Source organism: Peribacillus sp. GL_122 (assembly GCF_057835005.1).
This window is the reverse complement of the sequence record NZ_CM174415.1, coordinates 3,232,989-3,348,331: the sequence shown is the minus strand read 5'-3', so window position 1 is coordinate 3,348,331 and position 115,343 is coordinate 3,232,989. Positions and strand designations below refer to the sequence as shown.

109 protein-coding genes, 9 pseudogenes and 3 riboswitches (2 of these 121 cut by a window edge) are annotated in these 115,343 nt (G+C 38.9%); of the genes and pseudogenes, 87 read left to right on the top strand and 31 right to left on the bottom strand.

Going from position 1 to position 115,343, the window contains the following annotated elements; translation table 11 throughout:
• On the bottom strand, positions 1-63 hold the 5' portion of the coding sequence (locus AC3ISB_RS16085) for a DNA ligase D (RefSeq protein ID WP_489273712.1). Its footprint begins 1,782 nt before the window's first position; only the first 63 of its 1,845 coding nucleotides appear in the window; the start codon lies at positions 61-63; its stop codon lies off the left edge, out of view.
• A gap of 151 nt (positions 64-214) precedes the next feature.
• Here AC3ISB_RS16085 and ku point away from each other — a divergent pair, with 151 nt between their 5' ends.
• The 11 genes from ku to AC3ISB_RS16030 all read left to right on the top strand — a co-directional run bounded on the left by ku (position 215) and on the right by AC3ISB_RS16030 (position 17,835).
• The gene (gene ku, locus AC3ISB_RS16080; RefSeq protein WP_141994677.1) at positions 215-1,057 is read left to right on the top strand and encodes a non-homologous end joining protein Ku; all 843 of its coding nucleotides are present in this window, start codon (positions 215-217) and stop codon (positions 1,055-1,057) included.
• 507 nt (positions 1,058-1,564) lie between these two features.
• Positions 1,565-2,215, top strand: coding sequence for an MOSC domain-containing protein (locus AC3ISB_RS16075; protein ID WP_489273711.1), 651 nt, complete (start codon positions 1,565-1,567; stop codon positions 2,213-2,215).
• A 110-nt stretch (positions 2,216-2,325) separates the two neighbouring features.
• Positions 2,326-2,424, top strand: a riboswitch (SAM riboswitch).
• Positions 2,425-2,527: 103 nt separating this feature from the next.
• Positions 2,528-4,375 (top strand): bifunctional homocysteine S-methyltransferase/methylenetetrahydrofolate reductase, encoded by a 1,848-nt coding sequence (locus AC3ISB_RS16070; RefSeq protein ID WP_098369377.1) that lies wholly within the window; start codon positions 2,528-2,530, stop codon positions 4,373-4,375.
• Complete coding sequence (gene metH / locus AC3ISB_RS16065) at positions 4,368-7,817, top strand: methionine synthase (RefSeq protein WP_098369378.1); 3,450 nt, start codon at positions 4,368-4,370, stop codon at positions 7,815-7,817. Before AC3ISB_RS16070 ends, metH begins: the two co-directional genes overlap by 8 nt.
• Positions 7,818-7,920: 103 nt before the next feature.
• Positions 7,921-8,688: a polysaccharide deacetylase family protein gene (locus AC3ISB_RS16060; protein WP_098369379.1), complete on the top strand. Its 768-nt coding sequence runs from the start codon at positions 7,921-7,923 to the stop codon at positions 8,686-8,688.
• Positions 8,689-8,763: 75 nt separating this feature from the next.
• Entirely contained in the window at positions 8,764-9,534 is a 771-nt protein-coding gene (locus AC3ISB_RS16055) for a dioxygenase family protein (RefSeq protein ID WP_489273710.1), read from the top strand.
• Between the two features lie 376 nt (positions 9,535-9,910).
• Positions 9,911-12,763 carry a 2-oxoglutarate dehydrogenase E1 component gene (locus tag AC3ISB_RS16050; RefSeq protein ID WP_141993740.1) on the top strand — a complete coding sequence of 951 codons (2,853 nt, stop codon included), beginning with the start codon at positions 9,911-9,913 and terminating at the stop codon, positions 12,761-12,763.
• A gap of 1 nt (position 12,764) precedes the next feature.
• The gene (gene odhB, locus AC3ISB_RS16045; protein WP_141993739.1) at positions 12,765-14,033 is read left to right on the top strand and encodes a 2-oxoglutarate dehydrogenase complex dihydrolipoyllysine-residue succinyltransferase; all 1,269 of its coding nucleotides are present in this window, start codon (positions 12,765-12,767) and stop codon (positions 14,031-14,033) included.
• A gap of 232 nt (positions 14,034-14,265) precedes the next feature.
• Positions 14,266-15,018, top strand: a complete 753-nt coding sequence (locus AC3ISB_RS16040; RefSeq protein ID WP_098369383.1) for a DeoR/GlpR family DNA-binding transcription regulator — start codon at positions 14,266-14,268, stop codon at positions 15,016-15,018.
• Positions 15,018-15,938 (top strand): 1-phosphofructokinase, encoded by a 921-nt coding sequence (gene pfkB, locus AC3ISB_RS16035; RefSeq protein ID WP_480339432.1) that lies wholly within the window; start codon positions 15,018-15,020, stop codon positions 15,936-15,938. Before AC3ISB_RS16040 ends, pfkB begins: the two co-directional genes overlap by 1 nt.
• A 4-nt stretch (positions 15,939-15,942) precedes the next feature.
• Positions 15,943-17,835 carry a PTS fructose transporter subunit IIABC gene (locus AC3ISB_RS16030; RefSeq protein WP_141993738.1) on the top strand — a complete coding sequence of 631 codons (1,893 nt, stop codon included), beginning with the start codon at positions 15,943-15,945 and terminating at the stop codon, positions 17,833-17,835.
• A 308-nt stretch (positions 17,836-18,143) separates the two neighbouring features.
• Here AC3ISB_RS16030 and AC3ISB_RS16025 read toward each other — a convergent pair.
• Positions 18,144-18,406, bottom strand: a pseudogene (locus AC3ISB_RS16025) (IS1595 family transposase); the annotation flags it as partial.
• Between the two features lie 125 nt (positions 18,407-18,531).
• Here AC3ISB_RS16025 and AC3ISB_RS16020 point away from each other — a divergent pair.
• The 4 genes from AC3ISB_RS16020 to AC3ISB_RS16005 all read left to right on the top strand — a co-directional run bounded on the left by AC3ISB_RS16020 (position 18,532) and on the right by AC3ISB_RS16005 (position 21,054).
• Positions 18,532-18,768, top strand: a complete 237-nt coding sequence (locus AC3ISB_RS16020; protein WP_489273709.1) for a hypothetical protein — start codon at positions 18,532-18,534, stop codon at positions 18,766-18,768.
• Between the two features lie 559 nt (positions 18,769-19,327).
• Positions 19,328-19,732: a secondary thiamine-phosphate synthase enzyme YjbQ gene (locus tag AC3ISB_RS16015; RefSeq protein WP_489273708.1), complete on the top strand. Its 405-nt coding sequence runs from the start codon at positions 19,328-19,330 to the stop codon at positions 19,730-19,732.
• Positions 19,733-19,771: 39 nt separating this feature from the next.
• Positions 19,772-20,341: a GNAT family N-acetyltransferase gene (locus AC3ISB_RS16010; protein WP_098369388.1), complete on the top strand. Its 570-nt coding sequence runs from the start codon at positions 19,772-19,774 to the stop codon at positions 20,339-20,341.
• Between the two features lie 113 nt (positions 20,342-20,454).
• The gene (locus tag AC3ISB_RS16005; protein WP_260398125.1) at positions 20,455-21,054 is read left to right on the top strand and encodes a cell wall hydrolase; all 600 of its coding nucleotides are present in this window, start codon (positions 20,455-20,457) and stop codon (positions 21,052-21,054) included.
• A gap of 62 nt (positions 21,055-21,116) precedes the next feature.
• Here the strand turns inward: AC3ISB_RS16005 and AC3ISB_RS16000 are convergent, their stop codons facing one another.
• Positions 21,117-21,704 carry a DUF2087 domain-containing protein gene (locus AC3ISB_RS16000; protein ID WP_098369389.1) on the bottom strand — a complete coding sequence of 196 codons (588 nt, stop codon included), beginning with the start codon at positions 21,702-21,704 and terminating at the stop codon, positions 21,117-21,119.
• Positions 21,705-21,862: 158 nt separating this feature from the next.
• On the opposite strand from AC3ISB_RS16000, the gene trhA reads away from it, so the two are divergent.
• Both trhA and AC3ISB_RS15990 read left to right on the top strand, forming a co-directional pair.
• Complete coding sequence (gene trhA / locus AC3ISB_RS15995; RefSeq protein WP_489273707.1) at positions 21,863-22,507, top strand: PAQR family membrane homeostasis protein TrhA; 645 nt, start codon at positions 21,863-21,865, stop codon at positions 22,505-22,507.
• A 95-nt stretch (positions 22,508-22,602) separates the two neighbouring features.
• Positions 22,603-23,088 carry a YusW family protein gene (locus tag AC3ISB_RS15990; protein WP_489273706.1) on the top strand — a complete coding sequence of 162 codons (486 nt, stop codon included), beginning with the start codon at positions 22,603-22,605 and terminating at the stop codon, positions 23,086-23,088.
• Between the two features lie 284 nt (positions 23,089-23,372).
• Here AC3ISB_RS15990 and AC3ISB_RS15985 read toward each other — a convergent pair whose 3' ends face one another.
• The gene (locus tag AC3ISB_RS15985; RefSeq protein WP_260398126.1) at positions 23,373-23,945 is read right to left on the bottom strand and encodes a biotin transporter BioY; all 573 of its coding nucleotides are present in this window, start codon (positions 23,943-23,945) and stop codon (positions 23,373-23,375) included.
• A gap of 325 nt (positions 23,946-24,270) precedes the next feature.
• Here AC3ISB_RS15985 and AC3ISB_RS15980 point away from each other — a divergent pair, with 325 nt between their 5' ends.
• The 12 genes and pseudogenes from AC3ISB_RS15980 (at position 24,271) to AC3ISB_RS15925 (ending at position 32,098) form a co-directional block, all read left to right on the top strand.
• Positions 24,271-24,789 carry an NfeD family protein gene (locus tag AC3ISB_RS15980; RefSeq protein WP_489273705.1) on the top strand — a complete coding sequence of 173 codons (519 nt, stop codon included), beginning with the start codon at positions 24,271-24,273 and terminating at the stop codon, positions 24,787-24,789.
• Positions 24,790-24,808: 19 nt separating this feature from the next.
• A complete protein-coding gene (floT, locus tag AC3ISB_RS15975; RefSeq protein WP_480339435.1) occupies positions 24,809-26,341 on the top strand; it encodes a flotillin lipid rafts scaffold protein FloT in 1,533 nt (510 codons plus the stop codon).
• Between the two features lie 926 nt (positions 26,342-27,267).
• Positions 27,268-27,588, top strand: coding sequence for a PadR family transcriptional regulator (locus AC3ISB_RS15970; RefSeq protein WP_016131412.1), 321 nt, complete (start codon positions 27,268-27,270; stop codon positions 27,586-27,588).
• A gap of 71 nt (positions 27,589-27,659) precedes the next feature.
• Complete coding sequence (locus AC3ISB_RS15965) at positions 27,660-28,013, top strand: DUF1048 domain-containing protein (RefSeq protein WP_098369394.1); 354 nt, start codon at positions 27,660-27,662, stop codon at positions 28,011-28,013.
• A gap of 200 nt (positions 28,014-28,213) precedes the next feature.
• Positions 28,214-28,975 carry an ABC transporter ATP-binding protein gene (locus tag AC3ISB_RS15960; protein ID WP_141993732.1) on the top strand — a complete coding sequence of 254 codons (762 nt, stop codon included), beginning with the start codon at positions 28,214-28,216 and terminating at the stop codon, positions 28,973-28,975.
• A complete protein-coding gene (locus tag AC3ISB_RS15955) occupies positions 28,976-29,725 on the top strand; it encodes an ABC transporter permease (protein ID WP_141993731.1) in 750 nt (249 codons plus the stop codon).
• A 64-nt stretch (positions 29,726-29,789) separates the two neighbouring features.
• On the top strand, positions 29,790-29,972 hold the full coding sequence (locus AC3ISB_RS15950) for a carboxymuconolactone decarboxylase family protein (protein WP_218925099.1): 183 nt from the start codon (positions 29,790-29,792) through the stop codon (positions 29,970-29,972).
• A gap of 357 nt (positions 29,973-30,329) precedes the next feature.
• Positions 30,330-30,569: pseudogene (locus AC3ISB_RS15945) on the top strand (flotillin family protein); the annotation flags it as partial.
• A gap of 131 nt (positions 30,570-30,700) precedes the next feature.
• Positions 30,701-30,940, top strand: a pseudogene (locus AC3ISB_RS15940) (EamA family transporter); the annotation flags it as partial.
• 12 nt (positions 30,941-30,952) lie between these two features.
• Positions 30,953-31,060 (top strand): annotated as a pseudogene (locus AC3ISB_RS15935) (oxidoreductase); the annotation flags it as partial.
• A 579-nt stretch (positions 31,061-31,639) separates the two neighbouring features.
• Positions 31,640-31,822 (top strand): YolD-like family protein, encoded by a 183-nt coding sequence (locus AC3ISB_RS15930; RefSeq protein ID WP_034307388.1) that lies wholly within the window; start codon positions 31,640-31,642, stop codon positions 31,820-31,822.
• Between the two features lie 87 nt (positions 31,823-31,909).
• Positions 31,910-32,098, top strand: a complete 189-nt coding sequence (locus tag AC3ISB_RS15925) for an IS3 family transposase (protein ID WP_141993742.1) — start codon at positions 31,910-31,912, stop codon at positions 32,096-32,098.
• Between the two features lie 248 nt (positions 32,099-32,346).
• Here the strand turns inward: AC3ISB_RS15925 and AC3ISB_RS15920 are convergent, their stop codons facing one another.
• Positions 32,347-32,934, bottom strand: coding sequence for an SET domain-containing protein (locus tag AC3ISB_RS15920; protein ID WP_141993730.1), 588 nt, complete (start codon positions 32,932-32,934; stop codon positions 32,347-32,349).
• 431 nt (positions 32,935-33,365) lie between these two features.
• Here AC3ISB_RS15920 and AC3ISB_RS15915 point away from each other — a divergent pair, with 431 nt between their 5' ends.
• On the top strand, positions 33,366-34,634 hold the full coding sequence (locus AC3ISB_RS15915; protein ID WP_489273704.1) for a saccharopine dehydrogenase NADP-binding domain-containing protein: 1,269 nt from the start codon (positions 33,366-33,368) through the stop codon (positions 34,632-34,634).
• A gap of 1,061 nt (positions 34,635-35,695) precedes the next feature.
• Here AC3ISB_RS15915 and AC3ISB_RS15910 read toward each other — a convergent pair.
• On the bottom strand, positions 35,696-37,315 hold the full coding sequence (locus AC3ISB_RS15910) for an ABC-F family ATP-binding cassette domain-containing protein (protein ID WP_489273703.1): 1,620 nt from the start codon (positions 37,313-37,315) through the stop codon (positions 35,696-35,698).
• Between the two features lie 446 nt (positions 37,316-37,761).
• A complete protein-coding gene (locus tag AC3ISB_RS15905) occupies positions 37,762-38,031 on the bottom strand; it encodes a hypothetical protein (protein WP_480339436.1) in 270 nt (89 codons plus the stop codon).
• Between the two features lie 343 nt (positions 38,032-38,374).
• On the opposite strand from AC3ISB_RS15905, the gene AC3ISB_RS15900 reads away from it, so the two are divergent.
• Positions 38,375-38,902 (top strand): YhcN/YlaJ family sporulation lipoprotein, encoded by a 528-nt coding sequence (locus AC3ISB_RS15900; RefSeq protein WP_098369402.1) that lies wholly within the window; start codon positions 38,375-38,377, stop codon positions 38,900-38,902.
• Positions 38,903-39,050: 148 nt separating this feature from the next.
• Here AC3ISB_RS15900 and AC3ISB_RS15895 read toward each other — a convergent pair whose 3' ends face one another.
• Both AC3ISB_RS15895 and AC3ISB_RS15890 read right to left on the bottom strand, forming a co-directional pair.
• Complete coding sequence (locus AC3ISB_RS15895) at positions 39,051-39,596, bottom strand: tyrosine-type recombinase/integrase (RefSeq protein ID WP_489273702.1); 546 nt, start codon at positions 39,594-39,596, stop codon at positions 39,051-39,053.
• Complete coding sequence (locus AC3ISB_RS15890; protein WP_480339437.1) at positions 39,575-39,985, bottom strand: phage integrase N-terminal SAM-like domain-containing protein; 411 nt, start codon at positions 39,983-39,985, stop codon at positions 39,575-39,577. Before AC3ISB_RS15890 ends, AC3ISB_RS15895 begins: the two co-directional genes overlap by 22 nt.
• A 498-nt stretch (positions 39,986-40,483) precedes the next feature.
• Between AC3ISB_RS15890 and AC3ISB_RS15885 the strand changes: the two genes are divergently transcribed.
• Entirely contained in the window at positions 40,484-40,885 is a 402-nt protein-coding gene (locus tag AC3ISB_RS15885) for an RDD family protein (protein ID WP_489273701.1), read from the top strand.
• A 413-nt stretch (positions 40,886-41,298) separates the two neighbouring features.
• Here AC3ISB_RS15885 and AC3ISB_RS15880 read toward each other — a convergent pair whose 3' ends face one another.
• Complete coding sequence (locus AC3ISB_RS15880) at positions 41,299-41,538, bottom strand: hypothetical protein (RefSeq protein ID WP_141993726.1); 240 nt, start codon at positions 41,536-41,538, stop codon at positions 41,299-41,301.
• Positions 41,539-42,056: 518 nt separating this feature from the next.
• Positions 42,057-42,308, bottom strand: a complete 252-nt coding sequence (locus AC3ISB_RS15875; RefSeq protein WP_489273700.1) for a hypothetical protein — start codon at positions 42,306-42,308, stop codon at positions 42,057-42,059.
• Positions 42,309-42,558: 250 nt separating this feature from the next.
• Between AC3ISB_RS15875 and AC3ISB_RS15870 the strand changes: the two genes are divergently transcribed.
• A complete protein-coding gene (locus AC3ISB_RS15870) occupies positions 42,559-44,808 on the top strand; it encodes a HelD family protein (RefSeq protein ID WP_489273699.1) in 2,250 nt (749 codons plus the stop codon).
• 40 nt (positions 44,809-44,848) lie between these two features.
• On the opposite strand, the gene AC3ISB_RS15865 is transcribed toward AC3ISB_RS15870, so the two are convergent.
• The gene (locus AC3ISB_RS15865) at positions 44,849-45,370 is read right to left on the bottom strand and encodes a GNAT family N-acetyltransferase (RefSeq protein WP_489273698.1); all 522 of its coding nucleotides are present in this window, start codon (positions 45,368-45,370) and stop codon (positions 44,849-44,851) included.
• Positions 45,371-45,509: 139 nt separating this feature from the next.
• On the opposite strand from AC3ISB_RS15865, the gene AC3ISB_RS15860 reads away from it, so the two are divergent.
• Both AC3ISB_RS15860 and AC3ISB_RS15855 read left to right on the top strand, forming a co-directional pair.
• Positions 45,510-45,701: a hypothetical protein gene (locus AC3ISB_RS15860; protein WP_480339439.1), complete on the top strand. Its 192-nt coding sequence runs from the start codon at positions 45,510-45,512 to the stop codon at positions 45,699-45,701.
• Positions 45,702-45,779: 78 nt separating this feature from the next.
• On the top strand, positions 45,780-46,193 hold the full coding sequence (locus AC3ISB_RS15855; RefSeq protein WP_098369412.1) for a hypothetical protein: 414 nt from the start codon (positions 45,780-45,782) through the stop codon (positions 46,191-46,193).
• A gap of 96 nt (positions 46,194-46,289) precedes the next feature.
• Here AC3ISB_RS15855 and AC3ISB_RS15850 read toward each other — a convergent pair whose 3' ends face one another.
• Entirely contained in the window at positions 46,290-47,480 is a 1,191-nt protein-coding gene (locus tag AC3ISB_RS15850) for an alanyl-tRNA editing protein (protein ID WP_489273697.1), read from the bottom strand.
• A gap of 257 nt (positions 47,481-47,737) precedes the next feature.
• Between AC3ISB_RS15850 and AC3ISB_RS15845 the strand changes: the two genes are divergently transcribed.
• Positions 47,738-47,890: a response regulator gene (locus AC3ISB_RS15845; RefSeq protein WP_179890959.1), complete on the top strand. Its 153-nt coding sequence runs from the start codon at positions 47,738-47,740 to the stop codon at positions 47,888-47,890.
• Between the two features lie 222 nt (positions 47,891-48,112).
• Positions 48,113-48,985 carry a CvfB family protein gene (locus AC3ISB_RS15840; RefSeq protein WP_098369415.1) on the top strand — a complete coding sequence of 291 codons (873 nt, stop codon included), beginning with the start codon at positions 48,113-48,115 and terminating at the stop codon, positions 48,983-48,985.
• Between the two features lie 45 nt (positions 48,986-49,030).
• Here AC3ISB_RS15840 and cotJC read toward each other — a convergent pair whose 3' ends face one another.
• From cotJC to AC3ISB_RS15825, 3 genes are read right to left on the bottom strand one after another with little or no spacing between them, the layout of a single operon-like run.
• Entirely contained in the window at positions 49,031-49,600 is a 570-nt protein-coding gene (gene cotJC / locus AC3ISB_RS15835; RefSeq protein ID WP_034307306.1) for a spore coat protein CotJC, read from the bottom strand.
• 12 nt (positions 49,601-49,612) lie between these two features.
• Entirely contained in the window at positions 49,613-49,879 is a 267-nt protein-coding gene (locus tag AC3ISB_RS15830; RefSeq protein ID WP_098369416.1) for a spore coat protein CotJB, read from the bottom strand.
• Complete coding sequence (locus tag AC3ISB_RS15825; protein ID WP_063234475.1) at positions 49,880-50,113, bottom strand: spore coat associated protein CotJA; 234 nt, start codon at positions 50,111-50,113, stop codon at positions 49,880-49,882.
• A gap of 256 nt (positions 50,114-50,369) precedes the next feature.
• On the opposite strand from AC3ISB_RS15825, the gene AC3ISB_RS15820 reads away from it, so the two are divergent.
• The 4 genes from AC3ISB_RS15820 to AC3ISB_RS15805 all read left to right on the top strand — a co-directional run bounded on the left by AC3ISB_RS15820 (position 50,370) and on the right by AC3ISB_RS15805 (position 54,897).
• Complete coding sequence (locus AC3ISB_RS15820; protein WP_489273696.1) at positions 50,370-51,239, top strand: 3D domain-containing protein; 870 nt, start codon at positions 50,370-50,372, stop codon at positions 51,237-51,239.
• 153 nt (positions 51,240-51,392) lie between these two features.
• Complete coding sequence (gene recQ / locus AC3ISB_RS15815; protein WP_489273695.1) at positions 51,393-53,522, top strand: DNA helicase RecQ; 2,130 nt, start codon at positions 51,393-51,395, stop codon at positions 53,520-53,522.
• Between the two features lie 126 nt (positions 53,523-53,648).
• The gene (locus tag AC3ISB_RS15810) at positions 53,649-53,855 is read left to right on the top strand and encodes a cold-inducible protein YdjO-related protein (RefSeq protein WP_061463486.1); all 207 of its coding nucleotides are present in this window, start codon (positions 53,649-53,651) and stop codon (positions 53,853-53,855) included.
• An 847-nt stretch (positions 53,856-54,702) separates the two neighbouring features.
• Entirely contained in the window at positions 54,703-54,897 is a 195-nt protein-coding gene (locus AC3ISB_RS15805; protein WP_034307294.1) for a cold-shock protein, read from the top strand.
• An 85-nt stretch (positions 54,898-54,982) separates the two neighbouring features.
• Here AC3ISB_RS15805 and AC3ISB_RS15800 read toward each other — a convergent pair whose 3' ends face one another.
• Positions 54,983-55,897 carry a YitT family protein gene (locus AC3ISB_RS15800; RefSeq protein WP_230303410.1) on the bottom strand — a complete coding sequence of 305 codons (915 nt, stop codon included), beginning with the start codon at positions 55,895-55,897 and terminating at the stop codon, positions 54,983-54,985.
• Positions 55,898-56,270: 373 nt separating this feature from the next.
• Here AC3ISB_RS15800 and AC3ISB_RS15795 point away from each other — a divergent pair, with 373 nt between their 5' ends.
• The 8 genes and pseudogenes from AC3ISB_RS15795 (at position 56,271) to AC3ISB_RS15760 (ending at position 64,853) form a co-directional block, all read left to right on the top strand.
• Positions 56,271-58,403 (top strand): PAS domain S-box protein, encoded by a 2,133-nt coding sequence (locus AC3ISB_RS15795; protein ID WP_489273694.1) that lies wholly within the window; start codon positions 56,271-56,273, stop codon positions 58,401-58,403.
• A 69-nt stretch (positions 58,404-58,472) separates the two neighbouring features.
• Positions 58,473-59,669: an MFS transporter gene (locus AC3ISB_RS15790; RefSeq protein WP_260398127.1), complete on the top strand. Its 1,197-nt coding sequence runs from the start codon at positions 58,473-58,475 to the stop codon at positions 59,667-59,669.
• 3 nt (positions 59,670-59,672) lie between these two features.
• A pseudogene (locus AC3ISB_RS15785) lies at positions 59,673-59,989 on the top strand (bile acid:sodium symporter family protein); the annotation flags it as partial.
• A gap of 199 nt (positions 59,990-60,188) precedes the next feature.
• Positions 60,189-60,980, top strand: coding sequence for an SGNH/GDSL hydrolase family protein (locus AC3ISB_RS15780; RefSeq protein WP_489273693.1), 792 nt, complete (start codon positions 60,189-60,191; stop codon positions 60,978-60,980).
• Positions 60,977-61,891, top strand: a complete 915-nt coding sequence (locus tag AC3ISB_RS15775) for an ABC transporter ATP-binding protein (protein WP_489273692.1) — start codon at positions 60,977-60,979, stop codon at positions 61,889-61,891. The genes AC3ISB_RS15780 and AC3ISB_RS15775 overlap by 4 nt, the downstream gene beginning before the upstream one ends.
• Entirely contained in the window at positions 61,884-62,864 is a 981-nt protein-coding gene (locus AC3ISB_RS15770) for an ABC transporter permease (protein ID WP_144527818.1), read from the top strand. Before AC3ISB_RS15775 ends, AC3ISB_RS15770 begins: the two co-directional genes overlap by 8 nt.
• A gap of 777 nt (positions 62,865-63,641) precedes the next feature.
• Entirely contained in the window at positions 63,642-64,214 is a 573-nt protein-coding gene (locus tag AC3ISB_RS15765; protein WP_489273691.1) for an MBL fold metallo-hydrolase, read from the top strand.
• A gap of 207 nt (positions 64,215-64,421) precedes the next feature.
• Complete coding sequence (locus AC3ISB_RS15760; protein ID WP_098369624.1) at positions 64,422-64,853, top strand: CBS domain-containing protein; 432 nt, start codon at positions 64,422-64,424, stop codon at positions 64,851-64,853.
• Between the two features lie 42 nt (positions 64,854-64,895).
• On the opposite strand, the gene AC3ISB_RS15755 is transcribed toward AC3ISB_RS15760, so the two are convergent.
• Together AC3ISB_RS15755 and AC3ISB_RS15750 are read right to left on the bottom strand one after the other, a co-directional pair.
• Positions 64,896-66,869, bottom strand: coding sequence for a S9 family peptidase (locus AC3ISB_RS15755; RefSeq protein ID WP_489273690.1), 1,974 nt, complete (start codon positions 66,867-66,869; stop codon positions 64,896-64,898).
• A gap of 170 nt (positions 66,870-67,039) precedes the next feature.
• Positions 67,040-67,360: a YckD family protein gene (locus AC3ISB_RS15750; RefSeq protein ID WP_141993712.1), complete on the bottom strand. Its 321-nt coding sequence runs from the start codon at positions 67,358-67,360 to the stop codon at positions 67,040-67,042.
• Between the two features lie 251 nt (positions 67,361-67,611).
• On the opposite strand from AC3ISB_RS15750, the gene AC3ISB_RS15745 reads away from it, so the two are divergent.
• The gene (locus AC3ISB_RS15745; RefSeq protein ID WP_141993711.1) at positions 67,612-67,758 is read left to right on the top strand and encodes a lmo0937 family membrane protein; all 147 of its coding nucleotides are present in this window, start codon (positions 67,612-67,614) and stop codon (positions 67,756-67,758) included.
• A gap of 92 nt (positions 67,759-67,850) precedes the next feature.
• Here the strand turns inward: AC3ISB_RS15745 and AC3ISB_RS15740 are convergent, their stop codons facing one another.
• Together AC3ISB_RS15740 and AC3ISB_RS15735 are read right to left on the bottom strand one after the other, a co-directional pair.
• Positions 67,851-68,768: an NAD(P)/FAD-dependent oxidoreductase gene (locus AC3ISB_RS15740; RefSeq protein ID WP_141993710.1), complete on the bottom strand. Its 918-nt coding sequence runs from the start codon at positions 68,766-68,768 to the stop codon at positions 67,851-67,853.
• Positions 68,769-68,905: 137 nt separating this feature from the next.
• Complete coding sequence (locus AC3ISB_RS15735; protein ID WP_098369429.1) at positions 68,906-69,229, bottom strand: winged helix-turn-helix transcriptional regulator; 324 nt, start codon at positions 69,227-69,229, stop codon at positions 68,906-68,908.
• Positions 69,230-69,492: 263 nt separating this feature from the next.
• On the opposite strand from AC3ISB_RS15735, the gene AC3ISB_RS15730 reads away from it, so the two are divergent.
• The 3 genes from AC3ISB_RS15730 (at position 69,493) to AC3ISB_RS15720 (ending at position 72,156) form a co-directional block, all read left to right on the top strand.
• Positions 69,493-70,572: a nitric oxide synthase oxygenase gene (locus AC3ISB_RS15730; protein ID WP_098369626.1), complete on the top strand. Its 1,080-nt coding sequence runs from the start codon at positions 69,493-69,495 to the stop codon at positions 70,570-70,572.
• A gap of 61 nt (positions 70,573-70,633) precedes the next feature.
• Entirely contained in the window at positions 70,634-70,906 is a 273-nt protein-coding gene (locus AC3ISB_RS15725; protein ID WP_489273689.1) for a hypothetical protein, read from the top strand.
• A gap of 311 nt (positions 70,907-71,217) precedes the next feature.
• Positions 71,218-72,156, top strand: a complete 939-nt coding sequence (locus tag AC3ISB_RS15720; RefSeq protein WP_098369430.1) for a magnesium transporter CorA family protein — start codon at positions 71,218-71,220, stop codon at positions 72,154-72,156.
• 224 nt (positions 72,157-72,380) lie between these two features.
• Here the strand turns inward: AC3ISB_RS15720 and AC3ISB_RS15715 are convergent, their stop codons facing one another.
• Entirely contained in the window at positions 72,381-72,572 is a 192-nt protein-coding gene (locus AC3ISB_RS15715; protein ID WP_260286457.1) for a hypothetical protein, read from the bottom strand.
• A 95-nt stretch (positions 72,573-72,667) separates the two neighbouring features.
• Between AC3ISB_RS15715 and AC3ISB_RS15710 the strand changes: the two genes are divergently transcribed.
• On the top strand, positions 72,668-72,832 hold the full coding sequence (locus AC3ISB_RS15710; protein WP_489273688.1) for a hypothetical protein: 165 nt from the start codon (positions 72,668-72,670) through the stop codon (positions 72,830-72,832).
• A 121-nt stretch (positions 72,833-72,953) separates the two neighbouring features.
• Here AC3ISB_RS15710 and AC3ISB_RS15705 read toward each other — a convergent pair whose 3' ends face one another.
• Positions 72,954-73,088, bottom strand: coding sequence for a YuzL family protein (locus AC3ISB_RS15705; protein ID WP_098369432.1), 135 nt, complete (start codon positions 73,086-73,088; stop codon positions 72,954-72,956).
• Between the two features lie 100 nt (positions 73,089-73,188).
• Here AC3ISB_RS15705 and AC3ISB_RS15700 point away from each other — a divergent pair, with 100 nt between their 5' ends.
• Positions 73,189-73,440, top strand: a complete 252-nt coding sequence (locus AC3ISB_RS15700) for a YkuS family protein (RefSeq protein ID WP_098369433.1) — start codon at positions 73,189-73,191, stop codon at positions 73,438-73,440.
• A gap of 45 nt (positions 73,441-73,485) precedes the next feature.
• Here the strand turns inward: AC3ISB_RS15700 and AC3ISB_RS15695 are convergent, their stop codons facing one another.
• Positions 73,486-73,941, bottom strand: coding sequence for an OsmC family protein (locus AC3ISB_RS15695; protein ID WP_141993707.1), 456 nt, complete (start codon positions 73,939-73,941; stop codon positions 73,486-73,488).
• Between the two features lie 248 nt (positions 73,942-74,189).
• On the opposite strand from AC3ISB_RS15695, the gene AC3ISB_RS15690 reads away from it, so the two are divergent.
• The 3 genes from AC3ISB_RS15690 to AC3ISB_RS15680 are packed head-to-tail and all read left to right on the top strand — an operon-like array spanning position 74,190 to position 76,527.
• Positions 74,190-74,969 carry an SDR family oxidoreductase gene (locus AC3ISB_RS15690; RefSeq protein ID WP_053346465.1) on the top strand — a complete coding sequence of 260 codons (780 nt, stop codon included), beginning with the start codon at positions 74,190-74,192 and terminating at the stop codon, positions 74,967-74,969.
• Between the two features lie 24 nt (positions 74,970-74,993).
• Positions 74,994-75,479 carry a hypothetical protein gene (locus tag AC3ISB_RS15685; RefSeq protein WP_141993706.1) on the top strand — a complete coding sequence of 162 codons (486 nt, stop codon included), beginning with the start codon at positions 74,994-74,996 and terminating at the stop codon, positions 75,477-75,479.
• Positions 75,472-76,527 (top strand): alpha/beta fold hydrolase, encoded by a 1,056-nt coding sequence (locus AC3ISB_RS15680; protein ID WP_260399695.1) that lies wholly within the window; start codon positions 75,472-75,474, stop codon positions 76,525-76,527. Before AC3ISB_RS15685 ends, AC3ISB_RS15680 begins: the two co-directional genes overlap by 8 nt.
• A gap of 183 nt (positions 76,528-76,710) precedes the next feature.
• Here the strand turns inward: AC3ISB_RS15680 and AC3ISB_RS15675 are convergent, their stop codons facing one another.
• Positions 76,711-77,310 (bottom strand): nitroreductase family protein, encoded by a 600-nt coding sequence (locus tag AC3ISB_RS15675; protein WP_480339447.1) that lies wholly within the window; start codon positions 77,308-77,310, stop codon positions 76,711-76,713.
• Between the two features lie 242 nt (positions 77,311-77,552).
• Between AC3ISB_RS15675 and AC3ISB_RS15670 the strand changes: the two genes are divergently transcribed.
• The 7 genes from AC3ISB_RS15670 (at position 77,553) to AC3ISB_RS15640 (ending at position 83,971) form a co-directional block, all read left to right on the top strand.
• Entirely contained in the window at positions 77,553-78,530 is a 978-nt protein-coding gene (locus tag AC3ISB_RS15670; RefSeq protein ID WP_141993705.1) for a ring-cleaving dioxygenase, read from the top strand.
• Between the two features lie 24 nt (positions 78,531-78,554).
• Positions 78,555-79,502, top strand: coding sequence for a ring-cleaving dioxygenase (locus tag AC3ISB_RS15665; RefSeq protein WP_489273687.1), 948 nt, complete (start codon positions 78,555-78,557; stop codon positions 79,500-79,502).
• Entirely contained in the window at positions 79,502-80,110 is a 609-nt protein-coding gene (locus tag AC3ISB_RS15660; protein WP_141993703.1) for an alpha/beta hydrolase, read from the top strand. Before AC3ISB_RS15665 ends, AC3ISB_RS15660 begins: the two co-directional genes overlap by 1 nt.
• 18 nt (positions 80,111-80,128) lie before the next feature.
• On the top strand, positions 80,129-80,737 hold the full coding sequence (locus tag AC3ISB_RS15655; RefSeq protein WP_480339451.1) for a flavin reductase family protein: 609 nt from the start codon (positions 80,129-80,131) through the stop codon (positions 80,735-80,737).
• Positions 80,738-80,976: 239 nt separating this feature from the next.
• Positions 80,977-81,079: riboswitch (SAM riboswitch) on the top strand.
• Between the two features lie 81 nt (positions 81,080-81,160).
• The gene (mmuP, locus tag AC3ISB_RS15650) at positions 81,161-82,549 is read left to right on the top strand and encodes an S-methylmethionine permease (RefSeq protein WP_480339452.1); all 1,389 of its coding nucleotides are present in this window, start codon (positions 81,161-81,163) and stop codon (positions 82,547-82,549) included.
• Complete coding sequence (mmuM, locus tag AC3ISB_RS15645) at positions 82,546-83,511, top strand: homocysteine S-methyltransferase (RefSeq protein WP_480339453.1); 966 nt, start codon at positions 82,546-82,548, stop codon at positions 83,509-83,511. The genes mmuP and mmuM overlap by 4 nt, the downstream gene beginning before the upstream one ends.
• Before the next feature lie 292 nt (positions 83,512-83,803).
• On the top strand, positions 83,804-83,971 hold the full coding sequence (locus AC3ISB_RS15640) for a hypothetical protein (RefSeq protein ID WP_181762258.1): 168 nt from the start codon (positions 83,804-83,806) through the stop codon (positions 83,969-83,971).
• 642 nt (positions 83,972-84,613) lie between these two features.
• On the opposite strand, the gene AC3ISB_RS15635 is transcribed toward AC3ISB_RS15640, so the two are convergent.
• Entirely contained in the window at positions 84,614-84,997 is a 384-nt protein-coding gene (locus tag AC3ISB_RS15635) for a helix-turn-helix domain-containing protein (RefSeq protein ID WP_480339454.1), read from the bottom strand.
• A gap of 229 nt (positions 84,998-85,226) precedes the next feature.
• Here AC3ISB_RS15635 and AC3ISB_RS15630 point away from each other — a divergent pair, with 229 nt between their 5' ends.
• A complete protein-coding gene (locus AC3ISB_RS15630) occupies positions 85,227-86,216 on the top strand; it encodes an asparaginase (RefSeq protein ID WP_098369629.1) in 990 nt (329 codons plus the stop codon).
• Positions 86,217-86,239: 23 nt separating this feature from the next.
• Positions 86,240-87,670: an aspartate ammonia-lyase gene (gene aspA, locus AC3ISB_RS15625; RefSeq protein ID WP_098369444.1), complete on the top strand. Its 1,431-nt coding sequence runs from the start codon at positions 86,240-86,242 to the stop codon at positions 87,668-87,670.
• 298 nt (positions 87,671-87,968) lie between these two features.
• Here the strand turns inward: aspA and AC3ISB_RS15620 are convergent.
• A pseudogene (locus tag AC3ISB_RS15620) lies at positions 87,969-88,055 on the bottom strand (hypothetical protein); the annotation flags it as partial.
• A gap of 416 nt (positions 88,056-88,471) precedes the next feature.
• Here AC3ISB_RS15620 and AC3ISB_RS15615 point away from each other — a divergent pair.
• The 6 genes from AC3ISB_RS15615 (at position 88,472) to AC3ISB_RS15590 (ending at position 95,142) form a co-directional block, all read left to right on the top strand.
• Entirely contained in the window at positions 88,472-88,996 is a 525-nt protein-coding gene (locus AC3ISB_RS15615) for a DUF4309 domain-containing protein (protein ID WP_260399701.1), read from the top strand.
• Between the two features lie 183 nt (positions 88,997-89,179).
• Positions 89,180-89,623 (top strand): SRPBCC family protein, encoded by a 444-nt coding sequence (locus AC3ISB_RS15610; RefSeq protein WP_098369446.1) that lies wholly within the window; start codon positions 89,180-89,182, stop codon positions 89,621-89,623.
• 171 nt (positions 89,624-89,794) lie between these two features.
• Complete coding sequence (locus AC3ISB_RS15605) at positions 89,795-90,058, top strand: metal-sensitive transcriptional regulator (protein ID WP_098369447.1); 264 nt, start codon at positions 89,795-89,797, stop codon at positions 90,056-90,058.
• 235 nt (positions 90,059-90,293) lie between these two features.
• Positions 90,294-91,751 (top strand): cardiolipin synthase, encoded by a 1,458-nt coding sequence (cls, locus tag AC3ISB_RS15600; protein ID WP_480339455.1) that lies wholly within the window; start codon positions 90,294-90,296, stop codon positions 91,749-91,751.
• A 1,169-nt stretch (positions 91,752-92,920) separates the two neighbouring features.
• The gene (locus tag AC3ISB_RS15595; protein ID WP_179890961.1) at positions 92,921-93,670 is read left to right on the top strand and encodes a (S)-benzoin forming benzil reductase; all 750 of its coding nucleotides are present in this window, start codon (positions 92,921-92,923) and stop codon (positions 93,668-93,670) included.
• 209 nt (positions 93,671-93,879) lie between these two features.
• Positions 93,880-95,142, top strand: coding sequence for a LysM peptidoglycan-binding domain-containing protein (locus tag AC3ISB_RS15590; protein ID WP_141993697.1), 1,263 nt, complete (start codon positions 93,880-93,882; stop codon positions 95,140-95,142).
• Between the two features lie 201 nt (positions 95,143-95,343).
• Here the strand turns inward: AC3ISB_RS15590 and AC3ISB_RS15585 are convergent, their stop codons facing one another.
• Entirely contained in the window at positions 95,344-96,585 is a 1,242-nt protein-coding gene (locus AC3ISB_RS15585) for an MFS transporter (RefSeq protein ID WP_181762257.1), read from the bottom strand.
• A gap of 219 nt (positions 96,586-96,804) precedes the next feature.
• Between AC3ISB_RS15585 and AC3ISB_RS15580 the strand changes: the two genes are divergently transcribed.
• From AC3ISB_RS15580 to AC3ISB_RS15530, 11 genes and pseudogenes are all read left to right on the top strand, one after another.
• Positions 96,805-98,520, top strand: a complete 1,716-nt coding sequence (locus AC3ISB_RS15580; RefSeq protein ID WP_141993695.1) for an ABC transporter ATP-binding protein — start codon at positions 96,805-96,807, stop codon at positions 98,518-98,520.
• Between the two features lie 209 nt (positions 98,521-98,729).
• Positions 98,730-98,836: pseudogene (locus tag AC3ISB_RS15575) on the top strand (hypothetical protein); the annotation flags it as partial.
• 178 nt (positions 98,837-99,014) lie between these two features.
• Positions 99,015-100,001, top strand: coding sequence for an NAD(P)-dependent alcohol dehydrogenase (locus tag AC3ISB_RS15570; protein ID WP_489273686.1), 987 nt, complete (start codon positions 99,015-99,017; stop codon positions 99,999-100,001).
• A gap of 230 nt (positions 100,002-100,231) precedes the next feature.
• Positions 100,232-100,768 (top strand): GNAT family N-acetyltransferase, encoded by a 537-nt coding sequence (locus tag AC3ISB_RS15565; RefSeq protein ID WP_144552163.1) that lies wholly within the window; start codon positions 100,232-100,234, stop codon positions 100,766-100,768.
• Between the two features lie 180 nt (positions 100,769-100,948).
• Entirely contained in the window at positions 100,949-101,509 is a 561-nt protein-coding gene (locus AC3ISB_RS15560; protein WP_141993690.1) for an HPP family protein, read from the top strand.
• Between the two features lie 215 nt (positions 101,510-101,724).
• Positions 101,725-102,819 (top strand): helix-turn-helix transcriptional regulator, encoded by a 1,095-nt coding sequence (locus AC3ISB_RS15555; RefSeq protein ID WP_489273685.1) that lies wholly within the window; start codon positions 101,725-101,727, stop codon positions 102,817-102,819.
• Between the two features lie 171 nt (positions 102,820-102,990).
• Entirely contained in the window at positions 102,991-104,043 is a 1,053-nt protein-coding gene (locus AC3ISB_RS15550) for a GH39 family glycosyl hydrolase (protein WP_489273684.1), read from the top strand.
• 162 nt (positions 104,044-104,205) lie between these two features.
• On the top strand, positions 104,206-105,438 hold the full coding sequence (locus AC3ISB_RS15545; protein ID WP_489273683.1) for an MFS transporter: 1,233 nt from the start codon (positions 104,206-104,208) through the stop codon (positions 105,436-105,438).
• A gap of 15 nt (positions 105,439-105,453) precedes the next feature.
• Positions 105,454-106,633, top strand: a pseudogene (locus AC3ISB_RS15540) (M20 family metallopeptidase).
• Positions 106,634-106,700: 67 nt separating this feature from the next.
• Entirely contained in the window at positions 106,701-108,263 is a 1,563-nt protein-coding gene (gene sdaAA / locus AC3ISB_RS15535; RefSeq protein ID WP_489273682.1) for an L-serine ammonia-lyase, iron-sulfur-dependent, subunit alpha, read from the top strand.
• Positions 108,264-108,466: 203 nt separating this feature from the next.
• Positions 108,467-108,747 (top strand): annotated as a pseudogene (locus tag AC3ISB_RS15530) (DNA alkylation repair protein); the annotation flags it as partial.
• Positions 108,748-108,926: 179 nt separating this feature from the next.
• Here AC3ISB_RS15530 and AC3ISB_RS15525 read toward each other — a convergent pair.
• Positions 108,927-109,841: a DMT family transporter gene (locus tag AC3ISB_RS15525; protein ID WP_489273681.1), complete on the bottom strand. Its 915-nt coding sequence runs from the start codon at positions 109,839-109,841 to the stop codon at positions 108,927-108,929.
• Between the two features lie 253 nt (positions 109,842-110,094).
• On the opposite strand from AC3ISB_RS15525, the gene AC3ISB_RS15520 reads away from it, so the two are divergent.
• Positions 110,095-110,565 (top strand): Lrp/AsnC family transcriptional regulator, encoded by a 471-nt coding sequence (locus AC3ISB_RS15520; RefSeq protein ID WP_098369458.1) that lies wholly within the window; start codon positions 110,095-110,097, stop codon positions 110,563-110,565.
• A gap of 664 nt (positions 110,566-111,229) precedes the next feature.
• Here AC3ISB_RS15520 and dapA read toward each other — a convergent pair.
• Complete coding sequence (dapA, locus tag AC3ISB_RS15515; RefSeq protein ID WP_098369630.1) at positions 111,230-112,126, bottom strand: 4-hydroxy-tetrahydrodipicolinate synthase; 897 nt, start codon at positions 112,124-112,126, stop codon at positions 111,230-111,232.
• Positions 112,127-112,260: 134 nt separating this feature from the next.
• Positions 112,261-112,439, bottom strand: a riboswitch (Lysine riboswitch).
• A 526-nt stretch (positions 112,440-112,965) separates the two neighbouring features.
• Between dapA and AC3ISB_RS15510 the strand changes: the two genes are divergently transcribed.
• Positions 112,966-113,166: a hypothetical protein gene (locus AC3ISB_RS15510; RefSeq protein ID WP_480339461.1), complete on the top strand. Its 201-nt coding sequence runs from the start codon at positions 112,966-112,968 to the stop codon at positions 113,164-113,166.
• A gap of 146 nt (positions 113,167-113,312) precedes the next feature.
• Here AC3ISB_RS15510 and AC3ISB_RS15505 read toward each other — a convergent pair whose 3' ends face one another.
• Positions 113,313-113,729: a DUF2690 domain-containing protein gene (locus tag AC3ISB_RS15505; RefSeq protein ID WP_179890963.1), complete on the bottom strand. Its 417-nt coding sequence runs from the start codon at positions 113,727-113,729 to the stop codon at positions 113,313-113,315.
• Between the two features lie 484 nt (positions 113,730-114,213).
• Here AC3ISB_RS15505 and AC3ISB_RS15500 point away from each other — a divergent pair, with 484 nt between their 5' ends.
• A protein-coding gene (locus tag AC3ISB_RS15500) for a metallophosphoesterase (protein ID WP_489276946.1) crosses the window boundary here: on the top strand, positions 114,214-115,343 show its 5' portion. The gene runs 1,126 nt beyond the window's last position; the window shows 1,130 of its 2,256 coding nt (coding positions 1-1,130); its start codon is at positions 114,214-114,216; its stop codon lies off the right edge, out of view.

Here is a 115,343-nt window from a genome sequence, read left to right as displayed (position 1 = left end):
TTCATAACGCCAATCCTTGGAGTTGGGGGCTTCGGGGTAATAGGTTGGCAGCATCGGTTTCATTTTTGTATTTACCTCCGCAAATAATTGATTAACATTATTTTGCCAAAAAAACGAAGTGTTAGAGTTGGCAATTGTTTTTTCGGTTTTTTTTGAACAAAGGGGAATAATAAAATTGTTCTTCTCTTTAAAAATAAGTTATGAGGTGACGAATATGCATACGATGTGGAAGGGGAGCATATCATTCGGTTTGGTGAACATTCCGATCAAACTTCATGCCGCAACGGAGGATAAGGATATTTCTTTGAGGACGTTGCATAAGGAATGTCATTCGCCGATTAAATACGAAAAGGTTTGTCCGGTATGCCAGAAAGAAGTGGGGAAGGATGATATAGTCCGCGCTTTTGAGTATACAAAGGGAAAGTTTGTTGTGTTGGAAGACAATGAACTAGAACAACTGAAAAAACAAAACGAAGAAAAAGCCGTGGAAATCGTAGATTTCGTTAAAATTGAAGAAATAGATCCCATTTATTTTAACCGGAGTTATTATATGTCCCCTAATGACGGAGGGATAAAAGCTTATTCCCTTTTGAGGCAGGCCCTCAAGGAATCGAATAAGGTAGGGTTAGCGAAAATCATCATTCGCTCTAAAGAACAAATGGCGGTAATCCGAGTCGTTGATAATACCTTGGTGATGGAAACGATTCATTATCCGGATGAAGTCCGCTCTACAGCGGATGTTCCGAATATCCCTGCCAATGATACCATTGTAAAAAAAGAAATCGATACTGCCGTATTATTGATAGATCAATTAACGACTACTTTCGACCCTACAAAATACACCGATGACTATCGAACCGCGTTACTTGAATTGATTGAATCAAAGAAAGCTGGACAGACGACGATTACAGCCAAAACAAAAGAACCAGTTTCCAACAATGTAACCGATTTAATGGAGGCGTTACAGGCATCCATTGACCGAACGAAACATGATGAACCGGAAATGAAAAAGACGACCCGAAAGAAAGTGGCACCGAAAAAAAAGAAACAAGCTTAAACAGGAAGCTGAGCGGAAGACACATGATGTCGCTCGGCTTTCTGCTTGTTTTAGCAAGGGGATTTGCCTTCTAATAAGGTAATGAAAGTGAATTAACAGGGGGAGATTTACATAGGTAAAGATAGTGCAAATATGTAAGTGGATCACGATGTAAGGAGCAGAATGGAATTAAAAGAAAATGATAGGTGGAAATGAAGGCAAAAAAATTCGCTCCCTAAAGAGCGACAATGAGGAATTCAATCGTGAAAATCAACATATAGGCGAACGGTTGTAGTTTTCGACTATATATTGTGTTCATATTCTACCATATTTAATTCTGAAATAGCAACAAAATTACTGAAACTAACCTATGAATTTTTCTGGAAATCAATGATATTTCGCCCATTTAACGGCTCATGTGGCTTTTGCATTGTCATATTCTTATAAAAAACTACAGAATAAAATGGATTTTTAGTATAATTTATACATACAGGATGATATACATTAAATATGAATGGAAGATGCAAAATGCAAAATGGAAAAATTAGAGCACTTCATGCCGGGAAGCCGAAGCATGAAATTTTTTCGAATATCGATATCTTTTCAGCAATGGATAAACAAGCAAAGGATAATGTGACAGTGACTAAATCAGGTATAATTGGTGATGGGGTAGGTAATGTAAAGTTCCATGGAGGTCCTGATCGCGCTTTGTGCTTTTACCCCTTTGAGCATTATTCATTATGGAATGAAAAATTCTCTAAAAAGCTGGAAATCCCTGCATTCGGTGAAAATTTAACCATAGCGGGGATGAGGGAAGAATCAACGTATATCGGCGATATTTATCAAATAGGAGAAGTGATTGTTCAAATTAACCAAGGGAGGATACCTTGTTCGACCATTTCCCACTTCAATCAAGAACCTAAGTTTTTGGAACTCGTGCTGAAAACGAGTTTCACTGGTTATTTTGCAAGAGTACTTCAAGAAGGAACGATAACTAAACAAAACGAGATTGTGCTGATAGATCGTTTGCAAGAAAAAATTTCAGTTCATTATGCAGCAGAGGTAATTCTTCATAAACGAGATGGGCTGGAAGGCGCAAAGGCTTTACTTACACTAGACTCGTTAGCGGAAGACTGGAAACAAAGGATCTTGATGAGGGTTCAAGCTGTAAAAGATTGAATGATTTTTGCAAAAGTGAAAAAAATGTCGATCAGGTATTGAAATTGACAGATTATTAATGTAAATTAAATATAATCAAATTTTGAAATCTTGTGAAAATTATATAATGGATCTTATCGAGAGAGGTGGAGGGACTGGCCCGAAGAAACCTCAGCAACCAGCTTAGGCAAAGGTGCTAAATCCAGCAAGCAGAGCTTGATAGATGAGGAGAATGTTTCAAAAAACCTTCTTCTTTGAGAAGGTTTTTTTCCTTTTCTCTCATACTCATAGAATACGACAAAAACAGGATTGTTTTTGAGAGAGGGTGTAATGATGAATTTTCGTAAAGACGTGAAAGAAAGAATACTGGTTGGGGAAGGGGCAATGGGGACCTTATTGTATTCAAATGGCATCGATCAATGTTATGAGGAATTAAACTGCACGAACCCAGATCAAATAGAGTCCATCCACCGTGCCTATCTGGAAGCTGGTGCAGATATCCTTCAATCGAATACATATGGAGCCAATTTCAACAAATTGAAACGGTATGGACTTGAAGATGAAGTAAGCAGAATCAATCGCCAGGGAGTCATTCTTGCTAAAAAAGCGGCAAAAGGAAAGGCATACGTCTTCGGTACCATAGGGGCACAGCGGAGCATCAGGAAATCGGATTTAAGTATTGAAGAGATAAAACGGGGTTTTCGTGAACAGCTATACAGTCTTTTGATGGAAAACCCTGATGGGATTCTCTTGGAAACATTTTATGACCTGGAAGAACTGGAAACTGTCCTGCAAATCGTTAAAAATGAAACTGGACTGCCGATCATCGCAAATGTTTCGATGCATGAACTGGGAAATCTTCAAAATGGAATCCATTTAAATGAAGCCTTTCAAAAACTCGAGCAATTGGGTGCCGATGTTGTTGGCGTGAATTGCCGTCTCGGTCCACATCATATGATTCGGGCCTTGGAAGAAGTGAGTTTGCCAAAGCAAGCATCAATTGCCATATACCCAAATGCCAGCCTCCCGGATTATGTGGATGGAAGGCTCGTCTATAAAGCTGTGCCGGAATATTTCGGTTCAAGTGCCCTAGAACTTCGTGAGCAGGGTGCTGCGATCATAGGAGGGTGCTGTGGAACGACTCCGCTGCATATTCAAGCTGTAAAGAATGCGATTGGAAGTTTGGCTCCTGTGAAAGAGAAATTTACGAAATCCCGTGAAATAGAAATAATTGAAGTGAATGATAGAGAATTGGAACGTCCCCTGTTCGAAAAGGCCAAAACAGAAAGGACGATTCTAGTTGAACTTGATCCACCGAAAAAGTTAGGTATAGAGAGCTTCATGACTGGTGCCGAGGTTTTGAAAAAAGCAGGGGTCGATTCCATTACATTAGCGGATAATTCGCTTGCCTCACCAAGGATATCGAATGATGCACTGGCTAATTTACTGAAGAACCAATTGAATATAGAGCCGATGGTGCATATAACATGCCGTGATCGAAATTTGATTGGCCTGCAGTCACATTTAATGGGTCTGCAGACGGTGGGGCTGAACGAAATATTGATCATCACCGGAGACCCTTCAAAAATTGGGGATTTCCCGGGGGCCACTTCGGTTTATGATTTATCTTCCTTTGACCTAATAAGTATGGTCAAACAATTTAATGAAGGTCTTTCCTATTCCGGTCAAAGTTTGGGCCAAAGGGCAAATTTCAAAATTGCGGCAGCGTTTAATCCCAATGTGAAATATCTGGATAAAGCCGTACTGAGAATGGAAAAGAAGATTGCCTGCGGTGCCCAATCCTTCTTGACACAGCCAATCTATTCCGTGGAGCAAATCGAAGAAGTATATGAAGCCACAAAACATTTAGAAACCCCGATTTTCATCGGTATCATGCCCTTGACAAGCACCCGGAACGCCGAATTCATCCATAATGAGATCCCAGGCATCAAATTGCCTGATAATGTTAGAAGGGCCATGGCGTTAGCAGGGGATGACCCTGTAAAGTCAAGGATTGAAGGAGTGAATATTGCGCGAGAGCTAGTGGACGCGGCAAGGGAAAAATTCAAGGGCATATATTTAATCACTCCGTTCCTTCGCTATGAAATGACGGCGGAACTTACGAAATATATTAGAAAAGTCGATAGTAAACATACATCAGAGGTGGCAGTACATGAATAAAAAAGCGATTCAAGATCAGTTAAATTCTAAGATTCTCCTTCTTGACGGGGCGATGGGAACAATGCTTCAAGCGGAGAATTTGACAGTCGAGGATTTTGGCGGGGAACAATTCGAGGGCTGCAATGAATATTTATCACTGACGCAACCGGAAATCATTCAATCCATCCATGAAAAATATTTGGCAGCAGGTGCAGATATCATTGAAACAAATACCTTCGGAGCGACCAGTATCGTTCTTGAGGAATACGAAATAAGCACTATCGCTTACAAGCTAAATAAGATATCAGCTGAGCTTGCCGTTAAAGCTTGTGAAAAGTATTCCAATGATGAATGGCCAAGGTATGTAGCTGGCTCGATGGGACCCACTACAAAAACGCTTTCCGTAACAGGTGGAACGACTTTTGATATTTTAACCGATTCTTATGAAGAGCAGGCACTGGGTCTCTTGGATGGCGGGGTAGACTTGCTATTGGTGGAAACGTGTCAGGATATGCTTAATGTCAAGGCTGCCTTTTCCGGAATCAAAGCAGCATTCGCTAAAACAGGAAAGGATGTACCTGTCATTATATCAGGGACAATCGAACCGATGGGTACGACACTTGCCGGCCAGTCCATAGAAGCTTTTTATTTATCGGTTGAACATATGAAGCCCGTTGCGGTCGGCCTGAATTGTGCAACAGGACCGGAATTCATGATAGACCATATCAGGACACTTGCAGATATATCAAATAGTGCCATCAGCTGTTATCCGAATGCCGGGCTTCCTGATGAAGAAGGTCACTATCATGAGTCACCTACTTCCCTTGCAGAGAAAATGAAGCAATTTGCCGAAAAGGGATGGGTCAATATCATTGGCGGATGTTGTGGTACAACACCAGAACATATTAAAGAACTTTCCAGGGTCCTCAAAGGCATGAAGCCCCGTACAATTACGGAAGCAGCCCATGGTCATGCCGTATCGGGCATAGAGCCGCTAATTTATGATGATTCAATGCGTCCTTTATTCGTAGGTGAAAGAACGAATGTTATCGGTTCCCGAAAATTCAAGGAGCTGATACGTGGAAAGCATTACGAGCCAGCTGCCGAAATTGCACGTAACCAGGTAAAAAAAGGCGCCCATGTCATTGATATCTGTCTTGCTGATCCTGATGGGGATGAGCTAGGCGATATGAAGGAATTTGTGGAAGAGGTCGTCAAAAAAGTGAAAGTCCCATTGGTCATCGATACTACGGATGAAGTCGTACTTGAACAAGCATTAAAACATTCACAAGGAAAATCGATCATTAATTCCATAAACCTTGAAGATGGTGAAGAGCGCTTTGAAAAAATAGTACCCTTAGTCCATCAATATGGTGCTGCCGTTGTCGTAGGAACGATTGATGAAACTGGGATGGCCGTCGATGCTGAACGGAAATTGGAAGTGGCTACACGGTCTGTGAATTTGCTCGTTAATAAGTACGGTCTAAACAAAAGTGACATCATTTTTGATCCGCTTGTATTTCCTGTAGGCACAGGGGATGAACAATATATTGGATCTGCATTGGAAACGGTGAATGGAATAAAGGCGATTAAAGAAAAGTTTCCGGAATGCCTAACGATACTTGGCATTTCTAACGTTTCTTTCGGTCTGCCAGCGAGGGGAAGGGAAATATTAAATGCAGTTTTCCTTTACCATTGTACAAAAGCCGGTCTCGATTATGCTATCGTGAATACAGAAAAACTTGAACGTTTCGCTCTGATACCGGAAGAGGAAGTGAAATTGGCTGAGGCACTCCTGTTTGAGACTTCAACTGAAACGTTAGCGATTTTTACCGAGTTTTATCGTGGGAAAAAAGCGGAGAAAAAGGATAATGGTGTGATCCTGCCATTGGATGAACGTTTAGGTAACTATATTATCGAAGGAACGAAAGAAGGATTGGTTGATGATTTAAATGAAGCGATTGAGCGCGGTGACACCCCATTGGAAATCATCAATGGACCATTGATGGATGGCATGAGTGAGGTGGGGAGGTTATTTAATGACAACCAACTAATTGTCGCAGAGGTGCTTCAGAGTGCTGAAGCGATGAAGGCGGCAGTATCTCACCTTGAACCACTAATGGAAAACTCTGAAGATAGTGCTAAGAAAGGGAAAATCCTTTTGGCGACTGTCAAGGGAGATGTGCATGATATCGGGAAAAACCTAGTGGATATCATCCTATCCAATAATGGCTATGAAGTCATTGATTTGGGAATAAAGGTCGCACCGCAACAAATCATAGAAGAGGTTCGAAAACATGAGCCAACCATCATTGGCCTATCTGGGTTACTTGTCAAATCTGCACAGCAAATGGTTTTAACAGCACAGGATTTAAGGCAAGCGGGAATAGATACCCCAATTTTAGTGGGAGGGGCAGCATTATCCCGTAAATTCACCGATTTTAAAATATCACCTGAATATGAAGGACCGGTTTTATATTCCAAAGATGCGATGGATGGTTTGGCTGTAACGAATATTTTACATGACTCTGACAAAAAAGTGGTGTACTTGGAAGAGTTAGTCGAGAAACGAGAAAGAGCGAAAGCGAATGCCGCCATTGCTGCCACGATGGAAAAACCTGTTCGGAAGCAGTCCACAGCTGCGCCTTTAAGCGATGCTCCTGTTCAAAAACCGCGTGACATCAAGCGTCACGTCCTGAAAAACTATCCATTGGATGTCATCCAGCCGTATATTAATAGGCAAATGCTGATTGGACATCATTTGGGGTTAAAAGGTAAAGTTTCCGAATTGCTTAAGCAAGGGAATGAAAAAGCAGTGCAGCTCAATGATCTCGTTGATGAATTGATTGAATTCCTAAAGACGGAACCGGATTATGGCTTGAATGCAGTTTATCAATTTTTCCCTGCTCAAAGCGAAGGAGATAAGCTATTGGTTTACAACCCGGACAATCATAACGAGGTTTTGGAAACTTTCGACTTCCCCCGGCAAGATACGAATCCGCATCTTTGTTTAGCGGACTTCGCGAAACCGATTTCCTCCGGGCAAATGGATTATGTTGGTTTCTTCCTGGTCACTGCCGGAAAAGGGATCAGAAAATGGGCAGAAAAACTAAAGCTTGAAGGTGATTTCTTGAAAAATCACGCCCTTCAATCACTTGCTCTCGAAACAGCTGAAGGTTTCGCGGAAAGAATTCATCAATTAATGCGGGATGATTTAGGTATCAGCGATCCAATTGAAATGTCCATGAAAGAGCGGTTTGCCGCTAAGTACACCGGGCAAAGGTTTTCATTTGGTTATCCTGCTTGTCCTAATCTGGAAGACCAGGAGAAGCTATTCCGGCTGTTACAACCTCAGGATATTGGCGTGGAATTGACTGAAGGATTCATGATGGAACCAGAGGCTTCCGTGTCAGCCATTGTTTTTGCACATCCTGAGGCCCGCTACTTTAATGTTGATCGATAACTCATTTAATAAAGGCAGCGGTATTTTTTACCGCTGCCTTATTACGCATGAAACCCCTTAATTGGTACATCTTAATGGTCAAAAGGAAGGGGATGCAACACCTATGAAGAATATCCTGAAATTATTTCTTTCCATGGCGGGTTCTTTCATTATTATTTTGTTGGTTGTGGATGTCCAGAACATTCAAGTACATGCAATGGTTCCTGAAGAGATGACACCGATTCTAAAAAGTAAGGAAAATCAGAAAATCGCTTATTTGACTTTCGATGACGGACCATCTTTGAATACCATGAAGATATTGGATATTTTGGACCGCTATAATGTTAAGGCCACATTTTTCGTTAAAGGGAATGAAGAACCATACGCAAAGGAAAGTTATCAGGAAATGGTTTCCCGCGGTCATGCGATTGCCCTTCATTCTTATACACATGATTATTCCATCGTTTATCGATCGACTGAGAGTTTCTTTCAAGATTTGAATAGGCTTGAAACCATGCTGCAAAAGGAGTATGGGATAAAAAGCCGTATTGTGCGCCTTCCTGGCGGCTCGAATAATCGTCTGAGGCATCAGGCTGCAACGAAACCCATCATCAATGGAATCCTTCAACAACTAAAGGAAAAAGGGTATATTTACTTTGATTGGTCCATTGACTCGACAGATGGCTTCAGTCCGTCAATAAGTGAACAACAAATCATTACTGCCGTACAAAAAGGGACGAAAAATCAAAAGCATGTTAATATCTTATTGCATGATATCAATAGTATGAAGAATACAGTGAAAGCATTGCCTGATATAATTGAATTTCTTAAAAAAGAAGGGTATACCTTTGATACTATTGATGAGACAACCCCGAAATTGCAATTTAATTGATGAACACAATGTTTATCTATAGTAAATTAAGGTATAGGGTATTGAGATTACAATGCGAAAGGATTTATCGTTTCTATGATGCCATCATTGTTTTTATCACATGGAACACCGCTATTAGCTTTGGAAAAGAATAACTACACTTCTTTTTTGAAGGATTATATGCAAACTATGAAGAAACCTGCTGCCATCGTTATTTTGTCAGCACATTGGGAAAGTGAAGATCAAATGATTTCAGCAGTAGGGAAGCATGAAGTCATTTATGATTTTGTAGGGTATCCTGAAGAAATATTTCAGATAACTTATCCAGCTAGGGGATGCCTGGAGCTGTCAGATCGAATTTTAACCTTATTGTCCAGGATAGGTGTATTGGGGGAACTTGATGAAAGGCGCCCTCTAGATCATGGATCATGGGGGCTTTTGCATATCATGTATCCCGAAGCTGATATCCCGACCGTATCTATATCCATTAGTCCTGCGCTGCCATTGGACAAGCAGTATGAAATCGGGAAAACATTGAGGGAATTAAAGGAAAGTAATGTCCTGATCATCGGGAGCGGTGGAATTGTCCATAATTTCACCCAAATACAGGAGGATATGCATGTTGCAGAAGGATGGGCAATCGAGTTTGAGAACTGGGTCGAAGAGAAAATCATGAAATGGGATTTGCAATCCTTGTTTGAATATGAAAAAACCGCCCCTTATAGTACAGAGGCTGTGCCTTCCAAAGAGCATTTCATTCCATTGGTCATCGCAATGGGGTCAGGGGATGACAAAAAAAAGGCAGCTCTCCTGCACAGGAGCTTTCAATATGGCAATCTAAGTTTAACAGCTTGGAAGTTTGATTGAAGTGAAAGGGTTTTCAAACTAGTTAAATTTACCTGAAAAATAATCATTATACAAAAATACAAAAATCTTTTTTTAGCGAAAAAAAGACTTAAATGAGCAAAAAAGTCAATTAAAAGCGTATTTTGACGAATTAAACAGAAATATAGTTTCAAAAAGGTTGCATAAAGTTGTTTAACCTTTGGATATTTCGACAAAAACATGTTAATATAACATCTGAAAACGTTTTATCCTTTAAAATTTTATTATTCAATGACCAAAGTTATTTATTATATATCTTATATATATCATATATTTGGGGAAAATTTAGAAGAAAGAAATTTGGGGATGGATAAAACGTAATGAAAAAAATTATGAGAAAAATTTGGGGGTTTACAAAATGACCATCAATGATTCTAAGGTATTAGACCACTGGAAAGCTTTTTCAGGTCCAAACCTTGGGTATGTCATGGAGCAATACGATCTATTTCTAGCCAACCCGGAAGAAGTGGATCCGGAACTGAAAAACTTTTTTGAAGTAGCAGGTCCTCCTTCATTCGATGTATCGGTAGAAACAACGATTGGAAGTGCACCAACTGTACAAACTGGAGAAGTTCTTCCAATGAAGAAAATTATGTCTGCAGTAAAGTTAGCTGAAAATATCCGTGCATACGGACATCTTGCTGCAAATATTTATCCTTTAAAAGAAGAAGCTCTTGACACTGAACAAATTCACTTTGAAAAATATGGCTTGACTGCAGATGATTTAAGGAAAATACCGGCTGACTTTATTTGCCCGGAATCACCTGAAGACGTGAAAGACGGATACGAAGCCGTACAATACCTAAAACAACTCTATACAAAAACGATAGCCTTTGAATTTCACCATGTTAATGACTTGGATGAAAAGCAATGGCTTACTGATATGGTCGAATCCGGAAACATGTTCCCGGAAGTGACTAAAGAGAAAAGAGAACTATTACTTAAACGATTGAATGAAGTCGAAGGATTCGAGAAATTCCTTCACCGCACATATGTAGGGCAAAAACGTTTCTCTATTGAAGGACTGGATGCTTTGGTTCCGATTTTAGATGAAATGATTTCACAAACCGTTCAAAACGGAACGGGGAATGTGAATATTGCCATGGCTCACCGAGGACGTTTGAATGTGCTTGCACATGTATTAGGAAAGCCATATGAGGTCATTTTCTCTGAATTCCAACATTCACCGAATAAAGATTTGGTTCCTTCCGAAGGTTCAACAGGCATTAACAATGGATGGACTGGTGATGTTAAATACCATTTAGGTCTGGATAAACAGATAACTAAAGCAAATATACAAAAAGCAAGGATAACACTTGCCAATAACCCAAGTCACTTGGAAGTAGTCGGTCCAATCGTGGAAGGGTATTCTCGTGCGGCACAAGAAGACCGTTCTGAAAAAGGATTCCCGGTTCAAGACATTTCCAAATCTCTTGCAATCCTGATTCATGGTGATGCAGCATTCCCAGGTGAAGGAATTGTACCTGAAACGTTTAACTTAAGCCGTTTACGCGGTTATCAAGTTGGTGGCGCCATCCATATCATCGCGAATAACATGATCGGTTTTACAACGGAAAGTGAAGATTCACGTTCTACCTTATATGCTAGTGATTTGGCCAAAGGCTTTGAAGTGCCGATCGTGCATGTGAATGCTGATGATCCGGAAGCATGTATGGCTGCTGTGAACCTTGCTAACCTATATCGTGAAAAATACAACAAGGATTTCTTGATCGACCTGATCGGTTACAGACGTTTCGGCCATAACGAAATGGATGAGCCATTGGTGACTCAACCTGAAATGTATGCATTAATTCATAAGCACTCAACCGTTAAAGAGCTTTATGGAAAAAAACTGATTCAATCTGGCGAGTTCACTGAAGCTGAAGTTAAAGCGATTGCTGAGCAAGTAGATACAAGGCTTGCAGATGCATATGCGAAAATTTCCGGAAATAAACCGGAAGCTTCTAAAGAATGTAATCCTCCTGGGATTATTGAAAAAGGACTTCCAGCCATTGATACGGCAGTTCCGAAACAAGAACTTGTTACAATTAACGAAGAACTTGTTAAGTGGCCAGAAGGATTCACTCCTAATAAAAAATTAGGAAAGATCTTATCACGTCGCTTGGATTCCTTTGGTGCTGACGGAAAAGTTGATTGGGCTCATGCTGAGACATTGGCATTTGCATCCATATTGAGTGACGGCACTCCAATCCGTTTGACAGGACAAGATTCAGAGCGTGGAACATTCGCTCAACGTAATATCATGTTACATGATAGTGTTAACGGAAAAACATATTCACCACTTCACACACTAGAAACTGCCAAAGCATCATTCGCTGTTCATAACAGCCCGCTTACTGAAACGGCAGTTCTGGCTTATGAATATGGTTATAATGTATTTGCACCTGAGACACTTGTATTATGGGAAGGACAATTCGGTGACTTCGCTAATACAGCACAAGTGATCTTTGACCAATTCATCGCGGCAGGCCGTGCAAAATGGGGTCAAAAATCAGGTCTTGTCATGCTCCTTCCACACGGTTATGAAGGACAAGGACCAGAGCACTCAAGTGCACGCCTGGAGCGTTTCCTTCAATTAGCGGCTGAAAACAACTGGACAGTTGCCAACTTAAGCTCGGCAGCTCAATACTTCCATATCCTTAGAAGACAAGCTAAGATTTTGGATCAAGAGCAAGTACGCCCGCTTGTCATCATGACACCGAAGAGTATGCTTCGTAATCAAGTGATGGCTTCTACAGCAGGAGAATTCAGTGAAGGCTCTTTTGAATCATTCGTAGAAACCAAAGCTTTGGGCAAAAAACCTAAATCGGTTGAACGCATTGTTTTTGCATCAGGTAAATTGGCGGTTGAACTTCGTGAAAAAGCGGCAACTGAAAAAAATACAGATTGGTTGCAAATCATCAGTATCGAAGAAATTTATCCATTCCCATTCACTGGAGTTCAAGAAGCCCTGAAAAAATATACAAATCTTAAAGAAATCTTCTGGGCTCAAGAAGAACCTAAAAACATGGGTGCTTGGACATTTGTTGAACCACGCCTAAATGCAGCGGCTCCTGGCAATCTTTCAGTAACATATATAGGAAGGAAGCGCAGATCAAGCCCGGCTGAGGGAGATCCACTTGTCCATAAAAATGAACAACAACGGATTATGACTCAAGCAATTACACGCAATAATGAGGGGGAGAAATAAAATGGCTGAAGTAAAAGTACCTGAATTAGCAGAATCAATTTCTGAAGGATCTATTGCGCAATGGTTAAAACAACCCGGTGATCACGTTGAAAAAGGAGAATATGTCCTTGAACTTGAAACGGATAAAGTGAACGTAGAAATCATTTCAGATTATACTGGTACACTTTCGGAACATTTAGCAGAAGAAGGCGATACTGTCCAAGTTGGACAGGCTATCGCCATCGTTGATGAAAATGGATCAGCTGCTGCAGCTCCAAAAGCGGAAGCTCCTAAGGTTGAAGAAGCTAAAGCAGAGCCAGCTAAGGCTGAACAAGCGGCTCCTGCTAAAGAGGCTCCAAAAGCGGAAGCGAAAGAAGCATCATCCACTCAACAAGTTATTGCATCACCAGCTGCAAGGAAATTGGCTCGCGAAAAAGGAATTGACTTGACTCAAGTGCCTGTAGCCGATCCACTAGGTCGCGTACGTGTACAAGACGTAGAAGCAGCAAGTAATGCACCTGCAGCACCTGCTGCAGCCCCTAAACAAGCTCCTGCAGCTAAAAAAGCAGCAGCACCTGTTGAAGTGAATGATGACCGCATTGAAGTGGTTAAGATGACACGCCGTCGTCAAACCATTGCCAAACGTCTAGTTCAAGTACAATCCGAAGCAGCCATGCTTACTACTTTTAACGAAGTCGATCTTTCTGCAGTCATGGAATTGCGTAGCCGCCATAAGGATTCTTTCGTGAAAACAAATGATGTTAAACTTGGTTTCATGTCATTCTTCACTAAAGCGGTCATTGGCGCATTGAAAAAATATCCGTTATTGAATGCTGAAATCCAAGGCGACCATATCCTGAAAAAGAACTTTTATGATATCGGTGTAGCTGTATCCACTGATGAAGGTCTTGTTGTTCCGGTAGTAAGGGATGCTGACCGCAAAAGCTTTGCTGAAATCGAGAAGAACATTTCGGATTTAGCTGTTAAAGCGCGTAACAACAAACTGGGACTTTCAGATTTATCAGGTGGTACTTTTACTATCACAAACGGCGGGACTTTCGGTTCCCTATTATCTACACCAATTTTGAATGCCCCTCAAGTTGGAATCTTGGGCATGCATACAATCAAGACTCGTCCGATCGCTGTTGGAGATCAAATCGAAAACAGGCCAATGATGTACCTTGCATTATCTTATGATCACCGTATCGTTGACGGAAAAGAAGCTGTTGGTTTCTTAGTGGCTATCAAAGATATGCTGGAAGATCCAGAACAACTTTTACTTCAAGGCTAATAAAATAATACGAACCCCCATGTCATCATGACATGGGGTTTTTTTGTGTGTGAAGAACTGAAAGGATATTTTCATAGAAAAAAGATAATGGGATTCAAGAAGGTCATATCTATCTATCTAAATGAATGTTTTTGAAGGTATTTTTGAATGAATTTGAGTATTTTTAAACGTTTATGATTGATTATTGCTTCGTTTTCATATATGATGATGATATTAAAGTGAGGTGGGCGAATTGTTGACAACTGAAAGGCACCAGTTCATCTTATCGATCCTTAAAGAACAAGGAACGGTAAAGCTGCAAGAGCTTGTAGATCAGTTACAAGCCTCGGAGTCGACCATTCGGAGAGATTTAGTGCAACTCGAAGAAATGAAGCTCTTGAAACGCGTGCATGGTGGGGCCTCTTTACTTCAAAGAAAAGGCCTTGAACCAACAACTATGGAAAAGCAATACAAAGCAAGAGCTGAAAAACAACTTATAGCAAAGCTGGCGGCTTCATTCATAGAGAAAAATGATTGTATATATCTTGATGCAGGCACGACAACTGCGGAAATGATTCCTTATTTAAAGGATAAAAATATAACGGTGCTGACGAATGGTCTTATGCATATTCCAAAACTCATCGAATTGGAAATCAAAACAGTGTTAGTGGGCGGAACGATAAAATTTTCGACAAATGCTGTTATTGGAAGTAATGCTGTACAGTTTCTGAATGAATACCGTTTTGATAAATGTTTCTTGGGAATGAACGGCATCCATCAAGATCTGGGTTTCACAACACCCGACCCGGAGGAAGCTCTACTGAAGAAGATGGCATTACGCCTCTCTAACGAGACATACGTGCTTGCTGACAGTTCAAAACTGAATGAAGCTACTTTCGCTAAGGTGGCAGATGTAAGCGATGCCATAATCCTCACTGACAGCAATGATGAAGAGGCTATTGCTCAACTCCATAAAAATCCAAAGATAAAGGTCGTGACCATTTAATGATTTATACAGTGACACTAAACCCATCCATCGATTACCTGGTCGAGGTGGAGAGTTTTCAAATGGGCAAGGTGAATCGAACCAGTTATGATGCAAAATTCCCAGGAGGGAAAGGAATCAACGTTTCCCGAGTGCTTAAAAGGCTGGGAAATAGTACGACAGCGTTAGGATTCATCGGTGGACAAACTGGTGAATTTGTAAAAAGGTTTTTAAGACAAGAAGAGATTTACACGGACTTTACAGAGATAGCTGGAGATACAAGAATAAACGTTAAATTGAAAACAGGGCTGGAGACAGAAATAAATAGCCAAGGGCCAATCATTTCAAAAGGGAATTATCAACAATTATTTAGTCAAATCGAACAGATGAATAATAATGATATCCTCATTTTGTCAGGAAGCATCCCTCCAAGCGTTCCTTCGGATGTATACGAAGCCATGGCAAGGTCTTGTTCCCATAACGGCATTAAAGTGGTGGTGGATACGAGTGGCAAGGAATTACTGAATGTCCTTGCACACCGGCCATTTTTAATAAAGCCCAATCATCATGAACTGGGTGAGCTTTTTTCAACCGAAATAAGAACGGTTGATGATGCTAGGGAATATGGCGCTAAATTGGTTGAAGCAGGAGCACAAAACGTTATTGTTTCAATGGCGGGACAGGGGGCCGTGCTTTGCTCCGGTGGAGAGGCATATTCCGCAAATGTTCCAAAAGGGAACGTCATCAATTCAGTGGGTGCCGGTGATTCCATGGTCGCAGGTTTCATCGGGACATATGAAAGTACAGGGGATATTCTATCTGCTTTCCGCTTCAGTCTTGCAGCAGGAAGTGCTACAGCCTTTTCATCCGATCTCGGTACATTGGATAAAATTGAAGAGTTATTACCGCAAATTGCCATCAATCATCTAACAGGAGGCTGACTCTATGAAAATTACAGACTTGTTAAAATTGGATACAATCATCATCAATCTGCAAAGCGTTACAAAGCAAGCAGTCATTGATGAACTATCAGGAAAGCTAGCCGATGCAGACAGGTTAAACGATGTGGAGGGTTTCAAAGCTGCCATCTTAAAACGTGAAGAGCAAAGCACCACAGGGATTGGTGAAGGGATAGCCATACCACACGCAAAAACAAGTGCTGTAAGGGTACCTGCCATCTGTTTCGGCAAATCTGTCAGTGGTGTGGATTATGAATCGCTTGATGGGCAGCCGGCTCATTTGTTCTTTATGATTGCAGCAAGTGAAGGAGCGAATGCAGATCACTTGGAAACCCTTTCCCGGCTTTCTTCATTACTGATGGATGATAAATTCAGAGCCCAATTGATTTCTGCTACTTCTGGTGAGGAAGTGTTGGAGATAATCAATCAAAAAGAAATGGAAGCCGATGAAGAAGAAATAGAAGAGCAGCAATCAAGTAATGCTGCCAGTGGTAACAATAAAGGAGTTAAAATCCTAGCCGTTACAGCTTGTCCAACAGGAATTGCCCATACTTATATGGCTGCCGATGCGTTAAAGGCTAAAGCTAAGGAAATGGGAATCGATTTCAAAGTCGAAACAAATGGTTCCACAGGAATCAAAAATGGATTAACCTCCGCAGAAATTGATGAGGCGGATGCGATTATCGTTGCAGCTGATAAGCAGGTGGAAATGGATCGATTTAATGGAAAACATGTCATTGTGGTCCCAGTAGCCCATGGAATCCGGAAGACCGAGGAGCTGTTAACCAGAGCCTTGAATCAGGATGCCCCTGTTTACAAAGGAACAGGAAACGATAAAAGTGATGAAGGTGATTCAGCAAAAGGAGGATTGGGGATTTACAAGCACTTAATGAATGGCGTAAGTAATATGCTTCCATTTGTCGTCGGGGGCGGAATCTTGATTGCGCTTTCTTTCTTTTTTGGAATCGAGGCAGCCGATCCGGCAAATCCGGATTATAATCCCATTGCCAAAGCATTAAGTGATATTGGCGGGGGAAATGGTGCCTTCTTCTTACTTGTCCCTGTCCTGGCTGGATTCATTGCTTCAAGTATTGCCGACCGTCCGGGTTTTGCTCCTGGTATGGTAGGGGGATTATTGGCAGCACAGGCTAATGCCGGTTTTCTTGGCGGACTGATCGCTGGTTTCCTTGCAGGTTATGTCGTCTTACTTTTAAGAAAATTGTTTTCCAGATTACCGCAAACACTCGATGGCATTAAACCGGTTTTACTCTATCCTGTATTCGGTATGTTAATTACAGGGTTTATCATGTTATTTCTCATAAATGAACCAGTAACCGCAATTAACATGGGGTTGACCAATTGGCTGCAAGGTTTATCTGGTACGAACGCAATATTCCTTGGCTTGATTCTTGGAGGGATGATGGCTGTAGATATGGGTGGCCCCCTAAACAAGGCTGCCTTCACATTTGGGCTAGCGGCCATTGAAGCTCAAAGTTTCGGACCGCACGCTGCTGTAATGGCTGGTGGAATGGTTCCTCCTCTAGGGATTGCCTTTGCCACTACACTTTTTAAAAGCAAATTCACTGAAATGGAAAGAAAATCAGGATTCACTAATTACTTCATGGGTGCTTCGTTCATTACAGAAGGAGCGATTCCTTTTGCGGCAGCGGATCCATTGCGTGTTATCGTCAGTAGTGTTGTCGGTGCAGCGACAGCGGGAGCACTGTCAATGGCTTTTAACGTGACTCTCCCTGCACCACATGGTGGAATATTTGTCATCCCACTTGTCAATCACCCATTTTTCTATTTGTTGGCCATTTTAATAGGATCCCTCATCACCGCCTTACTATTAGGGTTCTGGAAAAAGAAACGGATATAAATAAAACTGAAAGAAAGCGGGTCCAAGTGCATTGGATCCGCATTCAGTTTGTAGACAAAAAGGTTTCGGAATGGCATCATTCCGGAACCTTTTTGAATTTTATTGGATGGAAGCAGTTATAAATAGAGGATCTAAGATGACTATCATGCGTATTTACTGCTGCCGCATGAAACGAATAGGCAAACTGTTTTATTCTCTTGCACATAGTAGCTACTCTCAGGATCAGTTGCCTTTCTTTAATCTCCTTGTTTTCTTTCTTGATGGCACCTGTTTCCTTTTGATAGATGTTTCACTATATCTAAAAATTAAAACCAACTCAAATAATTGTCGAGTTTTTTTGCTACACCATTGAATCATTGCACCCAGCCTTTTAAACCACTGTGATAATTATTCACATTCTGGGTGTGGTAGAGTCCTTTAACACCTTCTGTACCATCTGATTTAAAGCGACAAGGTTCCAATCCTTTGCTTATTCCATACGAAGAAAAAGTCATTTAAGCATCTTGGCAGAGCGGATTGTCCGATATCAATTTAGTGCCGATCGAGCTTTGGCTAATTGGGGTTTCACAATATTGAAGTGATAATATATCTATAAGAAAAATCATTGTAGATAGCTGTTTATTACCGTTAACGAAACTTATCAGTCATTAAGAACGTACAATAGAAATGTGACCTAAAAACAGGGAGGAAGTAAGTATGGACTTGACCCCAAAACAACGAAACTTTTTGCTATCATTAACCACTGATTGGCAGACATCGATTCAAATTGCTGGCCGTCTTCCGAAAGAATGGGGAAACCTATCCTGTGTAAATCAGACTCTTAGAGATTTAGTGCGTGAAGGATTGGTGCAAGCTAATCCAGTGATGTTCGGTCTATTCCGATTAACCACGGATGGCATGACCATAAAGGAGTTAGAGTTGGGTGAGAACTAATGATATATGGTCAACTTACACAAGAGGATAAAATTCATTTTATTCGATTAGCTGTTATTTCAATCGTAATTCAACAATGAAAATTAACATTGCCTAAAATAAAAAAACTAAAGACAAACTCGATTTTCATCGAGTTTGTCTTTAGTATGAAAGCGCATCTAATTACAGCGCATGCGCTTTTCTAGTATCCAATCCAAAACTTCAGTCCGGTTGCCGAAAGGGTGATACAAAAATGCGGTTCGCTTCAGGAAACCTCGCATCACTTTAAAAGATATATGATTAATTATTAAATGTGGCTAGAAGCCTATAGCCTATCTGATTTTCAACTATCAGAGCTGGATGGGATTTTTCGCGCAGTCCTCAATCGGTCCACTTTATATGCAGGAGTGGCTAATTGGAAATGTTGACAATACCCCCCCTCATTCCATATAGATCCAATATTAAAACAAAATAATTATAATAAGGTTTGCTAATCTTAATATCGACTGGTTTATTAAAGCATGAATTTTTATGTTTATGGGTAATGGAATATAAAATCGAACAAAAGGAGTGAACGTACATGCTGAAGAAAAATACCTTAAAAACTACGAAAAGGGATGATATGATTGATGTTACGACAGAATTACAGGCATTCATCAAGGAAAAGGGGATTCAAGAGGGGATAGCTCTTATATATTGTCCACATACGACAGCAGGGATCACGATTAATGAAAATGCCGATCCCGATGTTAAAAAGGATATGCTAAGAAGACTGGATGAGCAATACCCATGGAATCATACATTGGATTTACATATGGAAGGAAACACGGCAGCCCATTTGAAATCAAGTACGGTTGGTTCTTCACAGCAGGTGATCATCCATAAAGGGAGCTTGATCCTTGGCACTTGGCAAGGTGTATATTTTTGTGAATTCGATGGTCCCAGAGATAGGCAATATTTTATTAAATTATGTGTCGACAGGTAAATTGGAAAGTACGGCAAGGTTGAAGTGGGAGGAAGCGGATTGGACGATGTTTGGATTGAAGGAAGTAAAGTAATATTGAGGAATGTTAAACAAGCCGATTTAAAACGTTTATGGAGCCTGAAATATGGAGAAGCCGATCCAGAATGGAAAAAGTGGGATGCACCTTATCATCCACTTGAACTCATTGATTTCCAAACGTATATCGATAAAGAAGCGAAGCATAGAACCTATGATGAAAAAATGGGGGCTTACTCTGAGCTATTACTGGAAAAAAATGATCAAATAATAGGGTCTGTTGTATATTACTGGGAACATGAACCTTCCCGTTGGCTTGAAATCGGAATTACGATATTTGAGCCCAAGTATTGGAATGGCGGTTATGGAACAGAATCGTTAATGTTATTCATAGGCTATTTATTCGAAAAAATGGAGATTGAGCGGGTGGGTCTGACGACATGGTCAGGTAATGAACGCATGATCGCAGTTGGAGAAAAGGTAGGTATGCAAGTAGAGGGAAGAATGAGAAAATGCCGTTATCATGATGGTTATTATTATGATTCAATCAGAATGGGAATGCTACGGGAAGAATGGGAATCATTAAAATTCTGAAGTTAATAGACCCCCTTGAAAATTTTTCCTTCATTTCCTTGGAAAAAATTTAGCACTGTTTTCTCCCATATGGTCTGTTATCCTTGGAAGATGCTTAACGAGGAGGTTACAGGATGAAATTATCAGTATTATTAACCGTGATAATGACTCTAAGTGTCATCATACTTGGGATAGCTTTTCCTAAGGGAACGACCAGTAAAGCTTCGGATGGAGCAACCAAACATGTCATTAAACAAGGTGAATCGATATGGGATATTGCGAAGCAGTACGGTGTTCCAATCGGAAAGTTGAAAGAAGTCAATAATAATGTAAATAATGTTGCCGAGCCCGGTAAAACATTAATTATTCCACATGTAATGAATGAAAAAGATAAAGAATTATTAGCAAGGCTTGTGCATGCAGAAGCTAAAGGGGAGCCATACAGAGGTAAGGTTGAGGTGGCAGGAGTTGTTTTGAATCGTCTTGATAGCGATGAATTTCCTGATACGGTACGGGAAGTGATTTATCAAAAAAACCAATTCTCGCCTGTTGGTGATGGCAGTATAAATAAACCAGCAGGAGATGATGCCAAGAAAGCTGTCAATGAAGCATTGGCGATTCATGGGTATACAAATGATGCCTTGTATTTTTGGAATCCTAGTATTTCGGACAGTGAATGGATGAAACAATTAGATGTAATAAAAATTATCGGCGGCCACCATTTTGCCATATAAACTATATCACAAGAACCGGCTTTCCAAAGGGGAGGCCGGTTTTTTATTTTTGAAACCTTCCGTTAAACGATATCAGCCCACATCTCGCGGGGATTCAATTCATAAATGCTGTTTTCACGGTACATGATACTCCCGATAATGAGTTCACGTCTTATTGTTGCATAATCATCATGAAAAGACTGGATGAATTCATTCAATTCTTTTTCTGGATATTTCCGTCCCTTTTCCAAAAGGCTGGCTATATGATGAAGAACGATCATTTTCTTTTTTCTCTGTGCAGGTATGGTTTTTAGTCGACCATCTGGCATCAAAAAGTTTTCAAGGATCTTTTTGTGTTCTAAATTCAGCTTTTGATTATCCATTTTATTGGAATCCCCCTTAGTTGAAACCATTTTAGGTAATGCTGATGAATAATGCTTCAGGACATCTTCATTCAAAAAATAATATACCGTATTTTTTTCCCTTCGATCCTTCACTAAATTAATGTCCTTCAATTTAGTTAAATGGTGTGAGATTGTCGGGGCCGTCAATTTTAATATTCCGGCAAGTGCCTGTCCGTGTTTTGGACCATTTGCCAGGATGGATATAATTCTAATCCTTGTTACATCACCAATCGTTTTATGGAAAGCGACCAATTTTTCTAGTTGCACTTTAATCCCTCCTTTAATTAGATTATCATCTAATTAGATGATAATCTAATTAAGGGGTGATAATCAAGTTAATATTCACTTTTCTATATTGCTTGGAAGATCTAATGTATACTTTAGTTGAATACTAAAAAATTAATGCGGAATTAAGGAGCTGTAACATGGCTAATACACATGTTTATACAAAAAAAGAAGAAGTGGTCAATGCGATAACCCACGGTGTCGGCGTTTTGTTAAGTATTGCAGCACTTGTGTTTTTAATCATATTCTCAGCCCAAACAGGATCGCCTTGGCATATAGTCATTTCAGTCATTTATGGTGTTTCCATGCTACTTTTATACGTCTCTTCCACTTTAGTGCATAGTTTTCCAGAGGGCAAAACAAAGGATATATTTGAAATCTTTGATCATTCAGCCATATATATATTCATTGCAGGAACATACACGCCAATCATGCTTCTTGTGATCCAAGGGTCACTAGGCTGGACACTGCTGGGTATAATTTGGGGAGTTGCCATAGTTGGGATCGTCTTCAAAGCTTTCTATGTGAAAAAATTCCTCTTCCTTTCGACGATTCTCTATATTGCAATGGGGTGGATGATCGTTATCGTTTGGGGACCACTTACAGCAACGATGCCAACAGCTGGTATCCAGTTACTGATTGCAGGTGGATTGCTTTATACGTTTGGAGCCATATTTTATGTTTGGCGCGGTTTTCCTTTTCATCACGCGGTTTGGCATGTATTCGTGCTTGGGGGATCTGTCACACACTTTTTTGCGGTATTGTTTTATATCCTTCCACTATGATCACTTGGTCGATTTGATGTATGAGGAAATCTTGAGTTTTATTTGACCTCTATTAGGAAATAGATAAGGTATACAGACTATAGGAGGGAAAACTCATGAGAAGATCAATCAAAATATTATCAGTTCCGTTTGCCGCTATGCTTGTTTTGGCTGGATGCGGCGAAGAAAACGATGAAGTGAAAAACCCGCCGGTTCAGGAAAATGAAAATCAAGCTGAAAATAATCCTGAAACAGGAACGGATAATAATGAAAAAATGCCTTTTACTTATAAGGATTTTCAATTGGAAGCGGATTATACAGGCAATGATAACGAATACGAAGCTGAATATGATACCATGGGAGCTCAAACAGAAGCTTCGATCGAGGACAAACTTAACAAACATGAAGTTCACGGTGATGAAGCAATGAAAGAATTGACCCCGATTCTAGAAAAATTGACATTCACCAAAGATTCATCAGATGAGGAAGTCATTCAAGAAGTGACAAAAGCTTTTAATTTGAAGGATGACTATCAAGATTTTGATTTAGAGGTTGTTTTCGAAGATGGTACGAAAAAAGAATATAAAGTGAATAATAAGTAACTAAAGTCGTTACTATATTCATCCTTAAGTAATTAAATGGAAGCATGTTCATGTGTGTCCTCTATAGTTGTCAAATTACTGTTACTATAGTAAAATGAGTACGGTTAGCAAAGGGGATAATATACATTTGCTATTTATATTCGGACTTATGGGGATAGGACCGCAATAATTACTTGTAAAAAAGATTCTTTTTTAAGAGTCTTTTTTTTGTGCAAGTTTTCGGGAAGTTGAATATAAATGAAAGAGAGGGTACCACAAGCGGTACCCTCTCTTTCATTTACCCATCATTGGGAAAGTGGTGCATTTTTTTTTGGCAGCATATTAGCCGAGGCTAACCTTGAACGGATTGTAATGCCAAGCCATGATGCAAGGAATGCCTTTAAAACACCTACGATTATAAATGGAGCAAAACCGCTGGCAAATGCCACTGGCCAAGATAATGAACTCATATATTTTAACCAAACCGTACCGATGACTAAAGTAATTATCATCCCGATTGTATTGGCAAGGAAAGCCATTGCAACTGAGAAACGGGTTTTTTCCAATATCAGCCCCGTTATATATACTGTCGGAATATAGGATAATAAATAACCGCCTGTCGGACCGAATATCTTAGCTAATCCTCCAGACATTTCAGCGAATACCGGCACTCCCGCTGCTCCTATGAACAAGTATAATAAAACGGAAGAAGTTCCATAACGTGAACCGAGTATCGTTGCTGCCAGTCCGACGGCTAGAGTCTGTCCTGTAATCGGTACTAAGGGCAGTGGAATTGTAATTTGGGCAAGTATTCCTATAAGTGCTGCAAATAAAGCTGTAACCATCATCATTCTTAACTTCTCATGACGCTCCTTCATTGTGCTTCCCCCTAATGTAAACCTATTTATATGACGAGTTAACATATAAAGAATTTTAATATGTTAACTAAACACTGTCAATGATATTATGGATTTTAATTCATTAATGATTTATTAGACTACATTGTTTGTAAGTGAACACACAAGGATGAAATTCAAAACTTGGAAAATAAATGAAACTTTTTAATGCATCATTCGTATGAATGGTAAGCGAAGAAAATGGAGGGGATTATAACAATAGACTATCAATGTTGGTAAAACGCTTATCCCAGGTCCTTAAAATAGTATGCGGCTTGGAAAAAATCGAATTTAAAGGATGAAAGAGATGGCTTTATTTGGGGTTCCATTAGAAACAGTCTATTTATATGGATTAATTATATTCGGGGGGCTAACTTTCTTATTTATCTTGATTAATGATATATTTTCCGGCCTTGAATTACCGGATATATTTAATCCTACACTCATTTTTAGCTTTTTGACCGTGTTTTTTGCGAGTGGGTTTTTACTTGAATCTCTTTCAGGACTTCATGCTGGATTGAGTGCCGGCATTTCCCTGATCATTTCATTTACCATCGTCACTTTACTGAATGTATTTGTTTTGCTTCCCATCTCATCAGCGGAAGAAAGTTTGACATTTCATGATAATGATCTGAGAGGGAGGGTCGGCAGGGTTCTGACATCAATCCCGGTTGACGGGTTTGGGGAAGTCCTTATTGAAAGCATCAGTGGAAGCATCGCGAAAACTGCGGCCAGTTATAAGAATGAAGGAATTGTTTCGGATTCAAAGGTCTTGATCATCGAAGTTAAAAACGGGGTTGTCTATGTTATGCCCCACCAGGATTAAAAAAGGTAGGAGGTAGTTTATGTTTAATTTGATTTGGATTGTCGTCGCCATTGTAGCATTTTTACTTATCGCACTTATTGCTGTCTTTATTACGAAATACCGCACGGCTGGTCCTGATGAAGCATTGATCGTGACTGGAAGCTACTTAGGAAGCAAAAATGTTCACATCGACGAATCAGGAAATAAAATAAAAATCGTCCGCGGAGGTGGCGCTTTCGTTCTCCCGGTGTTCCAGCAAGCGGAACCACTAAGCTTGTTGTCAAGCAAACTTGAGGTCTCAACTCCTGAAGTATATACAGAACAGGGAGTTCCAGTCATGGCTGATGGTGTATCGATAATCAAGATTGGCGGTTCAATCACCGATATTGCCACAGCAGCGGAGCAATTCCTTGGTAAATCCAAAGATGACCGTGAACAGGAAGCACGGGAAGTCTTAGAGGGACATCTTCGTTCCATCCTTGGGTCGATGACAGTCGAGGAAATTTATAAAAACCGCGAAAAGTTTTCCCAGGAAGTACAGAGGGTAGCCTCGCAGGATTTAGCTAAAATGGGACTCATCATCGTATCGTTCACCATTAAAGATGTTCGGGACAAAAATGGATATCTTGAATCCCTTGGTAAGCCAAGAATCGCACAAGTAAAGAGGGATGCCGATATAGCTACCGCAGAAGCAGAGAAAGAAACGCGAATCAAGCGCGCAGAAGCATCGAAGGAAGCACAGCGAGCTGAACTTGAAAGGGCAACAGAAATTGCGGAAGCCGAAAAAATCAATAAGCTAAAGGTTGCGGAATTCCGTCGCGAGCAGGATATTGCCAAAGCACGAGCTGACCAAGCTTACGATCTTGAAACGGCTAGATCTAAACAGGATGTAACAGAACAGGAAATGCAAATCAGGATCATTGAACGTCAGAAGCAAATTGAGCTGGAGGAAAAAGAAATCCTTCGCCGTGAAAAGCAATATGATTCAGAAGTGAAGAAAAAGGCGGATGCCGACCGTTATGCGGTAGAGCAGGCAGCCTCCGCTAACAAGATGAAACAGATTACAGAAGCGGATGCCGATAAGTATAAAATTGAAGCCATGGCGAAAGCGGAAGCGGAACGTGTTCGTATGGACGGTCTTGCTAAAGCGGACGCACAAAGGGCACAAGGTACGACAGAAGCGGAAATCATCCGGTTAAAAGGGGTAGCCGAGGCCGAAGCCAAGCAGAAGATTGCTGAAGCCTTTGAACAGTTTGGGCAAGCGGCTGTAATGGACATGATTTTGAAAATGCTGCCGGAGTATGCAAAACAAGTGGCAAGCCCGCTTAGTAATATCGATAAGATCACTGTAGTGGACACGGGTGGAAGCGGTTCGAATGGCGGGGCTAATAAAGTGACCGGGTATGCAACGGATTTAATGGCAACATTGCAGGAGTCATTAAAGGCATCTTCGGGAATTGATGTCAAAGATTTGCTTGAGAATTTCTCAGGAAAGAGAAATTTACCATTTTCCACCATTAGCCAGGAGAATATCGAAGCGAACATGAATATGGCAGCAGGCAAGGAAGAGTAACAGAGAAAAATAAAATGAAGAAAGGTAAGAGCACTTATATGCTCTTACCTTTTTTTTGAATAGTGCTCGTTTAAAAAAGGCTGGATCAGTTTAGCTGGCCTTTAATACTTAACAAATATGTTCGTCATACTCGGTTTTCAAGTAATTTATCATCTTTTGTTTTTGGTGGGAATAATGAAAGCAATTAAAATAAAAGGAAAAGTCGTCAAAAAAAGTGGATTTCTATCATCGAAGCCATAAGAATTTAAAATTATGATAGGGCTTCTTATGAAGCTCCTATAGTTAGTGGAAAAGTGAAGAACGCGAAGGAGTTACATTAATAATCCTCAGTTATTTTACTAAAGCTCCCGTGAACCCAAAAAGAAAAACGTCCCCACATCTTGCAGAAACCATAATAAACATTTACTTTTCTGCCAAGATTATTAAGAGCATGGGTCTATGAAGTTCTTCTTTCATTTCGGGAATACTCTTTAACATTTCTTCGGAAGGAATTGGTCTCTGGAAGTAGGAGAAAACCTCATCGTTTTCACACCAGAGAAACCGGGAACCTACATGTGCAGCTGCTGGATGGGAATGATCCGCGGTGTGATCATTGTGAAAGAAGCATAGGAGGAAGTAAAGGCTCCATAAAAGAAATCATCTGTATCCAATGGGGATAGCTGGTTTTTAAAAAAATAAAAAATCAAGTTGACAGTCACCATACTACGTGTTACAGCATACCCTGTAGTAAGTAACACTGGATACCAACAGCACTGAATAGTGAAGTTGCAAAAATATTTTTAAGAAAAAGTTGACACTTCTGCTACTCGGTGTTACAGTTTAGAAGTAATAAGTAATACTAAATAGCGTGATTTCCCAATAGCTATTCAGTAAAAATTTCCCTCAATACTAAGTATATAAGTCACAAAATAGAGGAGGCTCTGAACATGGAAAATTTAACTGAAATGCTGAAGGGTTCACTGGAAGGCTGCGTGCTGGAAATCATCAGCCGCCATGAAACATATGGCTACGAGATTACCCGACGCCTGAACGAGCTTGGGTTTACTGAAGTCGTAGAAGGGACGGTCTACACCATCCTCGTGCGATTAGAAAAGAAAAAACTGGTGAACATAGAGAAGAAACCGTCAGATATGGGTCCGCCCCGCAAGTTTTACTCACTTAATGAGGCTGGCCGCCAGGAACTTGAATTATTTTGGAAAAAATGGGATTTTGTATCGTCGAAAATCAACGTCTTAAAGTCAATCTAGCTTCATAAGATATTCCGTACGATATTTTTGGAGTGACTTGTTCAGCTTTATAAAAAAGGAGGAAAAATAACATGATGGAATTGTTCAAAAAAATGATTGGTGATAAAAAAGAGTATAAAATGATGATGGCACGGGTTGAAGCCCTGCCAGAGGACTACCAGTTTGTATTTAAGAAAATTCAAAACTACATGTGGAATTTCTCAGCAGGCAACGGGATGGATATGCTGCATATGCAGTATGAATTAATCGAGTTGTTCGAAGCCGGTGCGGCGGAAGGCAGACAAGTGCTGGAAATCACTGGGGACGACGTGGCGTCCTTTGCCGACGAACTAGTGGCAAACGCTAAAACCTATGTCGCCAAGTATCGTGAAGATTTGAATCAAAGTATCATGAAGCGATTGGGAAAAAATAAATTCAATAGATAATACTGACTGAATAGCTGGTTACAAATGTGAATTGCCACCTTCGCTATTCAGTTATATTTTCACCTCGGTAATAAGTAATACTGATTATCAGTCAGACTAAATAGAAGAGTATAGGCAATCTAGCTCCGCAAGGCGCTCGACCGGATAATTATGGATCTCGCAAGCGGCCTTGCTGCGCTATTTATAAGGAGGAAAAAAGTATGAGCAATGCAGCGATTTCTGTAAAAGGGTTAAAAAAATCCTTTAAAGACAAGGAGGTCTTAAAGGGGGTGGATTTTGAGGTGCGGCGTGGCGAAATTTTCGCACTGCTGGGCTCAAATGGAGCGGGCAAGACGACGACGGTCAACATCCTCTCGACACTGATGAAGGCCGATGGCGGCGAAGTAGGTATTTGCGGCTTTGACGTCCAGCGTCAACCGGATCATGTTCGCCAGAGCATCAGCCTGACAGGGCAGTTCGCAGCTTTAGACGGCATGCTCACCGGGCGGGAAAACCTGATGATGATCGCCAAGTTGCGGGGAGTTTCCAATCCCGCTCAAGTCGCTGACAATCTGCTTGCAAGATTCAGCCTGACCGATGCGGCCAACCGCCGGGCGGACAAATATTCCGGCGGGATGAAGCGCCGGCTTGACATCGCCATGAGCCTGATCGGGACGCCAGCAGTCATTTTTCTCGACGAACCGACGACAGGGCTTGACCCCGAAGCGCGGATTGAAGTCTGGAATACCGTCAAGGAGCTTGCCGGCGGCGGCACAACCATCTTGCTTACGACCCAGTACCTGGAGGAAGCCGAACAACTGGCGGACCGTATCGCCATCCTGAATGGCGGAAAAATCATATCGACCGGTACCCTTACCGAACTTAAGGAGATGTTCCCGCCAGCGAAAGTGGAGTACATCGAGAAGCAGCCGACATTGGAGGAAATTTTCCTCGCAATCATCGGCAAAAAGGAGGAGATGTAAATGAAAAGCAAAACAGGGGTACTACTAGGGCGTTTAATGCGCAACATCATGCGCAGCCCGGATACAATTATCACGGTGGCGATTACGCCGATTATGATGCTGCTGCTGTTTGTCTACGTATTTGGCGGCGCCATAGAGACAGGCACGGACAACTACGTCAATTATTTATTGCCGGGAATCTTGCTGATGGCTATCGCATCCGGTGTCGCTTACACTTCCGTGCGGCTGTTTACGGATGTAAAGAGCGGGCTGATGGCGCGTTTCATTACCATGCCCATCAAGCGCTCGTCGGTATTGTGGGCTCACGTGTTGACCTCGCTTGTTTCCAATGCGCTTACTGTCGTGGTGGTTATCCTCGTCGCGCTCTTGATGGGCTTCCGTTCCAACGCTGATATCCTGGATTGGCTCGCGGTAGCTGGGATACTCGGGCTGTTTACGCTGGCGCTGACATGGCTGGCTGTCATTCCCGGATTGACAGCGGGGTCTATGGAAGGGGCGACAGCCTACTCATACCCGCTGATTTTCCTGCCGTTTATCAGTTCGGCCTTTGTCCCCACCGAAACCATGCCTAAAATTGTCCGTGCGTTCGCTGAGAACCAGCCCGTGACTTCAATCGTGAATGCGATTCGTGCCCTCTTGTATGAAGGGTCTGTTGGCAAAGATATCTGGATCGCGCTTGCCTGGTGCGTCGGCATCATGGTCATCGCTTACTTCTTCGCCAGTAAACAATTTAAACGCCAGTTAGGGTAAGTACACCATTATGTGATTAGCCATATCAATAGTCAGCCGCTGAGATGAATGCATTTGCAATCACATGGAAGGCTGTTTAAATGCCGGGGCAACCATCGATGAAATCATTGAAACCCTAAAAATTGGTGTGATTGGTGGCGGTTCGATCACTTATCCCAACGCGAGGTTTGCCATGCATGCTTTAGAAGAATTTACAGCGGGTAGTGCTCTTTCGCAGGAGGAGAAATTAAAAGAAGAAAGTGCATAGATATAATTGACTGTAAAAGTGTAGATTCCGAGGCAAAATCGCTTTGGTAAATAATGTGATTAACTTAAGGAACTATGGATTACATTTCAGTTGGAATGTAATTCATAGTATTTTTTCGATTGAAGGAAAAAATTTTAAGGTAGCACGAAAAGAGAGAATTTTTCTCCCTTAAATCGGATTTCGAATCCTTCCAAGGCCTCTGAATGAGGGCTTTTTGCCTCACAGTTTGTGTCAACTCTGCGATAAGTCTAATAGCAAATCATGTTTGAGGTAAAACTATAATCGAAATACCTAAATGGTTTATGCAATTACCACTGTTACCAGTTTTAAAAAGTTGGACGGGGGTTAATTTGCGTACAAGTGGCAAGCCCGCTTAGTAATATCGACTAGATCACTGTAGTGGATACAGGTGGAAGCGGTGTGAATGGCGGAGCTAATAAAGTGACTGGGTATGCAACGGATTTAATGGCATCGTCGGGAATTGATGTCAAAGACTTGCTTGAGAATTTCTCAGGAAAGCGAAATTTACCATTTACCACCATCAGCCAGGAGAATATCGAAGCGAACATGAATATGGCAGCAGGCAAGGAAGAGTAACAGGGGAAATTTTAAGGAGGTAAGAGCTACTTGTATGCTCTTACCTTTTTTTGAATCGTTTTCGTTTAAAAAAGTCTGCCCTAATATAATTAATAAATATGTTCGTCATATTTCTGTGAACTCTATGGAATATTCATATTCGAAGGTTACCAAATTTAACAGTAACCTTTTCAGTTTTAGGTTTAGCTTTTTTTTCCACTGGTATTGCTTATCTTCTTTATTTTTATCTTAAAAAAAATGTGGGTCCAACCAGGATAGTAAGCGTTACTTTATTAGTTCCTATATTTGGAATGATTTTGGGGGGCTTATTTTTAAATGAACACACTAAAATAAGTACTTATCTAGGATTAGCAATAATTATGACAAGTATATTTTTTGTGTTAGGTGTTACGACACTTATGTGTGCACCAATGGGACCAATTCGTGAAAGCGATGGCGGCAGAGACTTTATTAGAAATTTGCTTAAAGAAGCAACAAATATTATGAGAGCGTGTAATCTATTACGAAGTTAGTGGGGGAAGCTCACTCATATAAACAACTCCTTCAGAAAGTAATTACATAGATTTTATTTAGGCCCAACAACCGTTCTGATCATATTCTAAACAAAAGAGGTTCAAGGACAATCGATCCGGTCCTGAGGTATGGGTTCTATACCAGGTAGCGGACGATAAAAGTACAAATCTTAATCAGGTAAATCAGTGGCTAACGAAAGTACCGTATAGTCCAAATGATGATTTGGATAAAATGGGAAATTTAATTCTTTCTGGACTAGAAAATCTATAAGGGAGTCTGCCGACAAAACGGGGATATAATACGTTAAGTAATTTTCAGTCTAAAAGTCGATTCACTTAATATTCATTTTTTCATCATGGATTTTACCATTTCCGAGCCTATTCTGATTTTCCTAAAATATTCTAATGTTCAAACTTTCACAAATTGTTCACAACAACAATGAAAACGCTTACGATTTTCGTTATATAATATACATATCTTAACTGATTTCATAGTATTGCACCAATTATCATACAATTTTTAATAAATATTTGAATAGACAGAAAGGAGATAATCAGATGATCTTGAAATCGTTGAAAAAAAAGGGCATAACGACCATCATTTATTATAAAGAAGGAGTATTAAAAACATGTAAGGGTCAATTGCATAAACTTAACCTCAATGAACAAACCCTTTCCTTAAAGGATGAAAATCAAAAGATTTTCTCTATTCGTTTATCTCGTATTATGGAAATATACTAACTTAATTACTTTCATTTAACTAATTAAAGTTACAATATATTTATTAATCCCGAATCTTTAGTATATTACTAGAGGTTCTTTTTTCATATATGGAAAGCTAAAGGGTCGTTTAGCATTCCTGTAGTTAGTAATAAAGGAAACTGCCTCGATAATGCCTGTGTAGAATCGTTCTTTTCACATTTTAAAACAGAAATGTTGTATCAAATTGATTGTAAAACAGAGGAAGAGTTAATACAAGCTATAGAAACATATATGTATCATTACTATTATAAGTGATACCAAAAACGACTAAACCACCGTGCTCCAGTAGAATACCGAATCACGGTGGCTGCATAGTCTTTTTTAGCACTGTCTACTTGACAGAGGTAAGTTCTCTACCTTGGCCAGAGGTGCGGTCTTTTCTGGGTATTAAACCCTCACGCTGATGATTCATGTTCCATCTTGCTAGATCGCCAAAAAAAGCTGGTTAAATGAACATAGACAAACCAACAGAACCGTCTGTCCTGGTGGTTGTTTAGTTGCCTTTACTCCTCTTCATAGAGCGTAAGAAAGGAATCCGGCTCGGCACTTCCCTCTGCGATCGCGTTTACCCTGTCGACGAACTCCGGTCGAATCAGATGACGCAACGGCTGGTCTACTTGATTCAATTGTTTGAATGCCTCCCTAGCCAACTCATCCCATTCCTTGTAGCGATACAGATAATCATCCGGCATCACTACGGTGCTAGAAGTCCCTTCCTCCGGTTCACACTCAAAAGGTTCGTCTAACCCGAGCGTAGCATAGTCGCATGTGATTTGCTCTCCGGGAAGAATATCCCTCGACGCCAATTCAATCTCATAGACCGTCGATACCACATTTGGACTGAAGCTATGATTCATGTATCTGGCATGATCCCAGCACAGCACGTAGTTATCGTCATCGTTGAGGTAGGCATATTTATAGACGATTTCCCTTCGCACGAGATCAAGCGATTCAATTTCATCTTCCTCGAGAATGATGTCCAAATCATCCAATGCCCAGATGATCGTTCCTTTGGGGATCATTTTTGTGGCAAAAACACCCACACCAATCTTTTCATTGACAAACCGAATCTCGGTATCTGGATGTATCATCGATTCTGTTCACCCTTTCTCAAAACTTACTATTACTATATACAGCAGTTTCGTTTAAGTGACCGGTCGTTCGCGTATTTTATCCAAGTTCAATCAGCGGAATGTCCCCCTGGAAAACGAGAAAGCTCTTTTATTTTTGTTCCACAATCGGGAGCTTTTTTACATTCAAAAATCATCCTGCCATAAACGATATCTTTTGAATGCCGAATACACCTTCAAAATATGTTTCTTCAATGGTATAACCCCTTTCTATTTAACTACTGCCACCTTAGTTGAAAAAGCACTTTTTCTAAATCTCATATTATTAATTCTAACATCTCTCTTATTCATAGACAGAAGCACATACGTAGCGATCATTAGAATCATATATTGTTTAAGAAATCCTTGCACATGTTTCACGTGCAGCATTAATTGGCGAAAGGAGTGATGAAATGTTAAATGGGACAAGTTCATTGTCCATTTCTATATTAGGCAGCAGTGGAGGTGTTGCAAAAGCGGTATTGGCCATTCTAAATCAATCCGCCCAAGATAAAAATGACCCTATGTACTCCATCATTAGCACTTCCCAGCTTCACCTAATTGATGTTAAACAAAAGGATAAAGAGTATTACGACCAATTATTCCCTAATCTTGCCGATAAAATAAAAATTTACCAGCTTGACCTCGCAGTTTTAAGTCACTTTCAGAAACATTTAAAAAAGACAAAAACGAAAGTAGTCATTGATGTTTCATGGGCCGATACAATTGAGATGATGAAATGCTGTAACGAATTAGATGTTTTTTACGTCAATTCTGCCCTCGAGAATACCGAGGTTGATGAGGACGAAAGTCTATATGGTTTCCCATTGACAGAGCGATATATTAGATTTGAAGATAGCAAAAAAAATCTTACCAATATAAAGGCGATTGTTGGCTCGGGGATGAATCCTGGCGTAGTGCAATGGATGGCCATAAAACTCATAAACGAAAATCCGGATCAAAAACCATTAGCCTGCTACATTGTGGAGCATGACGATTCCTTTTTTAAAGACAAAACGTTAATCAAACCTAACACACTCTATACTTCTTGGTCGGTCGAATGCTTCCTGGATGAAGCGATATTAAGCTACCCTATGTTTGTCCATCATCATTTGCCACAATATTTTTATGAAGAAGTTTATGCAATGGAGTATAAAGTAAGGTTAGGGCAAAAAGAGTTTTATGGTTGTCTAATGCCACATGAAGAAGTGATTACATTAGGTAAATTATTTGATATGCAATTGGGGTTTATTTATCGTGTTAATGAATATACAACGGAATCAATCCGAAATAATTTGGCTAATGTAGACGTTCTCTGGGATTGGAATCAACAATTGCTTGATCCAGATGTAGGTGAAATTGAAGGTGAAGACCTAGTTGGTGTCCTATTAGTTTACGAGGATAGCGAAAAGTATATATATAATGTGATGAAAAGTAGTGAAATATATCCGAAATTCAAAACAAACGCCACGTACTTCCAAGTTGCTTGTGGCATTTATGCTGCTATGGCCAGCATAATCCTGGATGACCTTTCTTTAGGTATCCATTATGTTGATGAGCTTTTGCTCAACACCAAAAGCAAGTACGGAGGGTATTTAACCTACCATATGACTGACTTTGTCACAGGAGAAAATAAAGGCTCCGATGGATTATTGCATCAAAGACTTAAATGGATTGAATAGGCTGATTGATAAGCAGAGACATTGCATTCATTTGTTTTCTAAAGCATCCTAATAAGTTGATGCACTGCTAGTTAATTTGTTATTGACTTCCCTCTTTCATTTACAAAATCTATTTAGTTAGGAGATTAGAATGGGAAAAGCACTTATTATTGTTTGTGGTGGGGTAGCTTCAGTAGCCATTCATAAATGTTGCCCATGATTGAAATCGTTCACATGAAGGGTAATTAACTAACAGGTGCAATATTCGTCAGAAAAGAGGAATACACGGAGCAGCATTCTTTAATGAGTTATTCCGTAATAGGGCGCATTTGTTGAATAACGAAATTCTCATTTTATTGTAGTTAAATCTTAATGTTGTTGTTGTAGTAAATAAGGTCATATGTAGTACAAAATAGGATAGATAAAGCTGATAAAGTTCTGACTTTATCTATCCTTTTATTTTACCTTATATAATGTGTGACATTATATATTACTTCCTTTTTATCAAGTCATTTCATCATAACCTTGACTTATAATAAAATTTATATGCTCTTATCTTTTTTTTGAATAGTGCTCGTTTAAAGGCAGGATCAGTTTATCTGGCCTTTATACTTAACATATATGTTCGTCATACTCGGTTTTCAAGTAATTTATCATCTTTTGTTTTTGCTGGGAATAATGAAAGCAATTAAAATAAAAGGAAAAGTCGTCAAAAAAGAGAGGATTTTTATCATCGAATCCATAAGAATTTAAAAAATCCGAGATTATTTTTTCTTGATCGACTAAGTCGAACAAGCCGGATACATAAAAATGATAACTGAATTTATCATATAAAAAAAGGTATCCTGTATCATCAAAAATATTTTTCACTGTAAGACCATCCAATTCTAACTCACTCCTTCCTTACCAATATACCTTTTTATCGATAAAATTATTCAGTGCTCATCTTTCGGGGAATATTATTATATTTAATGCAGCGTGTTTTTTATACCTTCAATGTATTAAAGGTATGAAATAAAGGCAGGCAGAAGAATCGGGAACGAAAAAAGCACATCCAATAAGGATGTGCTTTCATAAAAGTATTATTTGTACATTTCAGCCACTTGTTTTTGCAATTGGCTATTTTCAAGGTACTCATCATAACTCATTTGCTTATCGACTGTACCTTTTGGTGTAAGTTCAATGATTCGGTTCGCTACAGTTTGGATGAACTGATGATCATGAGAAGAGAAGATCATCGATCCTTTAAAGCTGATCAAACCGTTGTTTAATGCCGTAATCGACTCTAAGTCCAGATGGTTAGTAGGTTCATCAAGCATTAGGACGTTAGAACCACTTAACATCATTTTAGAAAGCATACAGCGGACTTTTTCGCCCCCTGAAAGTACACTTGCCTTTTTCGTTACTTCATCGCCAGAGAATAACATTCTGCCCAAGAAACCGCGCAGGAAGCTTTCGCTCTGGTCATTAGGAGAATATTGACGGAGCCAATCGACAAGATTTAAATCGACACCTTCAAAGAATTCAGCATTATCCTTAGGGAAGTATGCCTGAGAGGTCGTAACGCCCCATTTGAATGAACCGCTATCCGGTTCAATTTCACCTGCCAAGATTTTGAACATTGTTGTTTTAGCAATCTCATCTTTACCGACAAATGCAATCTTGTCGCCTTTATTCATCGTGAAGCTGACGTTATCCAATATTTTTATGCCATCGATCGTTTTCGAGATTCCATCGACACGAAGCAGATCGTTCCCGATTTCACGCTCAGGTGTAAAGCCGACATATGGATAGCGGCGCGAAGAAGGCTGTATGTCATCCAAGCTGATTTTGTCCAATAATTTCTTACGGGATGTTGCTTGGCTAGATTTGGATGCATTAGCACTGAATCGAGCGATGAAATTTTGAAGCTCTTTGATTTTTTCTTCTTTTTTCTTATTGGCATCTTGAGTAAGTTTAAGGGCAAGCTGGCTTGATTCATACCAGAAGTCATAGTTCCCGATATAAACTTTGATTTTACCGAAATCAAGATCCGCAATATGTGTACAAACTTTGTTAAGGAAGTAACGGTCATGGGAAACTACGATAACAGTGTTTTCAAAGTTGATCAAGAATTCTTCCAGCCATTTGATCGCTTTTAAGTCCAAGTGGTTGGTAGGCTCATCCAGTAAAAGAACATCCGGTTTACCGAATAGTGCCTGGGCAAGTAATACTTTAACTTTGTCGCCACCGTTCAATTCAGCCATTTTCTTTGTATGCAGGTCTTCTGCAATGCCTAGGCCTTTTAAGAGGATTGAAGCTTCAGGTTCAGCTTCCCAGCCGTTTAATTCGGCAAATTCACCTTCAAGTTCGGCAGCTTTCATTCCGTCTTCGTCCGTGAAGTTTTCCTTCATATAGATGGCATCTTTTTCTTGCATGACTTCATATAATCTTTCATGTCCCATAATGACAACTTTAAGGACTTCTTCCTCTTCATAAGCGAAGTGATCTTGTTTTAGAACGGCAAGGCGTTCGCCAGGTCCCATATGAACATCACCGGATTGCGCTTCAATTTCACCTGAAAGGATTTTTAAGAAAGTGGATTTACCCGCACCATTCGCCCCAATCAGGCCATAGCAGTTACCAGGCGTGAATTTTATATTAACATCTTCAAACAGTTTACGATCGCCATAGCGTAAACCAACATTATTTACTGTAATCATTTATTTACATTCCTCCAAAATACTTTTGTTTCAACGTGTCCAACACTTTGTTTCATTAGTTATACGCTGATTCACACAAACAGCAGTTTACGATCTTGTATGTTTTAAACTGTGCATCATTTAAATTGTATCTTATTTATGCAAAAAGTTAAAGGTTCATTAGCAAAAACCAACATTTATAATCAAAAAAGAGGCTAATAAAAGTCTCTTTTTTTATATCATATCTAATAATTTTCGCTGTTTAGGTTTTCCGAATGCAGTCTTCTCTCGATCCACTCTGTTTAACTCTTCATAGAGTGTATTTATAACTTTAGTTAGTCCTTCAGTTCATCGTTCAAAATACAAGAAGGATTTGAACCGTATGATGAAATTTTAAATGTTTATTTTAAAGTTCTTGATAAGAGTAAATATATTTAACGCGAGGAACTCATCAATCATAAAAGCACTCAGCCTAAATGGTCGAGTGCTTTTTGTGTCTTATTTAATACTTCTTTATTTTTATTAATGAAAACTTTATTTCTTAATATCATTTCTTTATTATTAAGCCCATCATTTAGTTCGGTAGTATTGTTCAGTTTCTCTAGAAGTGAGACTATTGATGGCATTGCTAATAATTCATGGAAAGCTATGTTTGTTTTAGTAGATAAGATTTTTAGCTCAGTAAGTTGACGAGGAGATAAAAAAGACTCAAATGGTTGCCTTTCATTTATTTCCATGATTGTACCCTCCATATGATGTGAATTATTAAATTGTAATTTAATTATAAAATAGATAAGTTCAATAAATGTATTAATCATGTAAAGATTTGATGAATTGCAGAATAAAGGAGGGAATTGAGTAATCGGGTGCTTTAAATGGAAAATGTATAAATTCTTACTCATAGAAACCCTCCGTCCATAACCATTACATCTATTGAACATTAAAAAACCAGGATAAGGGACACTTTTTTATGTGTGTTCGTTATCCGGGGTATAGTTTAACTTAAAGTGTTTTTTTATGAATATTCTCGAAAATACAGCAGATAGTACTAAGGTATCTAATTTTAAAGGAGTGACTAACATGAAATACACATTTTTAACAAGCGCCTTGATTGCTCTATTCCTTACCGGCTGTGGGACAAGTGATGATAATGATAATGGAAAAAATGTAGGAATGAATACTCGAAGCGATAAAAATAATGCCAATACCTTGAATGTAAATGACAGAAACGGCGACAACGATTACAATGCAAGGCAATTAAGCAATGATGACAATGATAATAAAATGCGCGTGGCTGATGAAGTAGCAGATCAGCTAGAGGATTTGAAGGATGTAGAGGGCGCCTCTGTCATAATTACAGATAATAACGCATACGTTGCAGTGAATCTGACAAATGACAAGAACCTGACAAATGACTTAGAAAAGAAAATTGTTGATCAAGTAAAAAAACAGGATGAAGGTACAGACAATGTTTATGTCTCTGCAAATCCAGACTTTGTTAAAAGTATGAAAGGATATGTCAACGATATTCAAAATGGAAAGCCGATTAGCGGAATATTTGATGAGTTTGGTGATATGGCACAAAGAATGTTCCCGGATGCCAAATAGAAGAAGTTTAAATTAGAGAGTTTAAGCGTGATGTTTAGGCTCTCTAAACCAACATTCTGAGGTTATCACTGAACTGGGATCTAGTATGGTTGAGTAGTGTTTTCTCCAAAGAAAAAAGGCAGTCAAGATGACTACCTAATATTCAATATTATTTTTTCCATAATGCTTTTAACGGACTATGTTCAGCATGTAAATCTGCAACGTCATCATGATTGAGGGTCACATAGCGTTTTGTTTGTTCGATGTTCATGTGACCTAATATCGCCTGTAAACTGAATAAATCGCCGCCATTTTTTAAATAGAGTTTTGCACATGTATGTCTAAAAGTATGGGGGCTACAACGAATTCCTTCAACCTTAGCTCGTTTCCCATATTTTTCAATTAGTTGATATAAACCACGATTAGTGAGTTGGTTACCAGCAATATTAATAAATAGTTGCGAGTATTTGCTTTCACCACGGACAGTAAGCCATCTTCGTATAGCATTTTTAGTCCGATGAGTAATCGGTACTTTTCTCATATGGTATGTTTTTGTATGGCGAACCATAATATAATTTTGCTCAAACACCATATCAAAGACGTTTAAATTTAATATTTTATTTTGACGCAGACCACATTCAAGTAACACAAGGCAAATAGCCGTATCTCGAACGCCTATCCAAGTATTATTTTCTATCTCATTCTCATTGAACAATTACGGCGCTTTACGCCATCACCAGCATTAATTGGTACTTTTTTATTGTCATAAAGCCATTTGAGTACTGTTTTAAATGCTCTTAAACGAATGGTAATACTAGAAGGAGACAACTCTTTTTTGTTTTTCATGTAGAGAATTAAATCGGTGATGTGTTCACTAGTTAATTGATCTGGTGAGATATCTAGTTCTTGTTCTTCCCAGTAACGAAATATCATGCGAGTTTCTTTAACGTAATAGAAAGAAGTTGATTCTCGTAAACCTCTTATCTCGCAATCCTTTAAGAACATTTCCATAGCACTTGTCCAATCGGTAACGTAATGTACCTTTTTATCTACTGAATTAAGCTTTTGTTGTTCATCCTTAGTTAAAAAGCGAGTCCTTTTCATAATATTTACGCTCCCTATATAGTTTACGATACACCGTAAACAAGAGCGTAAACTGCACAGCGTAGAATCAGCGTTTTACTCCAATATTAACATCTTCAAACAGTTTACGATCGCCATAGCGTAAACCAACATTATTTACTGTAATCATTTATTTACATTCCTCCAAAATACTTTTGTTTCAACGTGTCCAACACTTTGTTTCATTAGTTATACGCTGATTCACACAAACAGCAGTTTATGTTCAATAATTTTTTAAATGCCGTTCGTTAAATTGTATCTTATTTCTTATGTTTCTTATGAAAATTAAAGGCAGATTAGCAAAAACAAACGTTTATAAGCAAAAATTACACAAGGATTTAATTTTGTTTTTAAAATGTCGCGTATAAAGTATGTTTTATTTTTTCACAGAAGAAATTTATAGGCATAAAGACTCATTACTTTTCAACCTTTTAATTGGTAATATAGGTAACTGTAACTAACAAGACAGGAGGATCATAAATGAGTGATTCAGTAGGTTTTTGGAAACGTTTTTTTGCAGGATTATTGGATGGCATAATAGTATCTTTACCATTAGCGATAATTTTCGGGTTGATTACTGGAGATTGGGAAAATGAAAACTTTTCAACGTTCTTCGACTTTCTTTACATGCTGCTTGTCCCGATATTATGGTATGGCTATACAGTAGGTAAACGGATTATGGGAATACGCATAGTAAGGATGGACGGCAAAAAATTAGGAATAGGCACAATGCTATTGAGGTATTTAGTTGCTGCTTTGGTTTATGCCATTACATTGGGGATAGGGTTTATTGTTAGTGCATTCATGGTCGGCCTAAGGAAAGACCATAGAGCGATACATGATTTCATAGCTGGTACATACGTGACATCAAATAAACCATGATTCATTGATTAGAGTTTAATAGCTGTTTCAGACTGTAGGCAAACTTGGAGAATCAAGTTTGTCTATAGTTTTTTGAGGGTTTGTAAAAATCTATTGTTGATTGGAACGGAGGGCACTCGCTTGGACGCGCTAATCTAAGCAAGAGTCTCGCACACCCGTTCCAATCAACTTTGTTTAACATTTAGATAGCACTCCTTTTGAAAAGCAGTTAATAGCTGCTTTTTTTATGCGTAATTACACATTCTAACCGATATGATTTTTTCATGAACCGTACATGGTATCTTCATCATAGGGAATTTTGCAGAATACTTTATTGGGGCTATTTTAAGAAATATTACATTGGAAACCACGATAGAATATTTTATCCATTAAAACAGTAGCAGTTAGGAAGCAAAAAGCACTTCACCTTATGGTCAAGTGCTTTGGTTATTCAAAACCTCTTTATTTTGATTGATAATGATTTTATTTCTTAAAATCATTTCCTTATTATTAAGTCCAACATTCAGTTCTTTGGTATTATTCACCTTTTCCAGCAGTGACACTACAGATATTTCCAATATTTCAGAGATAGGCATATTTGTTTTGGATGATAAAATTTCAAGTTCATGGATTAATTTAGGGGATAGCATTGGTTGTCTTTCATTTATTTCCATGACAGTACCCACTTTCTTAAAAAAATTATTTAATTGTAATTTAAGTATATAATGTGAGTTTCCAATAAAACATTAAATTAGCGTTATTTATGTTAAGAGATGATGACAATTGTAGAAGAAAGGTATAATCGAGCACTTTACCCTAATGGAGGTGCTGATCATTACCAGTGAATCATGATGAGCGACCGAATAAAGGTATCCCAATCCATCATACCTTTCATGATGATGCCTAACGCCCGGACTCAGCTATAGTAATTCCCCGCCCATATTTTATATTTCTATGATGTCCGCCCCTTTTACCGGGGCCATCTTTATTTGATCGTATTCCTTTTTAGGGCGGATGGCTTTCATGGATAAGAAAAAGCCAAATAAAGCCCGCATCACAGACATAATTACACTTATGATCAATCCCAATAGCACTAAAATACCTGAAATGCAGCCTTTCCCAATATATAAATAAGATAACAAGTAAGACGGAAGGTATGGTAGCCCCTAAGTAATGCAATATCAGGCTTCGTCTACTTACTAACAACGGAAACTTCTGTGCAGTCGTATAGGAGGTTTGAAGGAAGAGCAGGGTAGGGTTCATTCGTTCCATGGTGCTTGATGGGTTTGACATCTTTTTGATATACAATCAATTCATTGCATATCATGATGTATAAAGAGGATAGTATGATTGTCATTAACATAATTGCATCGGATAATGTGATATCCATATGATGAAATAGAAATAAACTTCCTATTCCCAGAATGGTAAAAAAAGTATTCAATGATTTTCCTCCTGAAGGCATTTTGGAAGCTCCTTCATAAGTCAACATATTATAGCAAAATCCAATCTGGAATATTTAGTGTATTCTTCAAATTATATGAAATATCATGAAAGGTAAATTTTAACTATATAATTCTATGTCTCCAGATTTGTCAACCATTGGCTTTTCTGATAGTATAAATGTCCATTTCGTCTTAGCATCGGCATTGTAATGAGTTTGATAACTAAATAAGGAAGGGGAAGTGGTTTCATTGGGTAATCACCCTGATTTTGAACAGGAACGGCAGCGGCTGGATTTTACGAAACGTTATATCGATGTAGTCATCAAAACATCAGAAACAAGCAAGGATCAATTTCAGCGGAATATGCAAGAAGCTTTTGGCGATGCCGATTGGTCTGAATCAGGCTTATATTCACAGTTGCTGACGACGGCCAACTTTTTTGAGATGTCCAAAACCGAACTTGAAAGTTTACGCAAAGCAAGTAAAAAGCCCTACTTTGCAAGAGTGGACTTTGAAAGGAATGACGGTGATAGAGGCGAAGTCCTTTATTTCGGGAAAACATCGCTTTATCAGAGGGAAAGCCAGGAACAGATCATCGTCGATTGGCGATCCCCGATTGCAAACCTCTATTATGAGGGACGGATTGGTGAAATAGAATATGAAGCGGAAGGAGAGACATTCAGCGGGAACATCACTTTAAAAAGACAGCTAATGATCGAAGAAGGTGTCTTGGAGGAGATAAGGGACGTTGATTTGACAACAACGGATGAATTATTGCAGGAATCCCTTTCCAAAAGTTCCAGCAATCGATTGACAGATATCATTACCACGATCCAGGAAGAACAAAATAAAATCATTCGTGCAGATTTGAATAAACCTATCATTGTCCAAGGCGCAGCGGGCAGTGGTAAAACTACAATTGCTTTACATAGGATCTCTTATTTCATTTATCACTATAAAGACTTGTTCGATCCGCGACAATTAATGATTCTTGCTCCGAGCCGGGTTTTCATTGACTACATATCTGAAGCTTTACCTGAATTGGGTGTCGAAAAGGTTAAACAATTCACATTTTCCGAATATGTTCAGGCAGCGATTGGAAAGCAAGTGAAGCTTGTAGCGGATGATAAATTAACTCGATTGCTGGAAAAGGATGATGAAGATATTAAATCGGCCGTCTGGATATCAGGTCTGAAGGGCTCCCCTGTCTTTAAATATATATTGGACGAATATGTAAAGGATATTTTCAGGGGTTTTCATCCGAATGCTGATTTTTATTGTGATAAATATCGCCTCTATTCCAAAAAGAAGTTCATTAGATTATTGGAAGAGGATTATTGGTATTTACCGTTATACAGCAGGCTGGACAAACTGAAGGCCATTTTACAAAATGAAGTGAAATTGAAAAAGAAAATAATGCTTGAACGTGTTGTTGACCTTTATGATGCCAAAATTGAAAAAGCTCTCTATAAAAATATTGATCCAGTCATTCGTAAGGATTTTGTTACAAAATGCCTCGATAAAAAGGAGGAAAGGATAGGTCAGATCCAAAAGGCAATCCGTACTTCCGTAAAAGGGTATTTTAAGCAATTCAAAAGTAAAGGTCTCCTGGATTACTATCAGGAGTTATACGAAGATTCAGAGCGTCTTGCCTCTTACAGCAACGGTAAACTTACTGTTGAAGATGCCAGTGTATTATGTGAGTATAATCATAAATTATTTTCTGTTAAAAGTTACGAGATGGAGGACTTAGGAGCATTATTATATCTTCAGGAGCGGCTTTTTGGTATCGATAAAGAAAACAAAGCAAAAAATGTCGTCATTGATGAGGCACAGGATTACAGCTTCATGCAGTTACAGGCACTAAAGACGGCAGTGGATACCGATATGTTCACACTTGTAGGCGATCTTGCACAAGGCATTCATTCATACCGCGGACTTCAAACATGGGAAGAGGTTCACAGTCGTATTTTCCCTCGGGCGACGTATACCGAATTACAAAAAAGCTACAGAACAACTGTTGAAATAATGAAACAAGCTAATGAAATACTTCAGTTGTTAACATATGATTTCCCGGAAGTTGAACCTGTAGTCCGTCATGGCAAAGAGCCGGAATTCATTTCCATTGAAAAGGAAGGTTGGGAAGAAGAACTTATCGAACTTATTGCAAGCCTTAAAGAAGAAGGATTTAAAACGTTTGCCGTTATTGCTAAAACGATGAAAGATTGCAAACTGGCAAACGAGAAACTAAGGGGATTCCATCAAGGCTTTCATTTAATAGATGAAGAGGGAAACATCCCTAAGGATAAAACGTTGATTGTTCCTTCTTATCAAGCGAAAGGTCTCGAATTCGATGTCGTATTTGCAATATCCCTGGAAGAAGCGTATTTCCATGGAAATGAACTTGATATCAAATTGCTGTACGTAACAATGACAAGGCCATTGCACAGGCTTTATTTTTTAGGTAATGAGAAAAATGCTTTTCTTATCGAGACATGAAAGGGTAGGGTGGAGTGTAACCACCCTCCTCTAAATACGCTTACAAATGCAAAAGGATATCCTGAATATCTTCCCACCAGAAACCGACTTCGATGAGCTCGATGCCTGCCATTTTAACGGTTTTTTCAGCTATAACTTGACCGCCAAGGGTGTTGTAAAAATCGCATGAAGGATTATCCTTTAATGCCCAGATTATTAAATTCTTATGTCCCATTTCAATAAGCTCATGTATGACAGCTTTTATCATTTTTCGGCCGAGTCCCTGTCGTTGATATTCTTTTAAAAAATAAATGGCATATACTTCACCTTGAATACGCGGATCATTCGTTTGTTCAGGCCCGCCGGCAGCGAAACCGATGATTTCCCCATTGGCGCTTTCCGCTACAAAGGTGGCATTATGCAGCATCTTTAAATTTCTTAGCCAGTTTTTCTTTTTGGCTTCCAGATTCATGGAGGACAAATATTGTTCCGGGAGGATTCCTTTATAAGTCGTTTTCCAGCTGTTAATATGTACATTTGCTATTCCATTTACATCTTCTTCTATAGCTTTCCTTATCTTCATGAAAACACCTTCTGATTTCCGTTTTTCCCTAGAATATCATGGAAAAAGTGAATAAGCATATTATTTATGTTTAAAACTGCATGAGAAAGGATAAGAAATAAAAGAGTGATTCAACCAGATGAGGGGAAGGATGAGAAAGATGAAATTGAAAGTTAGTTTTTATTTTCCGGGCGGCAAAGAACTAGAGCATGAGGTTGAGGGCGATGACTCAACTCAAATGATTTCAAATATTCAAAAGCACCGTTTTTATAATTTAGTTAAAGGCGATTGCCATTATGTCGTAGATACGGAAAAAGCAGCTTATTTTTCTGTAACGGAAATATTGGATTGAGAATAAACCGCATTGGACATTTGTTCCATTGCGGTTTATTCTTTTTGTTGTAAGGAAACCGGAAAAGGAGTATCGACAATGAAAATCAATTTTACCAAGAAACAGTATGAAACATTATTCAAAATGGTTCAGTACGGATATTGGGTTGCTTCCGATACTGAAGATAATAAAGAATACAGTGAGATGGAACAGTATCTCAATTCCTTTGCCAAAGATTTCGGCATGGAAGGAGTACAGTTTGTGAAGGAATATGAAATTTTTGATTTAAGCAGGGAATTGGAGGAGCAACTTCATGAAGTCATAAATGAGTATGAAGAAGGAGTTTTCAGGGATAAGCTTGCTTACCATTTGGCTAGAAAAGAGTTTGCCGAGGAGTCGGAAAAACATGAATACAATCAGGAGGAAGCGTTTAAACGTATCATGGAGCTCGAAGAAAAATATCATCTTCATATTGAAGAACATGGATTAGTGAAATTGAAAATAGATGAATAAATAGAGAGAGGACTTAATTTGTCCTCTCTTTTCTCATTCTGAGAAGTCATGATTTCCGTGTTCATCACGAATGTCTTCAACCACTTCGCAAAGGTTTTATACACCAGGGTTATGGCCTAATTTTTCAACTGTGTATTGGTAAAATGCAATTAAGTCATTTTGTGACGCAAAACCTGCTTGTGCAGTCTGTTCGTTCCCTCCGCCTTTCCCATTATACGAAGCGAGTTCAGCCCTGAAATATTGTCCGCAATGAAAGGGGAAGGCCCCACTGTGCGAAAGGATGACCTTTTGCTCCTTACGTGATGCTAATAATACGGTAACCTTTTCCTTTTTTACAATCGTATTTGCAAGGTAAAGCAGTTCTTTCATTGAGCTATCTTCGAAAATATGAGAGATGAATCCCCCTGCATTTTCTGCAAGCAGAGAGTCAGCAAGAAAGTTTGCATTTTCAAGTTTTAAGTTTTCATTTGCCGATAGTAGCTGCTTATAGTCATTCTCCAGTTTCTCCACCCTATTCAGAATCTCTGTACGTCCGGTATTGAACTTATTCGATAATGCTGAAAGAATTCCTAGACTTTCGGAATAATCGTTCAATGCCCTGAAGCCGCACTTAAAATAGAGACGGGTATGTTCTTTCTGCTTTTCCGTTTTGAAAATTTTTATTAAGCCAATCTCACCGGTACGCCCTACATGAGTTCCACCGCAAGGGTTATATTCAATCCCTTCAATCTCAACAATACGGATATTCTCTGAAACTTTAGGCATTTTGACGACAGGAAGTGTCTGTAATTGCTCGTTTGTCACGTAATAGATAAGTATTTCGCGATTCTCGATGATATATTGATTAACTAGCTTTTCAGCAGCAACCGTATGTACTTCAGTCCATTGAAATCCTGACATTATATCGATCGTTAAATATTCTTTTCCAAGGTGAAAGCTGACCGTATTAGAGTCGAACAGTTCCCTGCAGACAGCAGAGAGTAAATGCTGGCCGCTATGCTGTTGCATATGATCGAAGCGGCGGGACCAATCAAGTTCACAGTGAACGATTTCTGAATCTGGCCTTCTCTCCGTCTTATGCAGAATCTTTCCATCATTGCCTTTTTTAACGTCAAGAACGGTGATTCCTTCTATTAAACCAGTATCTGCAGGCTGACCGCCCCCTTCGGGATAAAAAGCGGTTTCTTCAAGAGTGATGTAGTAATAGCCATCTTCTTCAAAGCTCTCCTGAATTTTGGTATCCCATTGGGAAGTTTTTGTGGATGTGTAATACAATTTTTTTGTCATGAATGTTTTCTTTTTCCTTTCTGTTGATCATTAAATTATATCATCGAAATACCTGAGTATGAAATTGCGGGTTTAGAAGATAAGTCAGGTAAATAAGTAAACTTTATGACAAATTTTAAATAAATTGTGCTTAGCGGAACTGCTAAAATATGAATTGATGGACAATGGCTTCCACGTTAGCTATTTCAAAAGTGGTGGAAAGGCATTTCAAAAGCTGAAAACCTCACCTCCGGATGCCATTGTACTGGATATCCTTCTTGAAGGGAGAGATGGACGGCTGGAAGTTCCTGAGGGAATTAAAAGGATCTGCTGACTTGAATGAGATTCCCGTTTTTGTATCGACCGCACTTGACGAATGGGAGAAGGGAATTTCCTTGGGAGCAAAGGATTATTTAGTTAAACCGTATTAACCGAGCCAATTATCCAAAGTGATCATGCATACCTTGTTAAGTAATGGTAAACAAGGGCAGATTCTTATCCCTCAGGCATTCCATGAAGAAAACAAGGATTAAAAATAAAAAACCGTAATAGGTATACAGAACAACAAAAAAATGATAAATTCAAATATGTTGGAAAAATAAATAATTGGGTACAATTGTAGGTAAAGGTAAGTTACAGGAGGATTTTTATACATGCAAAAAATTCAGGCCGGCATGGCTGTAGAGTTAGAAGTGGAACGTAAGGCTGATTTCGGATGGTTTTTAACGGATGGTTCAGAAGATGTCTTACTTCATCATAATGAAATGAGTGAAGGAACGGAACTTGAGCTTGGCGATGAAGTAACTGTGTTCATCTACCATGACAAACAAGCAAGGCTAACAGCGACAATGAAGATACCTGAAATTCAGATTGATCGATATGGCTGGGCGGAAGTTGTCAATGTGAAAAGGAAACTGGGTGTTTTTGTGGACATAGGTCTTTCCAAAGATATTCTTGTATCCCTGGACGACCTTCCGAATATTGATCGTTTATGGCCTGAGGTTGGTGATCGTCTATATGTATCCCTGAAGACAGATCGTCATGATCGTCTGTTTGGTAAACTTGCAACGGAAGATGTAATTCAGGAGATTGCAGTGACAGCTCCTTTAAAAGGAGTCCGAAACACCAGTATTAAGGGAAATGTCTATCGTTTGCTAATGGTTGGGTCTTTCTTTATTTCACAAGAAGGATACCGCTGTTTCATTCACGAAAGTGAACGCAAGGAAGAGCCCCGTCTTGGTGAATTAGTTGAAGGACGTGTCATTGATAGTAAAGAAGATGGAACGCTTAACGTTTCTTTAATCCCCTTTAAACAAGATTTAATGGGGGAAGATGCTGATGTCATTTTCACTTATTTAATGAATCGCGGCGGTGCAATGCCTTATGGCGACAAAACGCCACCTGATGATATTAAGTTTCACTTCGGTTTAAGCAAGGGAGCGTTCAAGCGTGCTCTTGGTAAACTGATGAAGGAAGAAAAGATTTACCAGGAAGATGGATGGACATATTCTTCAGACCGTAAATGAAAAAGGCAGCGGATTTTCTCCGCTGCTTTTTTTATGTGAATTTCATTAAAAAAACTTCTTTTTACCTTTTTCTTCTTTTAAAATCTCCACAGCTTCCCTGAACCTCATCGAATGGATAATTTCCCTCTCACGCAAAAACCTGAGTGAATCATTGATATCAGGATCATCCGAGATGTCGATCAACCACTGATAGGTTGCTCTGGCCTTCTCTTCAGCGGCGATGTCTTCATATAAATCTGCAATGGGATCGCCTTTGGCTTGGATATATGTGGCAGTGAATGGATTTCCTGCTGCGTCATGATAAAAAAGGGCACTATCATGATTGGCATAATGGTCACCTAGGCCAGCTGCAGCCATCTGCTGAGGGGTGGCGTCTTTTGTAAGCTTATAAATCATCGTGGCGATCATTTCCAGATGGGCAAATTCTTCCGTTCCAATATCCGTAAGCAGGCCAATCACTTTATCGGGAATTGTATATCGTTGATTTAAGTATCGGAGTGCTGCAGCCAACTCGCCATCAGCCCCCCCGTATTGTTCTATTAAATATTTTGCCAATCGGGGGTTACAGTCTCTTACTTTAACTGGATATTGCAGCTTCTTTTCATAAACCCACATAGAAATCTCTCCTTATACCTGCCATGGCCAAGGGCCTTGGCCCCATTCCCATTTATTTTCACCGCCTGAATTGTTTCCAAAACCCAATAATGGACCATATTTAGGCTCAAAAACCGATTTCAATTGTTTGGAGTATTCATGAAATTGATTGAATTGCTGTAATGCTTGCTGATCATTAGGATGTGTATCCAAATAAAGAGTCAACTCGACAAGTACGAAATCCGCTGCCTGGATTTGCTCAAGCAACTGATAATATTCATCATCCAGTTTCTTATTCATTTATGTCTCCCTTTCCCGATATGGATTATCATAAAAATCATAAAAGAATTTCCAAAGTGTCCCGTATTTCAAAGCTTCCTCCGGTGTGAACTGCTCCAAATTCGGCGGTTGGAAATTAATATACAAATTAGGAGGTGTCCTGTAGTACTTTCTCCCAATAGGCGGGCACGGATCGAATTTACTATGGAAAGGTTTATATGACTTAACTAAGGTAAAAGTCTTTTCGCGAGTCACAAAAATACCTCCTTTGTAAAGATATAGCCTTTAATTTTTATGTCTGGGTAATGCATAATATGACTCATCTGGTCTCGGAAGGAAATTTTATGGGAAATGATGTTTTTTCAGAATATTATAAATTATTGTTATAGTCCCGTTATCTTACTGTGATGTTTGTCATCTATTCTTTATCTGTTTGTTCTTTGTATAGAAAAAAACTATGTTAAGATTTAACTCGTAGCTTATAAAGCAGCTCACAAGGAGGTAACAACATATGAAAAAATCAATCTTATCGTTAGCGGCAGCGGCTGCAATATCCGGTGCATTCACAATTCCGGTACAAGCAGAAGATGTCAAAGTGAAAGATGGAGACACATTATGGGGGATATCTCAAACTTATAAAGTATCAATAGAAGATGTTAAGTCTTGGAACAATTTGTCTTCAGACGTGATTTATGCCGGAGAAACCATACATATTTCTCAAGAAGAGCATCATAAAGTAAAGTCAGGGGACACATTATCGGAAATTGCAGACAAATATGATGTAGCGGTAAATGATATTAAATCTTGGAACGGTTTAAATTCAGATACAATCCATCCTGGTCAGAAACTGGTCATTAAACCTGCAGCTAATAAAGTCGAAGCTGCGAGTGTAGGGCCTGCGCAGGAATCTGAGCAAGCTGCACCAGCAGAACAATCGGAACCAGCAGAACAATCGGAACCAGCAGAACAATCAAAGCCAGTGGAACAATCGAAACCAGCAGAACAAACAAAGCCGGTTGAACAATCGGAACCAGCAGAATCATCAGAAAAAGCAGACACAAACAATGAATCCAGCAATCAAGCAGGAATCGAAAAAGAAATCACTGTTAGAGCAACTGCCTATACGGCTGATTGTCAAGGCTGCAGCGGTACTACAGCCACAGGAGTTAACTTGAAGGCTAATCCTAATGCAAAGGTGATTTCAGTGGACCCATCAGTCATTCCGCTTGGATCTAAAGTTTATGTAGAGGGTTATGGCTACGCGACCGCAGCTGATACAGGCAGTGCCATCAAAGGGAATAGAGTGGACATTTTTGTACCTAACGAAAAAGATGCCGTGAATTGGGGCGTTAAAAACGTCAAAGTTCAAATCCTGAATTAATAAAACCATACAAAACATGTTTATATATTGAAAAAGTAGACACAGACATAATGTGTCTGCTTTTTTTGTCCTTTTGGTTCACGGGAAAAGCAGGTACAATGAAAGAAATAGATCCTTATAAATCCTAACAAGGTAAATAGGAGGAGTTATAAATTGATGGAAAAAGCACGTGAATATTTACAAGAATACTTTGGTTATGAGTCATTCCGAAAAGGTCAGGAACAGATTATCGAACAGGTTTTGGGAGGAATAAACACAGCGGGAATCATGCCTACTGGCGGAGGTAAATCAATATGTTACCAAATTCCAGCCCTTCTGTTACCAGGTGTAACACTCGTGATATCCCCACTTATTTCCTTGATGAAGGACCAAGTAGATGCCCTCGAACAAAATGGAATTGATGCCACATTTCTTAATAGCTCCATTTCTGGGTTAGAATCATCCAATAGAATGAACGATATTAAGCACGGTAGATATAAGCTGGTTTATGTTGCACCTGAACGGTTGGAAAATCCTGCATTTCAACAGGATCTATTTAATGTGGAAATTTCATTGGTTGCCATTGATGAGGCCCACTGTATATCTCAATGGGGACATGACTTCAGACCAAGTTATTTAAAAATCAAAACCTTATTGAAAAACATGCCATCAGCTCCCACTGTACTGGCATTAACGGCAACAGCCACACCGCATGTGACCGATGATATATGTCAGTCACTAGGAATATCAGTGCAGCATACAGTATCAACGGGATTTTCCAGAGATAACCTGTTCTTTTCCGTTGTGAAAGAAGAAAATCGCGGACGGTTTTTAATGCGCTATTTAGAGAAAAACAAAAGTGAATCGGGTATCATATATGCAGCCACTAGGAAAGAAGTCGATTCCTTGTATGCTAAGCTTATTAAAGCCGGATTCAAAACAGGTCGATACCATGCTGGCATGAATGAACAAGACCGGTCGGAACAGCAAGACCAATTCATTCGTGATGACGTTCCCTTGATGGTGGCAACATCCGCCTTTGGGATGGGAATTGATAAGTCGAATGTTAGATACGTCATCCATTACCAAACTCCAAAGAACATGGAGAGTTATTATCAGGAAGCGGGCCGTGCAGGGAGGGATGGTTTGGATAGTGAATGTATCCTCTTATATTCCCCTCAGGATATGCAGATACAGCGTTTCTTGATTGATCAATCAAATCCCTCGCAGGAGTGGCAATCCCAGGAATTGAAGAAATTGAACAGGATGAAGGATTATTGTTTTACAGAAGGGTGCTTGCAAGCCTTCATCCTTCGATACTTTGGAGAAGAAAACCCGGAAGATTGCGGTCATTGCGAAAATTGTACAGATAAACGTGACTCTGTTGAAGTAACTACACAGGCACAGATGGTCCTTTCATGCATGTTGCGAATGGGTGAGCGATTCGGTAAAACGATGATTTCCCAAGTGCTTACGGGATCACGCAATAAGAAAATTGAAGAGTTCGGATTCCAGAAGCTTTCAACCTATGGCATCATCAATGATCAATCTGCAAAGGATGTAGGTGATTTCATTGATTTCCTGACAGCAAAACAGTACATCGAAATGACGGGCGGCCAGTTTCCGGTCCTCAAGGTTACCAATGCTGGCAGGGAAGTGCTACTGGGACAGAAAAAAGTCCTGCGTAAGGAAATAAAAAAAGTAAGCAGCATCAGTGCGGATCATGGGTTGTTCGAAGAGTTAAGACAGTTAAGAAAAGAATTGGCAAGTAAGGAAAATGTACCTCCATTCATTATTTTTTCCGATGCATCTTTGAAAGATATGGCCGTCAAACTGCCGAGGACGGAAGAGGAATTCCTGGAAGTTAAGGGCGTAGGGATGCAGAAATTTGAACGCTTCGGATCCGTGTTCTTACAAGGGATTTCCCAATATGTACAGGCACATTCTGAATTAGAAACGAATACTATGGTTACAAAGGAAACGGTAAAGCGAGCTACTAAACCATCTCATTTAGAAAGCTATCGCTTATATCGGGAAGGCAAATCAATCAAGGAAATAGGATCATTGAGAGGGCTGTCTTCCGTATCAATTGAAAATCATTTATTAAAGTGTGCAGAAGAACACTTGGAGATTAAATGGGATGATATTTTCTCGGATAAAGAGTTTGATCTTGTTATGGAAACTGCGAAACAATTGGATTCCGAAAAATTGAAACCACTAAAAGAAGCCCTGCCTGAGCATGTTTCCTACTTCATGATTAAAGCGATCTTGGTTAAAGCAGGGTTGGAAAACGAAAGGTGTTAAGGTTTTTTTGATAATTTCTTCATTGAATAAATAAGAATTTAGTTTAATGCGTATACTAGGAATGATAAAAAGGAGAAATTTTGTGCCTTTAATCAGAGTCTTTATATAAAAAAGAGGAGGTTGCTCATGTATTTTGGTAAAAAGAATTCAGAGGAACCAGAAATCGTTATGGAAGATACGATAGTATATGCATGTGGATCAGCTGATTGCAATGGTTGGATGAGAAAAGATTTTGCCTCGGAAAACTATGATTGCCCAATGTGCGGAAGTCAATTAGTTGAGGAAGTCAGGGAACTTCCAAAAATTGAAAATGAGTATAATGCGTTTAAATAAAAGAGGTGAATCATAGCCTCTTTATTTTTTATTTTAAGAAAGAAGTATGACGGAGTAGTTTCATTTTGGATTAAGGCTTTACATATAAAAATATTTATGGTATTATTAAGTTTCAGTGTTATGAAAAGAAAACACTGGAGGGTAATTTAAAGTAACATTTTTATTAATAAAATAATTTTTCATCGTTTTCATGATGAAGTAGAAACAAGTTAAACACATCTAGAAAAAAGAACTACATGTAACCATTTTCCTCGATCCATTTCTGTTCTTCATTAACTTACTTCTATGTACCATTTGTCTTTTGGAATTTAATCTACCCAATTGGAATTACGGACGGTTTTAATTAATAAACATGTACTTACAAGCTTTTATCTGATTCTCGCAGGCACGGTCTAGGAACCGTATGGATGGGAGAGAGGCAGGGCTTTCATTGTTTTAGGTTTTGGCATTAAAAATTACTCTCATGCTCGATTCGCTTTGAAATGTTCATTGAACGAGCAGGAAGAACCATATGGAATGGATTCTTAAACAGCGCAGTCTCGATTATCTTGAAGGGTAAGTCAGGGACTGTGTTTCATTTTGGGGAATCGTTTCTTTTTTGAATCTTTCTTCAAATATATAAAGCATATATATGATATAATGGTTACTGAGATATGAAAAATTCATGTCGTAATCTCAAGTTCTTACCATTCAAAAGTTTGTTTGAAAGAACAATAATCATACTTAGATTTGCGAATGGTTATTTACTCACAATTTAGATTAAACGCCATCTATTCTTTCTTTTATCTTTATGGCTTGTGATCTGTTATGCAGGACGGAGTCAATTCAATTCTAAGGAGTGAGATATATGTATAGAAGAAATAATACGGAAGAAATCATTCCTGAAGAAACAAAGGTGTGGGAATGTACATCAGAAGATTGCAAAGGTTGGATTCGCGATAACTTTACAAGTAATGATGAACATGTTTGTCCGTTATGTAGCAGCGAGATGAAACCCGGCACCAGAATGCTTCAAGCAATCAACAATCCAAGAAACTATTAAGGCTATATAAAAAAAGCTGAAGGGGATTCTCCCTTCAGCTTTTTTTATCTTTTTGCCAATTGGATGAAGCAAAAAGCAGGTGAGGTTAGTGGATATCTTTTTTCTTGAATCGACCGCCTCGAACTTCCGCGATATCCCCTACGGCAAGAAATGCAGATGGATCGAAGCTTTTGACTATTTCTTTAAGTTTTGCTTCCTCAAGCCTGTTTATTACACAAAAGATGACTTTTTTATCATCACCGGAATAAGCACCTTCGCCAGCTAAAAAGGTTACGCCCCGTCCAAGACGATTCATTATCGCTTCGCCGATATCATTAAATTCATCACTTATAATCCAAACAAATTTGGATTCGTCCAAACCTGCGATTACGATATCCATTGTTTTATATGCCACGAAGTAAGCTATGATCGAATACATGGCACGATCCCACGAGAATACGAAGCCCGCACTGCCAAGGATGAATAAATTAAAAAACATGACGATCTCCCCAACGGAAAAAGGGAGCTTCTTGCTAGCGAGAATAGCAAGTATTTCTGTACCATCCAATGAGCCGCCATATCGAATGACCATTCCAACACCAATGCCAAGAATCATTCCGCCGAAAGCGGACGCTAGGAGGATATCTTGAGTGAAAGCTGGTACATGATGAAGCAATGTAGTGGTAATGGAAAGGACTAAAATTCCATAAAGGGTAGATAATGCGAAGGTTTTTCCGATTTGTTTATAACCGATAAAAAAGAAAGGAAGATTCAAAATGAAAAGAAAGATTCCAAGCTTCCATCCAGTGATGTAAGATAACATAATCGATATACCCGTTATGCCCCCGTCGATTACGTTATTCGGCACTAAAAAAATCTCGAGGCCGACAGCCATTAAAACCGCACCGATTGTAATTAAAAGACCTCTCTGTAAAATTTGTCTAAGTGTTAATTTTTTATGCTGGGTCTTCTTTTGCATAATTTCTGTTGTGCTTGCACCTGCCAGGTCTGACATAATCATGCCCCCCACTCCTTCTCTCTATATAAGTTCTATTTAATTATAAACCTATAGGTATAATTAAATAAAGAAATTAACATTCCTGATTAATATATTCCTGAATAATTATTGGTATTATTGATCATGTCCTGCAATGATGAAGCAGGGTTGTGGATGCTTGTCATTATCATGTATTTATATTCTACTCCATACAAAACAATAGTATTTCTTATTTTATTGATTTTATGAAAAAACCTGCATTTTCTTGAGAAATGGGGTGCGCAGAAAGAATCAGAGTGTAAATATACAGGAGTAAGGAAATAAAAAACCTTTGAGGTCCTTTGAATTTACATTACAATATAGGAGAATAGAACGGTAGAGGTGATCAAGTAAAAAAATGGAACAATCAATTGTGGCATCAAATCCTGTCCTCTTTATGATTGCAGTACTATTGATAATAATGGCGTGTTATACGGCCTTGGATTTACTTACAACATTACTGACGATAGAGAGATATAAACGCCTGGTATATATAGGGAGCAGCTGCTCTATGGGAGTAGCTATCTGGACGCTTAATTTTGTGGTCATATACACCCTCGATAATTCAGGAATGGCAGCATACAACTTTTCTACAATAATTTTTTCGTTAGCATTAGCGATAGCTCTCGCAGGCGTTGGGTTATTGGCCATTTCGTATAAAACACAAGTCCTGCAAATTGTTTTTTGCGGCTTCATGTTTACGATGGCCATTTTATCCAATTATATAATGGGAACATCATCTTTAAATCACTCTTTGCATTTTAGCCCATTGTCGGTTCTCAGTACGCTTTTCAGTATCTTTATATTATTTGTAGCTGCGCTTGCAATATTATTTTATTTTAATAAATTAAGTCAATCTTCTCTAAAGCCAGTCAGTACGCTCATGATGAGTGGGGCAATCATTGAAGGCTATTATCTTTTTGTGAGAGTGTTACCGATGAACGTTAAAAATGAAACGGGTGAATTTGTTCCACTCACTCCATTTATGCTTTATCTTACATGCTTCGTTTCATTATTCATACTTGCCAGCTTGATAGCTTCAAGTACGATCGTAGGCCGTCGGTTAGCAAAAAGCGATAATACTGTGAGTGATATCCGTTATGCTTTAGATCAATCGGCAATCGTCGCCATCACGGATGCAAAAGGAATTATTACATATGTTAATGAAAAATTCCTGGAAATATCACAATATGAAAAACATGAACTAATAGGGAAAAATCATTCCATAATCAATTCTGGTTATCATGCAAAAGAATTTTTCACTGACTTATGGCTAACGATCAGCCAAGGGAGAACATGGCATGGTGAAATATGCAATCGGGCTAAAGATGGTAATGTTTATTGGGTGGACACAACTATCGTTCCTTTTATGAAAAAGGGGAAACCATATCAATATATTTCTATCCGTTCGGATATTTCCAGTCGTAAAAAAGCAGAAAATGCTTTAAAGGGGTCAATCAAGGAACTAGAAGATATGCATTATGCAATCAATCAATCTTTGATTGTGGCGATAACTGATGATAAAGGAGTCATTATTGAAGTGAATGAAAAGTTCTCGGAGGTTTCAGGTTATGGGAAAGGTGAATTGATAGGCCAGACCCATAAAATGGTTAATTCTGGATACCATTCAAAGGAATTCTTTGAACAAATGTGGAAGACCGTCCATGAACGGAAAGTTTGGAAAGGTGAAATTAGAAACAAGGCGAAAGATGGCAGTTTTTATTGGGTCGATACAACAATTGTTCCATTTTTCAACGAAGAAGGAAAGCCATTTCAGTTTTTGGCACTTAGATATGACATAACTGAGCGTAAACAATCTGAAGAGATGCTTCATCGGCAGGATAAATTAGCCGCTGTCGGTCAGCTTGCTGCTGGGGTGGCACATGAAATACGGAATCCGCTGACCTCCATGAAAGGGTATACGGAATTTTTGCAATTGGATGAAACGGACGAAAATAAACAAGAATATCTAGAAATAATCATGGATGAAATCAATCGTGTGAATGAGATAGTTGAAGAGTTCTTACAATTGGCCAAACCACAGGCATTGATATTGGAAACGAAAAATCTTGTGTCGATCATTCAAAACGTTGTATCTTTGACGGAGTTTGAAGCCAGGAAGAAGAACATCACGCTGATTTCGGATTGTAATGACGAAGAAATCCTCGTTCGTTGTGATGAGAATCGGTTAAAACAAGTCATATTGAATTTCATTAAAAATGGTATGGAAGCTATGCCTGATGGTGGGTTCATAAAAGTCATTACTGAACTTAAAGAGGATAATGTGAATATATCCATTACCGACACAGGAATTGGGATGCCGCCAGAGCAGCTTAAGAGACTCGGAGAACCATTTTTCACAACGAAAAAATCTGGTAATGGGTTAGGTCTCATGATCAGCTTTAAAATCATAGAAAGCCATTCGGGAAATGTCTTTGTCGAGAGCGAAGTCAATAAAGGAACAGTCTTTAATATCGTGCTCCCTATTTAAAATGCCTAATAGGTAGCAATGAAAAAAATCATCAACTTTGTAGAAGATGTCTACGTGGGGGAACTGGATTTGGAAAAACAAAAGCATGTCAATATTATTAGCTTGAAGGTATTTTACCTTTTTTCTTTTTTTGCAGTGGGAAGTTTAACACCGCTATTAAGCGTTTATTTGGCCAATGAGGCAGGTTTATCCGGTATTGAAATAGGTACGATCATGTCTGTTGGACCGATAGTGATGATCGTTTTTCAACCTTTTTGGGGAATTGTCTGTGATTGGAGCGGAAGACCAGCAAAAATACTTGCAATCACATCGTTTCTTGCTGGTGTATTCGGTTTAGGCTACTTGCTGTTCGAACACTATTTCCTTTTAGTATCCGTCGCAATCGCTTTGGCCATCTTTCAAAGTGCGATAATACCAGTTTCTGATAGCATCACCCTTCAATATACAACAAAAATCAAATCGAATTATGGGAAAATCCGTTTATTCGGATCACTTGGTTACGGTGTGGCGGTTTTTGTAATGGGAAAGTTATCTGAATCCTTCATGGGTCCTTCCGTCATATTTTATGCCTTTTTCTTTGGCCTGTTGATCGCGGCTAGTCTGGCTCTTCGTTTGCCCGAAGAGCCACCTGGGGGAAAAGTGAAACTTTTCGGTGGCATGAAAGAATTGATCACCATGAAACGTTTTCTTATCTTTCTTGCTATAACGTTCTTGCTTTTTGGTCCTAATCTTGCAAATAATGTATACTATGGTTTGTTTGTCGAGGCAAGAGGAGGAACATATACAGGAATTGGCATTGCGTTCCTATTAGCTGTATTATCGGAAATCCCCTTTATGAGAATGGCAGGTGCCTGGATTCATAAGATAGGCCTGCTGCCAATTACCTTATTGGCTGGCACTGCTTCATTGGTCCGCTGGGGTTTGTACTTCACCGAACCAAGTTTGGCTACTGTATATGTGACTTCGATAATTCAAGGGTTTTCACTTGGCTTATTCATTCCAGCAGCTTTACAATATATCAGGGAAGTTGTCCCTGCACGTATAACAGTAACAGCAATAACGCTTTATTCGGCCATTGGCAACGGTTTGGGGAACTGGTTCAGTACCTTCAGCGGCGGGATAATATTGGAAAAATCAGGGATATATTCAGTCTATTTATTTTATGGTTTACTCACACTGATCGGGATGCTGCTTACAATTTGGCTCATGAGGTTAGAAAAGAATTTAAAAGTAATGGGGAAACCCTTAGGTATAATTGAAAAATGATGAGTGGTCAGTTCTAATAAGGAGAAGATACTTAAATCAGGGCCTGCTATATTCGGAGTGATGGTCCTGTATAATTCGTTTGGATTATTACTTGGTTTTCTTGCTGCTAAAGTGTTAAAACTTCCATACGAAGATCAAAATCAATTGAAGTGGGCATGCAAAACTCAGGTTTAGGTGCTGCATTAACGACAGTTCATTTCTCTTCACTAGAGGCCGTCCCGGGTGCCATCTTTAGTGTGTGGCATAATGTTTCCGGGTCAAAAAGAGTAGACAAAATCAAAGGGAATTCCGTAGTTGGTAAGGAATCGATTAAACAGTAAATCAAAAAAAGGCAGAAAGGGATTAAATGAGTCCCATTCTGTCTTTTTTTATTGATAAGAGGGGAAGAGTGCGGTTTATTAAAGAAATGCTGTTAATAATTAAGTTATTGGGATTTTTAACCATAAGTAAACGTTTTTTTGTTTTTGGAAATAATATGATTTAATGGAAGATAGAGAATGAATGGAAGGGTGAGTGTTTTTGAGTAAACCAAAAGTGTTGGCTACTACCATCGTATCAGCTCTTATCGGCCTGTTTTTTGTATTTTGCCTAGGATGGGCGATTATGGACCATTATGGAAAAAAAACATCCGATATGGAAGTAATTGAAGAAACTCCCTTTAAAAATGATCTTCCCGATGATTTTACGGTAGTGGCGATAGGCGATTCATTAACACGTGGCACAGGTGATGAAACAGGCAAAGGCTATGTTGGACTTGTTGTTGAAGATTTGAAGAGTCAATATAATAGAAAACCAATCATTCATAACCTCGGAATTAATGGACAAGTGTCTAACGAATTGGTGCAGCAAGTGAAACAACCGGAAGTGAAGCGCCAAATCCAGGCAGCTGATGTTATTTTAGTTACAATCGGGGGTAACGATTTATTTCAAAAAGGGAAGACCCTGCTTGAATATGATCGTGAAGCTACATCCGTATCACAAAAGAATTTCTTGGGAAATTTACATGAAATTTTTAAAGATATAAATAAAGTCAATGATTCCGCTACTATTTTGTTGCTTGGCCTGTATAATCCATTTATAGATTTGGATAAAGACTTTGATACGAACCGCATCGTACGGGACTGGAATAATGAAACGGCAGAAGTCGTGGCTCATTATGAAAATGCAATTTTCGTTCCAACATTCGATTTATTTCAATTGTCGGTAAATGAGTATTTGTATTCGGACAATTTTCACCCTAATAAGAAGGGGTATCGTTTAATTGCTGATAGAGTTGCTCCTTTAATAAAATGGGAGGATGTGGAACGATGAAAAAGGTGACATTGTCTGTTAGGGACTTGAGAAAAAAGATTGGCAAAAGGGAAATTATTAAAGGAATAGATTTTGAGTTGCATGAAGGTGAGGTTTTCGGCTTTTTAGGACCGAATGGAGCAGGTAAGACGACGACAATCCGCATGTTGGTCGGATTGATTAAGCCATCCTCGGGTTCCATCCATATATGCGGGTATGATGTTCGTCAGGAATTTACGAAGGCTATGAAGCAAATGGGCTGCATCGTTGAAAATCCAGAGTTATATCCATTTTTGAGTGGGTGGGATAATTTGCTCCACTTTGCAAGAATGTTACCTGAAGTCGATGAAACAAGAATGATCGAGGTTGTTGAACTCGTTGGTCTGCAAGCGAGAATTAACGATAAAGTGAAGACCTATTCGTTAGGGATGAGGCAGCGTTTAGGAATCGCGCAGGCAATGCTGAACAGCCCTAAGCTGTTAATTTTGGATGAACCCACTAACGGTCTAGATCCTGCCGGAATCCGTGAAATGCGACAATTCATCAGGAAGTTGGCTGAAGAAGAAGGTATGAGTGTTCTGGTTTCTTCACACTTATTAGGTGAAATACAGCAACTTTGTGACAGGGTCGCAATTATTAAAGGCGGGGAAATTATTAAAACGGATACAGTGGAAAGCTTATTATCCGCGCAGGAGCGGATAATTTGGCGGGTGGAACCTATTCAAAAAGGAGTGGAAATTCTTAGCCGCTTCACCGATATTACCTTAGATCAAAAATATATCATTACAGCTTATGATGAACTCAAAACACCTGAATGGAATGCTGCACTTAACCATGCAGGGGTGAGGGTACATGAAATGAATCGAAAGCTCCCGGGATTGGAAGAGTTGTTTTTGCAAGTTACCGGTGTCGGAGGTGCAGGCATTGAATAACTTGGTCCAAAATGAAATGATGAAGATGTTGGCAAAAAAGCGGCTGATCATAATCGGTATCATCGTTGGAATTTTAGTGTTGATGTTTACATATGCCCAATACAAACAAGTGGAAGAGCAGCGGGAGAAGTTGGGAACTGATGATTGGCGTGCAGCTCTTCAGCAGCAAATCATTGATACTCAAAATCGGTTGGGCTCGAATAGGATGCTGGATGAGTGGCGTGAACAGCTGCAAGTAAGTCTGAAGCAGCAGCAATATTATCTCGATCATGATATCAATCCCTCAGAACCAGGCGCAGCTACTTTTACACGCATGTTTTTGGAAAATTCAATTGATTTATTCATTCCGCTGTTGATCATGATTGTGGCCAGTGATTTGGTTTCTTCCGAAAATGGACAAGGCACGATCAAGCTTCTGCTGACAAGGCCAGTGGAGCGCTGGAAAATCTTATTGAGCAAATATGTAACATTATTATTATCGGTTTCGATTATCGTTGCGATGACAGCCTTATTGTCTTACCTTTTATCAGGAATCGTTTTCGGTTATCAAGGATGGGGAGCCCCCGTAATAACCGGATTCGAATTGAATGGTGCTGATGTGGATGTCAGTCAAGTAAGGTTAGTTGAACAATGGAAATTCCTATTGATGGATTTAGGACTTGTCTGGCTGGTGGCGGTTGTTGTAGGGACCCTTTCTTTCATGCTTTCGGTTTTAGTGAGGAGCACCCCTGCAGGCATGGGCATCATGCTGGCTGCATTAATTTCCGGGGCTATATTGAACAATATGGTTTCATCATGGGAATCAGCGAAATATTTCTTTATGGTGAATTTGAAGTTGACCGCTTATATTAGCGGGACGGCTCCACCGATAGAAGGGATGACTTTATTATCATCTGTCATTACCTTGCTCGTTTGGTGGGCTCTTGCTTTAATTGTATCTTTTACAGTATTTACCCGGAGGGATGTATACTGATAAGCAGCCAATATAAATTATTGGTTGTTTCAGTTTGTTGACAAAAGGGCTTCCGGAAGTGTCGCGCACCGGACCGGATTTCAAAAGAAGACTCGGTTTAATGGCTAGCCGAGACCCCGCTAGATGCTCGCGGGGTCTCGGCAGAAAGGGAGCGGATTTCTGAAATTATCTGCAACCTTTTTAAAAATAAAAAAACTGCAGGTAAACTGGCCTTTCTTCGAATTTGTCGACCTTATGGGGATCGGAACGGTCATCCCGTATCCTTTTCACGATTTTATCGAGGGAATGAATACCATGATTTTTAAAACAAGACTTGGTTATACTGATTTATTTTTTACTGTTTTTTAGGAACTGAAAACTCACTGGATGAAGAAATTGGTGACACTCCTGCCGAATAACTGTCAGCCGAGACCCCACAGACGCATGCTTTGATGAGGCTTGGCAGACAGTAGGCGGAAAGGGAGTGGATTTCTGAAATCATCTGCAACTTTTTTAAAAATAAAAAACTGCAGGCAAACTCGCTTTTTCTTCGAATTTGTCTTCTGTCTGAAACAGCCTATACAAATAGTAGGTTGTTTTTTATTTTCTTGTACAGGGTATCCTTTTAAAAAAAGTATGTTCAAAATTAGGAGGATTATAAATGGATGATAATCATTTGAATGAAAAATTGATGCCAATGACTTCAGTCTCCAGTGGTGATGTACATATAATAAATTTAGAATATACATTGTCTTTCCGTCCAAATCGTTAATGTGATTTTTATAGGGTCACCCAAAGATGATAATTGGGTATTTTATAGATGCAGGGATGTCACGCTCAGCAGAGGTAATAAAGAAAACTGCTGAAGAAATATATGGACCACAAAATCCACCAGCTGCTATTATTTTGACACATGGACATTTCGATCAAGTTGGTGCACTGATTGAGTTAATGGAGTATTGGAAAGCTCCAGTTTATGCCCATATAAAAGAAATGCCTTATTTAACGGGACAGGAAAATTACCCCAATCCGGACCCTGCTGTTGAAGGAGGGATGGTCGCAAAAATTTCATGGATTTTTCCGAATGAGGGAATCAACCTTGATGAAAAAGTTCAGCCATTGCCTGATGATCATAGTGTTCCCGGGCTTCGTGATTGGAAATGGGTTCACACCCCTGGCCATTCAAAAGGACATATTTCACTTTTCCGTGAAAGTGACCGAAGTTTGATTGCTGGAGATGCTTTTGTGAATGTCAGGCAAGATTCCCTATACAAGGTAATCACTCAGGAGAAAGAAATAGCGGGCCCACCGAGGTATTTGACAACCGATTGGAAGGCTGCAAAAGAATCTGTAAAGTTATTGGAAGTATAAAGCCGGCTGTTGCCATAACGGGGCACGGGTATCCTGTTGAAGGGCAAGAACTGGAAAAGGGTTTATCAAAGCTTGCAAAGGAATTCGATTCATTAGCTAAACCGGATCATGGGAAATATGTGGAATGAAGCATAAACGTGTTCCATGAATAATTTCTCTTCAGAAGTCAAAAATAAACAAGCAACTTATGAAAATGGAGGGATTTCCGTGACTACATTAAGAGATATCATGACAACAGACGTGGATTGTTGCACTGCGGAAGATAATATATATGAAGCGGCAGTCAAAATGAAGAATGAAGATGTTGGTGTCATTCCTGTATTGGAGAATAACCATTTAATTGGTGTCATCACAGACAGGGATATCGTCATTCGCTGTGTTGCCGAGAAAAAGCCGAATTCAACTAGAATTACTGATGTCATTTCCACGAACCTTGTAACAGGTACGCCTGATATGTCAGTGGATGAAGCTGAAGAGTTAATGGCTACCGAACAAATCAGAAGGCTCCCTATCATTGAGAATGACAAGCTGGTGGGAGTCGTGGCATTAGGTGATCTTGCTGTACACCAACAGACAAATTCAATGGCGGGAAATGCTTTAAGTTCAATTTCCGAGGACAGAGACCAAATTCAACACTAAAAACAAAAACTCTGTTAGCTTTTGCTAACAGAGTTTTTGTTATTAAAGATACTTATTGAACCATCCTTTGATTTCCTCAACATGTTGCAGGCGCATTTTTGGAGATCCGCTTCGGGATACTTCATGAGTTTCATCTGGGAATGAAACAAGCACTGCTTCTTTTTTTTGCCGTTTTAAAGCGACAAAAAATTGCTCGCTCTGTTCAATGGGACAGCGGAAATCCTTTTCCCCGTGAAGTAAAAGTAAAGGGGTATTCACATTGGAAACATATTTTAAAGGAGAGTGCTTCCATAATTTTTCAGAAGAGTTAACGATATCGCCGCCTACTTCCCACTCTGTAAAATAATAGCCAATGTCGCTGACCCCATAAAAACTTAGCCAGTTACTTATGCAACGCTGAGTCACAGCGGCCTTGAAGCGGTTGGTATGTCCAATGATCCAATTTGTCATGAACCCTCCATAACTTCCTCCGGATACCCCTAAATCTTCATGCTCGATAAAATCATACGAAGCTAAAACGTGATCAACTCCAGCCATTAAGTCCTTATAATCCATGCCTCCATAATCGCCCCGGCAGGCATTTACGAAGTCTTGGCCATATCCTACACTCCCGCGCGGGTTAGTGAACAATACAGTATACCCTTCATTAGCCAAGGTCTGGAATTCATGAACATAGGTATTGGCATACATCATATGCGGACCGCCATGGATTTCTAAAATGAGCGGATATTTTTGATTACCATTAAAATCGGTCGGTCTCATGATCCAGCCGTGGATGGTAAGTCCATCAACAGATGGAAATGTAATGGGTTCAGCCATGGACAAATGTTTATCCTTCAAAAAATCCTCATTAACAAAACTGATTTGTTGTTTATCGCCATTGGTAAGGTTATAAGTAAAGAGATCGCCGGGATGAACAGGTGTACTGATGGCTACGACAGCACGATGGCTTTCGGGATCTATAGTAAAGCCGTAAATATGCTGCGGGTCAAGGATCGATGGATACATGGCTCCTTCAATGGAACCATAATAAACTCCGGTATTTCCGTAATCGCTTATTAAAAAGTAAAAGCCTTGGCTATCGTTTGTCCATAAGATACCTGGGTCGACGGCTCCGATTTGGAAATCCCCAATTGCGGAATCTCCAATTTGGACGTCCCATCCATCGGTCAAACACTGTGTCGTTTGATCGAAAATGGAATATAACCAGATATTTGAAAAGGTGGCACCGGCAAATTCTTTATTATGGCCAATGAAAGATATATATTCGCCATTTGGTGACCATTTCGGATCTCTAAAGAACCCTTTGCCATCCGTTATCCTCTCTAAAGCTTTCGTTTCTAGTTCCATGATGAAAATATCGGAAAAAAGTTCATCATCACTTCTTTCTGCATCCCCGCTTATGAATGCAATATGCTGTCCGTCTGGGGACCATGCATTCGGATGATGATCAATATTGTTTTCCGTTAGCAATGTGGAATCTCCCTTAAAAATTTCCACTATAACCAGCTGCTGATATAACTGATCAAAATAGCCTCTCCCATCCCATTTATACTTAATCCGGTCATACCTATGAACTTCTTTGGACAAATCATTTTCCTTAACCGTATTAAGGTTTTCGCCCACCTTTAATCCGGTTGAAAGCAGCAACTTGGTGGAACAAGGAGACCAAATAGGCTTTGTTACGCCGTTAAAGAAATGTGTCAGCTGTCGAGCTTCCCCACCAATGCTCCCGATAATGTGGACTTGTTTTTTACCAGATCTGTCCGATATAAAGGCGATATGCTTGCCGTCGGGGGACCAGGCTGGTGATGTATCACGATTATCCCCAAACGTCCATTGCTTTGTTTCATTCGTGATCAGGCTGAACATATACAGATTGGAAATGTATTTTTCCGTTTTTTCATCTATTCTGGTTTGGACATAAATCGCCATGCTGCCATCCGGGGATAGCTTTGGATCGGTTACTGATTTCAAGTGAAATAAGTCTCTTGCTGTTATACCTATTTTGTTCATCCTTTTCACCCTTTCATTTCTCATAGTTATGTATTTCGCTAAAGAGAAATATAAATCCTTTAGTAAATGGTAAACGCGTAATGTTTATTTATCAAGGACAAGAGAATGAAAATAATCCGGCCTATTCATCAGGTCGGATTATCAGGCTATATAGGCAAAAAAACATTCAATTACTTATGCATGTGTCGAGTATGTGGGCGGTGCGGCGGAATTTGGAAATTATGTTCTTCCATCATTTTATAATGTTCTTCAAAATGTGAAACCATTTTATCGGCTTCTTCTTTCGAGAGCGCGCCATACTCGACATATTTTTCGATCAATATCTTTTTGTCAGCGAGTATCTGCTTTTGGATCTTAGCGATTTCCGATTTTTGAGCTTCAGTGAATTGGACACTTTCCGGTTTTGCTTTATTTTCCTGTGCAGCCGGATGATTCAGGTTAACCAAGAACAGGGAACATGCTGTTAGACAGATGATTAAAAACTTTTTCATGAATGAACGACTCCTTCTAATTGATTTTTGTGGAACCTATAAAGCTTGTAAGTCTCTTCCTAATGGTGGATGTTTTTCAATATGGAAGATTCCTTATTTCTTTATTATCATTTACAGAATTTACAGTTTTATGTAAAAAAATAGGGTGAAGGTTTGTTACAGAAAGATATGGGTAATTTAAATGTAAGCAGAAAATTTCATTTTAGCTTCTAAATAAAAACCATTTAAAGAAGGGAAGAAGGGGGATTATCATGATTTGGACAATTATTGGTTTAATAATATTATTATGGGTTCTTGGTTTAGTCTTTAAAGTGGCTGCAGGATTTATACATATCTTGCTTATCATCGCGGTCATTCTCATTTTGGTTAAAGTTTTTAAGGGAAGGAATCGAACATAGATGTGTATAGAAAGCTAACGTGGAAAGCTTTATAAATACCCATGTAAAGGCGGCCTGGTGGACAGGTCGCCTTTTAATTTTCCATCAGGTTGTCAATCATAAGGAAGTGGCTGTCCTAACAGCCTCTTATGAATCCATATCGCTGCTTGGGTACCATCCCCCATCGATATGGTGACTTGTTCGGAATGGGCAACGAGGTCGCCGCCTGCCCAGACTCCTTTAATATTCGTTTCTTTAGTCCGTGGATGAATCACCACATGATTGTTTTCATTTACTTGCACACCTAATTGTAAGGCTAGCTCATTATTAAGTTTGTTACCTTTAAATGCCGTGAATGCCTTTTCAGCTTCGATTATTTTACCTGATAGTAATTGTATGGCTGTCAACTGCTGTTTGGCATCAACATGAACCTCACAAACTTCCTCTTCAATTACGGGAATCTGATTTTCCTTTAACTTTTCCCTATACTCATCATCAATTTTTGTTTTCAAGTGATTTACGTAAATGATATCTTTTGACCAATATAATAGAGTAAGCGCCATGCCCGCGCCCGCATTTCCGCCTCCCATGACAACGGTTTGCTTATCCATGATCTCATACCCATCACAATCAGGGCATATATATGTGGATGTCCCAAGAGTTGGATAGATGTTTTTGATTGGAGGAATGTTATCGGTAATGCCAGTACCAAGAAAAATCATTTTGGCTTGATATTCCCTGTCATTCTTTGTTTGGATAAAAAACATGTCCTGCTTTTTTTCAAGAGATTTCACTGTATCATCCAAGAATTCGACACCGAATTTTTCAGCGTGCTGTCTGCCAAGCGTCCTTAATTGTTTACCGCTTACCCCATCAGGCCATCCAAGAATGTTATGGTAAGCCTTGGCAATCGAAGATCGGCCTTGAGCAGAATCAATGACGATAATATCATGTTTATATCTTCCGAGTTGGATGGCTGCCTGAATACCGGCTATACCTCCACCAATAATAATGCAATCTGCTTGTTTCATGAATTCACCGCCCATAAATTTGGAATAAACCTAGTGTTATTCTTTCTGTAAAAAATATACCACTAGTCGCTGGCGCTTAAACAAAAAAGGAGGAAGTCCGCAGCTGGCAGACCTTCCTCCTCTCTTTAATTCCTATATCATTGATTCTGTATTGGTTCAAGCCATTCTTGTGCCCAATTTTGAATTTCGTTCATTACCGGTGCAAGGGCCTTGCCTTTTTCAGTTAAAGAATATTCAATCCTGACCGGTGTCTCTGGATATACGTCCCTTTTAACAATACCTTCAATTTCCAAGTCCTTTAAACGTTCAGAAAGAATCCTGCCGCTTATCGGGAATGCAGATTCAATATTACAAAACCGTTGAGGGCCTTTAAGTAATTGATTGACAATCAATCCAGTCCAGCGTTTACTCAAGATTTGCATTCCTTTTTCAAATCGTGGACAAAGTGTCGTATTATTCATCATATCACCTCATTATTAATATATTATAATCCATTTACCTCAAATGTAACAACTTTACCGATAATTATTTAGTTACTAGAGATGTTATAGTATAAGAAATTTATGAGCTTACTTTAAGTATCATGAAAAGTTTTCCGCCTCAGAATTGCCACACTTTAAAAAAATGTGCTTTTTAAAAATTGTGTTCTTTAGAGATACCATAAAAAATATGTTATTTTAATATTGAAGTCAAAGTTTTGCAAATGGAAGGATCCGTGGGAAAGATGAATGATTTACTGCAAGAGGCCGTATCCTTTATCAGGACAAGTTATCCGGAATTATTGAAAACGGAAGAGGACATAAATGGCAGGATCGAACAAATTAACAAGGAAATAAATGAAACAGGCAAATATGAACATACATATGAAGAATTGGTATATGGTGCTAAATTAGCTTGGCGTAATAGCAATCGTTGCATTGGGCGCTTTTTTTGGGAATCGCTGAGGGTAATTGATAAAAGGATGATTCAAAGCGAAGAGGGAATAGTATCGGCTCTCTTTGAGCATATCGAATATGCTACGAATAATGGGAGCATCAGACCTGTGATTACAATTTTCAAACAGAAAGATCATGATCGAAAAGTGGATATTTGGAATCATCAGCTTATTCGATATGCAGGATATGAGACGGAACATGGCGTAATCGGCGATTCAAGTTCAATCGAATTCACCAAGCAATGTATGGCATTAGGATGGGAAGGGAAAATCGGACCTTTCGATATTTTACCCCTTGTAGTCCAATTGGACGGAAAAACCCCTAGTTTTCATGATATACCTGAAAGACTCGTTAAAGAAGTTCAAATCACCCACCCTAAGCTAAAATGGTTCAAAGATCTTCAAATCAAATGGTATGCGGTTCCCATCATTTCCGGTATGAGGTTGGAAATTGGCGGTATTACTTATTCAGCTGCACCATTTAATGGGTGGTACATGGGAACGGAAGTCGGTGCGAGGAACCTTGCGGATGAAGAACGCTACAATATGCTGCCGGAAATCGGGGAGAGGATGGGCTTGGATATTAAGCGTGATTCGAATTTATGGAAAGATAGAGCCCTGATCGAACTGAATGAAGCAGTCCTTCATTCGTATAAAAAACACGGAGTCAGCATTGTAGATCATCATACAGCAGCTAAACAATTCAAGAAATTCGAAGAAAAAGAAACCTCTTGTAATCGGAAAGTAACGGGGGACTGGACCTGGTTAATTCCACCGGTGTCTCCAGCGACGACACACGTTTTTCATCAGCCATATAACAATGAAATAATGAAACCTAATTTCTTTTATCAAATTCCTCCATATAAATAAAGGTTTAAATTAACTGGCGCGGGGTATAGTTATAGCAAGTCAATAAATAAGGGGGAAGGTAATGATGGCATTAGGAAAAAACGTAGTATTAATAGGAGTCGGAATTGCCGGAGTCTCATTTTTATCGAATAAAACGAACAGAGGAAAAGTGAAGGACATATGGTCCAATGCAAAAGCAAAAACAGTAGGCTTTTGGAATAGGAAGGCTTCCGAGCTGGATCCCGTAATTGAAAAGGCAGGTCACCCTGATCCATATGATCATGACGATAATAAAATGGTAGATGAAGGCGCCATGTATGGTGTTCACTATTATAATAATGCGAAGCATGGATAATGCAATCAGACTCGCTTGGGGATACCCAAGCGTTTTTTTTATTATATTTTTCAAATGAAAAAAATCAGATAATTGCGAATTCGAAATAGGGATTCATGGTATTAAATTCTTTATTGTGCTTTAAATGAATAAGGATTAAGATTAAAGAATCGAAAGGAAGTGGATACGAGTGAGCAGCAGTTCTTATGATCCTGAACCCAGAAAGAAAGAGGAAGCCAATATGATGCTAGAAGTCGAGACTGTTATTCTCCTTGAGTATCTGCTCGAAGAAGGTAAATAAGGCTTTCTCTATAGAAGAGGAGGTCAAGAAAATGATTGAAATCTACAAGACGGATGAAAATCGTCACCTAAACAATATCGAGGACATGACAAAAGGTTCCTGGGTGAACATTGTTGCGCCCACAGAAGCTGAAATAGATTATATATGCACGACTTTGCAATTACCGATCAATTTCATGAAAGATCCACTTGATGATGAAGAAAGGCCACGAATCGAAAAAGAGGATGATAATGTTTTAATTATTGTCGACTTCCCATATTTGACCAGGGACGAAGCAGACTTACCGATCTTTGAAACGATCCCTATCGGTATGATCTTCACCAAAGACTGTTTCATTACAGTGTCTTTGAAAGAAACACCGATATTGGCGAATTTCAAAAACAATAAAATCAAAGGATTTTTCACTAATAAGAAAACAAGGTTTGCTTTACAAATATTATTTGAGATTTCATCCTATTATTTACGATACCTGAAACAGATTAACAAGATGACTAATGAAGCGGAACGTGAATTGCATCAGTCCATGAAAAATAAAGAATTATACACTTTCCTTGCTTTGGAAAAAAGTCTGGTTTATTTTACGACATCATTGAAATCCAATCGCGTAGTACTTGATAAGATCCTCCGTTTTAATTATTTGAAAATGTATGAAGAAGATAAAGAGTTGCTTGAGGATGTAATCATCGAAAATGCTCAGGCAATCGAAATGGCAGAAGTGTATCTATCCATTCTTAGCGGTATGATGGATGCATTCGCTTCGATCATTTCCAATAATGTCAATAATGCCATGAAGTTTCTAACCTCAGTGACCATTATTTTAACACTTCCGACGATGGTGGCAAGTTTTTACGGAATGAATGTCGAACTGCCATTTGAACATAATCGGTTTGCTTTCATTTTTACATTATTAATTGCCATCACATTGGCTGGAACGACGGCATTCATTTTTTGGAAGAAAAAATATTTTTAAAATTAAACCGGCTTATAAAGCCGGTTTCAGTTTGTAGACAAAAGGGATTTTATCTAAATTTAAAACAAAGTTGATTGGAACGGAAGGTGCGAGACTCCTGCGGGAAAAGCGCGTCCAAGGGAGACCCCGCAGGCGCAAAGGCGCCGAGGAGGCTCCCGGACCGCCCGCGGAAAGCGAGTGCCTGGAGTGGAAATCAACGTCCTAATTGTACAAAGTGGTTTGTTTTATTCCTCAAAAAAATCAGAAAATCCTTCACTGTTAATCCGATCCGCATAAGGGTTCTCATCCTTTACATTCTTTGCATCCAAATTTGTTTGAATCACTAAACGGGGACTCTGTGATGCTTCTCTGATGATACGGTCGTTCAACTCTTTAAAATCCGGTACATTCTTATTGCCGGGTTTGTTTGGTTCCAATAAAACCACCTCCATTCCTATCTTTGCAATAAATGATGGGGTGTATTCATGAATATTCTTAGGTTTGGGAAGGATAAAGGACTAAGGAGGAGATCATGATGGCCAAATGGAACGAGCAAGCAGCGCCCAATAATAATTTAAGGGCAAGTGATTTAAACCCAGGTGAAGCCGATAAAGCAAAAATGGATTCAAAAACAATTGATGGAGATCAATTGAATAATCTAAAAATTCAAAGGGAAATCAGAAAACAAAATATATAAGACCCTTATTGAATGTACGGCAAAGACAGGATCATGCAAAGGAAAACGCTTGGCGGTTAAACCAAGCGTTTTTTTTGTTCATGAAGGCGGAGTTCCATGATTGATTTAAGATTCTCTGTTATCAGGAACGTTTTTGCTTTTTAAGTGAAGAAGGTTGAGTGAAGGCCCCTGTTTCTTTCGTAGTGGTACCTTGCCCCTCTATCTGAGAAGAACCTAAACGAGTTTGTGAAGCATCCTTCTTGTTTTTCCCATTCATATGTTTATCACCTCGATATTACTTTCCCTATTTCCTTTACATCCTATACATATATTGAAGGTGAAAAGGACAGGTTAGAGGGTAGAGGAGGTGTGTGTTGATGTCAAAAATCGGTGTTGAAGAATCATTAACGAATATTCAGGAAGCACTTCGCGAAAAAGGTTTTGATGTTGTGGAGATTAAACAAGAAGCTGACGCAAAAAACGTGGATTGTTGTGTGGTAACAGGTTTGGAAAGTAATATGATGGGTATAAGCGATACTTCATTGAAAGCGTCCATCATTGAGGCAAATGGTTTAACGGCTGATGAAGTGTGCCGCGAGGTTGAAAATAAAGTGAACTTGATTCAATAGTTCAAAAAGTGCCTAAACCGACATAGGGTTAGGCACTTTTTCTGTTCAAGATTGCTGTGCTATGGAAATTGTCGCATTCAATTCCACCGCTACATTACCTTTTATCGCTCTAGAAATCATACATGAAGTTTCAGCTTTTTCAGCAAGCTTCCTCGCTTTTTCAATCACTTTTTCAGAAGTGCCCGGTACTAATACAAGTGCAGGGCAATGAATGATTTTCTTATAGGTGAATACACCATTCGTAACATCCACTAACGCTTCCGATTGCATGGACAAGCTCGCCTTTTCTATATGGGCTCGCTCTAACATGGCAGCAAAGGTAATGATATAGCAGGTCGATGCCGCCCCAAGAAGCATTTCATCGGGATTAGTCCCGACCCCTGGTCCTTCCATTCCAGTAGGAATACTTATTTGTGTTTGAAGATTCCCTGAATGAATCGTGCCGATATCATTTCTGCCGCCGGGCCATTCTGCGGTTAAATGAAAGTGATGTATCGTCATATCTATAACCTCCTTAATATTCTTTTAGTGTAAACGAATAAACAGGCTATGTATTCGATTTTGCTCGTAAATCAGGAAGTAATCTCATACATATTGAATTCATATGGAAAGCAAAAATTAATAAAGCTAGTGAAACAAAAAGGCAGAGGCATTAGGCTATTTTAAGCACCATAATGGATAGGCTTTTCTATAATAATATAAATCGCTTTATAAAAAGATAGATATTTCATAACGGAAGGGCTGAAAAGTTGACAACATTAAGTAATCTGTTCGATTTAACGAATAAAACGGCTATTATTACCGGAGGCGGCAGAGGGCTAGGCAAACAGATAGCTTTGGCGCTGGCAGAGGCAGGAGCTAATATTGTTATTGCCTCACGCAATCTTTCTGTATGTAAAGAGGTTTGTGATCACCTACAATCATTAGGAATTAAAGCGATCGCCTTTGAATGTGATATTACCAATAAGAGTGACATCGAACATGTTGTAAAAGAAACTGTTTCTCAATTCGGTGCCATTGATATTCTTGTCAATAATAGCGGTACATCTTGGTCAGGCCCGCTATTGGATGTTCCTGAGGATAAATGGGAGAAAGTGTTGAAGGTAAATGTTACGGGTACGTTCTTGTTTTCACAGGCTGTAGCAAAGGTCATGTTACAGCAAAAGTCCGGCAAAATCATTAATATTGCATCTGTGTCGGGTCTTGGCGGTTCGATACCTGAAGTATTGGATACCATTGCTTATAACACAAGTAAGGGCGCTGTGATAACAATGACTAAGGATCTAGGGGTTAAGCTTGCTAGACACGGGATTCAAGTCAATGCGATAGCACCAGGCTTTTTCCCGACTAAAATCACAAAAAAAATCCTTGAAGAATCCAACTTTGACATCGTAGGTCAAACTCCGGCTGGCCGGTATGGTAATGAAGAGGATTTAAAAGGAGCCGCCGTTTTTTTAGCCTCGAAAGCGTCCGATTATTTGGTTGGACATGTTTTAATCGTTGACGGAGGTATAGCAGCATTAGCATAATCGGAGAAGAGAGGAACGATATATATGACAGAAAAAAAATCAGATTTATATAAAGAGCTAAAAGTGTTCGGCAAACAAAAAGAGCAACAGTTGAATAGTAAAATTCAGGAGTTAATAAATAATAGGGAGTTAATAGAATCAGTTAGTAGAAGTTCACAAATGCAGGTTCCAGAGATAATAAAGATGCAGGAGGCCTCAGAAAGAAGGTCCATTATCATGAATTATCCCACAAAAAAAGATGTAGCCAATATTGCGAAATTAGTCCTCCAGCTCGAAGAAAAAATTGACAAATTAGAAGAGCTACTTTCCACTGTAATTCCAGAAAGAAATGGGTATCTTAGAAGTCAACCTTCTATGAGTGATTTAGGGGTCGTTTATTCATTAGGTAGTAAAAAAATGAAATCAAGAGAGGAATCTAACAAAAAGGAAGAGAATAAAAAAAGGGTTTTAGATTTAATAAACCAATTACAAGATTTAAAGTTCGTTGGACAGAGGAATAGAAATGTCTAAACGGAAGGTGCCAAAAAATCAACCTAAATCGATATCTAAATGGAAACATTTTTCGGATATTCCCAATCAGCCTATGCCGGAAATGGGATTAACACCAAAAATTTCGGTGTGGAAAAAAAATAAATCTACACTTTGGTATTATCCGGCGGTAAAAAAAAGATATAACGTGCCGGTTTTTCTAATTTATTCACTCATCAATACCCCGTTAATTCTCGATTTAGCTCCAGGAAATAGTTTAATAGAAGCTTTTGTAAATGAAGGGTTTGAAGTGTATTTGCTTGATTTTGGAAGTCCAGGCTATGAAGATGGTGACATCTCGATTGATGATTATATCGTCGATTACATTCAAAAAGGAGTCCAGCGCGCATTACGACACTCCGGAGCGTCAGAGATAACTGTAATGGGTTTTTGTCTTGGCGGTACAATAGCTGCTATGTATGCGGCTATTGCAGACGAGCCTGTTAAGAATTTAATTCTCTCCGTTACACCTATAGATTTTAGTGCCTCCCAATCTTTTGATCAATGGCAAGCTGCAATAAAAGATGGTACCGCAGATTTTGACGAGACGATTGACATTTTTAAAACGATCCCAGCTAGTGAGGTTAAATATGGAATCCGCTTGATCACATCACCTATCTATATATCACCCTATCTGTCATTATTAAATCAAGCTGATGATGAAGAATATGTTCAACATTGGCGTCGATTCAATGCGTGGACAAATGGACACGTGCCTTTAGCTGGAGCGACTGCAAAACAGATAGGTGAAGATCTTGTGATAAACAATCGTTTGGTTAAGGGGAGTTTAAGAATCAGAGGAAAAAAAGCTATGCTATCCAATATTGACGCTAGTGTATTAGTATCAGCAAATGAAAATGACCGTCTGGTACCGCAGGAAATGATTAATCCGGTTATGAAGCATTTGACTTGTAAGGATAAGACATACATTCTTCTACCAAGTGGACATGCTTCCAAGGAGTATGTGAGTGGACTCCCACTTTACCTTAAGGAATGGCTTCCGAAGCGATCTTCTCCAATAAATAATTAACAGTTTTTGAAGGGAGATGTATGATATACGTGGTAAATGAATATGAAAATTTAAAAATTATGCCAATTATAGGTTATTTAGGGTTTGCGCCCGTAGTATTCACAAGATTTTTTGGAACTATTCCAGATTATATCGGTTGAAAATAGTAGGGCTGGCTCGTTATTTAGAGCCAGCCCTATTGTATCATTGATAATATTTCACACGTTCTTCAAGTGGTGAGAAGTCTTTATCGCCAGGCTCTGCAGTGGGTTTTCCAAAGGGCATTTGTGCGATGAGTTTCCAATCCCGTGATATATCCCATGTCTTTCTCACTTCGTCATCGATTAAAGGATTATAATGCTGAAGACTTGCCCCAAACCCTTCAATTTCCAAGGAAGTCCATACGACAAATTGTAAAATTGCAGACGATTGGTTCGACCAAATCGGAAAGTTTTCGGCATACGTTTTGAATTGTTCTTGAAGCCTATCTATAATGGCCTGATCTTCAAAGAATAAAACCGTACCATAACCATTTATAAATGACTTCATTTTTTCTTCAGTTTTTTCAAAATCTTTGTCACCGACTGCTTTTCTTAATGTTTCTTTCGTGATATCCCATAATTGGTCGTGGCTTTGACCAGTTAAAACAATCACTCTTGCACTTTGGGAGTTGAAAGCGGAAGGGGAATATTGAACGGCATGATCGATAACTTCTTTAATCCTTTTATTAGGAACAACACGTTCCTTGCTAAGGGAATAATAAGAGCGTCTATCTTCAATTGCGCTAAAAAAATCTTTAACCATATATCACACCTCCATTCTATATACCGATTTATTTTGACCTGATTTTAATATTTTATGATAAGTGAATACGGGTGAAATAATTTGAATAAAAATGGTTGACAAATTTATCACTGTCGTTTATCTTTAAATCAAGATATTTGTATTAAAAGCATTGTGCAGGTTAAATACTTTGAATTCGAGATATTATATATGGATTAATTCATCTCCGTAAGGGGAGATTTATAAAGATAGGAGTGGTACGGATGGAATTAAAAGGATTGCATCATGTTTCGGCGATTACAGCTAAAGCGGGAAATAACTTTGAATTTTACACAAAAGTCTTAGGGATGCGATTAATTAAAAAAACGGTGAATCAAGATGATGTACGTGTGTATCACTTATTTTATGGAGATCAAATTGGTTCACCGGGTACGGAATTGACGTTTTTTGAGATTCCCAATGCTGCCCGCACTCATGAGGGGAACAATAGTATTTCAGAAATTTCCTTAAGGGTGAGAGATGATGAAGCACTAGGATATTGGAAAAAACGGTTTGTTGAATTCAATGTTGAGCATGATGAATTATCGAGCCGTTTTGATAGGAAAGTGCTTACTTTTAAAGATCCTGAAGGGCAGAGGCTTCTTTTGGTTTCCGATCAGGATAATAACGGCGTTCAAGGAGGATTACCGTGGGATGGAAGCCCGGTGCCGCAAGAGTTTTCCATTCTTGGATTAGGACCAGTAAAACTTACTGTACCTAATATTGTACAAACAGAACGCGTTCTTACCGAGGTATTGGGGTTCAGGAAATCAGGCACATACCCATCCTCAATAAGGGGGCAAAATCCGATAGTCGTTTACGAGACAGGTGAGGGAGGAACAGGAGGGGAACTCCATATTGAAGAAAGGAATGACATACCTCGGGAAAGGTTGGGGAGGGGTGGAGTACACCATATTGCCTTCCGGGTGGATAATGAAGGGGAACTGAGAAAGTGGATAGAGAAAATTAGCGAATCGAAATTCGTGAACTCGGGTTATGTGGACCGCTTTTATTTTCATTCACTCTATTTTAGGGAGCCGAATGGCATCTTATTTGAATTAGCTACTGATGGACCAGGTTTTGCAGTGGATGAAGCAGAGCAGCACTTAGGTGAGAACCTTGCCCTGCCACCATTTTTAGAATCGAAAAGAAAAGATATTGAAGCGAATTTAAAACCACTGAATACAAAACCAACAAATTAATCAACAGGAAAGGAAGTAATCGGCATGCAAAAGCAAAATGCAGGAATACATCATATAACCGCTATTGTAGGCAATCCTCAAGAGAACGTGGATTTTTATGCTGGAGTATTGGGACTGCGTATGGTGAAGAAAACCGTTAATTTTGATGATCCAGGCACCTATCATTTGTATTTCGGAGATGAATCAGGTTCTCCGGGAACTATCATCACTTTCTTTCCTTGGCCTGGGGCATACAAAGGGAGAATTGGCTCAGGACAAGTGGGGGTTACAACCTATGCAGTTCCGGAAGGATCAATGGGTTTCTGGGAAATGCGTTTAGGTAAATTTAACATTGACTTTAAAAAGGTTTCACGTTTCGGCGAGGCATATCTGGAATTTCAAGACCCACACGGTTTGCAACTTGAACTGGTTGAGCGTAAAGAAGGGAAAAATAGCGAGTGGTCATTCGGCGGTGTACCAGCTGCCAAGGCGGTCAAGGGATTCGGCGGTGCCGTATTATTGACGTCAGAACCGATCAAAACGATGGAACTCTTAGAGAAAGTGATGGGCCTGCAAAAAATTGGGGAAGAGGGCGATTACATCCGCTTCAAATCCACATCGGACATCGGAAATTTGATAGATGTTAAAAAAACGGTGTTGCCAAATGGGAAAATCGGAGTGGGAACCGTCCATCATATTGCATGGCGTGCAATCGATAATGAAGATCATAAAGAGTGGAGGGAGCATATCGCCAACCATGGCTATGGTGTGACACCCTTTACAGACCGTCAATACTTCGATGCCATTTATTTCAGGGAAGATGGAGGCATACTTTTTGAAGTTGCCACAGATCCACCTGGCTTCGCTCATGATGAAACGAAGGAAACGATGGGTAGTAAATTAATGCTGCCGCCATGGCTGGAAGAAAAAAGGGGAATCATGGAGAAAACGTTACTGCCGGCAGTGCCGAGAGTACTGGAGGAGGATAAATGATGAAGCATATTTTTCAAAAAGGAAGTAATCCAGAAGAGCCATTGCTTTTGCTTTTACATGGCACTGGAGGAACGGAAACAGATCTCTTGCCATTAGCGGAAATGGTTTCACCGGGATCATCCGTATTAAGCGTACGGGGAAATGTACTTGAAAACGGAATGCCACGTTTTTTCCGCCGGTTATCCGAAGGGGTTTTTGATGAAGAAGATTTGATCTTTCGTACGAAGGAGCTTTATGACTTCTTGGAATCAGCGTCCAAAAAATATGACTTCGACCGTGAAAGAGTGGTAGCATTAGGTTATTCCAATGGTGCAAATATAGCGGCAAGTTTGCTGTTCCATTTCGAAGGGGCATTACAAGGAGCGATTCTTCATCATCCAATGGTGCCTAGACGAGGTATTGCATTGCCGTCCCTTTCGGATATACCTGTATTTATTGCTGCAGGTAAAAACGATCCGATTTGCCCGGCAGCAGAAACTGATGAACTTAATCAACTTTTACTGCAAGCTGGTGCTACAGTGGATGTTCAGTGGGAAAATTACGGTCATCAGTTAACACGTTCAGAGGTTGAGGCAGCGGGTTCATGGTTTCAAAAGCACTTTTTATAAGAATGAGAGGGAATGAAGATGATTTCTGTTAATCCTGAAAGTCTGACTGAACGGGATAATTATAAGTTTTTGACTGGAAGCATTATACCGAGACCTATAGCCTTGGTTACGACAAAATCCGAAACCGGTACAATCAATATAGCGCCGTTCAGCTTTTTTAACATAGTCAGTTCAAATCCTCCGATGATTTCCATTTCTGTCCAACGGAAAGAAGGGGTTTCAAAAGACACGGCCCGAAATGCAATTCAAACAGGTGAATTCGTTGTTCATATCACTGATGAGAATAATGTAGCTGATGCAAATCGAACGGCGAAGGAACTCCCATCCGACGAAAGTGAATTGGGTCTTACCAATTTCACGCCGGCTGTTAGTGATAAGGTATCCGTACCAGGATTGCAAGAAGCGAAGGTACGCTTTGAATGTACATTAGAGCAAGCGATACCATTGGCAGGTTCCCAGAATAAACCTGGTTGTGATTTATTGATAGGGAAAATAGTCTGCTATCATATAGAGCAAGATATTTACCATAATGGCCGAATTGACCAGAATGGGCTAAAACCTGTAGCAAGATTAGCGGGTCATACTTATACAAAACTAGGGGAATTATTTGAAATAGAACGTCCTTAAGTGAAAAGAAAGAAAAAATGGCGTCATCTTTTTAAGATGGCGTCATTTTTTAAAATCAAAATTACCCGGTTAGCTTTATCTGCAATTTTAATGTGGTAAGCGACTGTTCCAAAAACGAGCAACCATTTCATATTTATGCCGCCGGTGCCATGATCGTTAGAATTTTAAAGGAAGTCTTTACAATCCGAAACAAAACTTGACAATTTTTTCATAGATTGATAAAGTTATAAAAAAATAATTTCTTATCCAGAGAGGTGGAGGGACTGGCCCTATGAAACCTCAGCAGCAGGTCTACAAAGACACTGTGCTAATTCCAGGGGGTGAAACCTTGATAGATAAGACCGTACGTGTTTATTTGTCAGTAACGCACTCTTTTAGAGTGCGTTTTCGTTTTTTCTGGATCCAAGATTAAGGAGAGTAAGAATGGAGAACAAAAGAAAACATGATTTTCAAAGGAAAATGCAAGCACGGCATATAATAATGCTATCGCTTGGCGGGGTGATTGGAACTGGTTTATTCTTAAGTTCGGGTTATACGATTCAACAGGCTGGCCCATTCGGCACCATCCTTTCGTATCTGATTGGAGCTTTAGTGGTTTATCTAGTCATGCTATGTCTTGGTGAACTGGCAGTACATATGCCCGAGACAGGCGCGTTTCATAGCTACGCAGCCAAATACATCGGACCAGGGACAGGGTATACAGTAGCCTGGTTGTATTGGCTAACCTGGACTGTTGCACTAGGTTCGGAATTTACGGCTGCAGGATTGTTGATGCAGCGATGGTTTCCATCAATCAATGTCTGGATATGGAGTGCTCTATTTGCCATATTAGTCTTGGCTTTAAATGCGTTGACCGTTAAGTTTTTCGCTGAATCCGAATTCTGGTTTGCGTCTATAAAGGTATTTGCTATTGTGATATTTATTATTCTGGGAGCTGCAGCAATGGTAGGTTTTATTCCAATAATTAATTCACAATCAGCTCCGTTATTATCCAATTTTACAAGTGCAGGTTTATTTCCGAATGGTGCTTTTGCCATTCTAATGACGATGCTCGCGGTGAATTTCGCATTTTCTGGAACTGAATTAATCGGAATTGCAGCTGGAGAAACAGTGAACCCAGAAAAAACGATACCAAAGGCAATCCGTATGACATTATGGAGATTGATTATCTTTTTTGTAGGAACCATTGTTGTATTATCCGCATTATTGCCTATTTCGGATGCAAGCGTACTAGAGAGCCCCTTTGTTGCAGTTCTCGAACGAATTGGAGTGCCGTATGCAGCGGATATTATGAACTTTGTTATATTAACTGCCATTTTGTCTGCTGCAAATTCAGGATTATATGCATCATCCAGAATGCTTTGGTCGCTTGCAGATAAGAAAACAATATCACCCATATTTGCAAAATTGACAAAACGGGGTGTTCCGATAAATGCAGTTCTTTTCAGTATGTTGGGAGGTGGTTTAGCCCTTTTCTCGAGTATTATTGCACCGGATACTGTATATATAGTGCTTGTATCCATTTCTGGACTAGCCGTGGTAGTAGTTTGGATGAGTATTAGCGCGTCACAGTTTCTATTTCGCAGACGATTTATAAACGAAGGAAATTCAGTAAATGATTTGGCTTATCATACACCATTATATCCACTCATACCAATCGTTTCTTTTTTGCTATGTCTTGCTTCTTGCATAGGAATTGCATTTGATCCTACACAACGAATTGCACTATATTGTGGCATACCTTTTATTTTGTTTTGCTATGGAAGTTATTATCTGACACAAACTATAAAGAAAAAGAGGAGTAGAACATGAAGAATAAAATTAGCCCAATTGACGCAATATTACGAGATCATTCAGTCATGATTTTGGACGGGGCTCTAGCTACAGAGCTTGAAAGGCATGGGTGCGATTTGGACGATCCCCTGTGGTCCGCACGTGTATTACTTGAAAATCCAGAAGTGATTTATCAAGTTCACTCTGACTACTTTCGGGCTGGTGCTGACTGTGCGATAACGGCAAGTTACCAAGCAACAGTTGAAGGTTTCGCACTCCGCGGAATACAAGAGAAAGAGGCTTTGGAACTAATCCGGAAAACGGTTTTACTTGCAAGGAAAGCAAGAGATGAATTTTGGAAGGAAGAAGAATATCAAACGACTAGACCTAAGCCATTAGTTGCTGCATCAGTTGGACCTTATGGGGCTTTCCTTGCAGATGGTTCAGAGTATGTAGGAAACTATGATGTTTCAGATGAAACTTTAACTGCATTTCATCGCTCGCGAATATCAGCTTTGATTGAAGCGGGTGCTGACATTTTAGCATTTGAAACGATTCCTTCCCTGCAAGAAGCGAAAGTATTGCATTCATTATTGAAAGATTATCCAGAAGTCTATGCTTGGCTATCCTTTTCATTGAAAAATGAAAAAGCGATTAGTGACGGTACATTGCTTGAGGAGTGTACCAGATTGTTTGGGGAAAGTGAGCAAATTGCAGCAATCGGCATCAACTGTGCGCCTGTATCAGGTATCACGGAAGCCATACAGGTGTTGCGTTCAAACACGAATAAACCAATTATAGTTTATCCGAATTCTGGTGAAACATATAATCCGGAAACTAAAACCTGGCATGGTGAAGAATCATGTAACAGGCTCGACCTGAAATCTGAAGAATGGCACCATGCAGGGGCACGTTTAATTGGAGGATGTTGCAGAACGGCACCGAATCATATTGCGGACATTTCAAGAAAGTGGCGACCTTCCGTGGTGGTATCCTCCTAGCCCTTTTACTGTTATCAAACTGTTATAAGGTATGTAAGTAGTGGATAAATAAAAAGAACAGGAAGCGTCATAATTTGACGGTTCCTGTTCTTTTTTTGCACTAGATCGGTGTGAAGGAACATCCCGGATTGACTCATAGCTCTTATTTTTTCAGTGTTTTTACAATGAATTTCGGCTGAAAATTACAGGTGAATCCAAACCTGTCGCAAAAACAGGAAAAAGAGAAATTAATCATATTTTTTGTGTGCTTGGGGAAACTAAACAAACAATGATTAGAAAGGAGAGATTGAGTATGAGTCGTGGTAAAAGTTTTAATCACAAAGATAAAGGACATCCAGGAAATCTACCCAATAATAGAATTAGCGAAGAGAAGGAACACACCCGGCAATATGAACAAATCGAGGATATTGTCACACATGAAGCTTTCAAAAATCGGGAAAAAGATGACGAGATGCCTTGATTTATTGGGAAACAGTATATCGAATGAGACAGTTTTAAACATACCAAGATATTGAGAAATTTTCCATATCTATAAGGATATTAAAATTTCGCTTTCAGAAGCACATGAATTAAACGATATACCTTTCACTTCCATGTGGCTTCCAAAATTCAGCTTCGTTTTTAGCTTTAAAGATGAGATAGAAATTTCCATTTATATCGGGGAAAAACCATGAGCTTTGCTATGGTTTTTCTTTCATTGCAAATAAATCAAGAGGGAAAGTCGGAGATTAAACTTAAATAAGCATAGATGGTGGCTAGAAAAAACAGCGGAATTTACTCATCTTACCTTGAAGTAAGTTGAAGAAGATAACAGAATAATGATGATGGACGCATTTAATTAGCCGACTTTCTTCTATATATAATTAATAAAACTTAATTTTCTAAACTCGGGGCACTCAAAAACTACTAAGCCCAGTTAGTAAGTTTAATTACATGTAGCGTCAAAAGGGCGAACTCAACGATTAATCATAACCCACTTATCCTAACTGGTTAAAGCCATGGAATTTTACAGTTTTAATTAAATCATGCCAGTTACATCGTGAATATTATAAGAATCTGGTGATGAAGTGCGGTTCATTCCCAATATACCAAGTCTTAAGCCCTATGTCTGCAATGTTTCATTTTGTTTATCGCGATTTATTTCCACTTCTCGTTTAGCTCTAATAAAAGCGATGAATTGAATCGTTTCCTCTTCAGAAAGAGAGATTCCATCTACAGCCAGCTCCATATTTGGTGAATCCGTTAATTCCATGACTCGAGGTGATTCTGTGGTAATATCTTTAGATGGATAATCCACTCGACCTAGAATGTAATCAGTGGATGTATCATATAAGCCTGCTAATAAATTAATCGTTTCTAATGAAGGGCGGCGATGGCCCGATTCGTAACCTGCATAGGTACTCTTGGCGATTCCGAGTCTGTCAGCGGTATATTGCAAAGACCACCTTTTGGCCTTCCTTAATGTAGTTAATCTATTTACAATCATTCTTATTACTCTCCTTTTATATAAATCCATTATAACATCATATTGGAAAAAGCGTACGCGTAATGAATGATTTTAGCTTGATTTCACTCTGGAACATGACTATAATAACATGTGGTGTACGCGTAACATGTACATTTACAGCGAAAACATCCTTTTCTAAGATGATTGAATGATTGTAAAACAGGGAGGCTTTATAGGGGGTAGTATATTGGAGAAGTTGAAGTCAAAAATGAAGAAGTTGATGTTAATTACTACAGGTGGTACAATTGCATCGTTAGAAGGAAAAAATGGACTTGTTCCAGAGATGAAAGCTGACGAATTTTTAGGACACCTGCCGGGATTGGATTTACTTTATCAGATTGATAGTAAGCCTTTGATGAATATTGATAGTACAAATATGCAGCCGGAAGATTGGACAGAAATGGCACAATCCATTCATGAGCACTACCATGATTACGATGGCTTTGTGATTACCCATGGAACAGATACAATGGCTTACACTTCAGCTGCGCTCTCATATATGTTACAAGATTTAGGGAAGCCAATTGTCATTACAGGTTCTCAAATCCCAATTGCCTTTAAAAAGACAGATGCCAAAAGAAATATCTCTGATGCGATCCGGTTTGCTTGTGAAGATATTGGAGGAGTATATGTTGTTTTTGATGGTAGAGTCATCCAGGGTACTAGGGCCATTAAATTGAGAACTAAAAGCTATGATTCGTTTGAAAGTATTAACTATCCATATATCGCTACCATATTCAAAGATAAAATTGAGTATCTAAAGCCAGTTCATTCACCAAAGAAAAAGGAAGCTAAGTTAGATGCTTCCCTATGTACTGATGTTGCTTTGGTTAAGCTGCATCCCGGTATTAAGCCTGAATTCTTTGATTCTCTGAAAAATCAATGTCGGGGAATCGTAATTGAAAGTTATGGCAGCGGTGGTATTCCATTTCAAGGAAGAAATATTTTAGAAAAATTGAATGAGTTGGTACAGTGTGGAATATCCGTAGTCATTACTACCCAATGTTTAGAAGAAGGGGAAGATATGGATATTTACGAAGTGGGACGAAAAGTGAATAAGAATGTCATCATTCGTTCCAGAAATATGAATACAGAAGCCATCGTTCCTAAGATGATGTGGATTTTAGCCAAGACACAAGATCCAAAAAAAGTGAAGGAAATGATGGAAACACCGATTGCAGAGGACATTACATTATAGAACAAACAAAGGGGCAAGAGGAAATGTTGATAGAAGAGAAAACATACCGAATCGAGAAAGACTTTCTTGGAGAAAAGGAAATTCCAGCAGATGTTTATTATGGAATACAAACTCTACGCGCTGTAGAGAATTTTCCGATTACCGGTTACAAAGTCAATGAAGAAATGATTCGTGCACTAGCAATGATTAAAAAAGCAGCCGCTTTAGCAAATATGGATACCAAACGGTTATATGATGGTATTGGAAGCGCTATCGTCAAAGCATCTGATGAAGTGATCGATGGAAAGTGGCATGAATATTTCATCGTTGACCCAATTCAAGGCGGCGCAGGTACATCGATGAATATGAACATTAATGAAATCGTTGCCAACCGTGCGTTAGAACTCATGGGACACAATAAAGGGGATTATGTACAATTAAGTCCAAATAGCCATGTTAACATGTCGCAATCAACCAATGACGTATTCCCTACTGCCATTCATTTATCAACACTACGGCTTTTAGAGCAATTGTTACAAACAATGACCAAGATGAGTACGGTTTTAAAGAATAAAGCAAAACAATTTGATCATGTTATCAAAATGGGACGTACACATCTTCAGGACGCAGTGCCAATTCGACTCGGTCAAGAATTTGAGGCATACAGTCGCGTGTTGGATCGGGACATAAAACGAATCAGTCAATCACGTCAACATTTATATGAAGTGAATATGGGGGCAACAGCAGTGGGAACGGGATTGAACGCAGATCCTCGTTACATTGAAAATGTTGTTAAATATTTAGCTGAAATCAGTAACTTGCCGCTTGTAGGAGCAGAACATTTAGTAGATGCAACCCAAAATACGGATGCATATACTGAAGTGTCAGCTTCATTGAAAGTATGTATGATGAATATGTCTAAAATTGCTAATGATTTACGTTTGATGGCTTCAGGACCGAGAGCGGGATTAGGAGAAATCACACTTCCAGCACGTCAACCAGGTTCATCCATCATGCCAGGAAAAGTAAATCCAGTAATGCCAGAATTAATTAATCAAGTCGCTTTCCAAGTAATCGGGAACGATAATACGATTTGCTTAGCATCAGAAGCAGGACAACTAGAGTTGAACGTAATGGAGCCAGTCCTTGTATTCAATTTATTGCAATCAATTAGCATAATGAACAATGCTTTCAATGTCTTTACAGATTATTGTTTAGAAGGCATTGAAGCTAATGAGCAACATTTAAAAGATTATGTCGAACAAAGTGTTGGAGTGATTACAGCAGTCAATCCGCACCTTGGGTACGAAGTGGTTTCACGAATTGCGCGTGAAGCGATATTAAAAGGCAAATCAGTTCGCGAACTTTGTTTACAATATGATGTGTTGACAGAAGAAGAATTGGATCTCATTCTAAATCCTTACGAGATGACAAAACCCGGTATAGCGGGAGCTTCTCTTTTTGATCGGCAATAACTAGTATTTTAGTAGAAAACATTAATCTATATGATTTTTGATGCAATGACTATGCCTTTAGGACCGTTGGTATAAAGGCATAGTCATTTATTATATACATTCCTTTATGAAATGTTACCCAAACCGTCCGTCAACTGCTTTTAGGTATTAATATCTGAATATTCAGATATTTTTTTGACCGTCGATCTAATCATGGAGGGTGTATAACTATTCATAAAAAATCCATCCCCCATGGAATATATCTAATAGCATTAGCCGCTACAGATCATCTTAAATATTCAAATAAGCCAGTCAGTCATGCTGCAGTGCCTGCAGCTTTTTTAGGAACTAAATCCAGTGCTTGTAGACCTATTAACATTTCAGGTCCGTAAATTAGGAATCCAATTCCTCCTTAATATAATATTTTTTGAACCTAATTAAGTTAAGTATTGATGATGATACATATAAAAAACTCATACCAAAATAGCAGCTCTTTATTTAAAAGGTCCTATTAAAGCATGAGTTCTCCAAATCTCCACCATCGTTAACTTTTAATAATTAACTATCTTCACAAGAAAAGCTGTGAACATTTTTTTTGCCCACTCGGACAAAGAAGGCACCATTGGCGTCAAGTTAAATAGCTTAATATTTCAATTTAAGTTTTTTTCTAAACGAATGGTATGTGTCCAAAGTTCCAATGAATATTAATAGTAAATGTAAAACCAACTGGAATGACATACGCAAATTTTCATCTTTTTTAAGATATTTAAAATAATGTAATTAGTCATTTCCAGGTGGAAAGGGAGGATAGCTTTGAAACAAGTGAATCGTTTTATCCGGAGTGTTACATTTCTCATGCTCGCATTTCTCATGTTTGGTGGGCAGCCTGCTTTTGCTTCATCTTCCTTAACATCACAATCCACGCCAGACCTTTTGATTCGGCAGATCCTGGGTTTAGCCTATGAATCCCAGCAAACCATTAATAGTGGTCAATTTTCTGTAGGTGATTCGTTGAAGAAAGTGGAAAAAGCCTGGGGTGTACCGGAAGATTTAAGTACCGCTGCGGCCAATTATTGGTCCCATAATATCCGATTCCTCTACGACGGTTCAACAGGAAGAAAAACGATTACCGCCATTGATGATTTTGATCCGCAATTGCAAACCATCCATTTATCCATGTTGAAGGGATTGATTGGTGAACCTGTAAGTGAGGTGGAGCAAGAAGGGATGTACTATGTCACTTATACCGATTACGCAAATTATAAAGTGGTATTCGTGTTTGAAAGCGCCTGGATTAACCCTGATCCAAGACTGAGTATGTATACGGTTGAATTGGCGTCAGATTGATAAGGAATACGACAAAAAAGGATCGTCCCTTTATTGCCGAGGGGCGATTCTTTGCTGTTATCTTTAAATGGTTTCTTACCACAGGGAGAATTTTGTTTAAGAACCAAGCTTACCGTTCTATTCAATATGATTCAGCCATACATTAAAAAGATGTAAATAGAATGATTAAGGGGGGGAACTGCTTTGTCAGAAGGTGTGCATAGTATCATTTTACCAGTTTCAATAAAAACGGTATGGGGATTTGTCAGTGTCATAGATCGTTGGGCACCTCTTGTCCCAGGATATATCAATCATGAGATGATGAATGAAAGGACACTCATTTGGGAGTTTAAAAGCGATTTGGGATTAATGAAGAAGAAAGTAAAACTTGAAGTGAATATATTGGAATGGATTGAACCCGAAAAGGTAACATTTAAACTTAAGGGATTAAATGAAAAATTTGATGGGCATGGCTATTTTTTAGCAGAACAGTGCGGAATTGGGCAGACTAAAATGACTGGCTGCCTGGCGATTACGGCAAAAGGAGCCAAAGCCCCTATCGTCAATGCTTTGTTAAAAACCTACGTTCCCCAAATGACGATCGAGTTTTCTGAGGCAGTTGCACAAAGTCTCCTAGTACAAAAATAGAAATTACATATTGGAGCTATCATTATTGAATATTGGCACTTGACAATTATACCTAAGTGGTATGTATTATAAATTGTAAGATTTTTATCAATCCTTCATTTCAACTGAATAGGTTTTATGATGGATGTCTGGATAGGATTCATAAGTAATAGGCAGGGTAGGAGGCCTCACATGGAATATGATAAGCAGGTTAAAAATAGAGTGAAGCGAATTGAAGGACAGCTTCGTGGGATATTGAAAATGATGGAGGAAAACAAAGATTGCAGAGATGTAGTAACGCAGTTATCTGCCACTAGATCTGCAATCGATAGGACAATCGGGGTAATAGTAAGTTCAAATCTTGTAGAATGCGTCCGGGAGGCTAATGAAGCCGGAGAAAAGAATCCCGAAGAGCTAGTAAAAGAAGCTGTGAATTTATTAGTGAAAAGTCGATAAGCAATTAGATTTATGGTTATTGTTGAATTGGAATTTTTAAGACAATGTTTGAAAACAATTTGACCAATCTAAGAAATTCTAGTGTCCAGGGTGGATGGATTTTTTTAAAATGGGCCTCTACAGGAAGGGGTCCATTTTTTTGAATTCTCTGTTTTCATTTCTGATAAGCAAATCCTTTGATATAAAGAATTTGCATGGTATCCTTAAAGGGATAAAAATTGAGTGAGGGTATACTATGGAATTTACGCATGTTACATCGGTTTTGCTCGGCCTCGTCATCATTCTAAATATTTTATTTGCCACGATTGTCATATTTTTTGAAAGAAGGGAAGCGAGCACCACCTGGGCTTGGTTATTGGTGTTATATTTTCTCCCTGTAGTTGGTTTTATTTTATATCTCCTTTTTGGTACGAGTTTAAGGCACGCCCACTTATTCCAATGGGAGGACAAGAAGAAAATCGGGATTGAAGAAATCCTTGATAAACAGATGGAAGAGCTTTCAACGGATCATTTTCCTTTTCGAAATGCCTCTTCAAGTAATTACCGTGATTTGATTTATATGCATCTCCGGAACAATGATGCCGTGCTTACTGAAGATAATCAAGTCGATATTTTTACGGAAGGAAAAAATAAGTTTGACCAGCTTTTTAAAGATATCGAAGTGGCAGAAAACCATATACACATACAATACTACATCATTCAAAGGGATGGCCTGGGTAAACGATTCATTGAAGCTTTGACTAAAAAAGCGAATGAAGGCGTCAAAGTTCGGGTTCTTTATGACGAGCTGGGATCCAGGGGGATGACTAAAAGTTTCTTCAGGGAATTTAGGCAGGCAGGAGGGCGAGTGGAGGCATTCTTCCCATCCAAATTAAAATTTATAAATTTACGGCTGAATTTCCGTAACCATCGAAAGCTAGTCATCATTGATGGAAAAGTAGGGTATGTTGGAGGCTTTAATGTTGGTGATGAGTATTTAGGGCTTAATCCAAAATTCGGTTTTTGGCGTGATACACACCTTCGAATACAGGGTTCGGCTGTCAAAGCCATTCAAACCCGTTTTATTCTGGATTGGAATCAGGCATCAAAGCACCATGATATAACTTATCAGCCACATTATTTCCCTGTTTTAAAGCCTCAAGGCAATATAGATTTGCAAATAGTAACAAGTGGGCCGGATTCTGAATGGGAACAAATTAAAAATGGCTATATTAAATTAATATCTTCAGCAAAGAAATCGATTCTCATTCAAACACCTTACTTCATACCGGATGCAAGTTTATTGGATGCACTCAGGATTGCCAGCTTATCAGGGTTAGATGTAAAAATCATGATTCCGAATAAACCTGATCACCTTTTCGTTTATTGGGCAACAACGTTCAATGCAGGGCAGTTATTAAGAGCGGGAGCTAAGATATACATCTATGATAACGGCTTTATTCATGCGAAGATGATCGTGGTGGACGAAGAGGTCTCCTCGGTGGGGACTGCTAACATTGATGTCCGTAGTTTTAAATTGAACTTTGAAGTAAATGCCTTCATTTATGATGAAGGAATGGCCGAAACACTGACAAGGATTTTTTATAAGGATGTTGAAGTCTGCAGGCAGCTTACAATTGAAGAATTTGAAAAGCGTTCAAAATGGATTCGTTTTAAAGAGTCCATTGCAAGGCTGGTATCACCCATATTATAATTTTTAAAGTTGCGGACCATTACTATATGGGCCACTCAGACTGTAGACAAATTCGTAAAAAGCGAGTTTGCCTGCAGTTTTTTTTTTTGAAAAACGTTCAAAATTTTACAAACCCTCAAAAAAGTTCTAGCTATGATTTCAGAAATCCGCTTCCTTTCCGCCGACTGTCTGCCAAGCCTCATCAAAGCAAGCGTCACCGGGGTCTCGGCTAGCCAGTTTTCGGCAGGAGTGTCGCAAATAATAAATCACGGAATATAAACATGTCTTGGTTTAATGATTTGGTAATAAATATCTAAAGTTATGACAGGCATGTTCTATTGTCGGTCTACAGTTTTTTTAGGGTTATTCGTATTCTATCTAAAAGAAAAAAAAGTTGATTGGAATGGAAGGTACGAGACTCCTGAGGGAAAAGCGCGTCCAGGGGAGACCCCGCAGGCGCAAAGGCGATGAGGAGGCTCCCGGACCGCCCGCGGAAAGCGAGTGCCTGGAGTGGAAATCATTTCACAAACCCTCTTTCAGAAATCCGCTTCCTTTCCGCCGACTGTCTGCCAAGCCTCATCAAAGCAAGCGTCACCGGGGTCTCGGCTAGCCAGTTTTCGGCAGGAGTGTCGCAAATAATAAATCACGGAATATAACCAAGTCTTGGTTTAATGATTTGGTAATAATTATCTAAAGTTAAGACAGGCATGTTCTATTGTCGGTCTACAGTTTTTTTAGGGTTATTCGTATTCTATCTAAAAGAAAAAAAAGTTGATTGGAATGGAAGGTACGAGACTCCTGCGGGAAAAGCGCGTCCAGGGGAGACCCCGCAGGCGCAAAGGCGATGAGGAGGCTCCCGGACCGCCCGCGGAAAGCGAGTGCCTGGAGTGGAAATCATTTCACAAACCCTCTTTCAGAAATCCCCTTTCCACCGACTGTCTGTAAAGCCTCATCAAAGCAAGCGTCACCGGGGTCTCGGCTAGCAAATTTTCGGCATGAGTGTCGCGAATTTCTTAAATCCAGTGAGGATTTATTTCATATAAATGAAAAAAATCACGGAGTATAACCAAGACTGTTTTAAAATTATAGTAATCATCTCCTCGGTAAAAATAGTGAAAGGAATTCGGCAGGAGACCATTCCGGACTCCATTTTGGTACAATAGTTTATATCCATAAAAGGGGGAAATGCCGTGAAAACGTTTATAATCACAGGAGCTTCAAAAGGTTTAGGGGCTGCCATTGCCAAAGGATGTTTGCAAACGAGTGATCATTGCATCTTAGTTTCCCGTACAGCCCATCCTGAAATGCAGCAGATGGCTGACCGATCCGGGACGAAACTTACATATATTTCGATGGACTTGAATGAAACTGAAAAGTTACCTTCCTTAGTCAATGAGATTCTTGCTGCTGTCGATGAAACAAGTGACATTTATTTCATTAACAATGCAGGTGTCATTGAACCGATAAAGCCGGTAGGAAACCTTGGTATAGTAAATTTGGAAACAATCATGCGGGTGAATTTCATGGCACCCATCGTATTGGCTGATGAATTCGTTAAACAGACAAAGGACTGGAACAGAAAGAAGGTAATGGTCAACATATCTTCAGGAGCAGCAAAAAACCCTTATCATGGCTGGTCAGCCTATTGCAGCACTAAGGCAGGGCTAGAAATGTTCACACGGGTTGCAGGGTTGGAACAGGATAAAACATCTTTCCCTACGTCTCTCATCTCTTTTTCACCAGGTGTAATGGATACGGAGATGCAAGGGACAATCCGGTCAGCAGACGAACGGGACTTTTCGGATCGAGACAAATTTCATGAATATAAAGAAAATGGCATGTTAAGAAGCCCCGAATTTGTGGCAGATAAACTTTTGCAGCTTCTTGAAGCGGAAGATTTGGAGAATGGGAAGTTCTACGATATTAAGAATTTACTTTGATGTATGGGAGTATGTGAAACGAAAAATCAACTGATGGCTTATAGAGTGGGGTTGTCCCTTAGGACAGCCTCTTTTTTTTGTGATCCTTCATTCCCATTTAAAATAAAGTCTAAAAAACCAGGATATCATCATTAGGAAATGTGATAATGCGTTCTATCCAATTACCTGAATGACATAAACTTTTTTGGAGGGAGTTTGGAGGGCTTTAAATGACGATCATTATTGTGCAAAAAGGTGACAGTCTTTGGGAAATTGCCACGAAAAATAAAGTTGACCCATCGAGGATAATTGAAGTAAACGGATTGGAATCAACAACTTTGGTCCCTGGCCTGGCATTGTATATACCTAATGAAAAAGCGGTGAATCGGAGGTATCTAATTAAAAGTCAGGATACCCTTACTAGAATCGGCAGTCGTTTTGGTACGAGTGCAGCGGAAATCATGGAGGCCAATCCAGGAATCGTTGCAAACTCGTTAAAAGTCGGTACGGAAATTTTAATTCCGTCTCCTTACAAAAATCAATTGATTACGCTGGGTTTTGCTTTCCCTACTTCAGGTGGAGTAGTGTTTGAAACACTTGAGCAGAATGGTGATAAACTATCCTATTTAGCCATTGTAGCTTATTCGTTTACAAGGGAAGGAAATGCATACGTTGATGGTGATGATCTCCCCCTTATTGCGAAATGCGAGCAGACAGGGGTGAAGCCGCTACTGATGATCCGGAACTTCCAAGATGGTGATTTTGATGCGGATTTGGCTGGCGATGTCCTTGCTAGTTCAGTATATAGAGCGAATTTAATCAATAGTATGCTGAATTTCGTTACAGAGAAAGGCTATGCCGGTGTCAGTATGGACATCGAATTCATCCCACCTGCCAGGCGTTCCGATTATGTACTTTTTTTAAAAGAATTAAAGGAGGGGTTGAACGAACTGATCCTGCATGTGAACGTACATGCAAAAACAGCGGATAATCCTGATAATCGAATTGTAGGCGGGCATGATTATCGGGGAATCGGAGAGGCAGCCGACCTTGTTGCCGTGATGACCATTGACTATGGGTATCCAACTGGACCGCCTGAACCCATTTCCCCACTTTGGTGGATGGGCGAGGTTCTTCGTTATGCATTGTCGACTATACCTGAGTATAAACTGCAGTCGGCTTTTCCTATGTATGGATACGATTGGATAGTACCAAGCCACGAGACTAAAGCTTTATCAGCTCAAAATGCCCAAAATCTTGCCATTGCAACTGGCTCTGAAATAACTTTTGACACTTCAGCAGCGTCCCCTACCTATTCTTATCGAAGAGAGAATTCGAACCATGTCGTTTGGTTTGAAGATATTCGATCGATAAGCGCAAAATATGAAATGATTGATGCATATGAACTTATAGGTGCAACTTATTGGCAGATTGGTTTGGAATTCCCTCAGAATTGGGAGTTTTTAGATAAGAATATCTGGATTATCAAATAGAATGAATGGGTGCCAAGAGGTGAAAAGAAGCGTTATATATTTTTTTCCCTTGTTTGGTTGTGCAGCTTTTATCAGGGGCAAGCCAATCACTCCGAGCAATATTTTAAAGAGCGACAATATTCTTCGACGGGCCCTTGAAACATAAAAAAGGAGCCATTGAAAACAAAGGCTCCTTTTTTATGTTGAATCGAAAGAAATACATCATCTTGGAATATTAGATGACTGACTTGACGGTGATTGATTACATTTTCCCCCTTGTAGGTCCTTCCTTTTAAACGTTGCATAAAGAAAGGCAAGGAATATCAGGGTGGAAGAAAATTGGAACGTTGTTTTGACACTGTATGTTTCCGATATATAGCCTAATAGTAAGACAGAGCCGGCAAATGTAAGATTGATGACCGCTCCCCAAGCGGCATAAATTTTTGCAAGAGTCTTTTCCGTTGCATGGTCTTGGAATAGCTTGGTGTAGATTATTTCCCGGATTTGTTCTGGGAGGCCGTACAGGCATGCCAGCAGCAAAGCCAAAGCTGGAATACTGGTAGTTCCAAAAAGTAAGATCAGCAGTGAACTTAAAAATAGCCCGAAAGTGATGAAGAATCCAATATATCTTTCTAGTATCTTGGCAAAACGGATGACGATCAATCCACTGAAAATCATGCCGACAAAGTAGCTTGTGTTAATGTATCCCCACCACTCCTCACCAAGTTGCAGGTTCTGTTCTACATATAAATAGATAACGGCAGCCACCCACACGCTTGAAGCTAAAGTAGTTATAAAATCAATTGAAATGAGTGTACGGATAGTTGGGATTTGGCGAATCGCAACCCATCCGGATATAATGGAACCCCAGTTTGTCGGAGCAACAGAGTCCGTCGTTTGTTCTGAGATTTCGATTCTCACAGTATAGATCGTTGAAACGGCAAAAAGCATGACAGTAAGCCAAATGATTAAGCTGCTGTTGGTGCTTATCAATAAGACGGAACCTAGTGGCCATCCTGCAACAAAGATGGTCTGAGTGATCACATTCAAGAAACCATTCGCTTTCATCCGTTCATCTTTTGGAACTAATTGAGGAATCAAAGCTGCGCTGACCGGGGCTGCGACTCCATCCAATAATGATATCAAGGCAATGAAGAAAATGACGGCAACAGAAAAACCTTGATTGAAATTTGTTATATAGATTCCTAGGCAAACGAGTAAGATAGTTTTCCACCATTGAGATTGTACAAGGATTCTTTTTAATGGAAACCTGTCGATGACAAGGGGGGCAAGTAAACTGCTGAAAAACCGAAAAATCGTTGTAGTGAACGGAAGCAAACTCAAATAAAAGGCAGATCCCGTTATCGTATATAATAGTGAAATCAACCCGACTACATAAAATATATCCCCTAGATTTGCAAACGCCTGACCTATCCAAAGGCATCGAAACGATGTGTTTTTCATGAATACCATTCTTTTAAGAAAATAAAGTTCATGGATATTTAGAATGGTTATTTTTTTACACTGGATTCACTCCTTAATTTAATAGATTGCATGAGCCGGGTTGGGCTGCTTTATATAGATGATTTTACCATAATATGAAAATGGGGGTTCTGAAATGCTTGCTGAATATTGAATATGGAATTATACTCCTTAATATATGTAAAAAAGGAGAAAAATTTGATGATTCGACGTTTCGCTTCATATTACCTGCCGCATAAGCGGTTATTCATTATTGATTTCTTCAGTGCAGTGGTCGTGGCTATACTTGAACTTGCATTTCCGCTAGCCGTTCAGTGGTTTATAGATACACTGCTGCCTGGCGACGATTGGTCTGCAATTGTTTCGGTAAGTGCCGGTTTGTTCCTCATTTATATCATTAGTACCTTCTTACAGTTCATCGTAGGGTATTGGGGTCACAAATTGGGTATCAATATTGAGACTGATATGCGTGAGGAATTATTTGAGCATGTGCAAAAACAATCTTTTCGTTTTTTTGATAACACGAAAACCGGCCATATCATGAGCCGCATAACCAATGATTTGTTCGATATTGGTGAACTTGCTCACCATGGTCCCGAAGATTTATTCATTGCCTTCATGACTTTTATAGGTGCATTTTGGATTATGTTGACGATCAATGTGAAATTGGCACTCATATCGGTTTGTATTTTACCGTTCCTCGTTTTATTAATTGTCATAAGTAACTTAAAGATGAATAAAGCCTGGAAGAAAATGTATACAGAGGTTGCAGATGTAAATGCCCGTGTGGAAGATAGCGTCTCAGGGGTGAGGGTTGTCCAATCCTTTACTAATGAAACATATGAAATGAAAAGATTTTCTACTAATAATCGCAGATTCCGTAAAGCGAAACTACTTGGATATAAGGTAATGTCCTTTAGCTTATCAGGCATTTACATGATGACGAGGTTTATGACCCTTGCCGTGTTGGTGATAGGAGCTTGGCTAACATTTCATGGGCAGCTCTCTTATGGTGAACTGGTTGCATTCGTCTTATACGTTAACGTATTATTTAAACCGATCGACAAAATCAGTGCGTTGATGGAACTCTATCCAAAAGGGATGGCCGGCTTTAAGCGTTTTACGGAACTTCTGGATGTCGGTCCTGATGTCGTGGATAAAAAGGATGCAATAAAGGTAACCACCCTTTTGGGTGATATTTCCTTTAAAGACGTTTATTTTTACTATGAAGATAAAAAGCCGGTTTTAAAAGGTATTGATCTAACAGTTAAAGCGGGTGAAACCATCGCTTTTGTCGGGCCTTCAGGAGCCGGGAAAACGACTATATGTTCATTGATCCCACGATTTTATGATGTTAATGCCGGCTCGATTTCCATTGATGGAATTGATATTCGTGAGATGACGAAAAAGTCATTGCGCTCACAAATTGGCATTGTCCAGCAAGACGTGTTTCTTTTTACAGGAACTGTAAAAGAGAACATTGCGTACGGAATGCTTGACGCATCGGATGAACAAATTCAAGAAGCCGCAAGGAGAGCCCATTTGGAGACTTTCATTGAAGGACTTCCGGAAGGCTATGAGACTCAAATAGGTGAACGCGGCTTGAAATTATCGGGAGGACAAAAACAACGGATTGCAATAGCAAGGATGTTTTTGAAAAATCCGCCAATATTAATTCTCGATGAGGCAACCTCTGCACTCGATACTGAAACGGAAAGAATAATTCAGCAGGCTCTTACTGAACTAGCTGAAAACAGAACTACGTTAATCATCGCACACCGTTTGGCAACCATTCGAAACGCTGACAAAATCGTGGTAGTAACGGAAGAAGGAATTGCTGAAGAGGGCGGTCACGATGACTTACTTAAGCAGGGGGGCATTTTTGCCAATCTGCATCAATTACAATTTCAAAAATGATAAAAAGCTATATGTCCTCACAAGGACATATAGCTTTTTTAATAGAATGGTGTGGAGTTCAATCAATAATGATTTCATATAATTTCAAAAATGAAATTAAAAAGGATAACAAACATAACCATATACAACTTAGGAATCCACTTAATGAAATAATCGAGAAATAGGAGAAACATTTGCCGTTATTTAGTCTTTTAAAAAAAGAGACCGTGAATGAATACCTGCAAAAAACTGCATTGGAATCCGTTGATGGACTATTATTGCATCCTCTTGTCGGTGAAACGAAAAATATTATATACCCGCTGATGTTAGGATGGAATACTTAAGTTACACGATCCTGAAGTTCTTATTAGAGGCATGAAGATAAATGAAGGAGAGTAAGCTAATGTAAACGCGTTTAGATTTAGTATTTTAAATCCGGCGGAGCAGTATTGTTCAAATACAGTTTTTGAAGATTCGTAGATATTAAGTGAAAATAACGAATTGGAGGTGGATAAATGAAAGCAATTGTGTACACCAAGTACGGTCCCCCCGACGTTCTTCAACTGAAAGAGGTAGAAAAACCTGCTCCTAAGGAGAATGAAATACTGGTAAAAGTGAAAGCGACAACGGTAACAATGGGGGATATTCGGTCACGGAGCTTTACAGTTCCCCTCTCTGTTTGGCTGCCTGCTCGGATAATAATGGGGTTAAGGCGTCCAAAGAAATCCATATTGGGTTTGGAGTTATCTGGGGAAGTTGAGTCAGTAGGAGAAGATGTCAAGTTGTTTAAAGCAGGTGACCAGGTTTTTGCAGCTTCCCAAGTCGGTTATGGTACTTATGCCGAGTATAAGTGCTTGCCTGAAGACGGGCCAGTTACCATTAAACCTATTAATTTATCTTTTGAGGAAGCCGCAGCCATTCCAATTGGGGCACGTACAGCATTGTTTTATCTTAGAAAAGCTAACATTCAGAGAGGTCAAAAGGTTCTTGTCTATGGGGCTTCAGGAAGTGTCGGAAGTTATGCAGTACAAATTGCCAAGTATTTCGGAGCAAAAGTTACAGGGGTTTGCAGTACCGCGAATGTAGAATTGGTAAAATCTCTTGGAGCCGATAAGGTCATCGATTACACTTCAGAGGATTTTTCCAGAGATGGTGAGACTTATGATGTTATCTTTGAAGCGGTAAACAAGAGTCCGTTTTCAGCTTGTATGAAATCGCTGAAAAAGGACGGAACCTATCTAAATGTCACCGTACCGGTACCCGGTGTTCGAATGCTATGGACTAAATTGACAACCAGCAAAAAGCTGATATTGAGTCAAAATTCTCCTGAAACCCCCGAAGCTCTAAACTTCCTCAATGAACTTGTTGAAGCGGGGAAGTTAAAAGTGGTCATTGACAGATATTATGCGTTTGAAGAAATAGTTCAAGCCCATACATATGTAGAGAAAGGACACAAGAAGGGGAATGTCGTGATAACCATCGAACATAACAGCAAATCCTAATAAATGATACAAGATAATAAACAAGCTCTTAAAAAGCTAAAGGGTGTGTTCTAATTATAAGGTTAACCGGTTTATACTGGTTGACCTTTTTTAAAATGGAAGTCTGATATATCAGTAGTCAGGGTAATACGTACGGGGGTTGCGCCATAAATTTATTGAGGTGAGTCTCTGAAAGAAATAGGCCAAGATTTTTTAAGATGAATCTAATTTTAAGCAAAGGGAGTGGAAAAATGTTTCCTATATTAGAAACAGAACGGTTAATCTTGAGAGAATTGGTGGAGGGTGATGCATTAAATATATTAAAATGCTTTTCCAATCCAGAGGTATTACGATATTATGGGCAAACTCCATTAACAAATACAGATCAGGTGAAGCAAATCATTAGGAATTTTTCAAAGGATTTCGATGAAAAACGCGGTATTAAATGGGGAATTGAATTGAAAGGGAAGGATGGCATCATTGGGACAATTGGATTACAAGAATGGTTTCATGAACATAAGAGAGCAGAACTGAGCTATGCACTTTTCCCAAATGAATGGGGTAACGGTTATGCAACAGAAGCTGTCAGTAAGGTGATTTCTTATGGTTTTAAAGAGCTTGACCTAACTCGTATTGGAGCAATTGTTTTTATTGAAAATAAAGCATCCAATAAGTTGTTGACAAATTTAGGTTTCAAAAAAGAAGGGATATTGAGAAATTATATGTACCAGAATGATGTTTCATTTGATACTAATCTATACTCTTTAATAACGGCAAATCCTCACTAAAATAACAAACTATAATGAAAGCTTCACAGACTAAGGGGAGATTGTTAACTGTTTTATAGAAAACAAAAATGGAAATTCAGATATATATTTAAAAATTCATGGTTTTCCTGTAAGATATCAATATATAAAAACCCTGTCGACTTGTCGACTTACTTAGAAAACGTGAGGAAAACATAAATTATGGAATTCGAAAAAAGTCTTGAAAAAAGTTGGAGTAATCAACAAAACACTGGTTTAACAGCATATTTAAAGAAAATGAAGGGCGAAGCTAGAGAAAAACACAGAATTGATTATATGGATTCCTTTGTTTCAGCTATAGGTGGACTCATTGCTATTATCATTATTAGTTTTATAGCTGTTTATTTAGGATATCCTATGGCACTAGCTCCTCTTGGGGCGAGCTGTGTTATTGTTTTTGGTGCGCATAAAAGTCTCTTGTCACAACCCCGTAATGTTATTGGAGGACATATAATCTCTACAACAACAGCCCTTATCATTTGGAGCATTTTCGGTAAAAGTCTATTCATTATCGGTCTGGTACTGGCTATTGTATTAATTATTATGACTTTTACAAAAACCGTTCACCCTCCCGCAGCGGCTAGTGCCCTTGTTTCGATCAATTCTCAAGTTGGTTGGGGATTCCTGATTCCGATTGTAATAGGTACCTTATTATTAGTTTTTATATCGATGATTTATAATAATTTATTTCAAACAAGACAGTATCCAAAACACTGGTTATGAAAAACCTATTTCATATACTTATATATATGACTGTTTTATAGCTCCCCGCTTATTGTACTGCTACTTTACTTCAATAGGCGGGGAGCTATGGCTTTTCTTACTAATAGAATTAAAAACCTTACTTACCATCATATTACATGAAAAATAGCGTTTGATATTGATTTGCTAAAGCATGATGGGCAGTGGTAAAATCCCAGTAAAAAAGGTGAATGTTCATGTCTGAACCAGTAATAGAAGATTCTTACCTAATCAGTTTGCAAAATATTCGCCATCACTCGCAGCATATCCATTCAGGAATTGAAATTCTTTTCGTTATCCGGGGAGAAATTGAGGTTATGGTCAATCAAGATTCCTATCACTTGGCGGAAAATGATCTTATGCTTATAAATGCTAATGATGTCCATACCGTAAAGGGGCATGAAGACAATGTAGTTCTATTGCTGCAAATTCCCCTTCATTCCATCGAGCAGCATTATCCGGATATTCATGTGTGTTATTTCGACTGCCGTTCATCTAAAGAGGATAGCGGGTTATATCTTCTTTTTGACCAAATCCGTCAACTCTTGGCTGAAATTTTGATCGCACATTACCAAGAGCAGGACGGAAGTGAACTCGAAATCAACAGCCAGATTTTCAAGTTAGTTACACTCCTTATCCGGAATTTCAAAACAACACATCTCGGGCAGAATCGATTTAATGAAATGAAGGATGAAAGAATTAGGGATATCCTTACTTTTATTGAAAAAAATTATCGCAAACAGATGTCATTTGAAGAGATTGCCAAACGGCAATATTTATCCCTATACTATTTGTCCCGTTATTTCAAACAGGCTGTTGGTGTGAGTTTTTCACAATATGTAAAACAAATCCGTTTGAAATCAGCTGTTCATGAGCTGTTATATACCGATCATAATATTATGAAAGTCTCGTTAAATAATGGTTTTCCAAATGTGAAAGCTTTTAACAAGGCTTTTAAGGAAATGTACAATCAAACACCTGCCGAATATCGAGGTCTTCACAAAAAAGAACCTTTCCAGGAAGTGAATAATATAAGCGAACAATATACCTTGGTGAATTCGCCGCACTTTTTAATTGAATTGAGCAAGTATATTTCGCAAAAGGACCAAAGTGTTAAGGTGAAAGAATCGGGAGTTTCGGCGGTACATATCAACCTGCCGCAAGAGCCTGTTCTTGTGAGGGATAAAGCCAAGCGATTATTGGTGATTGGACAGCTGGAATATGCCTTAAATGAAGAGGTCCAAGCAGAATTAAAGCTTATTCAGGAGCAGCTCCATTTTGAATATGCCTAATTCACGAACCTATTTTCCAAAACATTTACGACAATCGATCCGCTTTTGCAAATAGGTGGGCCGTATTATAAGATTGATGCTTTATTTAACGAGTTTCAAAGGCTGGGTTTAATTCCATTCATTAGTGTGGAGATTGAAAAGGAAGTCGTAAGCTGCCCGGATTATATAAAGATGTTAGATGAATTTTTACAGCACGCTGTCAGTTATTTTGGCGATGCCTTTGTCGGGAAATGGCAATTTGAATTGGTTTTCTCGGAGTGGGATCAAACTGCCCGGACTTTTTATCAACAATACTTTCATACTGTGAAAAAGAGGGCTTCCACCGCAAAGGTCGGAGTTCAAGTGCCTTTTTCCTTAGAAAAAGGATTATCAGTCCCTATTACTGAATTTTTAAAGCAAATGGATCAAATTGACCTGGTTTGCTTTAGCTGCAATCCAAATGAACAAGTTGACTTTACCGATATGGATAACAGTTCCTTTAAGGGAGTAAAAGATTATATAAAGAAATCGTGTATCGAATTAAAAGCAAAGCTATTGTCAGCTGGCTTGGCTGGCACACCAATTTACCTGACAAACTGGAATACACTCTACGGTAATACAGTAAATTTAAGTGGAACTTTTTTTCGATCAGCTCTCATTTTTAAAGACATGCTTGATGTTATAAAAGAGATTTCCAGTTTGGGATTTTGGATTGATACCCATTCATTAGAAAAAAGTAATATGGATAATGAAAATATTGCAATGAATGGAATTGCCCTGCTTTATTATTATCAAATAAAACGTCCGGCGTTTTTTAACATGCAATTAATCGCGAAAATAGGACTAGAGATTTTAGCCGAAGGTGAGGACTTTGTACTGACGAAGGGGAAACAAGGGTATCAATTGGATATTTATAACAATTCCTATGTTAATCCCACTTATTCTGTCGAAGGTTTCTTTTTGCGCTCCTTAACCAAGGAAAAGAAAATCATGATTTCAGGGCTGCCTTCTGGCATTTATCAAATTCGCAAACACATTCTCGATAGAAATAACGGTGCATTTTACTTTAATTGGCTCAATCTCAATCAGCAGTATATCTATGACCAAGAGATCATTACGTATCTCAAGCAGCGAGCTTATCCAGATTTGCAAATCTATGAGGAAAACATTGACTCGGATCTATTTTTACAATCCACTTTGACGTTAAATGCCATACATCTCTTTGAAATTAAGCCATTAGGTTAAAACTTGATGGTCTTTTTTTGTTGTCCGGTAAAGCCAAGTAATGAAAAAGGGCAAATGAAGGGGTAAGTTTTCGACAATGATTGGAATGTTTTCAATACTTAAAATAATTATAATGAAGACAAGAAAGCGATTACATAAATATTATTTCGGAGGTAGCCTTTTATGTCTGTTTCTCAAGGAACGATTAAGAAGCAAAGCGAAGCAAAACTTTCGGTATCAAAGGAAAAAAATACCGGTGGAGTTTTGTTGACTACAGCTTTAATGGCTGGTTATTCCATGATTTACATGGACAAAAACATGATTTCGACTGCAATTATCCCAATTGCAGAACAATTCCATCTAACAACAAGTCAAACTGGTTTGATAATGAGTTTATTTTTCCTGGGTTATTCTTTAATGCAGATACCTGGTGGATGGCTCGCAGATAAGATTGGATATAAAAAGGTACTAATGCTTTCGCTTTCGCTTATTACATTTTCATTCGCATTTGGCTTTGCTGGAAGCTTATTGATGTTTATTTTGATTCGTTTCTTGGCTGGTATTGGCCATGCAGGCTATCCTCCAAGCTGTTCAAAAGGAATCGCCGAAAATTTCCCGAAAAAAAGACGAACTTTTGTTCAATCGCTCATTTTGTCAACGAGTGGAATTGGCGGAATTTTGGCATTTGTGATTGGGGCACGGCTGATTGACTTGGATTGGTATTATGCCTACTATGCACTGGGGACAATGTTTGCGATCTCGTTACTTTTGGTTGCCTTTTTGGTACCTAATAGCCATCCAACTGCCAAAACGAAAACTGAAAAGAAACAAGTTAGTTTTAAATCAGTGATTTCTAATCGAAATGTAATTATTTTATTCGTTGCTATGCTGCTTGCGAATGTAGCTTTTTATGGAAATATGTCATGGCTGCCAACCTTCTTAAAGACAAAATTTACACTATCCATTAGTACGGTTGGGATAATCCTGGCAGTGAACGCTATTGGGGGAACGCTAGCTTCCATATTTGCAGGTGTATTATTGACAAAATATTTTGCTGGTAAGGAAAAGTTACTGCTAATGTGCTGTTCAGTAGTTTCATCCTTGTTGTTTCTTGGTTTAGTATTTTCAAATTCATTGGCCCTTTCCATTGCTTTCTTATATGTGCTTACATTTTTATTAACTACGATCTTTGTGGGGATTTTCTCTTGGCCGCACAAGATTTTACCTGAGAAAGTAATTGGGTCATCCATTGGGATCATCAATACGGGTGGAACGCTTGGTGGCTTTATTGCTCCAATGGCATTCGGTGCTTTAATTTCTATGGCCGGTGGATCGTTTTCTATCGTATTCATCACCTTGGCAATAGCCGTTGTAATATGCGGTCTAGTAATACTTACCGTTAAAGCAGAAAAATAATAGGAGGGGAATATGATGTTAGATCAACTAATGCAAAAACTTGAAGAGAAAAAAGAAAGAATGATAGAAACGTAGATATCTCCATCAACATCCTGAATTATCTTTTAAAGAAGAAAAAACGGCTCAATACATTGCTGATTTTTATAAAGATAAAAATGTAATAATACGGACAAATGTTGGCGGATATGGAGTGGTTGTGACAATCGAAGGCGGACTCGCAGGTAAAACGGTTGCCCTGCGTGCTGATTTTGATGGACTGCCAATTATGGAAGAGGCAGATGTCCCATTTAAATCGAGTAATCCAGGTGTTATGCATGCATGCGGTCATGATGGACATACTGCCTATTTAATGATCCTAGCCGAAGCATTAATTGAAATAAAAGACCAATTAAGGGGAAACGTTGTTATCTTGCATCAGCCTGCGGAAGAAACGCCTCCTGGTGGAGCAATTGCAATGATTGAAGATGGATGCTTAGAAGGTGTGGATAGTATTTTCGGCATTCACCTTATGTCCCCATCGGTGACCGGGGAAGTCTCTTATCGTGCTGGAGAAATGCAGGCCGGACGCTCGTATTTCAAAGTGAAAATCCAAGGAAAAGGCGGACATGGTTCGATGCCGCATACAAGCAATGACAGTATTGTCGCAGCAAGCCATTTTGTTGTAGCAGCCCAGACGATTGTCAGCCGTCGAATCAATCCCTTTGATATGGCGACAGTAACGATTGGCTCGTTTGATGGAAAGGGATCATTTAATGTTATAAAGGACAGCGTGGAACTTGAGGGAGATGTTAGAACCATGTCCAGTGAAGTTCGTGCTACAGTGGAAACTGAATTCAAGCGAATTTTAGCGGGGCTTGCTCAAGAATTTGACATTACCTATGACTTAATATACTCACATGATTACCCTGTTTTAGTGAATGATAATGCCATGACAGAACTGGTTGTAAATGGGATTAAAAAGGCCGGAATTCCTGAAATCAAAGCGTTAGTGGAAACACCGCCAATGTCTGGGTCAGAGGATTTTGCTTACTATTTGCAAAAGATTCCTGGCAGTATGTTTTATGTTGGAGCAAAGCGGGATGATGGTCCAGTTTATCCTCACCATCATCCTAAGTTTGTCATTAATGAGGACAGCCTTATCATCGCAGCAAAAGCAATGGCAGCTGTAGTTATAGAATATTTTGGACAGAAGTAAACAAAGGGAAGAAGGATACGGTTCTTATGCTTACGGCGTGGGAACCGTATCCTTAAGGAGTGATCACATGTCTTTTACCAATTTGAAAGAGTTAATTGAACTAGCAGAGCTGGAGAAAACAACCATTTCGGAATTGATGATCAAAACAGAAGTACAACAGAAAGGTTGTTCCAGGGAGACGATTACAGAAATAATGTCGGAACAATTTACTGTAATGGAGGAGGCTGTCCGCAGAGGTACAATGAGTCCAGTCATGTCGCGTACTGGTTTGACGGGAGGGGATGGAAACCGTCTTTATCAGTATGCCCGAAACGGGAATTCCTTTGTCAATCCCAAAACATTGAATGCTGCAGCAAATGCGCTCGCGGTATCGGAAGTAAATGCTGCTATGGGGCGAATTGTGGCGACGCCAACAGCTGGGTCAGCGGGAATCTTGCCAGCTGTCCTTGTTCACGCCCTTGCCAGCGGGAAATTTACCAGAAAGCAGATTGTACAGTCAATATTCACTGCCTCTGCCCTTGGTTTAGTTGTTGCAAATAAAGCTTCGATATCAGGGGCAGCCGGCGGGTGCCAAGCTGAAATCGGTTCAGCAACCGCAATGGCTGCCGGCACCCTAGTAGAGCTTGCAGGTGGAACACCAATGCAGGTTGGAAATGCCGTAGGAATTGCTTTGAAAAATTCACTAGGGTTGGTATGTGATCCGGTTGCTGGGCTGGTGGAAATCCCGTGCATCATCCGCAACGGTTTACATGCAATTACCGCACAAGCTGCTGCAGATATGGCTTTAGCTGGAATAGCCAGTATCATCCCACCGGATGAAGTGATTCATGTGATGCATGAAGTCGGACAGCAAATGCCCGAATCGTTGAGAGAAACCGGGATAGGAGGTCTCGCCGGAACTCCGACCGGGCAAAAATTAAAGAAGCAGATTCTAAGCGGAAAAACTAGTGGCGGTGGGCCGGCAAAATACCAAAGTGCGTATGAGATCATCGGTCCGGTAATGGTTGGCCCTTCGAGTTCTCATACAGCCGGGGCTGTCCGAATCGGGAATATTGCCCGCCAGCTATTAAATGAAAATCCATTATATGTAAAGTTCTCGCTGATGGGATCTTTCGCCGAAACCTATCAAGGCCATGGAACAGACCTGGCTCTATTAGCCGGTGTTCTTGGGTTATCTACAATGGATGATGGTATTCCAAATGCCCAACAAATTGCTGAAGAAAATCGCTTACAATATGAATTCACGAAAAGGGTTCTTGGAAGCTATCATCCGAATACAGTCCTCGTAGAATTGACAGGCGTCACACGTACTGTAAAGGTTTTGGCCAGCTCTTTAGGCGGTGGTAAAGTGGAGGTTCAGGAATTCGATGAGTATCCATTAAAATTTTCAGGAGAACGGCCAACACTTGTGATCCGTCATTCCGACCAAAAAGGGGTTATTGCCGAATTATCGGATATTCTTTATCAAAAAGGGTTCAATATAGCCCGAATGGCCAATGAACGTTCCAAAATCAATGGTGAAGCAATAACGGTTTGTGAAATCGACAATACAATTGAAGAAACTCTCTTATCTTTATTAAAAAGAGAGATTCCGATTATTGACGAAATTGTCTTAGTTCAAACTAAGTAGTTTCCTAAAAACTATCCATTAATCTCGCGACCGTATTTTCGCTGATGCAAAAAGCATGGTATGCGATTAAATTCAAAAAGGCATTCGGAATTAATTCGTTCCGAATGCTTTTTGTATATAATCTTAAGGATGGTTGTTTATTTTATATGCTGGTTTATCCATTATGTTCATCAGTTGTGTTAGTAGCCTGGGTGAAAGTATGATTGTCAGCGGGCTGGAGTTGCTACAGCTAGCTTTTAGGGAATCGGCTAGATGTTGAATTTTCAGAAAGCAAGATTTCCAATATGCTTGATATTGAGAAAATACGATTCACGATTCTCCTGAACGAACGAAATCCGCTATGAATAATTTTCTATACACCGTGGGGATTTCATATTTGCCACTCCATGAAAAGGCAGTCGAGACTGCAAAGGCAATAGGAACAGTTGAAGTCAAACGGGACAAGAAAAAAAGCAGTTTTCTAAATGCTTACGAAAGTATTTAAAAAGAAGTCGATAAAGGAAGGCTTGGTTTTAAACGAAAAAAGTGCCAATTTTGACATCTTACATATTTTATCCGGAAAGTTTTTGAACAAACGAGCCTGTATCCACCTTGGATCAGGCTTTAATGTATATATAGAAAATTAATCACGAGAGATATTACGTTTATAGACTTTGAAAAAAATCATGCTTGAATCTGCGATTGTCTAGAATTCTTTTTAAAAATCACTTTCGCTTTAAAATGTGAGAACAAATAACAGCCTATAATCACAATACCACTACCAATTCCTTGTACCAACGTCATTTTTTCACCTGATAATAGAAAGGCTAAAATTGCAGTGAAAATAGGATTAAAATTCAAGAAAATACCTGATGTTGTTGTACCTAATTTTTGTACACCAATGTTCCAAAGTACCATACATGCTACAGTTGAGATAACGCCTGTATATAAAATAGATTGGATGAAAGAAGTATTTATATTAGACACTGTAAAATTAGAAAAATTAAACGGAAGAAGGACTATAAGTCCAAATATACCAGAATATAATGTAGACATCATGGGTGTAGTTGTTATCATGGCCCATTTGCTACAAACGGAATATATTCCCCAAACACATACAGCAGCCATCATATATAAATCACCTGTATTAAATCGCAATGAAAGAAATAGATCAATATTTCCTTTTGAAAGTACAAGTATTACGCCAATAAGCGAAAAAAACATAGAAAACATTTGTAGAATATTAATTCTTTCTTTTAAAAAGAAAAATGAAAAAACAGCAATTGAAATCATGTTTAATGTTGATATTAATCCAACATTAGTGGCGGATGTTTTCTCTAATGCTGCAAATTGTAAAAGATTAAATAGAACCACACCAGTAATTCCCATCAAAAATAAAGGAAGGATTGCAGTTCGAGGGGGAAATATCTTTCTTTCTTTCAACCATACAATTGGCAAAAGACAACTAATAGCAATGATCCACCTTAAACTCGTCAAAGTCATCGGAGAAGCATGACCGACAAGCGATTTTCCTACGACAAAGTTCCCGCCCCATAATAAACTTGTTAAAAGTAATAACGAAAAATAATAATACTGCATATCTTTTTGCTCCTTTTCAGCTTTCACAGTTTAAGTGAAAAAAGATCGAAGCCATTGTGCACAATGACATTTCAATTTTCATAATTAATTACTGCTAATTTTAACATTATAGGTCGTTACTTTATATATTATTTTGTATAATAGAAGAAACTTAAAATAATAATAAAAAATATTACTGATATACAGAATTAAATTAAGTTTTGCTATTGGGATGATACTGTTTTTGGAACAATTGTAAAAGGAGTGACTATAAGTGGAATCTATCGTAAGCAAGGTTCTAGATAATGTTGATATTCAAATTTTAGATTTACTACAAAAGGATGCACAATTAAGCAATACTGAGCTTGCAAAGCGTGTCAAGTTATCTCCACCAGCTATACATTCAAGGATAAAACGTTTGGAAAATGAAGGATTTATTAATGGGCAAGTAGCAATTTTAAACCAGGAGAAGCTAGGTTTTGATTTATTATGTTTTATTTTTATGAGTACGAATATACATCAAGCTGAAAAACTGGAAGTTTTGGAGAAGGCATTAGCTTCTATGTCAGAAGTATTAGAGTGCCATTGTTTAACAGGTGAGTATGATTATCTTTTAAAAGTGGCTAACAAAGATCGGAAGGAATTAGAAATATTTATTAGAAAGCTAAATAAACTAGGCATAACAAGAATTCAAACTAGCCTAGCTCTCAGAGAAATTAAATATTCAACAGTTTTACCCATATAGAAAAAAAGTCCCGTTCGTAAAAGTACACTTTTACGAACGTTTTTTGATAGAACGAGAGAGAGAAAAGTAGAAGAAGGAATAAAAAAATGAAGTCCTTAAATTTGGAAACATACAAATCCGCAGCATGGATCAAAATGAAGGACCGCAACTTCAGGCCATGAGAAAAAAGGGGTTGGATAAAAAAACTTGTCAAAAAAAATAGCCTTTGCTAAAAAAGAACATAGGCTATTTATTCATTATCAAGTTATTTGAGTAGATATAAATCCATTTTTAAGTTGAACTATAATGTTCGCTCAAAATTTTGAACGTCTTTTGATTTTGTTAAGGAGGATTATAGATTGGATAATAAGGAACGACTCTGTCTTTCAATAATTACATATCAACATCACTAGAAATACCCCGATAAAATCATTGCTATAGAAAATTTGAAATTTACAATTCCTACTTGATGCACCATATATTTTTCTTGAAAATGTAAATTCTCCTTTTGCCCTTAATCTTATAAAATCATTATATGCTCAACTAGTTTAAGCACTGAGCCGTGCATCGATTAAAAAGCAGTACACTTCTTTCGGAGTTGCACTGCTTTTTTTAATTTCTCCCGTTTATTATGATTTTTAATCAGAAAATCGGTATTGAAGACTCGCTTAATGAAACATAAAGTTTAATTACTTAACAAAATTGCTTCTGCGTTACTCGGTTGAAGAGCTATTTGTAGTGCACTTTTTTCTTCATAGTTTAAAGGGACCAATGGTAAGCGGACACCTCCAACATTTAACCCCCGCATATTTAATGCTGATTTTACCGGTGCTGGGCTTGGTGCAGCAAATAATGCCTTCATAATTGGAAGAAGGTTACGATGTGCAGTGGCAGCACCATGTACATCACCATTTTTAAAGCTATTGATCATTTCTTGCATTTCATTACCAATTATGTGTGAAGCAACCGAAACAATGCCTGTTCCACCGATGGCTAAAACCGGTAGTGTTAACCCATCATCGCCGCTGTACAATGTAAAATCGCTAGTTGTCTTGCTTATGATTTGTGCCATGGCATCTAAGTCACCACTTGCTTCTTTTACTGCCACAATATTGTTGATTTTTGAGAGGCTAACAATCGTCTCCACTGACATGTTCACAACACTTCGTCCTGGGATATTATAAAGCATTACCGGCAATGATGTTGAATGGGCAATAGCACTAAAGTGCTGAAATAATCCTTCTTGAGACGGCTTGTTATAATATGGGGTAACGAGCATGATTCCGTCGACTCCTGCTGCCTCTGCTTGTTTTGTTAAGCTGATAGAAGCCTTCGTGTTATTTGAGCCAGTTCCAGCTATGACTGGAACTCTTCCATCAACAACTTCTACAACAATTTTGAATAAATCGACTTTCTCTTCTTCAGTTAATGTAGGAGACTCTCCAGTTGTACCAGCTATTACTAATCCATCAGAACCATTAGCAATTAAATAATCTACTAAAGTTCTCGTAGCATTAAAATCAACCTCATCATTATGATTAAACGGGGTAACCATTGCGGTTAAAACTTGGCCAAAATTCATAACTTCACACCCTTTTGTATAATTTTTTAAAAAATTCAGAGGTGGTTTGGGCCATTCAGGAGTAAACGCAAAAAAGCAACAACGAGGATTCGCTGCTGCAGTAGAAACAATATTTATCAAAAAAATGTTTCCGCGCATAAGATAGCCCTCCATATAGTTTCCTATATGACAGTCCTGCATTTATTCAATAGCAGAACCAGCTTCAAGAACATGAGATTCTTTCCGCTTCGGCAAATTCCCCTTTCCACAATAGTCATAGGATCTCATTCTCCTCAAAGTGTGTACTAATGGTCTTTGCTCCTCTATCCTCACTTCAAAAAGTATGAAGTAAGAAAATATTTAATTGACTGTAATATAACAAGGAATCCTTATTATTGCAAGGCCAATTTAAAATATTTTTTAAGAATACATGGATAATCAATGAAAATGGATACGGTATAAGGGCTGGATTTTTCTTTTTTAGTATTATGTAATCTCAACATTAATAGTTTTATAAAACAAACTGTATGAAAAGTTTCACTCTTTTATAGTCAGTTTTACAATTGATATATCTTATAGATAATTAGTATTTATCTTATGAATCCTTAGAATAATGATCAAGGTGGGGAGGACAACATGATAAATATAAAACTAACAAAGGAAAGAAAAGATATGAAAATCCGTGACGTTTGGGAAGCAAGAAAACGGATCGCTTCAATGTAAGGAGGACTCCATTGCTTCAATTATACTATCATAAAAAATTGAAAAGGATGGCCATTAATGACATCAAGCTAATGTTAACAACCTATCCAAAGATAAAATTATCTTTCGTCCAATAAAAACTGATCAGAAGCAATTGCTTGCACGAGGGAAAAAAACCGGAGGAGTTCGACAGCATTGTAGCTGGCAATTTTACCAGAGAGTATGTTGCTGAAAATGGAAATAAATCCGTAGCCAACAAGATTAAACTTATTGAACTACTTGGTGCTTCCATTCCATTCAGGATTGGAACGAATACGTATAAACAGCATACGTCGTTCCAAATCCATGAGCTGGAATGATAAAATCCATTAAGATCCGTGGGATTGTTAACAAAGAAAATTGATCAGGCATTGAACTGCGAAATGGACTGTACATATTAGGCAAAAGGAGGAAAGTTGCCCAAAACGCAATTCCACCGAGAAAAGTCGTTAACAGGAAGTTTGCATTAATAACGACCAGTGTTCGCAGAAATAATGAGAGCCCCGCTTGAAGAATAAATACCTGCTTTGGCCAAAGCATTATACGGATCTAAATTCCATAATTGTGCAGTATAACAGGATGTCTGGCCTTTCATTATCCATCCGTTACCACCGGAACTAGCACAACTTGTAAATGCTCTCTTGGTCTTGCCATTAAAACTGTCAACCCAAACATTTGCATAATAATCGTAAGGAGCAGCCGAATAAAACTTTAAGTAACCCCACGCCGTATGACAATACGCACTTCCTTTTAGCTGCACATATCCAATTTTTACACCGTTTTTATAAATATATTCCGTTTCATAAGTGATTGGGCTTTTAGAAGCACAACCTGTCGAATAAGGGTTTGTATTATCGTAGGACAAGGCAAATGCTTTATTCATCGGTCCAATCGCAAAAAACAGTCCAAAGACAAGCGTTATTACCATCACAATATTTAATAATTTTTTTATAATAACCTCTCTCCTTTCCTTCTTCTCGACTTTACCATATGAAAATTGGTATTTCTATGTACTTTGGAATCATTTACCATATATATAAATATTACTATAACCCGGATAACTACGTAGTTAAGGGATAGTTCCCCATTCCCATCAAGCAATGGCAATTCATTACTACAAGCGAAAAATTATCTTAAGTTTTCCTCCAGAATCAATTTAAGTGAACGGAGGACTATTGGCCATAGGTATTTTTTGATTTATTAATATTTAAATTACACTGAACTAATATTTTATTAATAATGTAAAGTTACTATTTAAATTGGTAAACCACATAAAAATTTAAAAATGAGGAGGATATTTGTCTTTTTGCAAAATACTTACATAATTAAAGCGGCTAAACGATAAATAGGAGGAATTGATTTTGAAAGTGAAAAATAAATTTGCTGCAATGTTGACAGTTGTAACTGTAGGATTAACAACATCTTTATCAAATGTACAAGCATTCTCGGAATCTTCAAATTCAGATAATAAACGTAAACCGGAGCTCGTTTTTCCTGTAATCAGTGATGTACATATAGATGATGGATCATCTGCTGATATGAACAAGTTTAGAACAGCCATGGATCAATTAAACAAAGCTGCGCCTAAACAGGATGCTTTTGTTGTCGTTGGGGATTTAACGGACTATGGATACGCTACTGAATATGATAGGTTTTTCTCCATTTATAATGAGAAGAAACAAGGGGATGTCCAATCCATGTTTACAATGGGAAACCATGATTATTGGAATGGACTTTCAGTAGAAAAAGCACAAGATCGTTTTCTCGAGAAAACTGGAATGGATTCTCTTTACTATCATAAAAAAGTAAATGGATATGATTTTATTACGTTAAGTCCGGAAAATGGTAATACGCATGGTTTATATTCTGTTAATCAAATTAACTGGCTAGGCGAAAAGTTAGCTGCAGCAGAAAAAGAGAATCCGGACCAACCAATCTTTGTTTTTCTTCATCAACACATTAAAGACACTGTGTATGGAAGTGACTTATGGGGAACTCAGGAAAATAAAGAACTTTTATATGATACATTAAAGAAACATCCACAGGTTATTACATTTTCAGGCCATTCTCATTATCCACTTGAAGACCCTAGAACGATTCATCAAAAAGACTTTACGTCTGTTGGCACGTCTTCTGTAAGTTATTTGGAATTAGAGCCGGGCAAACTTCAAGGGTTTCATCCTGAAGGATATCGGGATATTAGTCAAGGTATGATTGTAGAAGTTTATAATAATGAAGTTGTCCTTAAAAAACGTGACTTTCATAAAGACGATTGGACAGGAAAACCATGGGTAATCAAAAATCCTTCTAAAAAAAATAACTTTAAATATACAGACGATCGAGATCAGTTACCACCGGTTTTTGCAGTTAAAGACAAGGCTTCGATTGTAAAAGAAAAATCGACACTAAAAAGTTTAAATGTTACATTTCCGCAGGCAAAAGATAACATGCTAGTACATTCTTATCACATTACAGCCAAAAACAAGGAAACAGGGGA

Excerpts from the sequence above, each read along its gene's own strand:
- AC3ISB_RS15680 (WP_260399695.1), top strand. The coding sequence starts at position 75,472 with ATGTCTAAACGGAAGGTGCCAAAAAATCAACCTAAATCGATATCTAAA.
- AC3ISB_RS15720 (WP_098369430.1), top strand. The coding sequence starts at position 71,218 with ATGATTGAAATCTACAAGACGGATGAAAATCGTCACCTAAACAATATC.
- AC3ISB_RS15570 (WP_489273686.1), top strand. The coding sequence starts at position 99,015 with ATGAAAGCAATTGTGTACACCAAGTACGGTCCCCCCGACGTTCTTCAA.
- AC3ISB_RS15905 (WP_480339436.1), bottom strand. The coding sequence starts at position 38,031 with ATGGAAATAAATGAAAGGCAACCATTTGAGTCTTTTTTATCTCCTCGT.
- AC3ISB_RS15990 (WP_489273706.1), top strand. The coding sequence starts at position 22,603 with ATGAGAAGATCAATCAAAATATTATCAGTTCCGTTTGCCGCTATGCTT.
- AC3ISB_RS15965 (WP_098369394.1), top strand. The coding sequence starts at position 27,660 with ATGATGGAATTGTTCAAAAAAATGATTGGTGATAAAAAAGAGTATAAA.
- AC3ISB_RS15885 (WP_489273701.1), top strand. The coding sequence starts at position 40,484 with ATGAGTGATTCAGTAGGTTTTTGGAAACGTTTTTTTGCAGGATTATTG.
- AC3ISB_RS15795 (WP_489273694.1), top strand. The coding sequence starts at position 56,271 with ATGGAACAATCAATTGTGGCATCAAATCCTGTCCTCTTTATGATTGCA.
- AC3ISB_RS15560 (WP_141993690.1), top strand. The coding sequence starts at position 100,949 with ATGGAATTCGAAAAAAGTCTTGAAAAAAGTTGGAGTAATCAACAAAAC.
- AC3ISB_RS15640 (WP_181762258.1), top strand. The coding sequence starts at position 83,804 with ATGAGTCGTGGTAAAAGTTTTAATCACAAAGATAAAGGACATCCAGGA.
- AC3ISB_RS16005 (WP_260398125.1), top strand. The coding sequence starts at position 20,455 with ATGAAATTATCAGTATTATTAACCGTGATAATGACTCTAAGTGTCATC.
- AC3ISB_RS15840 (WP_098369415.1), top strand. The coding sequence starts at position 48,113 with ATGCAAAAAATTCAGGCCGGCATGGCTGTAGAGTTAGAAGTGGAACGT.
- AC3ISB_RS16075 (WP_489273711.1), top strand. The coding sequence starts at position 1,565 with ATGCAAAATGGAAAAATTAGAGCACTTCATGCCGGGAAGCCGAAGCAT.
- AC3ISB_RS15765 (WP_489273691.1), top strand. The coding sequence starts at position 63,642 with ATGATAATTGGGTATTTTATAGATGCAGGGATGTCACGCTCAGCAGAG.
- AC3ISB_RS15810 (WP_061463486.1), top strand. The coding sequence starts at position 53,649 with ATGTATTTTGGTAAAAAGAATTCAGAGGAACCAGAAATCGTTATGGAA.
- AC3ISB_RS15585 (WP_181762257.1), bottom strand. The coding sequence starts at position 96,585 with ATGAAAAACACATCGTTTCGATGCCTTTGGATAGGTCAGGCGTTTGCA.
- cotJC (WP_034307306.1), bottom strand. The coding sequence starts at position 49,600 with ATGTGGGTTTATGAAAAGAAGCTGCAATATCCAGTTAAAGTAAGAGAC.
- mmuM (WP_480339453.1), top strand. The coding sequence starts at position 82,546 with ATGAAGAATAAAATTAGCCCAATTGACGCAATATTACGAGATCATTCA.
- AC3ISB_RS15960 (WP_141993732.1), top strand. The coding sequence starts at position 28,214 with ATGAGCAATGCAGCGATTTCTGTAAAAGGGTTAAAAAAATCCTTTAAA.
- AC3ISB_RS15920 (WP_141993730.1), bottom strand. The coding sequence starts at position 32,934 with ATGATACATCCAGATACCGAGATTCGGTTTGTCAATGAAAAGATTGGT.
- AC3ISB_RS15670 (WP_141993705.1), top strand. The coding sequence starts at position 77,553 with ATGGAATTAAAAGGATTGCATCATGTTTCGGCGATTACAGCTAAAGCG.
- AC3ISB_RS15745 (WP_141993711.1), top strand. The coding sequence starts at position 67,612 with ATGATTTGGACAATTATTGGTTTAATAATATTATTATGGGTTCTTGGT.
- AC3ISB_RS15725 (WP_489273689.1), top strand. The coding sequence starts at position 70,634 with ATGATGGCATTAGGAAAAAACGTAGTATTAATAGGAGTCGGAATTGCC.
- AC3ISB_RS15660 (WP_141993703.1), top strand. The coding sequence starts at position 79,502 with ATGAAGCATATTTTTCAAAAAGGAAGTAATCCAGAAGAGCCATTGCTT.
- AC3ISB_RS15740 (WP_141993710.1), bottom strand. The coding sequence starts at position 68,768 with ATGAAACAAGCAGATTGCATTATTATTGGTGGAGGTATAGCCGGTATT.
- AC3ISB_RS15750 (WP_141993712.1), bottom strand. The coding sequence starts at position 67,360 with ATGAAAAAGTTTTTAATCATCTGTCTAACAGCATGTTCCCTGTTCTTG.
- AC3ISB_RS15980 (WP_489273705.1), top strand. The coding sequence starts at position 24,271 with ATGGCTTTATTTGGGGTTCCATTAGAAACAGTCTATTTATATGGATTA.
- AC3ISB_RS15695 (WP_141993707.1), bottom strand. The coding sequence starts at position 73,941 with ATGACGATACATCACTTTCATTTAACCGCAGAATGGCCCGGCGGCAGA.
- AC3ISB_RS15880 (WP_141993726.1), bottom strand. The coding sequence starts at position 41,538 with ATGGAAATAAATGAAAGACAACCAATGCTATCCCCTAAATTAATCCAT.
- AC3ISB_RS15545 (WP_489273683.1), top strand. The coding sequence starts at position 104,206 with ATGTCTGTTTCTCAAGGAACGATTAAGAAGCAAAGCGAAGCAAAACTT.
- floT (WP_480339435.1), top strand. The coding sequence starts at position 24,809 with ATGTTTAATTTGATTTGGATTGTCGTCGCCATTGTAGCATTTTTACTT.
- AC3ISB_RS15865 (WP_489273698.1), bottom strand. The coding sequence starts at position 45,370 with ATGAAGATAAGGAAAGCTATAGAAGAAGATGTAAATGGAATAGCAAAT.
- AC3ISB_RS15550 (WP_489273684.1), top strand. The coding sequence starts at position 102,991 with ATGTTAGATGAATTTTTACAGCACGCTGTCAGTTATTTTGGCGATGCC.
- AC3ISB_RS15970 (WP_016131412.1), top strand. The coding sequence starts at position 27,268 with ATGGAAAATTTAACTGAAATGCTGAAGGGTTCACTGGAAGGCTGCGTG.
- AC3ISB_RS15525 (WP_489273681.1), bottom strand. The coding sequence starts at position 109,841 with ATGCAGTATTATTATTTTTCGTTATTACTTTTAACAAGTTTATTATGG.
- AC3ISB_RS15910 (WP_489273703.1), bottom strand. The coding sequence starts at position 37,315 with ATGATTACAGTAAATAATGTTGGTTTACGCTATGGCGATCGTAAACTG.
- AC3ISB_RS15565 (WP_144552163.1), top strand. The coding sequence starts at position 100,232 with ATGTTTCCTATATTAGAAACAGAACGGTTAATCTTGAGAGAATTGGTG.
- aspA (WP_098369444.1), top strand. The coding sequence starts at position 86,240 with ATGTTGATAGAAGAGAAAACATACCGAATCGAGAAAGACTTTCTTGGA.
- AC3ISB_RS16015 (WP_489273708.1), top strand. The coding sequence starts at position 19,328 with ATGCTGAAGAAAAATACCTTAAAAACTACGAAAAGGGATGATATGATT.
- AC3ISB_RS15775 (WP_489273692.1), top strand. The coding sequence starts at position 60,977 with ATGAAAAAGGTGACATTGTCTGTTAGGGACTTGAGAAAAAAGATTGGC.
- AC3ISB_RS16020 (WP_489273709.1), top strand. The coding sequence starts at position 18,532 with ATGGACTTGACCCCAAAACAACGAAACTTTTTGCTATCATTAACCACT.
- AC3ISB_RS15820 (WP_489273696.1), top strand. The coding sequence starts at position 50,370 with ATGAAAAAATCAATCTTATCGTTAGCGGCAGCGGCTGCAATATCCGGT.
- AC3ISB_RS15700 (WP_098369433.1), top strand. The coding sequence starts at position 73,189 with ATGTCAAAAATCGGTGTTGAAGAATCATTAACGAATATTCAGGAAGCA.
- dapA (WP_098369630.1), bottom strand. The coding sequence starts at position 112,126 with ATGAATTTTGGCCAAGTTTTAACCGCAATGGTTACCCCGTTTAATCAT.
- AC3ISB_RS15915 (WP_489273704.1), top strand. The coding sequence starts at position 33,366 with ATGTTAAATGGGACAAGTTCATTGTCCATTTCTATATTAGGCAGCAGT.
- AC3ISB_RS15850 (WP_489273697.1), bottom strand. The coding sequence starts at position 47,480 with ATGACAAAAAAATTGTATTACACATCCACAAAAACTTCCCAATGGGAT.
- AC3ISB_RS15590 (WP_141993697.1), top strand. The coding sequence starts at position 93,880 with ATGACGATCATTATTGTGCAAAAAGGTGACAGTCTTTGGGAAATTGCC.
- trhA (WP_489273707.1), top strand. The coding sequence starts at position 21,863 with ATGGCTAATACACATGTTTATACAAAAAAAGAAGAAGTGGTCAATGCG.
- AC3ISB_RS15635 (WP_480339454.1), bottom strand. The coding sequence starts at position 84,997 with ATGATTGTAAATAGATTAACTACATTAAGGAAGGCCAAAAGGTGGTCT.
- AC3ISB_RS15890 (WP_480339437.1), bottom strand. The coding sequence starts at position 39,985 with ATGAAAAGGACTCGCTTTTTAACTAAGGATGAACAACAAAAGCTTAAT.
- AC3ISB_RS15630 (WP_098369629.1), top strand. The coding sequence starts at position 85,227 with ATGAAGAAGTTGATGTTAATTACTACAGGTGGTACAATTGCATCGTTA.
- mmuP (WP_480339452.1), top strand. The coding sequence starts at position 81,161 with ATGGAGAACAAAAGAAAACATGATTTTCAAAGGAAAATGCAAGCACGG.
- AC3ISB_RS15555 (WP_489273685.1), top strand. The coding sequence starts at position 101,725 with ATGTCTGAACCAGTAATAGAAGATTCTTACCTAATCAGTTTGCAAAAT.
- AC3ISB_RS15800 (WP_230303410.1), bottom strand. The coding sequence starts at position 55,897 with ATGATTATGTCAGACCTGGCAGGTGCAAGCACAACAGAAATTATGCAA.
- AC3ISB_RS15710 (WP_489273688.1), top strand. The coding sequence starts at position 72,668 with ATGATGGCCAAATGGAACGAGCAAGCAGCGCCCAATAATAATTTAAGG.
- AC3ISB_RS15805 (WP_034307294.1), top strand. The coding sequence starts at position 54,703 with ATGTATAGAAGAAATAATACGGAAGAAATCATTCCTGAAGAAACAAAG.
- AC3ISB_RS16050 (WP_141993740.1), top strand. The coding sequence starts at position 9,911 with ATGACCATCAATGATTCTAAGGTATTAGACCACTGGAAAGCTTTTTCA.
- AC3ISB_RS15930 (WP_034307388.1), top strand. The coding sequence starts at position 31,640 with ATGATCTTGAAATCGTTGAAAAAAAAGGGCATAACGACCATCATTTAT.
- AC3ISB_RS15655 (WP_480339451.1), top strand. The coding sequence starts at position 80,129 with ATGATTTCTGTTAATCCTGAAAGTCTGACTGAACGGGATAATTATAAG.
- AC3ISB_RS15580 (WP_141993695.1), top strand. The coding sequence starts at position 96,805 with ATGATTCGACGTTTCGCTTCATATTACCTGCCGCATAAGCGGTTATTC.
- AC3ISB_RS15830 (WP_098369416.1), bottom strand. The coding sequence starts at position 49,879 with ATGAATAAGAAACTGGATGATGAATATTATCAGTTGCTTGAGCAAATC.
- AC3ISB_RS15685 (WP_141993706.1), top strand. The coding sequence starts at position 74,994 with ATGACAGAAAAAAAATCAGATTTATATAAAGAGCTAAAAGTGTTCGGC.
- ku (WP_141994677.1), top strand. The coding sequence starts at position 215 with ATGCATACGATGTGGAAGGGGAGCATATCATTCGGTTTGGTGAACATT.
- AC3ISB_RS16055 (WP_489273710.1), top strand. The coding sequence starts at position 8,764 with ATGATGCCATCATTGTTTTTATCACATGGAACACCGCTATTAGCTTTG.
- AC3ISB_RS15755 (WP_489273690.1), bottom strand. The coding sequence starts at position 66,869 with ATGAACAAAATAGGTATAACAGCAAGAGACTTATTTCACTTGAAATCA.
- AC3ISB_RS15985 (WP_260398126.1), bottom strand. The coding sequence starts at position 23,945 with ATGAAGGAGCGTCATGAGAAGTTAAGAATGATGATGGTTACAGCTTTA.
- cls (WP_480339455.1), top strand. The coding sequence starts at position 90,294 with ATGGAATTTACGCATGTTACATCGGTTTTGCTCGGCCTCGTCATCATT.
- AC3ISB_RS15605 (WP_098369447.1), top strand. The coding sequence starts at position 89,795 with ATGGAATATGATAAGCAGGTTAAAAATAGAGTGAAGCGAATTGAAGGA.
- AC3ISB_RS15950 (WP_218925099.1), top strand. The coding sequence starts at position 29,790 with ATGGAAGGCTGTTTAAATGCCGGGGCAACCATCGATGAAATCATTGAA.
- AC3ISB_RS15735 (WP_098369429.1), bottom strand. The coding sequence starts at position 69,229 with ATGAATAATACGACACTTTGTCCACGATTTGAAAAAGGAATGCAAATC.
- AC3ISB_RS15675 (WP_480339447.1), bottom strand. The coding sequence starts at position 77,310 with ATGGTTAAAGATTTTTTTAGCGCAATTGAAGATAGACGCTCTTATTAT.
- AC3ISB_RS15665 (WP_489273687.1), top strand. The coding sequence starts at position 78,555 with ATGCAAAAGCAAAATGCAGGAATACATCATATAACCGCTATTGTAGGC.
- odhB (WP_141993739.1), top strand. The coding sequence starts at position 12,765 with ATGGCTGAAGTAAAAGTACCTGAATTAGCAGAATCAATTTCTGAAGGA.
- AC3ISB_RS15505 (WP_179890963.1), bottom strand. The coding sequence starts at position 113,729 with ATGAATAAAGCATTTGCCTTGTCCTACGATAATACAAACCCTTATTCG.
- pfkB (WP_480339432.1), top strand. The coding sequence starts at position 15,018 with ATGATTTATACAGTGACACTAAACCCATCCATCGATTACCTGGTCGAG.
- AC3ISB_RS16060 (WP_098369379.1), top strand. The coding sequence starts at position 7,921 with ATGAAGAATATCCTGAAATTATTTCTTTCCATGGCGGGTTCTTTCATT.
- AC3ISB_RS15705 (WP_098369432.1), bottom strand. The coding sequence starts at position 73,088 with ATGAATGGGAAAAACAAGAAGGATGCTTCACAAACTCGTTTAGGTTCT.
- AC3ISB_RS16030 (WP_141993738.1), top strand. The coding sequence starts at position 15,943 with ATGAAAATTACAGACTTGTTAAAATTGGATACAATCATCATCAATCTG.
- AC3ISB_RS15730 (WP_098369626.1), top strand. The coding sequence starts at position 69,493 with ATGAATGATTTACTGCAAGAGGCCGTATCCTTTATCAGGACAAGTTAT.
- sdaAA (WP_489273682.1), top strand. The coding sequence starts at position 106,701 with ATGTCTTTTACCAATTTGAAAGAGTTAATTGAACTAGCAGAGCTGGAG.
- AC3ISB_RS16070 (WP_098369377.1), top strand. The coding sequence starts at position 2,528 with ATGAATTTTCGTAAAGACGTGAAAGAAAGAATACTGGTTGGGGAAGGG.
- AC3ISB_RS15855 (WP_098369412.1), top strand. The coding sequence starts at position 45,780 with ATGAAAATCAATTTTACCAAGAAACAGTATGAAACATTATTCAAAATG.
- metH (WP_098369378.1), top strand. The coding sequence starts at position 4,368 with ATGAATAAAAAAGCGATTCAAGATCAGTTAAATTCTAAGATTCTCCTT.
- AC3ISB_RS15900 (WP_098369402.1), top strand. The coding sequence starts at position 38,375 with ATGAAATACACATTTTTAACAAGCGCCTTGATTGCTCTATTCCTTACC.
- AC3ISB_RS15860 (WP_480339439.1), top strand. The coding sequence starts at position 45,510 with ATGAAATTGAAAGTTAGTTTTTATTTTCCGGGCGGCAAAGAACTAGAG.
- AC3ISB_RS15955 (WP_141993731.1), top strand. The coding sequence starts at position 28,976 with ATGAAAAGCAAAACAGGGGTACTACTAGGGCGTTTAATGCGCAACATC.